The sequence below is a fragment of the Denitratisoma sp. genome, from assembly GCA_032027165.1.
Lineage (GTDB): Bacteria > Pseudomonadota > Gammaproteobacteria > Burkholderiales > Rhodocyclaceae > Desulfobacillus.
Genome location: JAVSMO010000001.1, coordinates 2,697,711 through 2,808,453, shown reverse-complemented (window position 1 = coordinate 2,808,453; position 110,743 = coordinate 2,697,711). Strand labels below are relative to the sequence as shown.

Annotated in this window: 113 protein-coding genes (1 of these 113 running past the window's edge); 61 read left to right on the top strand and 52 right to left on the bottom strand. The window is 67.1% G+C overall.

Features of this window, described 5'->3' with window-relative positions:
• The 3 genes in view from ROZ00_13690 to ROZ00_13680 are tightly spaced (each overlapping or abutting the next) and all read right to left on the bottom strand, a layout consistent with a single transcriptional unit that may run on beyond the window.
• Positions 1-1,267: the 5' portion of a hypothetical protein gene (locus tag ROZ00_13690; GenBank protein MDT3737275.1), read on the bottom strand. 332 nt of this gene lie to the left of the window's left edge; the window shows 1,267 of its 1,599 coding nt (coding positions 1-1,267); it begins with the start codon at positions 1,265-1,267; the stop codon falls past the left edge of the window.
• Positions 1,264-2,877, bottom strand: a complete 1,614-nt coding sequence (locus tag ROZ00_13685) for a hypothetical protein (protein MDT3737274.1) — start codon at positions 2,875-2,877, stop codon at positions 1,264-1,266. The genes ROZ00_13690 and ROZ00_13685 overlap by 4 nt, the downstream gene beginning before the upstream one ends.
• The gene (locus ROZ00_13680) at positions 2,874-3,308 is read right to left on the bottom strand and encodes an HIT family protein (protein MDT3737273.1); all 435 of its coding nucleotides are present in this window, start codon (positions 3,306-3,308) and stop codon (positions 2,874-2,876) included. Before ROZ00_13680 ends, ROZ00_13685 begins: the two co-directional genes overlap by 4 nt.
• 97 nt (positions 3,309-3,405) lie before the next feature.
• On the opposite strand from ROZ00_13680, the gene ROZ00_13675 reads away from it, so the two are divergent.
• Positions 3,406-4,269 (top strand): amino acid ABC transporter substrate-binding protein, encoded by an 864-nt coding sequence (locus tag ROZ00_13675; GenBank protein MDT3737272.1) that lies wholly within the window; start codon positions 3,406-3,408, stop codon positions 4,267-4,269.
• 76 nt (positions 4,270-4,345) lie between these two features.
• On the opposite strand, the gene ROZ00_13670 is transcribed toward ROZ00_13675, so the two are convergent.
• From ROZ00_13670 to ROZ00_13660, 3 genes are read right to left on the bottom strand one after another with little or no spacing between them, the layout of a single operon-like run.
• Positions 4,346-4,798, bottom strand: coding sequence for a glutaredoxin family protein (locus ROZ00_13670; protein MDT3737271.1), 453 nt, complete (start codon positions 4,796-4,798; stop codon positions 4,346-4,348).
• A 53-nt stretch (positions 4,799-4,851) separates the two neighbouring features.
• On the bottom strand, positions 4,852-5,496 hold the full coding sequence (locus tag ROZ00_13665) for a LysE family translocator (protein MDT3737270.1): 645 nt from the start codon (positions 5,494-5,496) through the stop codon (positions 4,852-4,854).
• On the bottom strand, positions 5,493-9,359 hold the full coding sequence (locus ROZ00_13660; protein MDT3737269.1) for a DUF3683 domain-containing protein: 3,867 nt from the start codon (positions 9,357-9,359) through the stop codon (positions 5,493-5,495). The genes ROZ00_13665 and ROZ00_13660 overlap by 4 nt, the downstream gene beginning before the upstream one ends.
• 125 nt (positions 9,360-9,484) lie before the next feature.
• On the opposite strand from ROZ00_13660, the gene ilvA reads away from it, so the two are divergent.
• Entirely contained in the window at positions 9,485-10,993 is a 1,509-nt protein-coding gene (gene ilvA, locus ROZ00_13655) for a threonine ammonia-lyase, biosynthetic (GenBank protein MDT3737268.1), read from the top strand.
• On the opposite strand, the gene ROZ00_13650 is transcribed toward ilvA, so the two are convergent.
• Positions 10,972-11,589, bottom strand: coding sequence for a 5-formyltetrahydrofolate cyclo-ligase (locus tag ROZ00_13650; GenBank protein MDT3737267.1), 618 nt, complete (start codon positions 11,587-11,589; stop codon positions 10,972-10,974). The two genes, ilvA and ROZ00_13650, sit on opposite strands and share 22 nt — an antisense overlap.
• A 61-nt stretch (positions 11,590-11,650) precedes the next feature.
• On the opposite strand from ROZ00_13650, the gene ROZ00_13645 reads away from it, so the two are divergent.
• Positions 11,651-13,588 carry a transglycosylase SLT domain-containing protein gene (locus ROZ00_13645; GenBank protein MDT3737266.1) on the top strand — a complete coding sequence of 646 codons (1,938 nt, stop codon included), beginning with the start codon at positions 11,651-11,653 and terminating at the stop codon, positions 13,586-13,588.
• Here the strand turns inward: ROZ00_13645 and ROZ00_13640 are convergent.
• Positions 13,580-16,012: an HDOD domain-containing protein gene (locus ROZ00_13640; GenBank protein ID MDT3737265.1), complete on the bottom strand. Its 2,433-nt coding sequence runs from the start codon at positions 16,010-16,012 to the stop codon at positions 13,580-13,582. The two genes, ROZ00_13645 and ROZ00_13640, sit on opposite strands and share 9 nt — an antisense overlap.
• Positions 16,013-16,153: 141 nt before the next feature.
• Between ROZ00_13640 and ROZ00_13635 the strand changes: the two genes are divergently transcribed.
• The 7 genes from ROZ00_13635 (at position 16,154) to ROZ00_13605 (ending at position 21,537) form a co-directional block, all read left to right on the top strand.
• Positions 16,154-17,113 carry a complex I NDUFA9 subunit family protein gene (locus ROZ00_13635; protein MDT3737264.1) on the top strand — a complete coding sequence of 320 codons (960 nt, stop codon included), beginning with the start codon at positions 16,154-16,156 and terminating at the stop codon, positions 17,111-17,113.
• A 4-nt stretch (positions 17,114-17,117) separates the two neighbouring features.
• On the top strand, positions 17,118-18,338 hold the full coding sequence (locus ROZ00_13630) for a multifunctional CCA addition/repair protein (GenBank protein MDT3737263.1): 1,221 nt from the start codon (positions 17,118-17,120) through the stop codon (positions 18,336-18,338).
• 6 nt (positions 18,339-18,344) lie between these two features.
• The gene (locus tag ROZ00_13625) at positions 18,345-19,286 is read left to right on the top strand and encodes a DUF1444 family protein (GenBank protein ID MDT3737262.1); all 942 of its coding nucleotides are present in this window, start codon (positions 18,345-18,347) and stop codon (positions 19,284-19,286) included.
• A 13-nt stretch (positions 19,287-19,299) separates the two neighbouring features.
• Positions 19,300-19,917, top strand: coding sequence for a glutathione S-transferase N-terminal domain-containing protein (locus tag ROZ00_13620; protein MDT3737261.1), 618 nt, complete (start codon positions 19,300-19,302; stop codon positions 19,915-19,917).
• Positions 19,914-20,723 carry an alpha/beta fold hydrolase gene (locus ROZ00_13615; GenBank protein ID MDT3737260.1) on the top strand — a complete coding sequence of 270 codons (810 nt, stop codon included), beginning with the start codon at positions 19,914-19,916 and terminating at the stop codon, positions 20,721-20,723. The genes ROZ00_13620 and ROZ00_13615 overlap by 4 nt, the downstream gene beginning before the upstream one ends.
• 123 nt (positions 20,724-20,846) lie before the next feature.
• On the top strand, positions 20,847-21,053 hold the full coding sequence (locus ROZ00_13610; protein ID MDT3737259.1) for a hypothetical protein: 207 nt from the start codon (positions 20,847-20,849) through the stop codon (positions 21,051-21,053).
• A 49-nt stretch (positions 21,054-21,102) separates the two neighbouring features.
• The gene (locus tag ROZ00_13605; protein ID MDT3737258.1) at positions 21,103-21,537 is read left to right on the top strand and encodes a thioesterase family protein; all 435 of its coding nucleotides are present in this window, start codon (positions 21,103-21,105) and stop codon (positions 21,535-21,537) included.
• A gap of 186 nt (positions 21,538-21,723) precedes the next feature.
• Here the strand turns inward: ROZ00_13605 and ROZ00_13600 are convergent, their stop codons facing one another.
• The 5 genes from ROZ00_13600 to ROZ00_13580 form a co-directional block, all read right to left on the bottom strand.
• Positions 21,724-23,151 carry an HlyD family type I secretion periplasmic adaptor subunit gene (locus tag ROZ00_13600; GenBank protein MDT3737257.1) on the bottom strand — a complete coding sequence of 476 codons (1,428 nt, stop codon included), beginning with the start codon at positions 23,149-23,151 and terminating at the stop codon, positions 21,724-21,726.
• A gap of 3 nt (positions 23,152-23,154) precedes the next feature.
• Entirely contained in the window at positions 23,155-25,335 is a 2,181-nt protein-coding gene (locus ROZ00_13595) for a type I secretion system permease/ATPase (protein ID MDT3737256.1), read from the bottom strand.
• Between the two features lie 41 nt (positions 25,336-25,376).
• Positions 25,377-30,314: a calcium-binding protein gene (locus ROZ00_13590; GenBank protein ID MDT3737255.1), complete on the bottom strand. Its 4,938-nt coding sequence runs from the start codon at positions 30,312-30,314 to the stop codon at positions 25,377-25,379.
• A gap of 612 nt (positions 30,315-30,926) precedes the next feature.
• Positions 30,927-31,874: a hypothetical protein gene (locus ROZ00_13585; GenBank protein MDT3737254.1), complete on the bottom strand. Its 948-nt coding sequence runs from the start codon at positions 31,872-31,874 to the stop codon at positions 30,927-30,929.
• A 402-nt stretch (positions 31,875-32,276) separates the two neighbouring features.
• Positions 32,277-32,609, bottom strand: coding sequence for a hypothetical protein (locus ROZ00_13580; GenBank protein ID MDT3737253.1), 333 nt, complete (start codon positions 32,607-32,609; stop codon positions 32,277-32,279).
• Positions 32,610-32,785: 176 nt separating this feature from the next.
• On the opposite strand from ROZ00_13580, the gene ROZ00_13575 reads away from it, so the two are divergent.
• Positions 32,786-33,906 (top strand): IS3 family transposase gene (locus tag ROZ00_13575; GenBank protein MDT3737252.1). Its coding sequence is split into 2 segments (ribosomal slippage): positions 32,786-33,044 and positions 33,044-33,906, totalling 1,122 coding nucleotides; the frame shifts between segments, so codons are not numbered across the junction.
• Positions 33,907-33,925: 19 nt separating this feature from the next.
• On the opposite strand, the gene ROZ00_13570 is transcribed toward ROZ00_13575, so the two are convergent.
• Positions 33,926-34,489 carry a hypothetical protein gene (locus ROZ00_13570; GenBank protein MDT3737251.1) on the bottom strand — a complete coding sequence of 188 codons (564 nt, stop codon included), beginning with the start codon at positions 34,487-34,489 and terminating at the stop codon, positions 33,926-33,928.
• 796 nt (positions 34,490-35,285) lie between these two features.
• Positions 35,286-36,434 carry an SAM-dependent methyltransferase gene (locus tag ROZ00_13565; protein ID MDT3737250.1) on the bottom strand — a complete coding sequence of 383 codons (1,149 nt, stop codon included), beginning with the start codon at positions 36,432-36,434 and terminating at the stop codon, positions 35,286-35,288.
• Between the two features lie 57 nt (positions 36,435-36,491).
• On the opposite strand from ROZ00_13565, the gene ROZ00_13560 reads away from it, so the two are divergent.
• The 3 genes from ROZ00_13560 to ROZ00_13550 are packed head-to-tail and all read left to right on the top strand — an operon-like array spanning position 36,492 to position 39,091.
• Positions 36,492-37,241 carry a pteridine reductase gene (locus ROZ00_13560; GenBank protein MDT3737249.1) on the top strand — a complete coding sequence of 250 codons (750 nt, stop codon included), beginning with the start codon at positions 36,492-36,494 and terminating at the stop codon, positions 37,239-37,241.
• Positions 37,242-37,273: 32 nt separating this feature from the next.
• Positions 37,274-38,149, top strand: coding sequence for a tRNA 2-thiocytidine(32) synthetase TtcA (ttcA, locus tag ROZ00_13555; protein MDT3737248.1), 876 nt, complete (start codon positions 37,274-37,276; stop codon positions 38,147-38,149).
• A gap of 42 nt (positions 38,150-38,191) precedes the next feature.
• Positions 38,192-39,091, top strand: a complete 900-nt coding sequence (locus ROZ00_13550; GenBank protein ID MDT3737247.1) for an adenylate/guanylate cyclase domain-containing protein — start codon at positions 38,192-38,194, stop codon at positions 39,089-39,091.
• Positions 39,092-39,142: 51 nt separating this feature from the next.
• On the opposite strand, the gene ROZ00_13545 is transcribed toward ROZ00_13550, so the two are convergent.
• From ROZ00_13545 to ubiB, 29 genes are all read right to left on the bottom strand, one after another.
• Positions 39,143-41,449, bottom strand: a complete 2,307-nt coding sequence (locus ROZ00_13545; protein MDT3737246.1) for a serine/threonine-protein kinase — start codon at positions 41,447-41,449, stop codon at positions 39,143-39,145.
• 144 nt (positions 41,450-41,593) lie between these two features.
• Positions 41,594-42,391: a hypothetical protein gene (locus ROZ00_13540; protein ID MDT3737245.1), complete on the bottom strand. Its 798-nt coding sequence runs from the start codon at positions 42,389-42,391 to the stop codon at positions 41,594-41,596.
• A gap of 14 nt (positions 42,392-42,405) precedes the next feature.
• Complete coding sequence (locus ROZ00_13535; GenBank protein MDT3737244.1) at positions 42,406-43,068, bottom strand: hypothetical protein; 663 nt, start codon at positions 43,066-43,068, stop codon at positions 42,406-42,408.
• Between the two features lie 91 nt (positions 43,069-43,159).
• Positions 43,160-44,104 carry an HPr(Ser) kinase/phosphatase gene (gene hprK / locus ROZ00_13530; GenBank protein ID MDT3737243.1) on the bottom strand — a complete coding sequence of 315 codons (945 nt, stop codon included), beginning with the start codon at positions 44,102-44,104 and terminating at the stop codon, positions 43,160-43,162.
• Positions 44,073-44,558 (bottom strand): PTS IIA-like nitrogen regulatory protein PtsN, encoded by a 486-nt coding sequence (gene ptsN, locus ROZ00_13525; protein ID MDT3737242.1) that lies wholly within the window; start codon positions 44,556-44,558, stop codon positions 44,073-44,075. The genes hprK and ptsN overlap by 32 nt, the downstream gene beginning before the upstream one ends.
• A 122-nt stretch (positions 44,559-44,680) precedes the next feature.
• Entirely contained in the window at positions 44,681-45,001 is a 321-nt protein-coding gene (gene raiA / locus ROZ00_13520) for a ribosome-associated translation inhibitor RaiA (GenBank protein MDT3737241.1), read from the bottom strand.
• Positions 45,002-45,066: 65 nt separating this feature from the next.
• Entirely contained in the window at positions 45,067-46,491 is a 1,425-nt protein-coding gene (locus ROZ00_13515) for an RNA polymerase factor sigma-54 (protein ID MDT3737240.1), read from the bottom strand.
• A gap of 39 nt (positions 46,492-46,530) precedes the next feature.
• A complete protein-coding gene (gene lptB, locus ROZ00_13510; protein MDT3737239.1) occupies positions 46,531-47,253 on the bottom strand; it encodes an LPS export ABC transporter ATP-binding protein in 723 nt (240 codons plus the stop codon).
• Positions 47,250-47,651, bottom strand: coding sequence for a recombination regulator RecX (gene recX / locus ROZ00_13505; GenBank protein MDT3737238.1), 402 nt, complete (start codon positions 47,649-47,651; stop codon positions 47,250-47,252). Before recX ends, lptB begins: the two co-directional genes overlap by 4 nt.
• 29 nt (positions 47,652-47,680) lie before the next feature.
• Positions 47,681-48,703: a recombinase RecA gene (gene recA, locus ROZ00_13500; GenBank protein ID MDT3737237.1), complete on the bottom strand. Its 1,023-nt coding sequence runs from the start codon at positions 48,701-48,703 to the stop codon at positions 47,681-47,683.
• A gap of 89 nt (positions 48,704-48,792) precedes the next feature.
• A complete protein-coding gene (pncC, locus tag ROZ00_13495; GenBank protein MDT3737236.1) occupies positions 48,793-49,308 on the bottom strand; it encodes a nicotinamide-nucleotide amidase in 516 nt (171 codons plus the stop codon).
• Positions 49,301-49,783, bottom strand: a complete 483-nt coding sequence (locus ROZ00_13490; GenBank protein MDT3737235.1) for a phosphatidylglycerophosphatase A — start codon at positions 49,781-49,783, stop codon at positions 49,301-49,303. Before ROZ00_13490 ends, pncC begins: the two co-directional genes overlap by 8 nt.
• Positions 49,780-50,739 carry a thiamine-phosphate kinase gene (gene thiL, locus ROZ00_13485; protein ID MDT3737234.1) on the bottom strand — a complete coding sequence of 320 codons (960 nt, stop codon included), beginning with the start codon at positions 50,737-50,739 and terminating at the stop codon, positions 49,780-49,782. The genes ROZ00_13490 and thiL overlap by 4 nt, the downstream gene beginning before the upstream one ends.
• Before the next feature lie 20 nt (positions 50,740-50,759).
• Complete coding sequence (locus ROZ00_13480; GenBank protein ID MDT3737233.1) at positions 50,760-51,023, bottom strand: hypothetical protein; 264 nt, start codon at positions 51,021-51,023, stop codon at positions 50,760-50,762.
• Positions 51,020-51,481: a transcription antitermination factor NusB gene (gene nusB, locus ROZ00_13475; protein ID MDT3737232.1), complete on the bottom strand. Its 462-nt coding sequence runs from the start codon at positions 51,479-51,481 to the stop codon at positions 51,020-51,022. Before nusB ends, ROZ00_13480 begins: the two co-directional genes overlap by 4 nt.
• On the bottom strand, positions 51,478-51,951 hold the full coding sequence (gene ribH / locus ROZ00_13470; GenBank protein MDT3737231.1) for a 6,7-dimethyl-8-ribityllumazine synthase: 474 nt from the start codon (positions 51,949-51,951) through the stop codon (positions 51,478-51,480). The genes nusB and ribH overlap by 4 nt, the downstream gene beginning before the upstream one ends.
• A gap of 4 nt (positions 51,952-51,955) precedes the next feature.
• Positions 51,956-53,065: a bifunctional 3,4-dihydroxy-2-butanone-4-phosphate synthase/GTP cyclohydrolase II gene (gene ribBA, locus ROZ00_13465; GenBank protein MDT3737230.1), complete on the bottom strand. Its 1,110-nt coding sequence runs from the start codon at positions 53,063-53,065 to the stop codon at positions 51,956-51,958.
• Entirely contained in the window at positions 53,062-53,655 is a 594-nt protein-coding gene (locus tag ROZ00_13460; protein ID MDT3737229.1) for a riboflavin synthase, read from the bottom strand. The genes ribBA and ROZ00_13460 overlap by 4 nt, the downstream gene beginning before the upstream one ends.
• A gap of 69 nt (positions 53,656-53,724) precedes the next feature.
• Entirely contained in the window at positions 53,725-55,485 is a 1,761-nt protein-coding gene (gene dsbD / locus ROZ00_13455) for a protein-disulfide reductase DsbD (GenBank protein ID MDT3737228.1), read from the bottom strand.
• Between the two features lie 11 nt (positions 55,486-55,496).
• Positions 55,497-55,817 carry a divalent-cation tolerance protein CutA gene (gene cutA / locus ROZ00_13450; protein ID MDT3737227.1) on the bottom strand — a complete coding sequence of 107 codons (321 nt, stop codon included), beginning with the start codon at positions 55,815-55,817 and terminating at the stop codon, positions 55,497-55,499.
• Between the two features lie 16 nt (positions 55,818-55,833).
• Positions 55,834-56,613, bottom strand: coding sequence for an ABC transporter permease (locus ROZ00_13445; GenBank protein ID MDT3737226.1), 780 nt, complete (start codon positions 56,611-56,613; stop codon positions 55,834-55,836).
• A gap of 1 nt (position 56,614) precedes the next feature.
• On the bottom strand, positions 56,615-57,538 hold the full coding sequence (locus tag ROZ00_13440) for an ATP-binding cassette domain-containing protein (protein MDT3737225.1): 924 nt from the start codon (positions 57,536-57,538) through the stop codon (positions 56,615-56,617).
• Positions 57,526-58,164, bottom strand: a complete 639-nt coding sequence (locus ROZ00_13435; protein ID MDT3737224.1) for a thioesterase domain-containing protein — start codon at positions 58,162-58,164, stop codon at positions 57,526-57,528. The genes ROZ00_13440 and ROZ00_13435 overlap by 13 nt, the downstream gene beginning before the upstream one ends.
• A complete protein-coding gene (locus ROZ00_13430) occupies positions 58,164-58,475 on the bottom strand; it encodes an NAD(P)H-dependent oxidoreductase subunit E (protein MDT3737223.1) in 312 nt (103 codons plus the stop codon). Before ROZ00_13430 ends, ROZ00_13435 begins: the two co-directional genes overlap by 1 nt.
• 46 nt (positions 58,476-58,521) lie before the next feature.
• Positions 58,522-58,875, bottom strand: a complete 354-nt coding sequence (locus ROZ00_13425) for a nucleotide pyrophosphohydrolase (GenBank protein MDT3737222.1) — start codon at positions 58,873-58,875, stop codon at positions 58,522-58,524.
• Positions 58,872-59,930: a VanZ family protein gene (locus tag ROZ00_13420; protein ID MDT3737221.1), complete on the bottom strand. Its 1,059-nt coding sequence runs from the start codon at positions 59,928-59,930 to the stop codon at positions 58,872-58,874. The genes ROZ00_13425 and ROZ00_13420 overlap by 4 nt, the downstream gene beginning before the upstream one ends.
• Complete coding sequence (locus tag ROZ00_13415; GenBank protein MDT3737220.1) at positions 59,927-60,448, bottom strand: hypothetical protein; 522 nt, start codon at positions 60,446-60,448, stop codon at positions 59,927-59,929. Before ROZ00_13415 ends, ROZ00_13420 begins: the two co-directional genes overlap by 4 nt.
• A gap of 10 nt (positions 60,449-60,458) precedes the next feature.
• Positions 60,459-61,958, bottom strand: a complete 1,500-nt coding sequence (locus ROZ00_13410) for a sodium:solute symporter family protein (GenBank protein ID MDT3737219.1) — start codon at positions 61,956-61,958, stop codon at positions 60,459-60,461.
• 37 nt (positions 61,959-61,995) lie between these two features.
• Complete coding sequence (gene ubiB, locus ROZ00_13405) at positions 61,996-63,513, bottom strand: ubiquinone biosynthesis regulatory protein kinase UbiB (protein ID MDT3737218.1); 1,518 nt, start codon at positions 63,511-63,513, stop codon at positions 61,996-61,998.
• 107 nt (positions 63,514-63,620) lie between these two features.
• Between ubiB and argS the strand changes: the two genes are divergently transcribed.
• From argS to ROZ00_13385, 4 genes are read left to right on the top strand one after another with little or no spacing between them, the layout of a single operon-like run.
• The gene (gene argS, locus ROZ00_13400; protein MDT3737217.1) at positions 63,621-65,354 is read left to right on the top strand and encodes an arginine--tRNA ligase; all 1,734 of its coding nucleotides are present in this window, start codon (positions 63,621-63,623) and stop codon (positions 65,352-65,354) included.
• A 7-nt stretch (positions 65,355-65,361) separates the two neighbouring features.
• Positions 65,362-65,949, top strand: coding sequence for an SPOR domain-containing protein (locus tag ROZ00_13395; protein ID MDT3737216.1), 588 nt, complete (start codon positions 65,362-65,364; stop codon positions 65,947-65,949).
• Positions 65,950-65,964: 15 nt separating this feature from the next.
• Positions 65,965-66,606, top strand: a complete 642-nt coding sequence (locus ROZ00_13390) for a thiol:disulfide interchange protein DsbA/DsbL (protein ID MDT3737215.1) — start codon at positions 65,965-65,967, stop codon at positions 66,604-66,606.
• Between the two features lie 7 nt (positions 66,607-66,613).
• Positions 66,614-67,375 carry an SDR family oxidoreductase gene (locus ROZ00_13385; GenBank protein ID MDT3737214.1) on the top strand — a complete coding sequence of 254 codons (762 nt, stop codon included), beginning with the start codon at positions 66,614-66,616 and terminating at the stop codon, positions 67,373-67,375.
• 100 nt (positions 67,376-67,475) lie between these two features.
• Here ROZ00_13385 and ROZ00_13380 read toward each other — a convergent pair whose 3' ends face one another.
• Positions 67,476-67,601 (bottom strand): hypothetical protein, encoded by a 126-nt coding sequence (locus ROZ00_13380; GenBank protein ID MDT3737213.1) that lies wholly within the window; start codon positions 67,599-67,601, stop codon positions 67,476-67,478.
• Positions 67,591-67,797, bottom strand: a complete 207-nt coding sequence (locus ROZ00_13375) for a DUF6290 family protein (GenBank protein ID MDT3737212.1) — start codon at positions 67,795-67,797, stop codon at positions 67,591-67,593. Before ROZ00_13375 ends, ROZ00_13380 begins: the two co-directional genes overlap by 11 nt.
• Before the next feature lie 292 nt (positions 67,798-68,089).
• On the opposite strand from ROZ00_13375, the gene ROZ00_13370 reads away from it, so the two are divergent.
• Complete coding sequence (locus ROZ00_13370; protein ID MDT3737211.1) at positions 68,090-68,440, top strand: hypothetical protein; 351 nt, start codon at positions 68,090-68,092, stop codon at positions 68,438-68,440.
• 127 nt (positions 68,441-68,567) lie between these two features.
• Here ROZ00_13370 and ROZ00_13365 read toward each other — a convergent pair whose 3' ends face one another.
• The 3 genes from ROZ00_13365 to ROZ00_13355 are packed head-to-tail and all read right to left on the bottom strand — an operon-like array spanning position 68,568 to position 71,985.
• Positions 68,568-69,764, bottom strand: coding sequence for a methionine gamma-lyase (locus ROZ00_13365; GenBank protein ID MDT3737210.1), 1,197 nt, complete (start codon positions 69,762-69,764; stop codon positions 68,568-68,570).
• Between the two features lie 12 nt (positions 69,765-69,776).
• The gene (locus tag ROZ00_13360) at positions 69,777-70,238 is read right to left on the bottom strand and encodes a pyridoxamine 5'-phosphate oxidase family protein (protein MDT3737209.1); all 462 of its coding nucleotides are present in this window, start codon (positions 70,236-70,238) and stop codon (positions 69,777-69,779) included.
• 1 nt (position 70,239) lies between these two features.
• A complete protein-coding gene (locus tag ROZ00_13355) occupies positions 70,240-71,985 on the bottom strand; it encodes a sigma 54-interacting transcriptional regulator (GenBank protein MDT3737208.1) in 1,746 nt (581 codons plus the stop codon).
• Between the two features lie 108 nt (positions 71,986-72,093).
• Here ROZ00_13355 and ROZ00_13350 point away from each other — a divergent pair, with 108 nt between their 5' ends.
• From ROZ00_13350 to ROZ00_13230, 25 genes are all read left to right on the top strand, one after another.
• Entirely contained in the window at positions 72,094-72,381 is a 288-nt protein-coding gene (locus ROZ00_13350; protein ID MDT3737207.1) for a hypothetical protein, read from the top strand.
• Between the two features lie 28 nt (positions 72,382-72,409).
• Entirely contained in the window at positions 72,410-74,245 is a 1,836-nt protein-coding gene (locus ROZ00_13345; GenBank protein ID MDT3737206.1) for a PEP-utilizing enzyme, read from the top strand.
• Between the two features lie 16 nt (positions 74,246-74,261).
• Positions 74,262-75,386 (top strand): PEP/pyruvate-binding domain-containing protein, encoded by a 1,125-nt coding sequence (locus ROZ00_13340; protein ID MDT3737205.1) that lies wholly within the window; start codon positions 74,262-74,264, stop codon positions 75,384-75,386.
• On the top strand, positions 75,386-76,066 hold the full coding sequence (locus ROZ00_13335; protein MDT3737204.1) for a CBS domain-containing protein: 681 nt from the start codon (positions 75,386-75,388) through the stop codon (positions 76,064-76,066). The genes ROZ00_13340 and ROZ00_13335 overlap by 1 nt, the downstream gene beginning before the upstream one ends.
• A gap of 19 nt (positions 76,067-76,085) precedes the next feature.
• Positions 76,086-77,504, top strand: a complete 1,419-nt coding sequence (gene ppcB / locus ROZ00_13330; GenBank protein MDT3737203.1) for a phenylphosphate carboxylase subunit beta — start codon at positions 76,086-76,088, stop codon at positions 77,502-77,504.
• A gap of 9 nt (positions 77,505-77,513) precedes the next feature.
• The gene (gene ppcD, locus ROZ00_13325) at positions 77,514-78,020 is read left to right on the top strand and encodes a phenylphosphate carboxylase subunit delta (protein ID MDT3737202.1); all 507 of its coding nucleotides are present in this window, start codon (positions 77,514-77,516) and stop codon (positions 78,018-78,020) included.
• 15 nt (positions 78,021-78,035) lie between these two features.
• Entirely contained in the window at positions 78,036-79,484 is a 1,449-nt protein-coding gene (gene ppcA / locus ROZ00_13320; protein ID MDT3737201.1) for a phenylphosphate carboxylase subunit alpha, read from the top strand.
• Between the two features lie 12 nt (positions 79,485-79,496).
• A complete protein-coding gene (ppcG, locus tag ROZ00_13315) occupies positions 79,497-79,751 on the top strand; it encodes a phenylphosphate carboxylase subunit gamma (protein MDT3737200.1) in 255 nt (84 codons plus the stop codon).
• A gap of 6 nt (positions 79,752-79,757) precedes the next feature.
• Complete coding sequence (locus tag ROZ00_13310) at positions 79,758-81,110, top strand: UbiD family decarboxylase (protein MDT3737199.1); 1,353 nt, start codon at positions 79,758-79,760, stop codon at positions 81,108-81,110.
• Positions 81,107-81,691, top strand: coding sequence for a UbiX family flavin prenyltransferase (locus ROZ00_13305; protein ID MDT3737198.1), 585 nt, complete (start codon positions 81,107-81,109; stop codon positions 81,689-81,691). The genes ROZ00_13310 and ROZ00_13305 overlap by 4 nt, the downstream gene beginning before the upstream one ends.
• A 19-nt stretch (positions 81,692-81,710) precedes the next feature.
• Positions 81,711-82,136 (top strand): DUF120 domain-containing protein, encoded by a 426-nt coding sequence (locus ROZ00_13300; protein ID MDT3737197.1) that lies wholly within the window; start codon positions 81,711-81,713, stop codon positions 82,134-82,136.
• 11 nt (positions 82,137-82,147) lie between these two features.
• Complete coding sequence (locus ROZ00_13295) at positions 82,148-82,669, top strand: NUDIX domain-containing protein (GenBank protein MDT3737196.1); 522 nt, start codon at positions 82,148-82,150, stop codon at positions 82,667-82,669.
• Between the two features lie 10 nt (positions 82,670-82,679).
• Complete coding sequence (locus ROZ00_13290) at positions 82,680-83,141, top strand: pyridoxamine 5'-phosphate oxidase family protein (GenBank protein MDT3737195.1); 462 nt, start codon at positions 82,680-82,682, stop codon at positions 83,139-83,141.
• A 42-nt stretch (positions 83,142-83,183) separates the two neighbouring features.
• Complete coding sequence (locus ROZ00_13285; GenBank protein MDT3737194.1) at positions 83,184-84,482, top strand: AMP-binding protein; 1,299 nt, start codon at positions 83,184-83,186, stop codon at positions 84,480-84,482.
• On the top strand, positions 84,479-85,255 hold the full coding sequence (locus ROZ00_13280) for a metallophosphoesterase (protein MDT3737193.1): 777 nt from the start codon (positions 84,479-84,481) through the stop codon (positions 85,253-85,255). The genes ROZ00_13285 and ROZ00_13280 overlap by 4 nt, the downstream gene beginning before the upstream one ends.
• 26 nt (positions 85,256-85,281) lie before the next feature.
• On the top strand, positions 85,282-86,082 hold the full coding sequence (locus ROZ00_13275; protein ID MDT3737192.1) for a helical backbone metal receptor: 801 nt from the start codon (positions 85,282-85,284) through the stop codon (positions 86,080-86,082).
• 303 nt (positions 86,083-86,385) lie between these two features.
• Positions 86,386-87,045: a hypothetical protein gene (locus ROZ00_13270; protein ID MDT3737191.1), complete on the top strand. Its 660-nt coding sequence runs from the start codon at positions 86,386-86,388 to the stop codon at positions 87,043-87,045.
• 125 nt (positions 87,046-87,170) lie between these two features.
• On the top strand, positions 87,171-87,986 hold the full coding sequence (locus tag ROZ00_13265; GenBank protein MDT3737190.1) for a hypothetical protein: 816 nt from the start codon (positions 87,171-87,173) through the stop codon (positions 87,984-87,986).
• Between the two features lie 214 nt (positions 87,987-88,200).
• Complete coding sequence (locus ROZ00_13260) at positions 88,201-88,848, top strand: SagB/ThcOx family dehydrogenase (protein MDT3737189.1); 648 nt, start codon at positions 88,201-88,203, stop codon at positions 88,846-88,848.
• Complete coding sequence (locus tag ROZ00_13255) at positions 88,845-89,300, top strand: DUF3237 domain-containing protein (GenBank protein ID MDT3737188.1); 456 nt, start codon at positions 88,845-88,847, stop codon at positions 89,298-89,300. Before ROZ00_13260 ends, ROZ00_13255 begins: the two co-directional genes overlap by 4 nt.
• Before the next feature lie 124 nt (positions 89,301-89,424).
• On the top strand, positions 89,425-90,732 hold the full coding sequence (locus tag ROZ00_13250; GenBank protein ID MDT3737187.1) for a hemolysin family protein: 1,308 nt from the start codon (positions 89,425-89,427) through the stop codon (positions 90,730-90,732).
• 16 nt (positions 90,733-90,748) lie between these two features.
• The gene (locus ROZ00_13245) at positions 90,749-91,279 is read left to right on the top strand and encodes a hypothetical protein (GenBank protein ID MDT3737186.1); all 531 of its coding nucleotides are present in this window, start codon (positions 90,749-90,751) and stop codon (positions 91,277-91,279) included.
• A 206-nt stretch (positions 91,280-91,485) separates the two neighbouring features.
• On the top strand, positions 91,486-91,692 hold the full coding sequence (locus ROZ00_13240; GenBank protein MDT3737185.1) for a cold-shock protein: 207 nt from the start codon (positions 91,486-91,488) through the stop codon (positions 91,690-91,692).
• Between the two features lie 107 nt (positions 91,693-91,799).
• Positions 91,800-92,057, top strand: coding sequence for a translation initiation factor IF-1 (infA, locus tag ROZ00_13235; GenBank protein MDT3737184.1), 258 nt, complete (start codon positions 91,800-91,802; stop codon positions 92,055-92,057).
• Positions 92,058-92,076: 19 nt separating this feature from the next.
• Positions 92,077-92,745 (top strand): methyltransferase domain-containing protein, encoded by a 669-nt coding sequence (locus ROZ00_13230; GenBank protein ID MDT3737183.1) that lies wholly within the window; start codon positions 92,077-92,079, stop codon positions 92,743-92,745.
• Here the strand turns inward: ROZ00_13230 and ROZ00_13225 are convergent.
• From ROZ00_13225 to ROZ00_13215, 3 genes are read right to left on the bottom strand one after another with little or no spacing between them, the layout of a single operon-like run.
• Positions 92,742-93,752, bottom strand: a complete 1,011-nt coding sequence (locus ROZ00_13225) for an RNA methyltransferase (protein MDT3737182.1) — start codon at positions 93,750-93,752, stop codon at positions 92,742-92,744. The two genes, ROZ00_13230 and ROZ00_13225, sit on opposite strands and share 4 nt — an antisense overlap.
• Positions 93,753-93,789: 37 nt before the next feature.
• Positions 93,790-95,622 carry a class I poly(R)-hydroxyalkanoic acid synthase gene (gene phaC, locus ROZ00_13220; protein ID MDT3737181.1) on the bottom strand — a complete coding sequence of 611 codons (1,833 nt, stop codon included), beginning with the start codon at positions 95,620-95,622 and terminating at the stop codon, positions 93,790-93,792.
• A gap of 18 nt (positions 95,623-95,640) precedes the next feature.
• A complete protein-coding gene (locus ROZ00_13215; GenBank protein ID MDT3737180.1) occupies positions 95,641-96,672 on the bottom strand; it encodes an MBL fold metallo-hydrolase in 1,032 nt (343 codons plus the stop codon).
• A gap of 86 nt (positions 96,673-96,758) precedes the next feature.
• On the opposite strand from ROZ00_13215, the gene ROZ00_13210 reads away from it, so the two are divergent.
• The 17 genes from ROZ00_13210 to ROZ00_13130 all read left to right on the top strand — a co-directional run.
• The gene (locus tag ROZ00_13210) at positions 96,759-97,169 is read left to right on the top strand and encodes a MerR family DNA-binding transcriptional regulator (GenBank protein MDT3737179.1); all 411 of its coding nucleotides are present in this window, start codon (positions 96,759-96,761) and stop codon (positions 97,167-97,169) included.
• An 88-nt stretch (positions 97,170-97,257) separates the two neighbouring features.
• Positions 97,258-97,725 carry a PaaI family thioesterase gene (locus ROZ00_13205; protein ID MDT3737178.1) on the top strand — a complete coding sequence of 156 codons (468 nt, stop codon included), beginning with the start codon at positions 97,258-97,260 and terminating at the stop codon, positions 97,723-97,725.
• A gap of 31 nt (positions 97,726-97,756) precedes the next feature.
• The gene (locus ROZ00_13200) at positions 97,757-98,926 is read left to right on the top strand and encodes an isovaleryl-CoA dehydrogenase (GenBank protein ID MDT3737177.1); all 1,170 of its coding nucleotides are present in this window, start codon (positions 97,757-97,759) and stop codon (positions 98,924-98,926) included.
• Positions 98,923-99,468: a PaaI family thioesterase gene (locus ROZ00_13195; GenBank protein ID MDT3737176.1), complete on the top strand. Its 546-nt coding sequence runs from the start codon at positions 98,923-98,925 to the stop codon at positions 99,466-99,468. The genes ROZ00_13200 and ROZ00_13195 overlap by 4 nt, the downstream gene beginning before the upstream one ends.
• Positions 99,465-99,884 carry a thioesterase family protein gene (locus tag ROZ00_13190; protein MDT3737175.1) on the top strand — a complete coding sequence of 140 codons (420 nt, stop codon included), beginning with the start codon at positions 99,465-99,467 and terminating at the stop codon, positions 99,882-99,884. Before ROZ00_13195 ends, ROZ00_13190 begins: the two co-directional genes overlap by 4 nt.
• A gap of 8 nt (positions 99,885-99,892) precedes the next feature.
• Positions 99,893-100,327: a thioesterase family protein gene (locus ROZ00_13185; protein ID MDT3737174.1), complete on the top strand. Its 435-nt coding sequence runs from the start codon at positions 99,893-99,895 to the stop codon at positions 100,325-100,327.
• Between the two features lie 18 nt (positions 100,328-100,345).
• Complete coding sequence (locus ROZ00_13180; protein MDT3737173.1) at positions 100,346-101,530, top strand: acetyl-CoA C-acetyltransferase; 1,185 nt, start codon at positions 100,346-100,348, stop codon at positions 101,528-101,530.
• 4 nt (positions 101,531-101,534) lie between these two features.
• Entirely contained in the window at positions 101,535-102,665 is a 1,131-nt protein-coding gene (locus tag ROZ00_13175) for an acyl-CoA dehydrogenase family protein (protein ID MDT3737172.1), read from the top strand.
• 71 nt (positions 102,666-102,736) lie between these two features.
• Positions 102,737-103,132 (top strand): endonuclease domain-containing protein, encoded by a 396-nt coding sequence (locus ROZ00_13170; GenBank protein ID MDT3737171.1) that lies wholly within the window; start codon positions 102,737-102,739, stop codon positions 103,130-103,132.
• Between the two features lie 5 nt (positions 103,133-103,137).
• Positions 103,138-103,740: a 2-hydroxychromene-2-carboxylate isomerase gene (locus ROZ00_13165; GenBank protein ID MDT3737170.1), complete on the top strand. Its 603-nt coding sequence runs from the start codon at positions 103,138-103,140 to the stop codon at positions 103,738-103,740.
• A gap of 9 nt (positions 103,741-103,749) precedes the next feature.
• Positions 103,750-105,357, top strand: a complete 1,608-nt coding sequence (locus tag ROZ00_13160) for a carboxyl transferase domain-containing protein (protein ID MDT3737169.1) — start codon at positions 103,750-103,752, stop codon at positions 105,355-105,357.
• Between the two features lie 11 nt (positions 105,358-105,368).
• Positions 105,369-106,160, top strand: coding sequence for an enoyl-CoA hydratase/isomerase family protein (locus ROZ00_13155; protein ID MDT3737168.1), 792 nt, complete (start codon positions 105,369-105,371; stop codon positions 106,158-106,160).
• A 2-nt stretch (positions 106,161-106,162) separates the two neighbouring features.
• Entirely contained in the window at positions 106,163-108,163 is a 2,001-nt protein-coding gene (locus ROZ00_13150) for an acetyl/propionyl/methylcrotonyl-CoA carboxylase subunit alpha (GenBank protein MDT3737167.1), read from the top strand.
• Positions 108,164-108,176: 13 nt separating this feature from the next.
• Positions 108,177-109,088 (top strand): hydroxymethylglutaryl-CoA lyase, encoded by a 912-nt coding sequence (locus tag ROZ00_13145; GenBank protein ID MDT3737166.1) that lies wholly within the window; start codon positions 108,177-108,179, stop codon positions 109,086-109,088.
• Positions 109,085-109,297, top strand: a complete 213-nt coding sequence (locus ROZ00_13140; protein ID MDT3737165.1) for a DUF1289 domain-containing protein — start codon at positions 109,085-109,087, stop codon at positions 109,295-109,297. Before ROZ00_13145 ends, ROZ00_13140 begins: the two co-directional genes overlap by 4 nt.
• Positions 109,298-109,302: 5 nt before the next feature.
• Positions 109,303-109,941 carry a 2-hydroxychromene-2-carboxylate isomerase gene (locus tag ROZ00_13135; GenBank protein ID MDT3737164.1) on the top strand — a complete coding sequence of 213 codons (639 nt, stop codon included), beginning with the start codon at positions 109,303-109,305 and terminating at the stop codon, positions 109,939-109,941.
• A partial coding sequence (locus ROZ00_13130) for an MBL fold metallo-hydrolase (GenBank protein ID MDT3737163.1) occupies positions 109,938-110,743 on the top strand: 806 nt, incomplete at its 3' end. The genes ROZ00_13135 and ROZ00_13130, both read left to right, overlap by 4 nt.

Here is a 110,743-nt window from a genome sequence, read left to right as displayed (position 1 = left end):
CGGGCGGCTTGAGGCCGAGCAGCTGGCCGTGGCCGATGCGGGCGCCGGCCTCGCCGCGTTGCAGGCGGAAGCCGGAGACGGACTGGTTGGCGACTTCCCAGCGCTCCAGCGGATAGCCGATGTTCACCTGCGCGGCGCGCACGTTCAGTTGCGTCGGGTCGACCTGGTCGCGGAAGGTCCAGATGCGCTCCATGTCGCCGCGCGAATACATGCGCACGTGCTCGGGCTGGTGGAACTCCGCGCCGCTGACGTGGAAATGGATCGCCTCGAAGCCGAGGCAGCAGTGGGCGACGCCGCTGGCGGCGCGACGCTGGAAGCGGCGCGGCGTGGCGTTCAGGCACCAGGGCTTGTAGAGCTTGAGGAGCAGGCGGCTGGCGGTGGACGGCGGGCAGTCCTCGCCGAGGCCGAGCACGGCGGGATTCGTGCCCTTCTTCAGGCTGGCCAGCAATTTCTGGATCTTCGGCGCGAGCTTGCGGGTGTCGAAGTGGCGCACCGCGTCGGTGTGCGGCAGTTGTTCGAGCGGACGGGCGCTGGCATCGGCCATCAGGTCGATGCCGAAGGCGCGCGTCTCGATCGCCTCGCCGAGGGGATTGATCGAAGTCAGCGAAGCGAAGCGCCGCGCCCAGCGGCAGATCCAGGCGAATTCGTGGGCACTGCGGCTGTAGGGACCGGACAGGTCGACCAGCAGGATGGCGGCGTAGGCTTCGGCGGCGCTCTGGCTCTTGCGCACTTCGTTGAGGGGCTCCGGCACCGCCGTCTTGTCGATGCCCCATTCCTCCGCCGTCGCATAGTAGCCATGCAGGTCGATCCAGGCGCCCGGCGCCGGCTCGCGGCGGGCGCGGAAGCATTCGAGGATGACTTTGCCGGCGTAATGCACGCAGCGCTGGCAGATGAGGGCCAGCCGGTCCTGCACCCGCGGCTCGTTCGCGCCCAGCTGCGCCACCTGGGCATAGGCGCGCGCCATGGCCTGCCAGAGGGCGATCACCTGGCGGAAGGCTTCCGCCTCCGCCGGGGCCGGCGGCAGCGGCCGGGCGGCGTAGCGCTGCGCGATCTCTCCCTGCAGGAAGGCGAGCGGCGCGCGCATCGTTTCGAGCACGTCGAGATAGGCGGCGGCGCCGGGCGGGCGGCGCTTGAGCCCGTCGAGCAGCATGGCAAGCGTCTGCTGCGCCGCGCGCGCATTGGTGAGCGGCAGCCCGGCGATCAGTGCCGCGCAGGCGTGCGGGTCGGCGGTATCGACGGCCAGCGGTTGGCGGACGGCCACATTCATAGATTGTCGAAGGCGCAGCGCTCGAAATCGCTGCCGCGGTCAAACTGCCGGATGAGGCGGATCTGGCGCGAGGACTGCTCGTAGAGTTCGATGATCCGGCCGGCGCGGAACCAGCCGGCCGGCACGATGACGGACTCGGGGTAGTTCAGCGCGGGCACGGCCGGCAGCCTGAAGCCCGGCCGGTACTTTTCGTTGACGGCAGCCAGGCCGGTGCCGCGCAAGGCAACGGACTGCGGGTGGCCCGGCATGATCTGGATGCCGGCCTGCAGCTCGCTGCCGCCGGTCAGGCGCGACCAGCGTGCCACGGCGAGCAGAAAGTTGCGGCTGCCCTCCGGCATGATCGCCACCATCTGGCCGCCGCCGACGCGTCCGCCGGGCTGGCTGAGCGGGCGCATCAGGCGAAAGCCGGTGGCGGATTCGTCGAGCACCTGCCATTCCTCGACCATGAAACCCTGCATCTGGCTGTAGTCCTCCTCGTGCCGGGTGGCGACGCGGCCGAAGGTGGCGATTTCGTCGGCCTGGGTCTTGGACATGGCATCGGCCTGGCCGGGCTGGCGGAAGATTTTTCCGGACAGGTAGTAATGGATGGCATCGAGGCCGGTGACCATGCGGCAGATGCCTTTGCCGGGACGGCGCGGATGCAGACGGGCGGCACCGCCCTTGCACCATTGCTGGTAGAGATGGCGCAGCAGGTTCTCGCAGGCGGGCTGCACGGCGTCCTCGCCGAGGCCGAGCGAGGCCGGCGATTCGCCCTTCTGCAGGTGGGCGATGCGGCGCTTGATGCTGCGCGACAGGTCGGACAGGTCGAGCCAGCGCAACTGGCCGCTGCCTTCGGCAGCCCATGCCTCGGGCACATCCGAGGACAGGTCGACGAGGAGCGGCGGCACCCTCGGCTCGGCGGGCGGGGCGTTCAGCACGACCACCTTGCCGCCCCAGCGATGCAGCCAGCGCTCGACCTGCATGAGCTGGCGTGCGGACAGCTCATAGGGGCTGGCCCGATGCAGCAGCAGGGTCTGCGCATAGGCGGCCGTGACGCTGGAGGCCGGGTGCTCGGCCTGCAGGGAATCGTTCACCGGGTGGGACAGCGCGCCGAGATCCTCCGCTGCCGAGAAGACGCGGTGCAGCACCTGCCAGAGCGAGGCGGGCGGGTCGGTGGGAGCGCGATAGATGTCGAGCAGTTCCGCGCGCAGGGCGCCGATGACGCGCTGGGCGATCAGCGCGGCATGCGGCCGCAGGTCGGCCTGGCCTTCCAGGCAGGCGGCCAGGCAATGCAGGTAGCCGGTCTGCACCGCCTGCCAGAGCGTGCGGTTGGCGTCCATGCCGGCCTGTTCGGGCGGTGCCAGCGGCAGCGGCCGGCCGGCGAACTTGCGCGCCGATTCGGTCTGGGCAAAGGAGATGGGGTCGCGCAGCAGCTCGAGGATCTTCAGCCGCTCGGCCGGCGCGATGGCGTAACGGTTGAGCAGGTTGAGCTGGCGCAGCAGCAGGGCCTGGGCCTGGGCCGGATTGGCCAGCGGCTGCGCGGAAAGCCAGTCGCGGCAACTGCGCGCGTTGGCGAAGGCCGGCGGCTGCTCCGGGCCCAGGGCCGGCAGGTCGAATCCGATGGCGCTCATTCTCCTCCTTGTTCCTCTGCCAGGGCGCGGATAAAGGCAATCCGCAGGGCGGCGCCGTCGACGGCGCTTCGTGGTTTTGCTTCGCGCTCCGCCCTGCCCCAGACCGGATTGGGGAAGTGGCGGTCGTCGCGCCAGCGCGGGATGACGTGCCAGTGCAGGTGCGGCACCACGTTGCCAAGGCTGGCGAGGTTGACCTTGTCCGGCCGTGCGGCCGTGCGCAGCGCCGACTCGGCGGCGAACACCACCGACATCAGGTGGCGGCGCTCGACGGCGTCGAGATCGGTCATTTCGGCCACGTGGCGTTTCCAGACGACCCGGCAGAAGCCGGGGTAGTCGGCATCCGCCACGAGCAGCAGCCGGCAAAGCTCATCCTGCCAGAGGATCTCCCCGCCTGCTTCGCGGCACAGCTGGCATGCATCCACCACCGACATCGCCCGATCCCTGCCTATGCGAAAAGGACGGATGCATTCTACCCCGCCCGCCGCTACAATCGAATGGCATCCCCTCAACTCTTCCAAGGAGTTTCCCATGCGCCCCCAGGCTTTCGCGCGCCGCTGCCTCGCCGCCCTTTTTCTTCTGCTGGCCGCCGGTGCCTGGGCCCAGGCCGGCACGCTGGACAAGATCAAGCGCACCGGCGTCATCTCCCTGGGCCATCGCGAAGCCTCGATCCCCTTCTCCTACCTCGGCGACAACCGGCAGCCGGCCGGCTATTCGGTCGAGTTGTGCCAGCGCGTGGCGGAGAGCGTCAGGCGGCAGCTCGGCCTGGCTGCGCTGCAGGTCAAGTGGGTGCTGGTGACGCCGGGCAATCGGGTGGAGAAGCTCAACAGCGGCGAAATCGACCTGGAGTGCGGCTCGACGACCAACACCCTGTCGCGCCAGGGGCAGGTCTCGTTCAGCCTGCTGACTTTCGCCGACGGCGGCAGCCTGCTCATGAAGGCCGACTCGGGTCTGCTGGGCATCGCCGACCTGGGCGGCAAGCGCATCGGCGTCGTGCCCGGCACTACCACCGAGGGCAGCCTGCAGGATGCGCTGGCGCGCCACAAAGTGAAGGCGGAGGCGGTGAAGTTGAAGGACCACGCCGAGGGGCTGGTGGCGCTGATGGCCGGGAAGATCGACGCCTATGCCTCCGATCGCGTCATCCTGGTCGGGCTGGTGCTCGGCTCCGGCAACCAGGCAAGCCTGCGCCTGTCGCACGACCTGTTCTCCTACGAGCCGTATGCGCTGATGCTGCGGCGGAACGACTCGGCCTTCCGCCTTGCGGTCAACCGCGAGCTGGCGCGCCTCTACCGCAGCGAGGAGATCTACGCCATCTACGATCGCTGGCTCGGCGTGCTCGGCCCGCCCGGACCGCTGCTGAAGGCGCTGTATTTCCTCAACGGCCTGCCGGAGTAGGCGCTCGACGGATTGCGCACCCCGTGCGCGGCGCGGGTTTGGAAAGTCAGTCGCCGCAGGACGGCGGACGGCGCCCTCAGTAGCCGGACACCTTGAGCAGTTCTTCCAGGCTCGCCTCGGAATAGCCTTTGAGCGTGCGGCTGCCTGCGACGATCAGCGGCACGCCGCGCCCGCCTTGCTGGCGGAATTCCCGCTCGTAGGATTCCGAGACCGTGATGTCGCGCTCGGTGTAGGGGATGCCGCGCCGTCCCATGTGCGCCTTCGCCTGCTTGCAGTAGCCGCAGGTCGGCGTGGTGTAGATCACCAGGCTTTCGCGGGTGCCGGTCAAGCTGGCTTGCCTGCCGCCCGTCAGCACCGGGGTGCCGGAGTAGGTATTGATGGGCGTGGTGACCGGCCGGGCCTTCGCTTCGGCCGGCGGCCGGTCGCCATAGTGGGTGCGCCCCTGGGCGTCGACCCACTTGTAGGGTTGCGCGCAGACGGGAGCGCTGGCGAGGGCGCAGGCGAGCAAGAGCAGGGGGCGGGCGAGCATCGTTGGCCAAGTCGGTTGCAATGGCAAAAGCATGCACCATTGCGCCGGTGTTGTCAGCCCCGTTCCGACAGCGCGAGGCGGATGCCGAGGCCGATGAACAGCACGCCGGTGGCGCGGTCGAGCCAGCGGCCGACGGCCGGGCGGGCGCGCAGCCAGCCGCCGAGCGTGCCGGCATACCAGCCGAGGGCGCCGAAGATCAGCACCGTCTGGACGGCGAAGAGCGTGCCGAGCAGCGCCGTCTGCGCCGCCGCATGGCCCCGCGCGGGGTCGATGAACTGCGGCAGGAAGGCGAGGAAGAACAGCGCCACCTTGGGGTTGATGGCGTTGGCGACGAAGCCGCGCATGAGGTAGGGGCGCATCGCATCGTCGGCCTGCCGGCCGTCGGCGTCCGCGGCGAGCGCGGCGCCGGGGCTCCTCAGCGCCTGCACGCCGAGCCAGACGAGGTAGGCGGCGCCGGCCAGCTTGAGCGCGGTGAAGGCGGTTTCCGAGGCGGCGATCAGCGCCGTGACGCCGAGCGTCGCCCACAGCGTGTGGGTGAAGCAGCCCAGCGCGCAGCCGAGGCCGAAGCCGATGCCGGCGCGGCGGCCGCGCGACAGGCCGAGGCTCAGCACGGACAGGTTGTCCGGGCCGGGCGCGAGCGTGATCAGCGCGGCGGCGGCGAGGAAACCCGCGATCTGCGCGAACGAAACATCGATCACAGCAGCACCCGCTCGATGCCGCCGGCGTTGGCGCGGGCGACGTAGTTTTCCAGCCAGTCCGGCCCGAGCAGGTGCTTCGCCAGCTCGACGACGATGTAGTCGGCGTCGGTGCCGGTGTCGTCGGCGTAGCGGTGCAGGCCCTGCAGGCAGGACGGGCAGGAGGTGAGGATCTTCACCGGCTCGCCGCCCGGCAAGCGCGCGATGCCGCGCACGATCTCTTCCTGCTTGCGGAAGCGCACCTGGGTGGACACGTCGGGCCGCGCCACCGCCAGGGTGCCGGATTCGCCGCAGCAGCGGTCGTTGAGGTCCACGCGGCTGCCGAGCAGCTGCGCCGCCACCTTGGTGCCGTTGTGCACCTTCATCGGGTCGTGGCAGGGCTGGTGGTAGAGATAGCGCACGCCCTGCACGCCCTCGATCTTCACCCCTTTCTCCATCAGGTACTCGTGGATGTCGAGCAGGCGGCAGCCGGGGAAGATCTTGCCGAATTCGTATTTCTGCAGCTGGTCCATGCAGGTGCCGCAGGAGACGATCACCGTCTTGATGTCGAGGTAGTTGAGCGTGTTGGCGACGCGGTGGAACAGCACGCGGTTGTCGGTGGTGATCTTCTGCCCCTGGTCGGCCTCGCCCGCCGCCGTCTGCGGGTAGCCGCAGCACAGGTAGCCGGGCGGCAGCACGGTCTGCGCGCCCAGCTCGAAGAGCATGGCCTGGGTGGCGAGGCCCACCTGCGAGAACAGCCGCTCGGAGCCGCAGCCGGGGAAGTAGAACACGGCATCCGAATCCTCCGTGACCTTCTGCGGGTCGCGGATCACCGGCACGATGGTGGCGTCCTCGATGTCGAGCAGCGCGCGCGAGGTGCGCTTCGGCAGCCCGCCCGGCATCGGCCGGTTGATGAAGTGGATGACCTGCGTGCGCACGCTGGGCGCGCCGAGCGTGGCGGCCGGCTGCCGCGTGCTGCGCCCGGCCAGCCCCGACCATTTCGCCAGCCGGTAGCCGAGGCGCTGCGCCTTGTAGCCCCACTCGATCATGCCCTTGCGCATCAGCTTGATCGTCGCCGGATCCTTGATCGTGAGGAAGGCCATCGCTGCCGCCTTGGCCGGCACGAACTTCTTGCGGCCCTGCTCGCGCAGGAAGTTGCGCATGGCCACCGAGACGTCGCCGTAGTCGATGTCCACCGGGCAGGGCTTTACGCAGCGGTGGCAGATGGTGCAGTGGTCGGCGATGTCGTTGAATTCGTCGAAATGGGCGAGCGAGACGCCGCGCCGCGTCTGCTCCTCGTAGAGGAAGGCCTCGACCAGCAGTCCGGTGCCGAGGATCTTGTTGCGCGGCGAGTAGAGCAGGTTGGCGCGTGGCACGTGGGTCGAGCAGACCGGCTTGCACTTGCCGCAGCGCAGGCAGTCCTTCACGCTGGCCGCGATGTTGCCGATTTCCGACTGCTCGAGGATCAGCGACTCGACGCCGAGCAGGCTGAAGCTGGGCGTGTAGGCGTTGCCCAGGTTGGCGCCGGGCAGCAGTTTTCCTCTGTTGAAGCGGCCCTCCGGGTCGATGCGGTGCTTGTAGTCGACGAAGGGCGCGATTTCCTCGGGCGCGAGGTAGTCGAGCTTGGTGATGCCGATGCCGTGCTCGCCGGAGATGACGCCGCCGAGGTTTCTCGCCAGCGCCATGATGCGGTCGACGGCGGCGTTGGCCTCCTGCAGCATCTCGTAGTGGTCGGAGTTGACCGGCAGGTTGGTGTGCACGTTGCCGTCGCCGGCATGCATGTGCAGCGCGACGAAGACGCGGCCGCGCAGGATCTCGCGGTGGATGCCCTCGATGCGTTCCAGCACCGGGCGGAACAGCGTGCCGTCGAAGATGTCCTCGAGCTGCGGCTTCAGCTCGCGCTTCCACGACACGCGCACCGAGTAATCCTGCAGGGTGTGGAAGACGGTTTGTGCAGCCCCCTTTGCAAAGGGGGCCGGCGGCGAAGCCGACGGGGGGATTTGCGGCGGCCGAGAAATCCCCCCTGACCCCCCTTTTTCAAAGGGGGAAATGTCGGCTGCCGGCGCGTCGAGGTTGTCCAGCAGCCATTGCCAGCGTTGCCGCACCGTTTCGATCAGCTCCAGCGCCTGCTCGCGGCGGTCGCCGATGAGTTCATCGGCGTCGAGGTTGGCGTCGCCGGCGTGCAGCGGCAGCTCGCCCTGCAGGAACTCGGCGAGGGCCTCGCACAGGCGCAATTTGTTGCGGATCGACAGCTCGATGTTGATGCGCTCGATGCCGTCGCAGTAGTCGCCCATGCGCGGCAGGGGAATCACCACGTCCTCGTTGATCTTGAAGGCGTTGGTGTGGCGGGCGATGGCGGCGGTGCGGGCGCGGTCGAGCCAGAAGGTCTTGCGCGCTTCCGCGGTGGTGGCGATGAAGCCCTCGCCGCCGCGGGCGTTGGCGATCCTCACCACCTGCGAAGCCGCCTGCATGACCGCCGTCTCGTCCTCGCCGACGATGTCGCCGAGCAGCACCATCTTCGGACGGCCGTGGCGCTTGGCCTTCGAGGCGTAGCCGACGGCCCGGACGTAGCGCTCGTCGAGGTGCTCCAGTCCCGCAAGCGTGGCGCCGCCGGGGCGCGCCTCGAGGAAATCCTTGACCTCGACGATGGCGGGCACCGCCTCGCGCACCTGGCCGTAGAACTCGAGGCAGACGGTGCGCGTCACCGGCGGCAGGCGGTGCAGGATGAAGCGCGCCGAGGTGATGATGCCGTCGCAGCCTTCCTTCTGCACGCCGGGGAGTCCCGCCAGGAACTTGTCGGTGACGTCCTTGCCCAGGCCGGTCTTGCGGAAGCGGCTGCCGGGAACTTCCAGCGTTTCTTCCGAGAGTAGCGCGCCCGTGGCCGAATCGCTGCGGCGCAGGCGGAACTTCGCCAGCGCCTGGTCGTGGATCTTGCCGAGGTTGTGCTCGAGGCGCTCGACCTCCAGCCAGTTCCCGTCCGGGCCGACCATCTTCCAGGAAGCCAGGTTGTCGAGCGCCGTGCCCCACAGCACGGCCTTCTTGCCGCCGGCGTTCATGGCGATGTTGCCGCCGATGCAGGAGGCGTCGGCCGAGGTCGGGTCGACGGCGAAGACGCGGCCGGCTTCCTCGGCGGCCTCCATCACGCGCCTTGTGACCACGCCGGCGCCGCAGTGGACGGTCGCGTAGGGCCGGTCCGTGCCGGGCAAAGTCAGTTCCTCCACCACGCCGAGGCGGTCGAGCTTCTCGGTGTTGATGACGACCGAGCTGGGCGTCAGCGGCACGGCGCCGCCGGTGTAGCCGGTGCCGCCGCCGCGCGGGATGATGGTCAGGCCGAGCGCGATGCAGTCCTTCACCAGGCCGGGGATCTCGTCCTCGCTGTCCGGGCAGAGCACGACGAAGGGGTATTCGACGCGCCAGTCGGTGGCGTCGGTGACGTGCGAGACGCGCGACAGGCCGTCGAAGCAGATGTTGTCGCGCCGCGTGTGCTTCGAGAGGGCGCGCAGCACTTTCGCGCGCAGGGCGGCGGTGGCGGCGAAGGCGGCGGCGAAGCGCTCGACGGCCACGTGCGCCGCCGCCAGCAGCTGCGCGACGCTCTCGTTGCCCTGGCGGCGCTTCTCGATCTCGGCGAGGCGGTGGCGCAGGGCGTCGATCAGCGCCTCCCGCCGCTCGCGGTTGTCGAGCAAATCGTCCTCCAGGTAGGGGTTGCGCTGCACCACCCAGATGTCGCCCAGCACTTCGTAGAGCATGCGCGCCGAGCGGCCGGTGACGCGCTCGGCGCGCAGCTTGTCCAGCACCTGCCACGCCTCGGCCCCGAGCAGGCGGATGACGATCTCGCGGTCGGAGAACGAGGTGTAGTTGTAGGGGATTTCGCGCAGGCGGGCGGTCATGCGGGCGGGAACGGCTGCAAAGAAGCGAATTTTAACTTACCGCAACGCAACACGCAGCGGAATCAAACCCTTGTGGCCCGCATGGCCTTGAGAGCCGGCGCCGGCGCTGTTACGCTTGCCGGCCTATGGCTATCGACTATCTCACCCGGATCCTCAATGCGCGGGTCTACGACGTGGCGATCGAATCGCCGCTCGAACCGGCGCCGAACCTCTCCGCGCGGCTGCACAACACCCTGCTGCTCAAGCGCGAGGACATGCAGGAAGTGTTCTCCTTCAAGCTGCGCGGCGCCTACAACAAGATGGCGCACCTGCCGCCGGCGGCCTTGAAGCGCGGCGTCATCACCGCCTCGGCCGGCAATCACGCCCAGGGCGTGGCGCTGGCGGCGCAGCGGCTGGGCTGCAAGGCGGCGATCGTCATGCCGGTGACGACGCCGCAGATCAAGATCGACGCCGTGGCGGCGCGCGGCGCCGAGGTGGTGCTGGCGGGCGATTCCTACGACGAGGCCTACAGGGCGGCGCTGGAACTGGAGAAGAAGCGCCGGCTGACCCTCGTGCACCCCTACGACGATCCCGAGGTGATCGCCGGCCAGGGCACCATCGGCATGGAGATCCTGCGCCAGTACACAAAGCCGATCCACGCCATCTTCGTTCCCATCGGCGGCGGCGGGCTGATCTCCGGCATCGGCGCCTATGTGAAGCGCCTGCGGCCGGACATCAAGGTGATCGGCGTCGAGCCGGTGGAAGCCGACGCCATGGCGCGCTCGCTTGCCGCCGGCCACCGCGTGCGTCTTTCCCAGGTCGGCCTGTTCGCCGACGGCGTGGCGGTGAAGCAGGTCGGCGAGGAGACCTTCCGCCTGTGCAAGGAAGTGGTCGACGACGTGATCCTGGTCGACACCGACGCCATCTGCGCCGCCATCAAGGACGTCTTCGAGGACACGCGTTCGATCCTCGAGCCGGCCGGCGCGCTGGCCATCGCCGGTGCCAAGGCCTGGGCGGCGCGGCACAGGCTGCGCAATGAAACGCTGGTGGCGGTGGCTTCAGGCGCCAACACCAACTTCGACCGCCTGCGCTTCGTCGCCGAGCGCGCCGAGGTCGGCGAGCACCGCGAGGCGGTGCTGGCGGTGACGATTCCCGAGACGCCGGGCAGCTTCAGGAAGTTCTGCAGCCTGCTCGGCGCGCGCAACATCACCGAGTTCAACTACCGCTTCGCCGACCCGCGCGAGGCCCACGTTTTCGTCGGCGTCCAGGTGGGCAGCCGGGCGGAGTCGCTCAAGCTGGTGGAGGCCCTGCGCCGCCACGGCCTCGACACGCTCGACCTGACCGAGGACGAGATGGCCAAGCTGCATGTGCGCCACATGGTCGGCGGCCACGCTCCCGTGGAGAACGAGCTGATCTACCGCTTCGAGTTCCCCGAGCGGCCGGGTGCGCTGATGAAGTTCCTCAACAGCATGAGCGCCAGCTGGAACATCTCGCTGTTCCACTACCGCAACCACGGCGCCGACTACGGCCGTGTGCTGGTGGGCATGCAGGTGCCGCCGCGCGAAAAGGCGACCTTCCGCGCCTTCCTGAAGGACCTCGGCTACGCCAACTGGGACGAAACGAAAAACCCGGCCTACAAGATGTTTTTGGGCTGAAGCCGCCCGGCTTCGACTGAAAATACGCCCGCTTCCGTGACGATGAAGTCCATCGGCAGGTCATGGGCCTGCGGCCGGATGCTGTCGATGCGCGCCAGTTCGAAGCCGATGCCGACGGCGCGCGGGCGGGGGGAGCGCGCGGCCAGGCTGCGGTCGAAATAGCCGCCGCCGTAGCCGAGCCGATAGCCGCCTGCGTCGAAGGCGTTGAGCGGCATGAGGATGGCGTCGGGCTGCAAGATTTCGCCCCGCGCCGGGATGTGGATGCCGTAGCGGTCCTCGATCATTTCGCTGTGCGGCGCCCATTCGCGGAATTCCAGCGGCAATCCGTTGTCCACCACCACCGGCAGGCAGGCGCGCAGGCCGCGCGGCAGGCGCGCCGCAACCAGGGCGCGGGCGTCGAATTCGCCGCGGAACGGCCAGCAGAAGGCGAGCACGGCGGGATTCAGGGCGTCAACCAGCGCACCCAGGTGGCGTTCTATCTGGCGCGACAGCTGCGCATGCAGTTCGGCAGGCAGCGCCTCGCGCGCTGCGATGAGGCGGTTGCGCAGGGCGTTGCGGAAGCTGCGGAGCGCATCTGCGGCGGCAGGGTCGGTCATGGACGGTGTGCTATCCTGAAATACGAAAGCGATGGTGGGCAGTTTGAAGCAACTATATCGAATGAAGCGGCTGCTGTGCGCCCTGGCGCTGGCAGCCATGGTGCCGGCACTCCATGCCGCCGCGTCGCCGGACGACCGCGTGCTGGCCGCGAAGGACGCCGTCCAGCGCGGCGACCGCGCCAAGCTGGCCAAACAGCTCGAGGCGGTGCGCGGCCATGAACTCGAGCCCTATGTCGAATACTGGCTGCTGCGCCTGCGCCTGGAAGAGGCCGGCGCCGACGAGTTGCGCGGCTTCCTTTCCCGCCAGGCCGGCAGCTACCTGGCCGACAAGCTGCGCGGCGAATGGCTGAAGGTGCTCGGCAAGCGCCGCGAGTGGGATGCCTTCGACGCGGAGTATCCGCCGCTCGTCCAGCCCGACCAGGAAATCACCTGCTACGCCCTGCAGAACCGCCTGCGCCTGGCCGACCTCGGCGCGCTGGAGGAAGCGCGGCCGATGTGGTTCGCCGCCGCCGAGCTGCCCGAGGCCTGCGTGCCCGTCATGGAGCAGCTGATCGCCGACAAGCGCCTCGGCACCGACGACATCTGGGAGCGGATGCGCCGCCTGCTCGAAGCGAAGAAGCTCGGCGCGGCGAAAACCACCGCGGCCTATCTGCCGGCCAGCCAGGCGCCCTCCGCCAAGACCCTCGATGCGATCGCCGACAAGCCGATGCGCCACCTGGCCCTGCTGCCGTCCGGCTTCGCCGCGAGCCGCCAGGGCCGAGAAATGGCGCTGTTCGCCGTGCAGCGCACCGCCCGCATCGATCCCGTCCAGGCGGCCCTGCAGTGGGAGGGCATCAAGGACAGGTTCTCCGCGGCGGATCGCGGCTACATCTACGGCCAGCTCGGCTGGCAGGCCGCCCTGAGGCACCTGCCGGAGGCGGCCGGCTGGTATGCCCTGGCCGGCAACGCCCCCCTCACCGAGGAACAGCTGGCCTGGAAGGCGCGCGTCGGACTGCGGGCGCTCAACTGGCCGCTGGTGCACGAGGCGATCGAGCAGATGCCGAAGGCCCTGCAGGCGCAGCCGGACTGGATCTACTGGCTCGGCCGCGCCCATGAGGCGCTCGGCCGGCAGGAGGAGGCGCGGGCGCTCTATCGGCGGATTGCCGGCCAGCCGAACTTCTACGGCAACCTCGCCGACGACGAACTCGGCCGTCCCATCATGCCGCCGCCCCTGCCGCAAAAGCCGGCCGGCGAGGAAGTGAAGGCCGTCGCCGCCCTGCCGGGCATCCGTCGCGCCCTCGCCCTGTTCCGCATCGACATGCGCCTCGAGGGCATCCGCGAGTGGAACTGGACCCTGCGCGGCATGGACGACGGGAAACTGCTGGCGGCGGCGGAGCTCGCCCACCGGCACGAGATCTTCGACCGCGCCATCAACACCGCCGACCGCACCCTGGCCCAGCACGATTATTCGATGCGCTACCTGGCGCCGTTCCGCGAGCACGTCGAGCCGAAGGCCAAGGCGCTGCAGCTCGACGAGGGCTGGGTCTACGGCCTGATGCGGCAGGAGAGCCGCTTCATCACCAACGCCAAGTCGGTGGTGGGCGCCAAGGGCCTGATGCAGCTGATGCCGAAGACCGCCAGCTGGGTGGCGAAGAAGATCGGCCTCAAGGACTACCACCACGGGCGCACGAACGACACCGACGTCAACGTCACGCTCGGCACCAACTACCTGAAGATGGTGCTCGACGAGCTGGACAGCCATCCGGTGCTGGCCTCCGCCGCCTACAACGCCGGGCCGGGCCGGGCGCGCAAGTGGCGCGATGCCGTCCGGCCGATCGAGGGCGCCATCTACGCCGAGACGATCCCTTTCAACGAGACGCGCGACTACGTCAAGAAGGTGATGAGCAACGCGGTGTACTACTCGGCCCTGTTCGACGGCCAGCCGCAGTCCCTCAAGCGCCGGCTCGGCACCATCGCGCCGAAGAACGGCGACGCGCCGAAGATCGAAGACCTACCGTGACTGCTTGATCGCCAGCACCGCCTGGTTGCGCAGCGCGCGCAGCATGGAGAGGACGTTCTCCGGGATCACCAGCTCGCCGGCGCGTGCCTTGTCGGCGTAGATCAGCCCGACCGGTGCGTTCTTGATCACCAGCGGGAAGAGGATGAAGGTCTCCGCCGCCACGGTCTTGCCGAACCATTCCGGGATGTGGCCGCTGATCTTCGGGTCGCGAATGTCGGAGATGAGGATGTCGGCGCCGCGCGAGAGGGCCACGTCGAAGATGTCCTTCCTGCCGCCGAGGGGGAAGCGGAAGCGGCGAATGATCTCCTCGATCTCCGGGCCGAAGCCGAACTTGGCCGCCATGCTGTTGCTGCGCGCATCCTTGATGCACAGCAGGACGTGCTGGAAGCCGATGCCGCGGTACATGGTCTCGATGATGATGCGCAGGATGTCGGCGAGGGCATAGTCCCCCACCAGCGAGCCGGTGATGTCCTGGATGCCGGCGTTGAGGATGGCCTGGGCTTCTTCCAGGCTGGGGCCGGCTGCCTCCTCGCCGGCCGGCGCCGGGAGCGCCTCGGCAGGCAGCGCCGCCGCGACTGCTGTCCGCGTCAGGTTGCCCGGGATGCTGGAGATGACCGCCGCGTCCGTCCCGGCTGCCGCCCCCCTCTCCGGCTGCTGGCCGCTCCAGGCGCCGATCTGCCGGCCGAGCGTGCTCTGCTGCAGGTTGAGGCGGATGGCCGCCGTGTAGTTGACGACCTCTTCGAGCGAGTGCTTGACGGTCTGCTGGAGCTGCTCGTTATCGAAGGGGATGCTGTCGCCGAAGCGCCGGCTGATCTTCAGCAGTTCCTCTTTCTGCCTTTCCGCCGGCACCTGCTCGAATACCGCGCACAACTGGTCGGAGAGGCCGGCCAGCACGCGCAGCTTCTCGTTGGGATGGGCCGACTTCTTCACGCTCCCTTCGGGCAGCCGGCGCATGCTGCCGACCATGCTGTCCGGAAAACCCCAGCTGCGCGCCACGCCGATGCCCAGCTCCTCGTAGGAGATGCCGAGCACCCGGGCCGAGGCGGCGGCCTCGCTGCCGCCCGACTGGGCGAGGTGCTTGCGGATCTCGACGGTCTCGTCGGGGAAATAGTAGTAGGCGAGCATGCGGCCGAGGTTGTGGAACATCGAGCAGATGAAGGCTTCCTCGAAGTCCTTCACCATGCCCTTCTTCGCCATGTCGCGCGCCAGGATGCCGCTCATGATGGCGCGCACGAACTCTTCGCGCAGCTGTGCCGCCTGCCCCTTGTTCTGCAGGTGCTCCATCAGGATCAGCGAGGTGGCGATGCTGCGCACCGTGCCGAAGCCGAGGATCATGACGGCGCGCGAGATGGTGCTGATGGTGCCGCCGCCGGCCTGCTTGTAGAACGCCGAGTTGACCAGGCGCATCAGCTTGTTGGTGAGGGCGACGTCCTTGAGGATGGTGTTGGAGAGCGAGGAGACGCTTTCCTGGTCCGAGGCGGCGAGCCGGTTGATGGTCGAAATCGCCTCGGAGAGGGCCGGGAAATCGCTCTTGTGGCGCATGCGGCGCAGGAGGAAATCCAGCGTGGACTGCTTGCCGCCTTCGCTCGGCCTGGCGGAGGACTCCTCTTCCTGCGGCGTCAGCCAGGCCTTGAGGGCGGCGCGCAGGGCCGCGACGTCGGGATAGCGCGCGGCGGTGTCCATCGCGGTGGCCTTCAGGATGATGTCGCCGAGGCGGTCGTCCGCCACGCCGGCGGCTTCAGGCGGCAGGCGGATCGGCTCGGTGGACATGCGATGCAGCACGGTCAGCACGCTCTTGCCGCTGACCACCGGCCTGCCGGTGAGCAGCTCGCACAGGATCAGGCCGGCGGAGAAGACGTCCGACTGCACGCTGGCCTGGCCCTCGTTGATGCATTCCGGCGCCAGGTAGGCCGGCGTGCCGAGGATGCCTTCGCTGATGCCGGGCGTGCCGTCCTGGTTGACGCGCACGGCGATGCCGAAGTCCATCACCCGCGGCACGCCGTCGGCGTTGAGCAGGATGTTGGACGGCTTCAGGTCGCGGTGGATGATGCCGTGGCGATGGGCATGTTCGACGGCGTCGAGGATCGGCAGCATCAGCTCGACGGCGCGCGGCGCCGGCATGCCTCCCGTCTCGCGCAGCTGCTCGGCCAGGTTGCGGCCCTCGACGTACTCGAACACCAGGTAGGGGTCGCCGTCCTGCTCGCCGGCATCGAAGATCGGCACGATGTTGGGATGGCGCAGCCGGCTGACCGTGCGCGCCTCTTCCATCAGACCCCGCTTGCGCGCCTCGTCGCGGCTGTCCAGGTGCAGCGACTTGATGGCCACTTCGCGCTGCAGCTGCGGATCGTGGGCGAGATAGACCACGCTCTGCGCGCCCGTGCCGAGGACGCGGAGGATGTCGAATTTGCCGATTTTCTTCGGCATGGGCGCGGGATTTCTCATTTTCTCTGCAACGGCGGGCCTGCAATAAGCACTGCAGCATGTAATAACGCCGCGTCCGGGCCGGACTTGAGATTAAAATGCGGGGACCCGTACAGGCTCCTTTGCGCTGCACCGTTAAACAGCATGAATACAAAGAAAATTCTCCTGATCGGCGGCTCCGGCTTTTTGGGCGGCCATGTGGTGCGGCAGCTTGCCGCGCAAGGCCATCGTCTGACCGTGCCGACGCGGCACCGCGAGCGCGCCCGGCACTTGCTCGTCCTGCCTACCGTCGAGGTGGTCGAAACCAATGTGCACGACGACGCCTGCCTGGCCGGACTGGTTGCCGGACAGGACGCGGTGATCAATCTGGTCGGTATCCTGCACAGCCGCTACGGCCTGCCTTACGGACCGGATTTCGCCCGGGCGCATGTCGAGTTGCCCAGGCGGATTGCGGCCGCCTGCCGTGCCGCCGGCGTGCGCCGGGTCGTCCATGTCTCCGCCCTCAACGCCGATCCGAAGGGTCCCAGCCAGTACCTGCGCTCGAAGGGCGACGGCGAGGCCGCGCTGCGCGAAGCCGGCGCGGCGCTCGACCTGACGATCTTCCGGCCCTCGGTGATCTTCGGTGCGGACGATTCCTTCCTCAACCTGTTCGCCGCCCTGCAGCGCAGCTTTCCGCTGATGCCGCTGGGCAACACGCAGGCGCGCTTCCAGCCGGTGTACGTCGAGGACGTGGCGCGGGCCGTCGTCGCCAGCCTCGATCGCCGCGACGCCTTCGGCCAGGCGTATTGCTGTTGCGGGCCGCGCGTCTATACCCTGGCCGAGCTGGTGCGCTACGTCGGCGAGCAGATCGGCTGCCGCCGGCCGATCGTCGCCCTGCCCGAGGCGCTGGCGCGCATCCAGGCCGGCCTGCTCGAGTTGCTGCCGAACCCGCCGATGTCGGTGGACAACCTCGATTCGATGGACGTCGACAGCGTCTGTAGCGGAGGCGAGTCGCTGCCCTTCGGCGCCACGCCGGTGGCGCTCGAGGCGGTGGCGCCGGAATACCTCGGCGCCAGCACGCCGCGCTACCGCTTCTACGGCTATCGCGTCAAAGCCCGCCGCTGAGCACATGAAGACCTACGTCGTCGGCGGCGCGGTGCGGGATCGGCTGCTCGGCCTGCCCGTGCAGGACCGCGACCATGTCGTCGTCGGCGCCACGCCGGAGGCGATGCTGGCGCGCGGCTTCAAGCCGGTCGGCAAGGACTTCCCCGTCTTCCTGCATCCCGAGACGCACGAGGAATACGCCCTGGCGCGCACCGAGCGCAAGACGGCGCCCGGCTACAAGGGCTTCGTCTTCCACGCCGCGGCCGACGTGACGCTGGAGGAAGACCTTGCCCGGCGCGACCTCACCATCAACGCCATCGCCGAGGCCGAAGACGGCACGCTGGTCGATCCCTTCGGCGGCCGGGCCGACCTGGCTGCCCGCGTGCTGCGCCACGTCGGCCCGGCCTTCGCCGAGGATCCCGTGCGCGTGCTGCGCGTGGCGCGCTTCGCCGCGCGCTTCGCCGATTTCCACGTGGCCGAGGAGACCCTCGCCCTGATGCGCCTGATGGCGGACAACGGCGAGGTCGACCACCTGGTGCCCGAGCGCGTCTGGCAGGAGCTCGCGCGCGGCCTCATGGAGGCGCGGCCCTCGCGCATGCTCGCCGTGCTGCGCGAATGCGGCGCGCTGGCGAAGATCCTGCCCGAGCTCGACCGCCTGTTCGGCGTGCCGCAGCCGGCCGAGCACCATCCCGAGATCGACACCGGCGCCCACGTCCTGCGCGTCGTCGACCAGGCGGCGGCGCGGCATTTCCCGCTGCCGGTGCGCTGGGCCGCCCTGCTGCACGACCTCGGCAAGGGCGCCACGCCGCGTGCCGAGTGGCCGCACCACCATGGCCACGAGGCCACCGGCGCGGCGCTCGCCGAAGCCGTCTCGGAGCGCCTGCGCGTGCCGGCCGACTGCCGCGACCTTGCCGTGCTGGCGGCGCGCGAGCACGGCGTCATCCACGACGCCGCCCAGTTGCGTCCCACCACCGTGGTCAAGCTGCTCGAGCGCGCCGACGCCCTGCGCCGCCCCGAGCGCTTCGGCCAGCTGCTGGAAGCCTGCGAGTGCGATTTCCGCGGCCGCCCCGGCTGGGAGGACCGGCCCTGGCCGGCCGGCGACACCCTGCGGCGCGCCCTGGTCGCCGTGCAGGGCGTGGACGCCGGCGCCATCGCCGCCGCCACCGCCGACAAGGCGCGCATTCCCGAGCGCATCCACGAGGCGCGGGTGGCCGCGGTGCGCCACGCGCCGTCCTGCGCGGACTGACTTTTCATGCGAAAGCCCCTGCTCCCCCTGCTGCTCTGCCTGCTGGCCGGCGCCTCCTCTGCACTGGCGCAGGCGCCCGCCGCGGAGGCGCCTCCCGCCGCGCAGGAGCAGGCGGCCCCCGCCGCCCCGGTGCGCAGCGTCGAGGAGGAACTGGCGGCGCTGCGGCCGGTGCTGATCGGCAAGCGCTACCTGGAGCAGGCGCGCAAGCGCCTCGCCGTGCAGCTGGCGAAGATCGGCCGCGAGATGGGCAACCCTGAAACCTGGTTCGAGGACAACGCCCTGGTGACGAGCGACTTCATCGCCGACGTGCGCATCATGTACGCCCTCGAATTCAAGGAAGGCGCCCAGCTGGTCTCCTACGGCATGATGAAGTCCTGGGGCATGGACATCGACCGGCTGCACCAGCGCGCCCTGGCCAACCTCGATCGCGCCCACGGCGAGATCGCCGTCAAGCAGGTCGGCAAGCTGCCCTGGCTGTATGTCATCGAGACGGAGGACGGCTATGCCGCCAGCCGCGTGCTCCTGCACTGGCGCTGGGCGGAACTGACGCTGAAGCTGGGCGACAGCCTCATCCTCGGCATGCCGACGCGGGACGTCGTGGTGTTCACCGCCGTCCTGGAGCCGGAGAAGATCGGGCAGCTGCGCGAGACCGTCGAGACGGTGGAGCGCCACCAGGGCCGGCCCGTCTCGCGCAAGCTGTTCCAGTGGACGCCGCAGGGCTGGCAGGAATTCGGCGGGACGCTAGACCAGCCGGTACAGCAGGGTGGCGAGCAGGGACAGCAGCAGGGTGGTGCCGAAGGGAAAGTGGTAGAGGCGCCCGCGAAAGCGGAAGCTGACGTCCCCCGGCAGGCGGCCGATGCGCAGGAAGGCGGCCAGCCGCGGCAGGAAAACGCCGGCGATGAAAACCGTCACCAGCAGGGCGATCAGCCACTTCAGCATCGGGAATGAGGAAAGGACAGCAATGATCGAACTATACACATGGGGCACCCCCAACGGCCGCAAGGTCTCCATCATGCTCGAGGAGTGCAGGCTGCCCTACCGCGTGCACAAGATCGACATCACCCAGGGCGAGCAATTCGCGCCGGCCTTCGTCGCCATCAACCCGAACGGCAAGATCCCGGCCATCGTCGATCCCGACGGCCCCGATGGCAAGCCGATGAAGATGATGGAATCCGGCGCCATCCTTGTCTACCTCGCCGGCAAGACCGGGCGCTTCCTGCCCGCCACCGACCGCGGCAAGTACGAGGCCCTGCAGTGGCTGATGTTCCAGATGGGCGGCGTCGGCCCGATGTTCGGCCAGACCCACCACTTCCTGCGCTACGCGCCGGAGAAGGTCGACTACGCCATCGGCCGCTACACGCGCGAGACGGCGCGGCTCTACGGCGTGCTCAACGCGCGGCTCGGCAAGCACGAATACCTCGCCGACGAATACTCCATCGCCGACATCGCCACCTTCCCCTGGGTGGCGCGCCACGAGTGGCATGAGGTGGCGCTGGCCAGCTACCCCCACGTCCTGCGCTGGTTCAAGGCCATATCCAACCGCCCGGCCGTGCAGCGGGGCATGGCCGTGCCGAAGTGAGCGGAGCCCGTTTCAGCGGGCTGGAGGTCATCAGCCGCCAGCCCCCGGCCAAAGTCAGTCCCCGCAACACGCCGCTGCTCTTCCTCCATGGCGCCTATGCCGCCGCCTGGTGCTGGGACGAGCATTTCCTGTCCTTCTTCGCCGAACGCGGCTATGCCTGCCATGCGCTGAGCGTGTCCGGCCACGGCGCCTCGCCCGGCCGCGAGCGGCTCGACAGCTTCGGCATCGACCACTATGTGCGCGATGTCGCGGCGGTGGCCGAACAGCTGCCCGCCGCGCCGGTGCTGATCGGCCATTCCATGGGCGGCATGGTGGCGCAGAAATACCTGGAACAACATGAAGCGGCCGGTGTTGTGCTGATGGCCTCGGTGCCGCCGCAGGGGCTGTGGGCGGCTGCCCTCGGCCTGGCCTTCCAGAAACCCGGCCTGATGAACGACCTCAACCGCCTGCTCGGCGGCGGCCAGGTGGCGCTCGACACCCTGCGCACCGCCATGTTCGCCCAGCCGGTGACGAAGGAAGACCTGGCGCGCTGGTACAAGCGCATGCAGCCCGAGTCGCACCGCGCCATCTGGGACATGACCCTGTTCAACCTGCCGCTGAAGAGCCGCATGAACCTGCCGTCCCTGCTGGTGCTGGGCGCCGAGCACGACAGCCTGATCCCGCCCTCCCAAGTCGAGATGACTGCCCGCCACTACGGCGTCGAGGCGGAGATCTTCGAGGGCATGGGCCACGGCCTCATGCTCGAACTGGGCTGGCGGCAGGTGGCCGAGCGCATCCTCGGCTGGCTGGGCGAGCAGGGCCTTTAGAAACCCTTTCGCTTGCAAGGCGATTCCCGCCAAAAAATTTCCGCCGGCGTTCAACCTTTTCCGTTTCCCGCCGTTATCCAAGTTGACGTCCCGATGCACGAGACGCACTGCGCGGAGGTCATCATGGTCATCTATACGGATATGAGCACGGGGAAGAAAATCATCGAGCTGCGCGAAGAGTATGGCGAGGAGGTGCTCCTCTCCAACTGGCTGCCGCGGCCCGAAGTCGGCCTGGCGCTGCAGGAAGCGGTTCCGGCGCGGCATGAAAGCCGCGACGCCGAGCGGGACGCCGAAGCCTTCCTGCGCAACGTCTACCTCTGCCAGGAGTAGACGGGTTTTCCCGACCCATTGTGGCGGCGCCCGCCGCTACAATGGCGGCATGACTTCATCCCTCGAACGCCGCTCCGCCTACCCGCATTTCCTCGCCATCCCCACCCGCTGGATGGACAACGACGTCTACGGCCACGTCAACAACGTCGTCTATTACTCGTACTTCGACACCGTCATCAACGAATACCTGATCCGCGAAGGCGGGCTGGACATCCGCGACGGCGCGGTGGTCGGCTACTGCGTCGAGTCCAGCTGCCGCTACCACCGCCCGGTGGCCTTTCCCGAGACGATCGACGCCGGCCTGCGCGTCGCCCACCTGGGCAATTCCTCGGTGCGCTACGAGATCGGCCTCTTCCGCCAGGGCGAGGACAAGCCGGCGGCGCAGGGCCATTTCGTGCATGTCTTCGTCGACCGCGCGAAGGACAAGCCGACCGCCATCCCGGAGAAGATCCGCGCCTGCCTGGAAAAACTGGTCCTCGAGTAGGACGGATTCCTACGGCAGAATCAGATCAACCCAAGGCCGTGCCGGGTCGTTAACCCATTCAAGCAGTCGGAGGACGCAAGGCGTTGCGGCGGGTGCGGGCGGGTGTCCCGGCAGCCTGATCGCTGAAGGTTGAATCGGCCGCGGCAAATCCTTGCGTCTTTCCTCGCTGCATCGCAGGGTGGCGATTTACCGTTCTCTCAAACTCTCGTCCTTATACTGCAACAAGGGGCTGAGGAAATACTCGATTACCCGCCGCTGTGCGGTTTTCACCTCGACCGTCACCGCCATGCCCGGCGAGAGATTGACCGTCTTGTTTTCCACCCGGATGGTTGAACGCGCGAGATTCACCCGCGCAGGGAAGATCAGTCCCCGCTTTTCGTCATTCACCGCATCGCTCGAGACATGGGTCACCTTGGCCTCGATGGTGCCGTACTTGGTGAACGGGAAAGTCTCGATCTTCACCACCGCCGTTTGGCCCGCGTTGACGAAGCCGACGTCCTTGTTTTCCACATAGGCCTCCACCTCGATAGGGTTGTCCTTCGGCACGATCACCATCAGCGGCTGAGCCGGCGTCACGACGCCACCCACTGTATGCACCGCCAACTGCTGCACCGTGCCGTCGACCGGGGCGGTCAGCGTCATCAGCCGGCCCCGGGTCTCAGCCTTGACCAGCTCATTGCCATAACCGGTGGCTTTCTGTTCCGACTCATTCAGGCTGTCGAGGGCCATGCGACGAGCCTCGGCCACCAAAGCTGCGCGCTGGCCGCGCGCTTCCTGCAACGAGGCAGCCAGTTCTTTCAGGCGGCTCTTCTGGGTGGCCAGATCGGCCTCCTGCTCGATGCGAGCCTGTTCTTTCTCCAAGTAGCCGTGTTTTGAGATGAAATTCTTTTCCACCAGATCCTTGAAGTCCTGGGCGCGCTGGCGGGCGATGGGAGCGGTCTGTTCGAGCTTGCGGACGATCTCGCGGGTAGAGGCGAGTTCCGCCTCGCGCCTGGCGATGTCGGCATCGATGCGAGCAAGCTTCGCCTGGTATTCGTCGAACTGGCCGTCGAGGATGCGCTGCTCCTTGGTCAGCCTGCCGTCTGCCACTTCGGGCAGCCGCTCCAGCGCCGGCGACTTGCCGGAGGCGATGGCGGCCAGCATCGCCCGGGCGCGGGCAGCCTGAAGACGGGCTGTCGTCAGATCGTTGTCCAGGCGTGCACTGTCCGCCGTGGCGGCGGTGGCGTCCAACTCGATCAGCACGTCCCCAGCCTTGACGACCTGTCCGTCGCTGACCTTGATCGCCTTGACCGTCGCCGTCTCGATGGGCTGGATGACCTTGGTGCGGTCGTTGGGCACGATCTTGCCCGGGGCGGTGGCCACCACATCGATATGTCCGAACACCGCCCAGAGCAGCGCGATCAGGGCGAAGCACAGGATCAGCCACATGGCGATGCGCGGCGCGGGCGACACCGGCGTTTCCTGCAACTCCAGGGCCGCCGGCAGAAACTGCGCCTCGTGCGGCAGACGTGGCCGCGGGTCGAGGGCTTTCCGTTCGCGCCAGGCGTGACGGAAGGCCGCTCCGTAGCGCTTAAGGAGATCGAGAGCGGCGTGAAGCCTCAAGACCGGGCTCATGGTTCAAGCTTGTTGCAAACGGTGCAGTCGTGAATAGTGTCCAGCCTCATGAGCGAGCAGTTCGGCATGGGTGCCCTGCTCGACGATCTGCCCGCGGTCGAGCACGACGATGCGGTTGGCGTCGCGCACGGCGGAAAGCCGGTGGGCGATGATGATCACCGTGCGGCCCTTGCAGATGGCCTTCATGTTGTTCTGGATCACCCGCTCCGACTCGTAGTCCAGGGCGCTCGTCGCCTCGTCGAAAATGAGGATGCGCGGGTTGGTGATGAGCGCCCGGGCGATGGCGATCCGCTGTCGCTGGCCACCGGATAGGGTCGCGCCGTGCTCGCCCACCACCGTGTCGTAGCCCTCCGGCAGTTCCAGGATGAACTCGTGGGCGCCGGCCAGTTTCGCCGCGCCGATCACCGCCTCAATCGGAATGCCGGGATCCGACAATGCGATGTTTTCGCGGATGCTGCGGTTGAAGAGCATGTTCTCCTGCAGCACGACGCCGGTCTGCCGGCGCAGGCTGGAGCTGTCGGCCATGGCCAGGTCCACGCCGTCGATCAGCACCCGGCCGCGCTCCGGCACGTACAGACGCTGCACCAGCTTGGCCAGCGTGCTCTTGCCGGAGCCTGAGCGGCCGACGATGCCGATGACCTCGCCCGGCTCCACGGCGAGACTGATGCCGCGCAGCACTTCGGGGGCATCCGGCCGGTAACGGAACACCACCTGGTCAAGTTCGATCCGGCCGATCAGGGGCGGCAGGGTGCTGCGGTTGGCATTGGCTACCTCGGTGCGGGCGTTGAGAATGTCCCCCAACCGCTGTACCGAGATGCCAGTCTGCTGGAAGTCGGTCCACAGCTGGGCCAGGCGCATGACGGGCTGGGCAACCCTTCCGGCCAGCATGTTGAAGGCGATCAACTGTCCGACCGTGAGTTCGCCGCCGATGACAAGACGTGCGCCCAACCACATGGTCGCCACCGTCACCAGCTTGCCGATCAGCGACACGCCCTCGTGCGCGAGGATTCCTAGGGCCGATGTACGGAAGCCGGCGGCGACGTAGGCCGCCTGCTGGTTGTCCCAGCGCCGCGTCATTTGCGGCTCGACCGCCATGGACTTCAGGGTGTCGATGCCGTTGATGGTCTCCACCAGAAAGGCCTGGTTCTCCGCGCCGCGGTTGAACTTCTCGTGAAGTCGCGCGCGCAGCAGCGGCGTGACGAGCAGGGAAAGGATCAGGTAGCACGGCAGGGACAGCACGACGACCAGCGTCAGCCAGCCGCTGTAGAGCAGCATGACGCCGATGAACACCACCGAGAAGAACAGGTCCAGCACCAGGGTGATGGCGTTGCCGGTAAGGAACTGGCGGATGTGCTCCAGCTCGCGCACCCGCGCCACGGTGTCGCCGACCCGCCGCGCCTGGAAGTAGGCGAGCGGCAGGTTCAAAAGGTGCCGGAAGAGCCGCGCGCTCAGCTCGACGTCGATGCGGCTGGTGGTGTGGGCGAAGACGTAACTCCTTAGCCCCGAGAGCGCCACCTCGAAAACGATCACCACCAGCAGGCCGAAGGCGATCACGTCCAGGGTGGTGAGTCCCCGATGGACCAGCACCTTGTCCATCACCACCTGAAAGAAGAGCGGCGTAACCAGGGCGAAGAGTTGCAGGGCGAAGGAGACCAGAAAGACCTCGCCCAGCAGCCTCCTGTATTTGACTATCGCCGGGACGAACCAGGTGAAATCGAATCTGGCGAGTTCTCCCGCCAGCGAAGCGCGCGAGGCGAAGAGGATCAGCTCGCCGTTCCAGCGGGCGACAAAATCGGCCTGGGAGAGGACTTGCGGCCGTTTGACGCGAGGGTCCTGGACCAGCACCTGGTCGCCATCGATCCTGGCCAGGATGAAAAACCGCCCATCTCTGTCTGAAGCCAGTGCCGGCAAAGGAGTGCGTTCGAGCCGTATCCAGTCGCTGCGCATCGCCTTGGCCTTGAGGCCGATGGATTTGGCGGCGAGCAGGATCTGAGCCGTGCCGAAGGGCCTACCCGGTTCCTTGAATTCGTGCGCGAGTTGATCGGGGTCGGCCGCCACGCCGTGGAATCGGGCGAGCATGGCCAATCCGATCAGGCCGGTGTCGGTCTCCTGGGCGGCGCCAGAGGCCTGTTCTGTGGCAGCCTCATCAGTTATGAGGGCAAAGGGCGGTGTCTGATCGGTCATGGGGAACCCCCGCCCCCGGGCGGGGGCAAGGTAGATCGCTGTTACTGCCAGTTGGCCGCGATGACCGGGTTCAGGGCATCCTGATAATTTTGCGGCAGCGTGGTCTGGCCTGCGGCCGGCGGCGAGAAGGCGGCCATCGCCTGGACGAGGTTTTCGACCTGGGTATCCAGCAGCAGGCGATTATCGGCCGTCCTGAACTGTTCGACATGATAGGCCGAACCGGAGTACCAGTTCTGGATTGTCATCCTGTCTGAAGTGCCGATGATGCTGACTTCAAGATTCGATCCGACGTGGCGGAACCAGAGCTGGTCGACAGCGACATCCGCGCCAATCAGCACCGAGTCGGTATTCCCTGCGGTGGAATCGTTTTCATAGGCCGTATCGGCTCCGGCGCCCCTGCCCATCAGGTAAGTGTCGGAGCCGGCCCCGCCGGCAACATAATCGCTGCCCGCCCCGCCGTCCAGGACATCGTTGCCGTTGTTGCCATAGACGTAGTCATTGTCGGCGCCGCCACTGACTGTATCGTTGCCGTCACCACCGGACAGATTATCCGCGCCCGCTCCGCCGTCGATCGTATCGTTGCCCGCACCGCCGGAAACGGAGTCATTGCCCCCCGCAGCGGCGATCACGTCGGCCGTTGCGTACCCGGTCAGGGTTTGGGCCGTATCGTTGCCTGCGAGCGCCAGCAGCTTGAGGGCGACCTTGTCCCAGATGGTGCCGTCGGCAAAGCGGACTTGCTCCAGAGCATAGGCGCTATTGCCGTCGTTGTCGAAGAACGAGCGGACGGTAACCCGATCCATTGTGCCGGCGATCGACAGCAGGAGGTCGGTTCCGCTGCGCGTGATTCCGATATCGCTCGGAAGGATGTCAGAACCGAACTCCAGCACATCGGTCTTGCCTGTGCTGGTGTCGTAATTGTAGACCACGTCTTGTCCCGAGCCACGCGTGAACACGTAAGTGTCGGACCCCGCATCCCCCTGCAGATAATCGTTTCCGATGCCGCCATCGAGACGATCGCTTCCGCTCCCGGCATAAACCGTATCGTTGCCCGTGCCGCCGCTGATCACGTCATTGCCATTGTCTCCGCGCAAAGAGTCGGCGCCGTCCCCGCCATCGATCGTATCGTTGCCGTCGTAACCGTTTATTACGTCGTTGCCCCCCAGGCCGTTGATAACGTCGGCCGTCGCGTAGCCGGTCAAGGTCTGTGCAGTGTCGTTTCCGGCGATGGCCAGTAATTTGATCGTGGCCTTGTTCCAGGTGGTGCCGTCGGCGAACCGGATTTGTTCCAGCGCATAGGCGCTGTTGCCGTCGTTGTCGAAGAACGAGCGTACTGTCACTCGATCGGAGGTTCCGGCGATCGACAACACCAGATCGGTGCTGCTGCGCGTGATGGCAATGTCGCCGGGCAGGATGTCGGCGCCGAATTCCAGCGCATCGGTCTTGCCCGTGCCGGTGTCGTAGTTCTGGACCACGTCCTGACCGTATCCGCGCCCGAACGCATAGGTATCGGAGCCGGCATCCCCCTGCAGGTAGTCGTTTCCGGTTCCACCGTCGAGCCGATCGTTGCCGTTGCCGGCATAGATGGTATCGTTGCCCATCCCGCCGTAGATCAAGTCGTTGCCATTTTCGCCGCGCAGATTGTCTGCACCATCCCCGCCATCGAGCGTATCGTTGCCGTCTCCGGCGCTGATCTGATCGTTGCCGCCCTCCGCATAGATAATGTCGGCGCCTGCAGTGCCGATGATTGTGTCCGCACCCGCAGTGCCTTGCAGGAACATGCTGAGCATGGCGGTTCTACTCCAGACAGTGCCGTTGGCGAACCGGACCTGATCCAGCGCATATCCGCCATTGCCGTCATTTTCGAAGAAGGAGCGAACCGTAACCCGGTCAGAAGTACCGGAGATGGTCATTACCAAATCCGCCCCGTTGCGAGCGAGCATGATGTCGGCCGGTAGAATGTCCGCACCGAACTCCAGTGCATCAGTCTTGGCCGTCTCGGTGTCGTAGTTGTAGACTACGTCCTGGCCGTAGCCTCGCCCGAACACGTAGGTGTCGGAGCCTGCATCCCCCTGCAGGTAGTCGTTTCCGGTTCCGCCGTCCAGGCGGTCGTCGCCATCGCCCGCGTAGATGATGTCGTTGCCAGCCCCGCCGTAGATCGAGTCGCTGCCGTTTTCTCCGCGCAGCGAGTCGTCTCCGTCGTCACCGTCGATCATGTCGTTGCCGTCATTGCCGCTGATCACGTCGTTGCCGTCCAGGCCGTTGATCACGTCGGCCGTCGCATAGCCCGTCAGGGTCTGCGCCGTGTCGTTGCCGGCGATTGCCAGTGCCAAAAGCGTGGCGTTGTTCCAGGTCGTACCATCGGCGAACCTGACCTGCTCAAGGGCATAGGCGGTGTTGCCGTCGTTATCGAAGAACGAACGGACCGTCACCCTGTCCGTGGTTCCGGCAATCGACAGCACAAGGTCGGTGCTGCTGCGCGTGAGGACGATGTCGGCCGGCAATATGTCCGCGCCGAACTCCAGCGCATCGGTCTTGCCCGTCCCGGTATCGTAGTTGTAGATCACGTCCTGGCCCGAGCCGCGCACGAACACGTAGGTGTCGGAGCCGGCGTCCCCCTGCAGGTAGTCGTTTCCGGTTCCGCCGTCCAGGCGGTCGTCGCCATCGCCCGCATAGACAACGTCGTCGCCAGAATCCCCATTTATAATGTCGTTGCCGGTGCCGCCAGTGACATTATCATCGCCAGCGCCGGCATCGACTGTGTCGCCACTTCCGTAGCCGATGATGTGATCGGCGGCATCCGTACCCTGCAACAGCATCGCCTTGATGGTCTCGATGTCCCACACGGTGCCGTCAGCAAACACAATCCGCTCCAGCCTGTAGTGCGGATCGGTTCCGTCTAGGGAGAAATAATCCAGAATCCGCAGCGTGTCCGTCGTGCCGTCGATGCTCAGCACCAGATTCGAGTCGGAGCGGCTCACCGTTACCTGCGAAGGCAGGACGTCCGCCGCGAAAACCACTGCATCCACCTTGTCCGGCGTCGTGTCGTTGACGGTGTGGTTGCTGATGACATCGGAGCCGAACCCCCTGCCGAACAGATAGGTATCCGAGCCGTTTTCGCCGGTCAGAAAATCGTTGCCGGCGCCCCCGCTCAGGGTGTCGTCGCCGTTGCCCGCACAAATGGCGTCTGCACCGTCGCCGCCGAACAGGACGTCATCGCCCCTGTCGCCATACAGCGTGTTGTCTCCGGCACCGGCCACGATGATGTCGTCCGTGGCGCCGCCCCGTCCGGTAAATCCGGCCTGGCCCTCGATGGAAACATGGAATTCGTCATAGACGGCCTGCAGTTCGGCGCCGATCGGCAGGATGCGCATGTACCCTTCCATCATCGCCTGCCCTTCCCAGCCCATTCCCCGCAGCATATTGCCGGCATGGCGGTTGAACTCGATCAGGTCGCTGATGCCCTGCGCCGCATTGGCGGCAATCCTGTCGTGGAAGGCCTGGGTGACTGTGGTGAAATCGAAGCGGATGCCGTTCTCGTCGATGACCAGCTGGATCTGGTCGAGCAGGCTCGCGAATCGCGTCTGAACGATCAGGGCCGAATACACCGATTCCCTCAAAGCCTCATAGCTCTGGTTGAGCAGATCGAGTTGTCCTTGGCTATAGCTGATGAGGAGCGTGCCGACGCCGCCGCTTATTTCGGAATAGTTCTCGCCGGTGCGTACGGTCAGGCCTTCGAGTGCGGACTGACCCGTCTGCGTCTGTTCCGGCAGGCTGAAAAAATAGCGGCCGTTGAAGGCCTCCAGGATGTGGATGCGCTGGTTCCAATGCGCGATGAGGTCGCGGTAGCTCTCATCGAGCCGGTTGGTCAGCGACAAGTCCTCGCCGAGCGTCACATAGGTGGCGTCGTTGTCGCCATAGGGGTTGCCCGAGCCGTCGACCAATGCAACATGAACGCTGCGCCGCACGGCGCCGAAGGCCATGTAGCGGAAGCGGTACTGGGTGGTGCGCTCCTCCAGCCGCTCGGCCATCTGGGAAGTATCGGCCCAGGCATCGAGCACCTGGTCGAGCAGCGCCAACTGCGCGGCCCGGGTGGGCGCGGCGGCGTACTGCGCCAGCAGCGAGGCGAGTGCAGCAGACTGGCTGGCCGCCTCGCGCAGATCGCGCACCAGGCCCGAGCCCTGCATGTCGGGCAGGTTCTGCGCCTCCGGCGTGAGCGGAACGCTGTCCGGGAACTGCCTATGAAAAGTGTCATCGGCCAGATTCACGTCGGCCATCTGCCCGGTCTGGGCCAGCGTGCCGGTGCTGCCGTCGCTCCTGACGTAGGTGCCGAGGTCCGCCACCTGGTTGCCGTTGGGCAGTATCCGGGTGTGCTCGGTGGCGGCGACATTGAGGGTGGCGATGCCCAGGCTGTCGAGCGTGAAAAGCTCGCCGCTCTGCGAGACCCCGTCCTGGTTGAGGTCGCGCCAGACGCGCAGGGCGCTCCAGTTCGCATCCAGGCTGTCCACCCGACCATCGATATTGGTATCTTCCTGGGCGAGGGCGGCGAAGCCGTCAAGGGCGTTGCCGCCCGAAGCCAGCGGAGTGGAGTCGCCGAAAAGTTCGCGGCCGGAGTCGATCTGGCCGTTGCCGTTCCTGTCGAGGACGAGGAAGCCGTCGTCGCCGCTCACCCAGCCGGTGCCGCTGGCTACACCGTCGCCGTCGTGGTCGAAGAGGACGCCGGCGGCAACCCCGACTGTCTCCAGGCCGTCGCCGTCGAGGTCGAGGGTCAGGGGGTCGCGGCGGGGGAGGACGAGTTGGGCGGAGTCGAAGCGGGTGTTTTCATCTGGGTGCAATAAATCGTAGAGCTGAAGCCCAAGATGTTGATCATTTATCCAATCAATAGCATCTCCGATGCCAACACCAGCAGCAACCCCATAAGCTTTTGAAAAGGCTTCCCACTCAGCGATTCGCCCTGAGACAGCCAGACCGAGACGCAGCATCGAAAACCCTACGCGTAAACTTCCAGCAACTGCAATACCAAGTGAAACTTCAGCAGCAAGCTTTGCGATTGCAGCAGCTTTCTCGACAGGATCATCAGTCGAAAAATACTTATCTATTGCTTGGCCCCAACTGCTAACCTCCTCAATCTTGGAGATAAATTCGACTGCTTTAAGATATAGCGACATATAGCCCTCTAAATGAAAAAGCGATATACCAAGTACGCATTTACTGAAAGCAAGATAAATGCATTGATAATTTCAGATGTTCGACCACACGCAGAGAAATAGGCCAAGCCTAAGTACAAAATTGGTGTTGTTAGAACTGAGAAAATACTTAACTCGATAATCTTATTGCCGTATAGGTCACTTACCGCCCCGGGAAACAGAGTTCTGCTAGTGGCAACGTAAGCGAAAGCAAGACATGCCAATCCAACAATGAGGTATGCGGAAATGCCATCCAAAGTTTTTGTCGCATTCCGAGCAACCTGTGTAACCGTCATCCTTTCATCTAGCCCCATAGCTCATCCCTCCTAAATAATTCTCGTGGCCATACAGTGATAGCAATCACCTGTACAGTGACCGTTCTCACCTGACACCCGCCTCTGGCGGATGTCACTTTAGCCAGCACGATTCGCTCGCCGTCCTGCGCAGACTGACTTTCGTCGAAGGCGTCTGCACAGCCCTCGCTGCGAGCTGATTCAGTGCGATGTCCTCGCCGAGCGTCACATAGGTGGCGTCGTTGTCGCCATAGGGGTTGCCCGAGCCGTCGACCAATGCAACATGAACGCTGCGCCGCACGGCGCCGAAGGCCATGTAGCGGAAGCGGTACTGGGTGGTGCGCTCCTCCAGCCGCTCGGCCATCTGGGAAGTATCGGCCCAGGCATCGAGCACCTGGTCGAGCAGCGCCAACTGCGCGGCCCGGGTGGGCGCGGCGGCGTACTGCGCCAGCAGCGAGGCGAGTGCRGCAGACTGGCTGGCCGCCTCGCGCAGATCGCGCACCAGGCCCGAGCCCTGCATGTCGGGCAGGTTCTGCGCCTCCGGCGTGAGCGGAACGCTGTCCGGGAACTGCCTATGAAAAGTGTCGTCGGCCAGATTCACGTCGGCCATCTGGCTGGTCTCGCCCAGCGTGCCGCTGCTGCCGTCGCTCTTCACATAAGTGCCCAGGTCGGCCACCTGGTTGCCGTTGGGCAGCGTCTGGGTGTGCTCGGTGGCCGCCACGTTGAGGGCGGCGATGCCCAGGCTGTCGAGCGAGAAGAGTTCGCCGCTCTGCGAGACGCCGTCCTGGTTGAGGTCGCGCCAGACGCGCAGGGTGCTCCAGTTGGCATCCTGGCTGTCCACCCGTCCATCGGCATTGGTGTCTTCCTGGGCCAGCGCACTGAAGCCGTCAAGGGCGTTGCCGCCCGAAGCCAGCGGCGTGGAATCGCCGAAGAGTTCGCGGCCGGAGTCGATGGTGCCGTTGGCGTTGCGGTCCAGCACAAGAAAGCCGTCGTCGCCGCTCACCCAGCCGGTGCCGCTCATTACGCCGTCGCCGTCGTGGTCGAAGAGGACGCCAGCGGCCACCCCCACCGTCTCCAGGCCGTCGTTGTCGAGGTCTAGGGTCAGGGGGTCGCGGCGGGGGAAGATGAGCTGGGCGGAGTCGAAAGTATTCCCTACCCACGCTTTAACTCCCAGAATATGCCCAAACGCAGCAAATGCTCCTCCAACAATGCCAACCCCAATTACCCCTACTGCCGTAGCCGGTGCCAATAATGCAGTAGCTAATACCATGCCAAAATATCCAAATGCCGCCGCTCCGAGCATGCCAGTGCTGATTCTTCCGAACTCATCCCAATCGCCTCTGATGCCCGCATCCAGCATTTGTGCTGCTTCGTAAGCGAACCCGGCTGCTGCCGCACCGTTTGCGAGAACACTTCCCAAGCCACGCAACGAACTTACAACATCAAGTGCGGCATTGCCTCTCAATCAGGCCGCGTCACCCAAGGGAATTCGGCTTGCCATCGTGTTGGAAAGACTTTGCGCGCGTTGCTGCCAGAACTCTGCCGCGGCTGCATCGCCAGCTGTGGTTGCTCTTTGCGCCGCAGAAAGCGCAGCATTCTTCGCGGTTTCATACTGCAGGCTGAACCAATCTGCAGTGTTACGGAACGCCTGAGCTTCGGTTATAGCGCCGGTGCGCACGGCTTCGCCCACATGCTGCATTGAATGCACAAAATCCGAGAATGCCGTGCTCAGCGTGGTGTTGATGCTCTGAATCGTGGTGGAAAATTCGTTGATGCTGACTGAGGGATTGGTGCTCATTGAATCCTCCTGGACGAGATGTTTAATTTGGTTTATTCGCGTAATACGTTTTGATCATCTTTGGCCAATGAATCATCACGGCAATGGATATCGCTACTGTTGCCATGATGACCTGCTCCCCATTTTCAGTACCAGCCTGAAGTTAGTAAAGTCCGCTTTTGAAGGGAGAAGCGGGCATGAAGAAGCGGTTCACGGAAGAGCAGATCATCGGGTACCTCAAGCAGGCGGAAGCCGGGGTGGCGATCAAGGATCTGTGCAGGAAGCATGGCTTTAGCGATGCGGCCTTCTACACCTGGCGGCGCAAGTTCGGCGGCATGGACGTGGCGGATGCCAAGCGGCTGCGCGAGCTGGAGGCGGAGAACGCCAAGCTGAAGAAGCTGCTGGCCGAATCGATGCTCGACATCGAGGCGCTCAAGGTTGTTGTCAAGGGAAAGCGCTGACCCCGCAGGCCAAGCGCCAGGCGGTTGCCGTGATGCAGGAGAAGACGTCCATCTCCCAGCGTCGCGCCTGCCGGCTTGTGGGGGTATCGCGCACGGTGTTGAACTACGAAGCCAAGACCGACCCGGCCAACCAGGCGCTGGCCGGGCGGATGGTCGAACTGGCCGCCGAGCGGCGCCGCTTCGGCTACAGGCGTCTGCATGTGCTGTTGCGGCGGGAAGGCCATCAGGCGAACCACAAGCGGGTGTTTCGCCTGTACCAGGGCGCGGGGCTGGCGGTGCCCAAGCGCAAGCGGCGCAAGGGGGTGGCGATGGAGCGCCAGCCGCTGACCTTGCCCGAGGCGCCGAACCAGGTCTGGTCGATGGATTTCGTGATGGATGCGCTGTCCTCGGGGCGGCGCCTGAAGTGCCTGAACATCGTGGATGACTGCACCAAGGAATCCGTGGATATCGTGCTCGACCACAGCATCAGCGGGCAGTATGTGACGCGCGTGCTGGATCAGGCGGCGCGCTTCCGCGGCTTGCCGGCGGCGATCCGCACCGACCAGGGGCCGGAGTTCACCAGCAAGGCGCTCGACCAGTGGGCTTATCGGAACGGTGTCGAGTTGAAGCTCATCCAGCCGGGCAAGCCGACGCAGAACGCCTACATCGAGTCGTTCAACGGCAAGTTCCGCGATGAGTGCCTGAACGAGCATTGGTTCACGAGCTTGGCCGAAGCGCGGGTGCGGGTGGCGGCCTGGCGGCGCGACTACAACGAGTGCCGGCCGCATAGCGCACTGGGGTATCTCACGCCGGCGGAGTTCGCGGCGCGCTGTCGGGCAAGCTTGCCCGACAGCGCAACAGAACTGGAAATCGGATAGATTTATGTTTCGGATTTTACTAACCACGACCTGGCACTAAAGACGGGGGCAGGTCAATGACAGTAGTGCCGAAAATACCTAGCCAAAAACGCGACGTGCTAGCAAGACAAACACCCTCATCGAACGGTGTGTCACCACAATCGAATTCACGCAGATTGACGGCGTCGACAAACGGCATAAACAGGGCTACCCAACAAAAGGCCACCCCCATCAGTGGCCCCGTCCAGATTACCCATTCAGGTGCTGCCATCTTGCGCAGGTGGTTCTGTTGGGGTTTGGTCAGGAGAGCCAAGATCAAGAGCACCGGAAAGGCAATGCCCCATAGCATCGCAAGGAACAAGCGGGTCACATGTGGAAATTGTGAAAGCGCCGTGAGCTTGTCGATCGCCGGAACGTAACGGGCGACTAAATCGGTAAACGCAGCCGCCGACGGCCAGTTCGCCAGCACCGTCTCAGGCAGTGAATATGTAAAAATCGGGCTTGCGACAATGAACAGGAAAAAAATATTTGTGAATGCTTCGCGTGAAATCCGGAATCCAGAACAATCATCATTGTTCCGCACTGGTTTTACGTTTTGGATCAAATCGTTCTCCCAATTACGATTGGTATCGCCTCATCCGCCGTTCCCCGGCGACTGACTTTCCACGGCCTGTACAGTGACAGTAATCACCCGATGCTCACTTCTGACCTTCTCATCAGCACGCCATTTGCCGCTCCCGATCTCCGCCCAGCAGACCGTCCCCATTGGCTATAAGCCTCGACACCTCAAGCAACGACAGCCTCTGCGGCAGCGGCATCTATCAGTGCCGCTATGCCATATCAATTGACCGAAAGATATACGCCTGACTTGGCCTGCCGTCCTGTGGAGACTGACTTTTCCCGAGGGCGTCCGCACAACCCTCGATGCGAGCCGGTTCGGTGCGATGTCCTTGCCGAGTGCCACATAAGTGGCGTAGTTGTCGCCGTAGGGATCGCCCGAGGCGTCGACCAGCGAGACGTGGTCTTCGCGCAGCACGGCGCCGAAGGCCATGTAGCGGAAGCGGTACTGGGGGGTGCGCTCCTCCAGCCGCTCGGCCATCTGGGTGGTTTCGGCCCAGGCGTAGAGGAGTTGATCGAGGAGGGTGAACTGCGCAGCCCGGGTGGAAGCCGCACTGGGGCATGTAGGAAACGAAATCCTGCCAAGGCTCGGCGATGGCCGCCGGCGATTAGAATTGACACTCCTCCCCCTTCAGTACTGCAGATCGTTTTATGTTTTTATTGAAACGATCCAGATGCGAGCCAGCGAACGCATTCTATGCTGTTATGGATGACATGTAAATATAACGAAAGACATACGCCGGCTTTTCCTTGAAGCCTTTCATAACCCTGCGATTGGCGGATCAGAGCGCGTGGAGGCGGTCGCCGCTCGCGAAGCCGAGCAGGGGCCCATCGATCCCCTTCCCCAGTGCCAGCACCTTGAACAGCTCGCCCATCTCGGCGGGACTGATGAGCTTTTGCGCGCCGGAGGCGAGGCTGGCGTAGGCTACCGTGCCGTCTTCCTGGTGCGCTTCCAGCAGCTGCGCCAGGCCGCAATTGAGAAGGAACTGCGCCTGGCTGGTGTAGCCGAGCACGTCGAGTCCTGTCTCGTGGCCGGCCTCGGCGACGGCGGTGAAATCGACATGGGCGGTGAGGTCGTTCAGCCCGGGTAGCCAGAACGGGTCGCCGTGGGCGTGGTGGCGATAGTGGCACATCAGCGTGCCCTCGGCGCGCTGCGGGTGGTAGTACTCGCGTTGCGGGAAGCCGTAGTCGATCAGCAGCAGCGCGCCGCGCTGCAGGCTGCGCCCCCACTCGGCGACCCAGGCGCGCGCGGCGAGGGCGATTTCCGAAACGTAGGGCGGCGAAACAAAAGTCAGTCCCTGCGCCACGGCGAGCAGGGCGCCGGCGGCGGGCCGTTCCTGCCAGGCGAAGGCGCCGTTCTCAAATGCGACGCCGCGCTCGTAGATGCCGTCCTCGCGCCAGGCGACGATATTCACCGGCAGGGCGTCGAGCAGCTCGTTGGCGACGACCGCGCCGCTGAAGGTTTCCGGCAGGGCGTCGAGCCAGGCGAGGCGGTCGACGAGATGCGGCACGCCGCGGGCGAGGGTCTCCTGCTGGCGCGCGCGCAGCTCGCCGGAGAGTTCGAGGATCTCGTAGCGCTCGGGCAGGGCGCCGCGCCGTTCGAGCGCGCGCAGCAGGCCGAGCGCCAGGGCGCCGCTGCCGGCGCCGGCCTCGAGGAGGCGCGGCGCGCTCGCCGCCAGGATCGGTTCGAGCTGGACGGCCAGCGCCTCGGCGAAGAGGGGCGAGAGCTCGGGCGCCGTGACGAAATCGCCGGCGGCGCCGAACTTGCGCGCGCCGCCGCTGTAGTAGCCGAGGCCGGGCGCGTAGAGCGCCAGCTCCATGTAGCGGGCGAAGGGGATCCAGCCGCCGGCCTGTTCGATCTCGTCGGCGATCAGGGCGGCGAGCCGGCGGCCGCTTTCCGCGGCATCGGCATCGGGCTGGGGCATCGTCATGGCGGGGCCGAATGTGCCCGATTCCGTTAAAATTCGCAAATTCGAGAGGACCTTGCGATGCCTTCCAAATTGCAGGACAAGACCGTATTGATCACCGGCGCCGCCCGCCGCGTCGGCGCCGAGATCGCGCGTGCGCTGCATGCCGAGGGCGCCAGCCTGGCGCTGCATTACCGCAAATCGGCGGAGGCGGCGCAGGCCCTCGTCGCCGAGCTGAACACCGCCCGCCCCGGCTCGGCCCTGGCTTTCCAGGCCGACCTGCTGGAGACCGACCACCTGCCCCGGCTGGTGGCGGACGTCGTCGAGCATTTCGGCCGGCTCGATGCGCTGGTGAACAACGCCTCCAGTTTCTACGCCACGCTGATGGGCAGCATCGGCGAGCGCGAATGGAACGACCTCGTCGGCACCAACCTCAAGGCGCCGCTGTTCCTGGCGCAGGCGGCGGCGCCGCATCTGGCCGCGGCGCGCGGCGCCATCGTGAACATCACCGACATCCACGACGCGCGGCCGCTGAAGAACTTTCCGCTCTACTGCGCCGCCAAGGCCGGCCTGTCCGGGCTGACCCGGGCGCTGGCCCTGGAACTGGGCCCGCACGTGCGCGTGAACGCCGTCGCGCCCGGCCCGATCCTGTGGCCGGAGGACGGCTCCTTCGACGCCGCCGCCCAGGCCGGCGTCGTCTCGCGCACCCTGCTCAAGCGCTGCGGCGATCCGGCCGACATCGCCCGCACGGTGCTGTTCCTGCTGGCCGACGCCCCCTTCGTCACCGGCCAGACCATCGCCGTGGACGGCGGCAGGAGTATCGTACTGTGAGCGGTTATCTGGAGGCGCTTCTGCCGGAGGCATTGCCGGAAAAAGAGCGCCACGAGGCCAACAAGCTGGCCAAGCGCCTGCGCCGCAACGTCGGCCAGGCCATCGGCGACTTCAACATGATCGAGGACGGCGACCGCGTCATGGTCTGCCTCTCCGGCGGCAAGGACAGCCACGCCCTGCTCGACATCCTGCTGCAGCTGCGCGAGATCGCGCCGGTGCGCTTCGAACTGGTCGCCGTGAACCTCGACCAGAAGCAGCCGGGCTTCCCGGCCGAGGTGCTGCCGGAGTACCTGAAGGAGCTGGGCGTGCCCTTCCACATCGAGGAGCAGGACACCTACTCGGTGGTGAAGCGGGTCATCCCGGAAGGCAAGACCACCTGTTCGCTCTGCTCGCGGCTGCGCCGCGGCGTGCTCTACCGCGTCGCCGGCGAGCTCGGCGCCACCAAGATCGCCCTCGGCCACCACCGCGACGACATCCTCGAGACGCTGTTCCTCAACATGTTCTACGGCGGCAAGCTGAAGGCCATGCCGCCGAAACTGGTCTCCGACGACGGCCGCCACATCGTCATCCGCCCGCTCGCCTACTGCCGCGAGCGCGACCTCGAGGCCTGGGCCGCGCTGCGCCGCTTCCCGATCATCCCCTGCGACCTGTGCGGCTCGCAGGAACAGTTGAAGCGTAAAGAAACCAAGGCGCTGCTGCGCGAGTGGGACAGGCGCTTCCCCGGCCGCGTCGAGAAGATCTTCGCCGCGCTCGGCAACGTCGCGCCCTCGCACCTGGCCGACCCGAAGCTCTACGATTTCCGCAACCTGAAGGCCACCGGCCGGCCCGATCCGGAGGGCGACCGCGCCTTCGATCCCGAGGAGTTCGACGACCCCGCCGTCATCCCGCTTCGCGGCGGAGATGTTTGATATGATTCACCGATCAGCGAAGTCCGGGATCACAGCGCACATATGAACGCCAAAGAAAGCGCCAAAATCGAACGCAACCTCTGCGTGCTGTTCGCCGACGTCTCCGGCAGCACCCGGCTGTACGAGAAGCTGGGCGACAAGGAGGCGCTGCACGCCGTCGAGCGCTGCCTCAACCGCATGACGCGCGCCACCGAGCAGTTCAAGGGCCGCGTCATCAAGACCATCGGCGACGAGGTGATGGCGGTGTTCGACAGCGCCGAGGCGGGCATGGATGCCGCCTGCTCCATGCAGCAGCGCGTCGACGACCTGCCGCCCGTGAGCGGCATCAAGCTGGCCATCCGCATCGGCTTCCACTTCGGCCCGGCCATCGAGGACGCCAAGGATGTCTTCGGCGACACCGTGAACACGGCGGCGCGCATGGCCGGACTGGCCAAGGCCGGCCAGATCATCACCACCGGCGAAACGGTCGGCGCCCTGCCGACGCTGCTGCAGCAGTCCACGCGGGAGATCGACGCCCTCTCGGTCAAGGGCAAGGCGGAGGACGTGCGGGTCTGCGAGGTGATCTGGCAGGAATCGGACGATCTCACCATGAAATCCGGCAGCGTCGCGCCGGCCCCCGTCGCCGCGCGCCTGACCGTGCGGCATGGCGGGGAGGAGAAGGTGCTCGATCCCGGCCACGGCGCCTTCTCCCTCGGCCGCGATGCCGCCAGCGACATCATGATCGCCGACCGGCGCGCCTCGCGCACCCATGCGCGCATCGAGCGCCGCCGCGACAAGTTCGTGCTGATCGACCAGAGCACCAACGGCACCTACGTCACCTTCGACGGGGAAGCGGAGTTCGCCCTCAAGCGCGAGGAGGTCATCCTGCGCGGCAAGGGGCGCATCAGCTTCGGCCATGCCTGCGACGCGACCTCCGAGGTGGTGGAATTCAGGGTCGGCTGAACGCCGCCCGCGGGCGGAAAAACGAAGGCCCCGGTTCGGGGCCTTTTTCATTCAGATGCTGATCTTCTTCAGCGTCTCGGGGTTCTTCACCACCGCTTCGCGCCGCGACTGCGGCGCTTCGATCAGCGATGCCGGCGGCAGGGTGTCGAGACGGGAGAGGACGGCGGCGTCCTTGCAGCCGGCTTCCAGCATGACGACGATTTCGCCGCCGCTGCCCGCGCCGGCATTGAAGCATTGCTTGCCGAGCTTGTGGTTGAGCGGCTTGAGGATGCCTGCCTGGACGAGCTGTTCCAGGTTGGCCAGTCCGCCTGACAGGACCACGTCGAACACGGCGTCGCTTGCGCTGCCCGAGGCGAGACTGGCCGCCAGCACGCTGTGCAGACCGTTCAGTTCGCGCATCACCAGCTCTGCGGTGTCCTTGTTGGGCAGGCCCTGCAGCCTGAGGCGCACCTTCTGGCCGCTGAAGTGGAAATGGGAGAGGAAGAAGCCCTTGGAGAACTCCTCGCCGATCAGCCTGCCGATGTCGCGCAGCGCCTCGTCCTCCGTCGCCCAGCTGGTCTTCTCGGGGATCTGGGTGTTGTAGTAGATCTCCTCGCCGCTGCGCTTGTCGGTGGCCTTCACCGTCCACGAGGTCAGCACGAATTTCTCGACGGTGATGCCGGAGGCGGCCAGCTTGGCGGAGAGCTTCCTGAACTTCGCCTCGCCGGTGACGGCGAAATCGGCGCCGCCCTTGCCGTCCTTCGCCATGTCGTCGTTCCACAGGCGGAAGCCGAAGGAGTGGATGCGCTCCTTGAGCAGGTTTTCGGCCACCGGCGAGCGTTGTGCCGGCGCGGCAGGGTCGCCCTCGGCGCTCTTGGCGGTGATCGCCACCGAGATCTTCGGGTCGCCGTTGTTGCGGATGAACTCGACGCGCTCCTCGCGCGACATCTGGTTGAGCGATTTCTGCACGTCGCGCACGCGCACCGTGGCGCGCGTGGCCAGCGACATCAGGCCGTCCTTGCCCAGCTGCGGCGGCTGCTCCTCCAGCACGGCCTGGATGAATTCCCCGCTGCGGGCGAGCAGCTTGTCGCGCACCAGCGCGTAGTTCTTGGCGAGGGAACCCTGCTCGACATAGAGGCCGAGGGCCTTCTCGACGAGCTGGCGCCTGGCGTCCTCGCGCAGGTCGGCGTTGAGCAGGCCTTTGTCGTTCTGGTAGCGCGGGTCGGACGGGTCGGCCAGGCCGAGGGCGCTGATGACCATGATGCCACCGTTGGCCGGCGCGGCCGGGGCCCCGGCCTGGGCGGGGGCTGCGGCGGGCGTCGCCGCGGGCTGCGGCGCGTCGCCCTTGCCCATGAAGACATAGGCCGCGGCGCCCAGTCCGACGACGGCGATGCCGGCGACGAGGGCCAGCGCCAAGCCGGGCGAGGATTTCTTCGCCGGTGCCGGTGTCGCGGCGGCAGCGGGCGCAGCGGCCTTCGGCGACGCGGCCGGCCGCTCCATGGCAAGCGTCGCCTCGGCATCGTTGACCAAGGTGGCGTCGCCGTCGCCCGGCACGGCCTGGCCGGCCGCCGCCATCTTCAGGGCGATGGCGAATTCGCGGCCGTTCTGGAAACGCTCGTCGGGGCGCTTCGCCAGGGCCTTGCGGATGAGGGCGTCGAAAGGCCGCGGCACCTGGACGTTGAGCGCCGAGGGGGCGGCCGGCTCCTCCTTCAGCACCTTGTGCATGATGGTGGTCAGCGCGCCGGTGAACGGCTTTTCGCCGGTGAGGAACTGGTAGAGGATGACGCCGGCCGAGAACAGGTCGGAGCGGCCGTCGACGGTCTGGCCCATGAACTGCTCGGGCGACATGTAGCTGGGCGTGCCCAGCACCGAGCCGGCCTGCGTGAGGTTGGAGGACTCGACGCGGGCGATGCCGAAGTCGGCCACCTTCACCGTGCCGTCCTTGAGCAGGATGATGTTGGCGGGCTTGATGTCGCGATGCACGACGCCGTTCTTGTGCGAGTAGTCGAGCGCCTCGAGCAGCTGGCCCATGATGCGCACGATCTCGGCCATCGGGAAGCGCTCGTCGGCGTCGAAATAATCCTTCAGCTCGCGTCCCTCGACGAACTCCATGGCGATGAAGGCGGTGCCCTCGTCTTCGCCATACTCGTAGATCTGCACGATGTTCGGGTGGTTGAGCCGGCCGGCGGCCTGCGCCTCGCGCTTGAAGCGGGCGAGAATCTCCTCGACCTCGGTGCGATCGAGCTGGTCGCGACGCACGGTCTTCAGCGCCACGCGGCGTCCGATCATCGGATCGAAGCCGTCGTAGACGATGCCCATGGCGCCCTGGCCGAGCTCGCCCCGGATCTCGTACTTGCCGAGCTTCTTCAAATCGGTCATTTCGGCTGCTCCCTCAACTTGCGTCGGTCGGAGTGCGGGCCCCGCCGCCGGGCCGCCCCAAGGCGGGGCAGTCAACACATGGAGCGGGCATAGCCCGCGAACAACCGTCACACCCTTCCCGGGGAAGGGGGGCGGGGGGAAGGCTCATTTGTGCTTCGAATCGATTTCCCAGACATTCTTCTGCACCAGGCGCTGCACCATGCCGTCGAGGGTCAGGCCGCCGGCCTCGCCGCCGGAGAAGCCCAGGACCGAAGTCGACTTCGCGCCCAGCTCCATCTTCTCTTCCGTATAGCCGGTGGCGACCTGCTCGGTGGTATTGGCGTCGATGATCTTCCAGCGCATGCCGATGATCCAGACGCCGGTGGATTCGCGGGTGTCGACCGAGCTGACGACGACGTCGCCGGCGGCGCCGCCGCGGCCGCTGCCGAAGATGCCCAGCAGCGCGCCGATCGGGCGGCCGCTGAAGCCTTCCTGCGCCTGCGCCACCTGCTCGGCCTTGAGGATGTCGAACTTCATCACCCACTTGGTGGTCTTCAGCTTGCCTTTCTGCAGGAATTTCCGCGCCGTGTCGGGATCGCCCAGGTTGTAGGCGAGTTGGAATTCCTGCAGCAGGTGGCCGAGGCTGGAGCGTTCCAGCACCTTGAAGTTGGCCTTGCCGAGCTCCAGTTCGGCGAAGTCGGCGATGTTGTTGGGGCCGAACTTCTGCGCGAAGTTGGCGTTGTTGCTCTTCACCTCGCCCGGGATGACGATGATCATCGGTCCCGGCCTGGCGGCGTTGACGTACTCGACCGGCTTGTACATGCCCTTGTCGGCCATCTCGTTGGCCTTCTGCGAGGTGCTGCTGCCCTGGGTCGGCGAGGGGCTGTCGAAGGTGGGCTGGGCGGCGGCCGTGCCGGCCAGTGCAAACAGGGCGAGGCTGATGGTGCGAAGCGGAGCGTTCATGCTGGAGTCCCCGGTTATTTATTCTTGCCGGCGAGGCGGCAGTAGTCGTTGTAGAGCTGGGCCACCGCCTCGTCGGCCTGTTCGTTCACCAGAGTGAGCGCCATGCCGAGCGTGTCGGTGCCGGAATAGGAATCCGCCTTGGCGGTGACGTTGGAAATCGTCTTGCCGCCGGCCGAGACGAGGGTGAAGCCCATGTGCACGGCGACCTCGTTGATCTTCAGCACCGGATTGATGCCGGTCTGCGTCGTGATCAGGCCGCGCAGGATGAAGCTGGCGCCGAGCTTCTTCGAGGCGGCGATGGCGGCGTCGGGATCGTTGCGGAAGTGCGCGTCGATCTCCGCCTGGGCGATCTGGGCACGGATCTCCTCCTGCGTGTAGGTCTTCAGGCCGAGGGCGCGCAGGCGGTGGTTGATGGCCTGGAAGTGCGGGCCGTAGCGGCTCTGCACGGTGTTGTAGCCGTTCGAGGTGCGCTCGGCGATGACCAGCATGATCTTCCGGTTCTTCAGCTGCTGCTTGCAGGGCGTCGACACCAGCTGGCCGATGCGCTGGCCGCGGGCCTGGTCGCCGGCCTTGGCCTTTTCCTCTTCCTCGGAAAACTTGAAGGCCTGGGCGCTGCCGCAGGCCAGGGCCAAAGTCAGTGCGTAGGGGACGGCGAACGGAAAACGGCTGCGGCGCATGGGCGTTCTCGGCGGGCGGCGTAATGCAAGGGGAATGATTGTGGCAAAAAAGCCGCCGGCGTACAACCGCGCCGGCCGGCTGCCGGCGCGCTCAGCCGGCCGCGCCGTCGCCGTCGTCCATCGCCTGCTTGTGCCGCTCGACGAATTCCTGGGTGCTGTCGATGCCGCGCAGCAGCAGGATGGTCGAGCGCACGGCGGCTTCCAGCAGCACCGCCAGGTTGCGGCCGGCGGCCACCGGGATGCTGACCTTGCGCACCGGCACGCCGAGGATCTCGTGGGCCTCGGCGCCCAGCGGCAGGCGGTCGATCTCCACCGCGCCCTTCTGGGGCCGCAGCAGGTTTACGATCAGCTTCAGCTTCATTTTGCGGCGGCAGGCAGTCTCGCCGAAAACGGTGCGGATGTTGAGTACGCCGAGGCCGCGCACCTCGAGGAAATCCTTCAGCATCGGCGGACAGCGCGCTTCGAGGGAATTCGGCGCGACGCGCGCGATTTCGACGATGTCGTCGGCGACCAGGCCATGGCCGCGCGAGATGAGCTCCAGTGCCAGCTCGCTTTTGCCGACGCCCGAGTCGCCGGTGATGAGCACGCCCATGCCGAGCACGTCCATCATGACGGCATGCAGCTCGACGGTCTCGGCCAGCTGGCGCGACAGCCACAGGCGCAGCAGGTCGATGACGACGGCGGCCGATTGCGGCGTCGAGAACAGCGCCGTGTCCGATTTTTCGCAGGCCTCCCGCACGGAGGCGGGGATCGCGCAGCCGTCGGCGACGATCACGGCCGGCGGATGGGCGGCGATGATCTCCTCCATGTGGCGGGAGACGCGCACCGCGTGCTGCTTGGTGGCCCAGTTGATTTCCGGCGCGCCGATGACCTGGATGCGGTCGGGGTGGATCAGGTTGAGGTGGCCGACGAGATCGGCCGGGGAAGAATGCGCGTGATTGATTGAAATGGGTGCGTCGAGGTTGCCGCTGACCCGCAGCAGCTGGAGTCGCTCCCGGTGGTACTCAAATAGCTGCGCGACGCTCGCCTGCCGCATGGGCTTCCCAGCCGGTAAACAGGGCATGGATGGCGGCCGCGTCCGCGGCGGCGGCCAGCTGCTCGCGGAAGGCGCGGTCGGAGAACATCTGCGCCAGTTCCGAGAGGATCTGCAGGTGCTGCTCGGTGGCCTGCTCCGGTACCAGCAGCACGAACAGGAGGTTCACCGGCTTGCCGTCGGGCGCGTCGAACTGCACAGGCGCGGCCAGCCGCAGGAAGGCGCCGACGGCTTCCTTCAGGCCCTTGATGCGGCCGTGCGGGATGGCCACGCCCTGGCCAAGCCCGGTCGAGCCGAGCTTCTCCCGAGCGAACAGGCTGTCGAACACCGTGCTGCGGCCGATGCCCTGGTTGTTCTCGAACAACAGGCCGGCCTGCTCGAAGACGCGCTTCTTGCTGCTGGCCTCGAGGCCGACCTGGACGTTGGAGAGGGGAAGGAGCTTGGCGATCAGGTTCATGGTGTTACGGGCAGCGGCAGGTGGCTGTGGGAAGTGCTGGCGAAAGCGGCTGGGAGCGGTCCTGTGGGGCTTTCCTTGGCTGGCGGCGGATTATACCGGGAAAGCCCCACCGGGGGCGAGGCCTATTCGACCGCCTGGCGCTTGAGGGCCTCGTGGGCGTGCTCGGCCTTTTTTTCCTTGTGCTTGAGCACCTGGCGGTCGAGCTTGTCGGCGAGGGCGTCGATGCTGGCATACAGGTTTTCGTCCTGGGCCTCGACGAAGATATCCTTGCCGCGCACATGCACCGTCACCTCGGCCTTCTGCCGCAGCTTCTCCACCGACAGGATGACGTGCACCGCAGTGACATGGTCGAAGTGCCGGATGACGCGGTCGAGCTTGGCCTGGACGTAGTCGCGGATGGCCGGCGTGACTTCGAGGTGGTGTCCGGTGATGTTGATGTTCATGATGCCTCCTTGGTGTGGTGCCGGAACGGCTGCCGTCCCGGCGGGATAGGACTGGTTTACGGCGGTTAAATCGACTTCCTCAGGTTGACCGGCGGTATGTTCAGCGCCTCGCGGTACTTGGCGACGGTGCGCCGCGCCACCACGATGCCCTGCTGGCCGAGGATTTCGGCGAGCTGGGCGTCGGACAGGGGTTTCTTGCCGTCCTCGGCGCCGACCAGTTGCTTGATGAGCGCGCGGATGGCCGTCGAGGACGCCGCGCCGCCGGCCTCGGTGGCGACGTGGCTGCCGAAGAAGTATTTCAGCTCGTACACGCCGCGCGGGGTGGCCATGTATTTCTGCGTCGTCACCCGCGAGATGGTCGATTCGTGCAGGCCGAGCTGGTCGGCGATCTCGCGCAGCGTGAGCGGGCGCATCGCCACCTCGCCGTGCTCGAAGAACTGGCGCTGCCGGTCCACGATCGCCTGGGAGACGCGCTGGATCGTCTCGAAGCGCTGCTGCACGTTCTTGATCAGCCACTTGGCCTCCTGCAGCTGGCTGGCGAGGCCGGAGCCGCGCTGGCCCTGCAGGATGTCGGCGTAGAGGCGGTTGATGCGCAGCTTCGGCATCGCCTCGCCGTTGAGCGAGGCGGTCCACTGGCCGCGCACCTTGCGCACGATGACGTCGGCGATGACGTAGCGCGTGTCGGCCGGGGAGAACTGGGCGCCGGGCCGCGGATTCAGGGAGCGGATCAGCGCCTGGGCCTCGCGCAGTTCGTCCTCGCTGCAGGCGACCGCCTTGCGCAGGCGTACGTAGTCGCGTGCGGCGAGCTGGTCGAGGTGGTTGCGCACGATTTTCAGCGCCAGGTCGCGCGTCTTCGACGCCGCCTGGTTGGCCAGTTGCAGCGCCAGGCATTCCGAGGCGTTGCGCGCGCCGATGCCGGGCGGGTCGAAGTTCTGCAGGTGCTTCAGGGCGATCTGCAGGTCGTCGAGGCCGACCTCCAGTTCGGCCGGCAGCAGATCGACCAGTTCCTCCAGGCTTTGCGCCAGGTAACCGTCGTCGTCGAGCGCCTCGATCAGCAGCCGCACCAGGCTGCGGTCGCGCTCGGAGAGCGGCATCATGGCCAGTTGCGTACCGAGATGGTCGCGCAGGGAGGTGGCGGCGGCCTGGATCTCGGCGTAGGAGGGCTCGTCGTCGTTGCGATCGTCGCGCGGCGCGGCGGCGCCGCCGCCTTCGCCGATCCAGTCGGCCGGGCTGGCATCCCCGAAGTTCGGCTCCGGCAGGCCGCCGTCGAGGGATTCCGTGGGCGCCTGCAGGGCGTCGCCCGAGGCCGAGTAGACGGGCGCCTCCGGCGCCGGCTCGTCCTCGCGCTCGAGCAGCGGGTTTTCCTGCAGGAAGTTCTCGATTTCCTGGTTCAGCTCGAGCGTGGACAGCTGCAGCAGGCGAATCGACTGCTGCAGCTGCGGCGTCAGGGCAAGATGCTGCGAGAGCTTGAGCTGAAGTGTTTGTTTCATCGACCGACAAGGATGGTCGGCAAGAGCCGGGGCCTTTTTCTAAAGGCGGAAGTGCTCGCCCAGATAGACCTTGCGTACGCTTTCATTGTAGACAATTTCCTCCGGCTTGCCCGCCGCCAGCACTTCCCCCTCGTTGATGATGTAGGCATGGTCGCAGATGCCGAGCGTTTCGCGCACGTTGTGGTCGGTGATGAGCACGCCGATGCCGCGTTCCTTGAGGAAGCGGATGATCTTCTGGATGTCGAGCACGGCGATCGGGTCGACGCCGGCGAAGGGCTCGTCGAGCAGGATGAAGCGCGGGCTGGTGGCCAGCGCCCGGCAGATCTCGACGCGCCGCCGTTCGCCGCCGGACAGGGAGATGGACGCATTGTCCCGCAGGTGGCTGATGTGCAGCTCGGCCAGGAGATCCTCCAGGCGCTGTTCGATCTGCTCCTCGGTGAGCGGCTGCAATTCCAGCACGGCGCGGATGTTCTCCGCCACGTTGAGCTTGCGGAACACCGAGATTTCCTGCGGCAGGTAGGACAGGCCGAGCCTGGCGCGGCGGTGGATCGGCATGTGCGTCAGCACCTCGCCGTCGATGTCGATCTCCCCGCCGTCGGCGCCGACCAGGCCGACGATCATGTAGAAGCAGGTGGTCTTGCCGGCGCCGTTGGGGCCGAGCAGGCCGACCACCTCGCCGCTTCTCACCTCGAAGGAAACGTCCTTGACGACGGTGCGCGCCTTGTACTTCTTTCTCAGTCCGGTGACCTTGAGCAGACTCATTCTTCTCGTTCCTTGAGCACCTTGCGGATGATGTCGACGGCGAAGCCGCGTTGTTGCAGGAAGCGCGCCTGTCGCGCGTAGTCGGCGCGGTCGACCGGCGGCGCATCGAACTTGCGCCGCCAGACCTCGCGCGCCCGCTCGGTCTCGCTGTCCGCTTCCGCCGGCAGCGCCGCGGCGATGACCTCGTCGGCGATGCCCCTGGCGCGCAGGTCGTGGCGGAGCCGGGCGTTGCCGACGCGCGCCGCGCGCGACGAGACGAAGGTCTCGGCGAAGCGCGCGTCGGAGAGCAGGCCGGAGCGTTCGAGCTGGTCGAGCACGGCGTGGATGTCTTCCCGGGTTCCTTCGGCGGCGAGTTTCCTGGCCAGTTCGGCGCGGGAATGCTCGCGCCGGGCGAGCATTCGCAGCGCCTTGCCTTTCAGATCTCCGCTCAAGCCTCGGCCGCGACGGCGGCCTGATGCTCGGCCACGCCGACCGCGGCGCGCACCTTGTTCTCGATTTCGCGCGCCATCTCGGGATGCTCCTTGAGATACTCGCGGGCGTTGTCCTTGCCCTGGCCGATGCGCTCGCCGTTGTAGGCATACCAGGCGCCGGACTTCTCCACCAGCTTGTGCAGCACGCCGAGCTCGATGATCTCGCCCTCGCGCGAGATGCCCTCGCCGTAGAGGATGTCGAATTCTGCCTGGCGGAAGGGCGGCGCCACCTTGTTTTTCACCACCTTCACCCGCGTCTCGGAGCCGACGACTTCCTCGCCCCGCTTGATGCTGCCGGTGCGGCGGATGTCCAGGCGCACCGAGGAATAGAACTTCAGCGCGTTGCCGCCGGTGGTGGTCTCCGGGTTGCCGAACATCACGCCGATCTTCATGCGGATCTGGTTGATGAAGACGACGAGGGTGTTGGTGCGCTTGATGTTGGCGGTGAGCTTGCGCAGGGCCTGGCTCATCAGGCGCGCCTGCAGGCCGGGCAGCTGGTCGCCCATCTCGCCCTCGATCTCGGCCTTCGGCGTCAGCGCCGCGACCGAGTCGATCACCACCACGTCGATGCCGCCGGAGCGCACCAGCATGTCGGCGATTTCCAGCGCCTGTTCGCCGGTGTCGGGCTGGGAGATCAGCAGGTCGCCGACGTTCACGCCGAGCTTCTGGGCGTACTGCGGGTCGAGGGCGTGCTCGGCGTCGATGAAGGCGGCGGTGCCGCCGAGCTTCTGCATCTCGGCGATGACCTGCAGGGTCAGGGTCGTCTTGCCGGAGGATTCCGGGCCGTAGATCTCGACGACGCGGCCGCGCGGCAGGCCGCCGATGCCCAGGGCGATGTCCAGTCCCAGCGAACCGGTCGAGACGGACTGGATGTCCTTTTCCACCTCGCCGTCGCCCAGGCGCATGATCGAGCCCTTGCCGAACTGCTTCTCGATCTGGGCCAGTGCGGCCGAGAGCGCCTTGCTTTTGTTGTCATCCATAGTGGTTCCCCAGTGAGTTTCGGTTGAATTATGGCACAGTCTTTGCCGGGTCGGCTCTCGGGCGAAACGCCAATTAAAACATCAACAAATCAATTGCTTGCATCGATGTTAGCGCTCGCTTCGGCAAGCCTCCGGAGCAGGCCTCGCAGGGCATGGACCACCGACTGTTTGCGAACCGCTTCGCGGTCGCCGGAGAAGTGCATCGTCTCCGCCGTCGGCTCCCCGCCCCGCAGGACCCAGGCAAAGCATACGGTGCCCACTGGCTTACCCGGTGAGCCACCCGAAGGGCCCGCCACACCCGAAATCGCCAGGGCGGCGTGGGCGTGGCTGCGCCTGAGCGCTCCGGCCGCCATCTCTTGCACGACGGCCTCGCTGACGGCGCCGTCCCGTCGCAGGGTGTCGGCCTTCACGCCGAGCAGTTCCTGCTTGGCGGCGTTGGAATAGGTGACGAAGCCGCGCTCGAACCACTGCGAACTGCCGCCGGTCGCCGTGACCACTTCGGCAACCCAGCCGCCCGTGCAGGATTCCGCGCAAGCGAGCATTGACTTGCGGTCGAGCAGGGCTTGCCCGACGCGCACCGACAGGTCTTCCAGTTCCTTATCCATTGAACAGCACTTTGAAGAGCGCGAGCACCAATAAGGTATAGCCGGCCGCCACCAGGTCGTCGAGCATGACGCCGAAGCCGTGCTTCATGTGGCCGTCGATCCAGCGCGCCGGTTGCGGCTTGGTGATGTCGAAGAAGCGGAACCAGATGAAGGCGGCCAGTTGCCAGAGCCAGCCATCCGGAGTCATCAGCAGCACCAGCCAGAACGGCACGATCTCGTCCCAGACGATGGAACCGTGGTCGACCACCCCCAGGTCGCGGCCGCAGCGGGCGCAGGCGAGGACGCCCACGGCGAAGGCGGCGACCAGAAAGACGAAAAACCCAAGCTCGGAGAAATGCGGCCTGAAGATGGGAAACAGCAGCCAGGCCGCCAGCGTCCCGGCCGTTCCCGGCGCCAACGGCGAGAGGCCGCTGCCGAAGCCGAGGGCGATGAAGTGCGCCGGGTGGGCGAAAAGGAAGCGGAAGGTCGGCTTCATGCGAAGTGGTCGAAGCCGCGCCGGCCGACGGGCATCGGCTGGCCGTCGGCATCGCGCAGGATCAGTTCGCCGGCCGGACTCGCGCGCAGGCGGCCGATGCGCGTCAGCGGCAGGCCGAGCTGCGCCGAAAGCGCCTCGATGTCGCCGCACCGGGCGGGCGGCGCGCTGAAGGCCAGTTCGTAATCGTCGCCGCCGGCAATCAGGCAGCGCTGCGCGATGGCAGCGTCGGCGCCCGTTTCCAGTGCGGCGTGCGGCAGTCGGGCGAATTCGATGTCCGCCGCCAGTCCGGAGCGTTCGAGGATGTGGCCGATGTCGGCGAGCAGGCCGTCGGAGACGTCGATGGCGGCACTGGCCACCCCGCGCAGGGCGAGGCCCAGCGCGACACGCGGCTGTGGCCGATCCAGCGCGGCCAGGCAGGGCGCCATCGCCGCTTCGCCCAGACTGACTTTTCCCAGCCGGTGATTCAGGCCCAGCGCCGCCAGGCCGGGGGTGCCCGACACCCAGAGCTCGTCGCCGGATTGCGCGCCGGCTCGGGTCAGCGCCTGCCCCTGCGGCACCTCGCCGAAGACGGTCGGCGCGAGGTTGAGCGGCCCGCGCGTGGTGTCGCCGCCGATGACGTCGACTTCAAAAGCTTCGGCGCAGGCGAAGAAGCCGCGCGCGAAGGCGGCGATCCAGGTTTCGTCGGCGGCCGGCAGCGATGCCGCCACCACCGCCCAGCGCGGCTGCGCGCCCATGGCGGCGAGGTCGGAGAGATTCACGGCGAGGGCCTTCCAGCCCAGCGCCTCGGCATCGGCATCGGGCAGGAAATGCGTGCCGGCCACCAGCATGTCGGTGGTCACCACCAGGTCCATGCCCGGCGCCGGCCGCAGCACCGCGCCGTCGTCGCCGACGCCCAGCACGGTGTGGCGCACCGGGCGCGTGAAGTGGCGGGCAATCAGCTCGAATTCCGAGGGCACGGTGATTTCCGTGCGCCGAGTTACTTCTTCTCGGCGGCCGGGGGCGCAGCGGCAGGCGCAGAAGCGGGCACCGGTGCGCCGCCCGGCGGCGCGGCGGTTTTGCTGCCCGGTTTGCCGAATTCCGTCATGACGTCGCCGCGCAGCGTCAGCGCGTAGGTCATGAAAATCAGGCCGCCGACGAAAAAGGCCAGGACGGCATAGATCCACCAGTCGGCGAGGTAGTGCTTCGGATGCTTGTCCTCCGCCGTCTGCGGGTTGGCGCGAACGATGGGTTCCTTGCTCATTGCTCCTCCAGGGATTTCGGTTTTTTGGCTCTGTTGGGCCGCGCGGCCTCTTCGGGCCGCATCACTGCGGCGAGCTTGTCCAGCACGCCGTTCACATATTTGTGTCCATCGGTGCCGCCGTAGCTCTTGGCCAGCTCGATGGCTTCGTTGATCACCACCTTGTAGGGCGCTTCCAAATGCCGCTTCAGCTCGAAGGTGGCGAGCAGCAGGATGGCGCGCTCCACCGGCGAGAGCTCGGCGTAGGGGCGGTCGAGCTGCGGCTCGATCATCGCCTGCAGTTCCGCCGCCTCGTCGATGGCGCCCTTCAGCAGCAGTTCGAACAGGGCGCGGTCGATCTTGTCGAAGCCGCCCGCGGCGGCCAGGTGCGCCTCGATCGCCGGCACGTCATGGCCGGCAAGCTGCCACTGATAAAGGCCCTGCAGCGCGAATTCCCTGGCGCGGCGTCTGGGCGATTTCATTTCTTGAGGAACATCTGCAAGTTCGCCATTTCAATCGCGGCCTGGCCGGCCTCCATGCCCTTCTGCACCATGCGCGCCAGCGCCTGGTCGTCGTCCTCGGTGGTGAGCACGCCGTTGGCGATGGGCATGCCGGTGGCGAGCTGCACGTCGGTGATGCCGCGGGCGGATTCGTTGGAGACGATCTCGAAATGGTAGGTCTCGCCGCGGATGACGCAGCCGAGCGCCACCAGGGCGTCGAAGCGGCCGCTCTGCGCCATCGTCTGCAGGATCAGCGGCAGCTCGAGGGCGCCCGGGGCGGTGACGATCTGCATGTCGGCGCTGCGCACGCCGAGGCGCTTCAGCTCGGCCGTGCAGCCGCCGAGCAGGCCCTCGCTGACGTCGATGTTGAAGCGGCTCATGGCGATGCCGATGCGCAGGCCGGCGCCCTTCAGGTCGGGCTCGAACTCGTCGATGTCGTCGTAGCGTGCCATGGGTTTATGCCTTCGCGTCTTCGGGAGTCAGGTAGCCGGTGATCTCGAGCTGGAAGCCCGCCATGCTCGGCATCTTGCGCGGGCTGGCGAGCAGTTTCATGCGGCGCACGCCGAGGTCGCGCAGGATCTGCGCGCCGATGCCGTAGAGGCGCGGGTCCCACTTGGCGGCCGGCTTGGCGGCCTCGCCCTCGCCCTGCAGGGCGGCGAGGAGGTCCGGCGTCGAGCTGGCGCGGCGCAGCAGCACGATGACGCCGCTGCCGTGTTTGGCGATCGTGCGCATGGCGCGATCCACGCTGAAGCTGTGGCGGTCGCTCTGGCAGTCGAGGAAGTCGAGCACGGTGATCGGCTCGTGCACCCGCACCAGGGTTTCCGCCTTCGGGTCGATCTTGCCCTTCACCAGCGCGATGTGCACGTCGCCGCTGGTCTTGTCGCGGTAGCCGGTCAGGTGGAAGTCGCCGTGGGCGCAGGCCACGTCCTTTTCGGCGATGCGCTCGACCAGCGTCTCGTTCTCGTTGCGGTAGTGGATCAGGTCGGCGATGGCGCCGATCTTCAGGCCGTGCGTCTTGGCGAACTCGATCAGGTCGGGCAGCCGCGCCATGGTGCCGTCGTCCTTGAGGATCTCGCAGATCACCGCCGCCGGCTCGCAGCCGGCCAGGTGGGCGAGGTCGCAGCCGGCCTCGGTGTGGCCGGCGCGCACCAGCACGCCGCCGTTCTGCGCCATCAGCGGGAAGATGTGGCCGGGCTGGACGATGTCTGAAGGCTGCGCGCGCTTGGCCACCGCCGCCTGCACGGTGCGGGCGCGGTCGTGCGCCGAGATGCCGGTGGTGACGCCCTCGGCCGCCTCGATGGAGAGCGTGAACGCCGTGCCGTGCGGCGAGCGGTTGTCGCGCACCATCAGCGGCAGGTTGAGCTGGCGGCAGCGCGCCTCGGTCAGCGTCAGGCAGATCAGGCCGCGGCCGTGCTTGGCCATGAAGTTGATCGCCTCGGGCGTGACGTACTCCGCGGCGAGGACGAGGTCGCCCTCGTTCTCGCGGTCCTCCTCGTCGACCAGCACGACCATGCGGCCGTCGCGGATGTCGGCGATGATGTCCTTGATGGGGGAAAGTGCAGTCATTCGTTCTCCGCGCTCAGCATGCGCTCGATGTAGCGGGCGACGAGGTCGATCTCGAGATTGACCTTGGCGCCGGCCTTCAGGTGCTTGAGCGTCGTCACCGCCACGGTGTGCGGGATCAGGTTGATGGAAAAGTCGGTCTTGTCGACCCGGTTCACCGTCAGGCTGACGCCGCTGACCGTGATCGAGCCCTTGCGCGCGATGTACTTCGCCAGCGGCTTCGGCGCGCGGATCACCAGCTCGTGGCTCTCGCCGATCTTCTCGAACTTCAGGACCTCGCCGACGCCATCCACGTGGCCCGTCACCAGGTGGCCGCCGAGGCGGTCGGCCAGGCGCAGCGCCTTTTCGAGATTGACTTCGCCGGGTGCGTCGAGGCCGACGGTGCAGTCGAGGGTCTCGCGCGAGACGTCGACCTTGTAGCTGCCGCCGGTCTTCTCGATGACGGTGAGGCAGACGCCGCCGTGGGCGATCGAGTCGCCCAGCGCGACGTCGCCGAGGTCGAGGCCGGGCGCTTCGACGGTCAGGCGCAGGCCTTTCTCCAGGGCTTGCAGATGGGTGATCCTGCCGACGGCGGCGATGATTCCGGAAAACACGTTGGAAGAAGGGGAATATAAGGAAACGCGGATTTTACCCGCGAACCGCCCCCCGGTGTTTGAGGGGCATCAACCGCCCAGCGCCGTATTCAGAACCTTTATGAACTGGTCCGCCGGTTGGTAGCCGACCACGCGCAGGCCCTGGCGCTCCCGGCCCTGGCGGTCGAAGAAGATGATGCCGGGCGGGCCGAACAGGTTGAAGCGCTTCAGCAGCGCCTTGTCCGCGTCGGTATTGGCGGTGACATCCACCTGCAGCAGGGTCATGCGGCGCATCTGCGCCGCCACGCGCGCATCCGAGAAGGTGTACTTCTCCATCTCCTTGCAGGAGACGCACCAGTCGGCATAAAAGTCCAGCAGCACCGGCTTGTCCGCCGCCGCGAGGCGGGCATCCAGTTCGGCGACGGTCTTCACGCGCTCGAAGGCGACGTGCTCGCCCGGCGACGCGGCGCTGCGCAGGAAGCCGAGCGGCTGCAGCGGATCGCGGCTGCCGCCGACGGCGCCGACCACCAGCGAGGCGCCGACCAGCAGCAGCACCATGCCGATGCCCTTCCAGAAGCGCGCCCAGCCGTGCGCATGCGGCGGCAGCGGGTCGATGGCGCGCAGGAACATCGCCGTACCGATGGACAGCGCCCCCCAGGCGCCGAGATGCGCCCAGGCCGGCAGCACCGGCGAGACCAGCCAGATCGCCAGCGCCAGCAACATCACGCCGAAGGCTTTCTTCACCGACTCCATCCACGGCCCGGTGTGCGGCAGCAGCGAGCGCGTCGACACGCCGACGATCACCAGCGGCACGCCCTTGCCGAGCGCCATGGCGAACAGCGCCGCGCCGCCCAGCACCGCGTCGCGCGTCTGCGCGATGTAGAGCAGCGCGCCGGCCAGCGGCGCCGCCACGCAGGGACCGACGATCAGCGCCGAGAGCGCGCCCATGGCGGCGACGCCGTGCAGCGAGCCGCCCTTGATGTGCCCCGACTCCTCCGACAGCTTGCTCTGCAGGAAGGCCGGCAGCTGCAGCTCGTAGAAGCCGAACATCGACAGGGACAGGATGACGAACACCAGGGCGAAGCCGCCCAGCACCCAGGCGTTCTGCAGGGCGGCCGAGAGCATCGAGCCGGACAGGCCGGCGGCGACGCCGGCGGCGGCGTAGGCGACCGCCATGCCCAGCACGTAGGTTATCGAGAGGACGAAGGCGCGGCCCTTCGTGATGCGATGGCCGTGGCCGACGATGATGCCCGACAGGATCGGGTACATCGGGAAGACGCAGGGGGTGAAGGCCAGCAGCACGCCGGCGCCGAAGAAGGTGGTGAGGATCAGCCAGAAGCCGGCGTTCTTCAGCAGGCCGGCCAGCTGCGAGGATTCGTCCCCGGCGCCATCGATTGCGCTGCCGGTCGGCGCGGCCGGCGCGCTGCTCATCGCGGCGAGGCTGACCTGCAGCGTCTGCGGATTGGGCGGGTAGCACACGCCCAGGTCGGCGCAGCCCTGCGAGGTGGCCTTCAGCGTGACGGCTTCGAGTCCTTCGGGCGCCGTGAAGGGCAGGCGGATGACCACCTCCTTGCGGTAGGTCTCGACGTCGCCGAAGAACTCGTCCTGCTTGACCTTGCCCGGCGGCAGCTGCGGCGTGCCGGCCTTGACCGTCGCCGGTTCCAGCGCGAACGCGAACTTGTCGCGGTACATGTAATAGCCCTTGGCGATGTCGTAGCGCACCTCGAGGGTGCCGGCATCGACGGCGCGGGCGGACAGGCGGAAGGCCTTGTCCACTTCGAGCAGTTCTTCGGCGGCGGAAACCGCCAGCGGCAGGCAAAGGGACAGCAGCAGGAACAGTCGACGGATCATGGATATGTCTTTTATTGGGGGGCCGTGGAGGCCGCCACCCAGGCGAGGTAGTCGGGCAGGCCCCTGTCGATTCGGACAGCCACGATCTCCGGAAGTTCGTAGGGGTGGTAGGCGCGGATCGCCTCCTCCAGGGCGGCGTAGCGCGCGGCGCTGGTCTTGATCAGCAGCGGCACCTCATCGGACTCCTCGACCTTGCCGTCCCAGCGGTAGATCGAATGGCAGGGCGTCAGGAGGTTCGCGCAGGCGGCCAGGCGCTGCTCGACGAGCTGCACGGCGAGCGCCCGCGCGCTTTCCGCGTCGGGCAAGTTGGTGATGACGAGGAGGGCATCCATTGGCGCGCCATTCTACCTATTTCAGCAGGCGCCGCCGCGCCAGGCCGAGCGCCAGCCAGAAGGCGGCGAAGGCATAGCCGGCCAGCACGGCGACGTGCAGCCCGGCCTGCGCCGGCACTTCGCCGAAGAACAGCGGCCGCGTCAGCTGTACCGCGTGCGACAGCGGCAGCAGCGCCGACAGCGCCCGGAAGGCGGCGGGCAGCTGCTCGACCGGGAAGAACACGCCCGAGAGCAGCGTCATCGGCGTGATGAACAGGGTGAAGTAGTACATGAAGAAATCGTAGCTCGGCGCCAGCGCCGTCATGATCAGGCCGATCGCGGCAAAGGTCAGGCCGGTGAGGAACACCAGCGGCAGCGCCCACAGCGCCAGCGGCGAGTGGATCAGGCCGAGCGCGGCGGCCACCGCCAGGATCGCCGCGCCCGACAGGCAGGCCTTGCTCGCCGCCCACACCAGCTCGGCCAGCACCAGGTCGTCGAGCGACACCGGCGCGTTGAGGATGGCCTCCCAGGTCTTCTGCACCTGCATGCGCGAGAAGGCCGAGTAGAGCGTCTCGAAGGTGGCGCTGTTCATGGTCGAGAAGCACACCGCGCCGGCGGCGAGGAAGGCCATGTAGGGCACCCCGCCGACCGTCGGCAGCAGCGTGCCGATGCCATAGCCCAGGCCCAGCATGTAGATCATCGGGTCGGCCAGGTTGCCGAGGATCGACGGGATCGCCAGCTTGCGCCAGACGAGGAAATTGCGCTGCCACACCGGGATGAAGCGCAGGCTGGGCGAGGGCGGGCGGAAATGATTCATGTCAGTCGCGCAGGTCGCGGCCGGTGAGTTTGAGGAAGACGTCCTCCAGGTTGGCCGGGCGGTGCAGGTAGCGCAGGCCCTGCCGGCCGGCGAGGTGGCGCAGCAGCGGGCGCGATTCGGTCAGGTAGCAGAAGGCCGTCTCGCCGGTGACCTCGACGCGCGTGGCGAACTGTGCCGCCTCGGCCTTCGCCCAGTCGGCGGCGCTCATTTCGCCCGGCTCGCCATACACCTCCACCACCTCCGGCTCGATGTGCGCGGCGATCACCTCGCGCGGGCTGCCCTCGGCGATGAAGCGGCCGCGGTCCATGATGCCGAGGCGATGGCAGAGGCGCTCGGCCTCGTCCATGAAGTGCGTCGTCAGCAGCACCGTCTTGCCCTGCGCCAGCAACTGCTTGAGGCGCTCCCAGATCAGGTGGCGCGCCTGCGGGTCGAGGCCGGTGGTCGGCTCGTCGAGGAACAGGATGTCCGGGTCGTTCACCAGCGCGCGCGCCAAGGTCAGGCGCCGCTTCATGCCGCCGGAGAGGGTGTTGATCTTGGCGTCGGCGCGGCCGGCCAGCCCGGCGAACTCGAGCAGGCGCGGGATGCGCTCGCGCACCGCGCGCTCGGCCAGGCCGAAATAGCGGCCGTACACCAGCAGGTTCTCCGCTGCCGTGAAGTCCGGGTCGAGGTTGTCCATCTGCGGCACGATGCCGACGCGGCTGCGCGCCTCGCGCGCCTGCGCCGGCACCGGCAGGCCGGACAGGCGGATGGTGCCGGCGTCCGGCGCGGTGAGGCCGAGGGCGCAGCGCAGCGTGGTGGTCTTGCCGGCGCCGTTGGGGCCGAGCAGGCCGTAGCATTCGCCGCGGCGCAACTCGAAAGTCAGTCCCTGCAGCACGGCAGTGCCGCCGTAGGACTTCTGCAGGCCCGAGACGCTCAGCGTGCCCACTGCGCTTCGATGATGCGGCGGATCAGGTGCAGCTTGCGGTGGAAGAAATGGTCGGCGCCGGGCACCACGCTCACCGCCAGCTCGAGCGGCTCGGCCCAGGCCAGCACGTTGGCGAGCGGCACCGTCTCGTCGCGGTCGCCGTGGATGACGATCGTGTCGGGCGCCACCGCCTCGGTGACATAGCTGCGCGCGCCCTCGACGTAGCCGGCCGCGGTGCCGACCAGCACCAGGCGCCGCGCCGGGTCGCCCGCTTCGGCCAGCCGCTTCGCCAGGCGCGTGACGACGTAGGCGCCGAAGGAGAAGCCGCCGAGGTAGAAGGGCAGGTCGGCGCCGAAGCGCGTGCGGGCGTAGGCGTGCACGGCGGCGAGGTCGTCCGTCTCGGCGATGCCGTGGTCGTGTTCGCCGGCCGAGGCGCCGACGCCGCGGAAGTTTGGCCGCAGCGTGGCGCAGCCGAGCTCGCGAAAGGCCTTCGCCAGCGTCGTCACCACCTTGTTGTCGGCCGTGCCGCCGTAGAGCGGGTGCGGGTGGGCGACCAGCGCGATGCCCGTCGCCGCCACCCGTGGCTCGACGAAGACCTCGACGGCGCCGGCCGGCCCGTCGAGCAGGACGCGCTCGTGCTTCGACATCAGTCGATCTTCAGGCGCTCGACGACCTTGCCCTGGGCGAGGTGCGATTCGACGATCTCGTCGATGTCCTCCTGGTCGACGTAGGTGTACCAGACCGCCTCGGGATAGACGACGACCACCGGCCCCTTCTCGCATCGATCTAGGCAGCCGGCGCTGTTGATGCGCACCTTGCCGGCGATCTTGCCGCCCATCGCCTTGACCTTGTCCTTGCAGTAGTCGCGCATGGCCTGGGCGCCGTGGCTGTTGCAGCACGTCTCGCCGGGTGCGCGCTGGTTGGTGCAGAAGAAAACGTGGTGTTTAAAGTAGCTCATTGCTCTCTCCAGGGAATGCCCGATTATCCCTCGGGATTTCCTTTGGTCATAGTTCGTCGTATTTCTTCGCGTTGCCGCGCGCCTTCTCCACCGGATACTTCAGGGCGTTCTTGGCGATCTTGGCGCGCGCCGCGGCGGCGAGGTCGACGCCCAGCGTGTCGGCCAGCTCGACCAGGTAGATCAGCACGTCGGCCAGCTCGTCGTGGATGGCCTCGCGCTTTTCGCCGTCCCGCAGCGACTGACTTTCCTCGGGGGTGATCCACTGGAAGTGCTCGGCCAGTTCCGCCGCCTCGACGATCAGCGCCATCGCCAGGTTCTTCGGCGTGTGGTAGCGGTCCCACTCGCGCTCGCGCGCGAAGGCGCGCAGCGTGTCGCGCAGATCGATCAATGGGTCGTTCATTCGTGATTGTCCTGTCTCGGCCGCGGCAGCATCAGGTAGGGCAGCGCGGCGAAGGGCCACAGGCTGGAGACCAGCTTGGTGAGGCCGTTGAAGTTGAGGAAATGCCCCTGCTGCCAGACGGCCAGCGAGGCGGTGAGATAGGGGTTCTCCGGCGCCAGGTTCACCAGCGCAGTGGCGAACAGCAGGGCCAGCGCCGCCAGCATGCGCTGCGCCAGCGGCGGCAGCCAGGTGGCCGCCAACAGCGCACCGGCGCCCATGGCGAGCCCGGCCATGTTGCCCGGCGTGATCCAGTGCGCGAACTGTGCCGCGCTGACCAGCAGCATGCTGGCGAAGGCTTTCACCGCCAGCGCCGCAGCGAGCAGCGCCGTCGGCAGCCAGCGGTTGTGCTCGCGCAGCAGCGACCAGGCGATGAGGCCGGCGGCCAGCGTGCCGCCCGCGGCGACGCCGGCTTCGATGACGGCGAAGCGCCGCGCCGAATAGGGCAGCGGCGGCAGTTCGAGCAGGGCGCGCAGGTCGCCGGTGCCGAACAGCAGCAGCTCCGGGTTGAGCTGGGCGAGCAGCCACAGGCCGAGCAGCACCAGGCCGAAGTCGGCCGCATGGCCGCGCTGGACGAGGCGGCTGCGCAGGCGGTGCAGGCGCCCGCCGTCGACCAGCTCGCGGCCCCAGTTCATGCCGGCCGCCGCGCCGATCATGGCGCCGATGGCGTTGCAGGCGAGGTCGATGTTGGAGGGCACGCGGCTGGGCAGGAAGTTCTGCAGGATTTCCACCCCGAGGCTGAGGCCGCCGCCGATCAGCACGGCGAGCAGTGCCGCCGCGACGATGCCCAGGCGTCCCTGCAGCGCCGGCACGATCAGGAAGCCGAGCGGCACGTAGGCGAGGATGTTGGCCGCCAGGTCGAAGCCGGTGTGGTAGCGCGGCCAGGCCGCCGAGAGGAAACCGAGGACCGGCGCGCCTGTGTCGCGCCAGCCGGACAACGGATGCAGGCTGGCATAGGCCACCAGCAACGCGTAGGCGACGGCGAGGTAGAGCGCGAGGGGCGAATGCGGGCTTTTCATGATTTCACAGCATAGCCCAGCACGTTCAGTTCGATGGCGAAGAAGGCCGCCAGCCAGAGCGCCGCGTCCCAGGCGTCCAGCCATGCGCCCTGCCAGGCCCACACCGGCACCGGCAGGAGCAGGGCCGAGTAGAGCACCACGGCGGCGATGAGGAAGGATTCGCGCCGCCGTCCCACCGCCCGCGGTGCGCGCACCTCGATCTCGAGCAGGACCACCACGGCGACCCACAGCCAGGCGTTGGCCGCGTCGAGCCACTCCGCCTCGGCGACATAGCCGACGGCCGCCGCCAGCACGCCGGCGCCGGCGAGGAGGCGCAGCACATGCACCAGCCGGACCTCGCGCGTCGACAGGCGCGCGCCGTGCGCCGTCTCGATTTCGAACAGCGCCAGCAGGGCAACCCAGGCGATGCTGTCGACGAGCTCGTTGGCCGAGCCGAACAGCGCATACAGCGCCAGGTTTGCCGCCAGCAGCGCGTAGACGGCCGTCTTGAAGCGGCGGAAACCGGGCGGTGCCGGCATGGCCAGTGGGTCAGTGCGGATGGCGGCGCTCGCCGTCGTGCGGCACGTGATGCGTTTCCGCCGCGGCGTGGTGGCCGTGGAGGGCCGGCGCGGGGGTCGGATGGCCGACCCACTGCGGCAGCAGCGAGCCGGCGGCCATGCCGAGGAACGACACGCCCAGGCCGATCAGCTGCGGCGGCACCGGGCTGTCCTCGCCGATCATCAGCTCGATCATCAGCCACGACAGGATGCCGCCGAAGATCGCCGCCAGCGCGCCCTGCGAGGTGGCGCGCTTCCAGAAGATGCCGACGACCAGCGGCACGAAGGCGCCGGCCAGCGTGACCTTGTAGGCGTTCTCGACCATCTCGAAGATCGACGATTCGGAATTCAGCGCGAAGGCCAGCACCAGCGAGGCGAAGCCGACCAGCGTCGCGCGCATTACCCAGAGGAAGCGGTGGTCGCCCATCTTCGGGTAGAAGCCCTTGATCACGTTCTCGGCGAAGGTGACGGACGGGGCCAGCAGCGTGGCGGAGGAGCAGCTCATGATCGCCGAGAGCACGGCGCCGAAGAACAGCACCTGCGCGGCCAGCGGCATGTGCTGCAGGACCAGCGTCGGCAGCACGAGCTGGGAGTCCTCCTCGATCAGCTTGCCGAACATGTCCGGGTCGATCAGCGTCGCCGAGTAGGCGATGAACATCGGCACGAAGGTGAAGCAAAAGTAGATCGAGGCGCCGAGAATGGAGCCCCACAGCGCGATTTTGGCGCTCTTCGCCGAGGTGACGCGTTGGAAGACGTCCTGCTGCGGGATCGAGCCGAGCATCATGGTGACCCAGGCGCCGAGGAAGGCGATCCACTTCAGCGGATCCATCTCGGGGAAGAAGTCGAGCTTGCCGGCCAGGCTGGCGTGGGAGATGACCGCCGCGCCGCCGCCGTCCACCTTGCCGCTGACGACCCAGGCGATGAACAGCAGGCCGCCCATCGAAACGGCCATCTGCACGAAGTCGAGGATGGCCACCGAGAACATGCCGCCGAAGGTGGTGTAGGTGACGACGATGGCCGCGCCGAGGATCATGCCGGCCTGCTGGCTCACCGCTCCGTCGGTGACGACGAAGAAGATCAGGCCGAGCGCCTTGATCTGCGCCGCCACCCAGCCCAGGTAGGAGGCGACGATGCAGATCGTCGTCAGCACCTCGACCGTGCGGTTGTAGCGCATGCGGTAGAAGTCGCCGAGCGTGAGGATGTTGAGCTTGTAGAGGTAGCGCGAGAAGAGGATGCCGGCGATGACCAGGCACATCGACGAACCGAAGGGGTCGGCGACCACGCCGGTCAGCCCCTCCTTGACGAAGGTGGCCGAGACGCCGAACACGGCTTCCGCGCCGAACCAGGTGGCGAACACCGTGGCGGTCACCACCGGCAGCGGCAGCGAACGGCCGGCGACGGCGAAGTCCTTGGCGTTGTGCACGCGCGTCGCGGCGAGCAGGCCGATGCCCACGGAAACCATCAGGTAGAGGATCACGAACCAGAGCAGCATGGCGGCGGCGAAAAGTCAGTCTGCAAGGGACGGCGGATTATAGCGAAACGAGCTGCACCACGAGAATGCCGGCGAGCAACGCCGCGGCGACCTTCAGCCAGGCCGTCTGCCGCTGCTGCTCCGCCTGCAGGCGCGCCACCTCGTCGCGCAGGACGCGCAGCGGTTCCTGGTCGAGCGCGCGGTGCAGCAGGCGCGGCAGCTGCGGCAGCAGCGCCGCCCACTGCGGCGCCTCGCGCTTCAGGTTGTTGGCCAGCGCCTTGAGGCCGACGCGCTCGGCCATCCAGCGCTCGAGGAAGGGCTTCGCCGTGGTCCACAGGTCGAGCTCCGGGTCGAGCTGGCGGCCGAGACCCTCGATGTTGAGCAGCGTCTTCTGCAGCATGACGAGTTGCGGCTGGATCTCGACGTTGAAGCGGCGCCCGGTCTGGAAGAGGCGCAGCAGCGTCTTGCCGAAGGAGATGTCCTTCAGCGGCCGGTCGAACACCGGCTCGCAGACGGCGCGGATGCCGGCCTCGAACTCGTCGAGGCGCGTGTCGGCCGGCACCCAGCCGGCGTCGATGTGCGCCTGCGCCACCGCCTTGTAGTCGCGGCGGAAGAAGCCGAGGAAATTCTGCGCGAGGTAGTTCTGGTCGACCTCGGTGAGCGTGCCCATGATGCCGAAGTCGAGGGCGACGTACTGCCCGGCCGGCGTGACGAGGATGTTGCCCGGGTGCATGTCGGCGTGGAAGAAGCCGTCGCGGAAGACCTGGGTGAAGAAGATCTCGACGCCGGCGCGCGAGAGTGCCTTCAAATCGACGCCGCCGGCGCGCAGCGCCTCGACCTGGCCGATCGGCGTGCCATGCATGCGCTCCATCACCATCACCTGCGCCGAGCACCAGTCCCAGTGCACCTCCGGCACCGCCAGCAGCGGCGAATGCAGGAAGTTGCGCCGCAGCTGCGCGCAGTTGGAAGCTTCGCGCATCAGGTCCAGCTCGTCCTCGAGGTGCTTGGCGAATTCCGCCACCACTTCGCGCGGCTTCAGCCGCCGGCCATCCGGCCAGAGCATCTCGATCAGTCCGGCGCCGGCATCGAGCAGGCCGACGTCGTGGGCGATCACCCGCTCGATGCCCGGCCGCAGGATCTTCACCGCCACTTCGCGCCCGTCGGGCAGGACGGCGAAGTGCACCTGCGCCACCGAGGCGCTGGCCACCGGCTCGGCGCCGAAGCCGGCGAACACTTCCGACACGGGTTTGCCGAAGGCCCGTTCCAGCACCGCCACGGCCTGCGCCGAGGGGAAGGGCGGCACCTGGTCCTGCAGCTTGGCCAGCTCGTCGGCGAGGTCGACCGGCAGCAGATCGCGCCGCGTCGACAGCACCTGGCCGAACTTGACGAAGATCGGCCCCAGCGCCTCCAGCGCCAGGCGCAGCCGCTCGGCGCGCGGCGCCGACAGGTCGCGCCAGAACAGCACGGCGCGCAGCAGGCGCGCCAGCCGCTCGGTCGGCGCGTGGTCGAGCACCAGCTGGTCGAGGCCGAAGCGCAGGCCGACGCTGACGATTTTCAGGAGGCGGAAGAAGCGCAAGGTGTCGGCGTATTCGGGAAAACGCCGATTTTACCCATATTTAGCAGGACGCCACGGCCAGCGCGGGAGGGCGGGAAGGTATAATCCGCGCTTTCCTGGATATTGATATGGCAGCAGACATCCGATCCGAACTGACGGCCCTGTTGCGCGCGGCGCTGGAGAGCGTGGCGCCGGACAGCCGCGACGCCGCCATCACGCTGGAGCGGCCCAAGCAGGCCTCGCATGGCGACTTCGCCAGCAACCTCGCCCTGCAGCTGGCCAAGCCGCTCAAGCTCAATCCGCGCGACATCGCCGGCCGCCTGCTGGCCGAACTGCCGGCCTCGCCGCTCGTCGCCAAGGCCGAAGTGGCCGGCGCCGGCTTCATCAACTTCACCCTCGCCCCGGCGGCCAAGCTGCAAGTGGTGCGTACCGTGCTCGGGCGCGGCGACGACTTCGGCCGCAGCGCACTCGGCGGCGGGCAGAAGGTCCAGGTCGAGTTCGTCTCGGCCAATCCGACCGGGCCCTTGCATGTCGGCCACGGCCGCGGCGCCGCCTATGGCGCCAGCCTCGCCAGCCTGCTCGACTTTGCCGGCTACCGGGTGACGCGCGAGTTCTACGTGAACGATGCCGGCCGCCAGATGGACATCCTGGCGCTGTCGACCTGGCTGCGCTACCTCGAGCTGCACGGCGCGACCATCCCCTTCCCGAAGAACGCCTACCAGGGCGACTATGTGCGCGGCATGGCCGACGCCATCCACCAGGCGCACGGCGCGCGCTACCGGCGCGACGCCGCCCACGTGCTCGACGGCGCGCCGGATGCGGCGACGGACGCCGAGGGCCACCTCGACGCCCTGATCGCCAACGCCAAGCGCCTGCTCGGCGACGACTACGCCTACGTGCACAACTTCGCCCTGACCGAGCAGCTCGGCGACTCGCGCGAGGACCTCGCCGAGTTCGGCGTGCATTTCGACAACTGGTTTTCCGAGCGCTCGCTGTTCGATACAGGCCTGGTGGACAAGGCGGTGGCGCAGCTCGAGCAGCGCGGCCACGTTTATTTGCAGGACGGCGCCAGGTGGTTCCGCTCCACCGAATTCGGCGACGAAAAGGACCGCGTCGTGCAGCGCGAGAACGGGTTGTACACCTACTTCGCCTCGGACATCGCCTACCACCTCAACAAGTACGAGCGCGGCTTCGGGAAGATCATCGACATCTGGGGCGCCGACCATCACGGCTACATCCCGCGCGTCAAGGGCGCCATCCGGGCGCTCGGCCTCGACGACAGCCGCCTCGAGGTGGCGCTGGTGCAGTTCGCCGTGCTCTACCGCGACGGCCAGAAGACCTCGATGAGCACGCGCTCCGGCGAGTTCGTCACCCTGCGCGAGCTGCGCGGCGAAGTCGGCAACGACGCCTGCCGCTTCTTCTACGTGCTGCGCAAATCCGACCAGCACCTCGACTTCGACCTCGACCTCGCCAAGTCGCAGACGAACGAGAACCCGGTGTACTACATCCAGTACGCCCACGCCCGCGTCTGCTCCGTGCTGGCGCAGTGGGGCGGCGACGAAGCCTCGCTGGCCGGCGCCGACCTGTCGCCGCTCGGCAACGAGCGGGAACTGGCGCTGTGCGCGCGTCTCGGCGAATTCCCGGAAGCGGTGGAAAATGCCGCGCGCGACTACGCGCCGCACCTGATCGCCTTCTACCTGAAGGATTTGGCCGGCGAATTCCACAGTTACTATAATGCCGAGCGCTTCCTCGTCGACGACGCGAAGCTGCGCGAGGCGCGCCTGGCATTGTGCCTGGCGGTGCGCCAGGCGCTGCGCAACGGCCTGCGCATCATCGGCGTGAGCGCGCCCGAATCCATGTGAGGCAACGATGAACACACGCAAGCAAGGCGGCGGCACTCTCCTAGGCATGTTCATCGGCCTGGTCGTCGGCGTCGTCATCGCCGCCGGCGTCGTCTGGTACCTGAACAAGACGCCGCTGCCCTTCCAGGAGAAGGGCACCAGGCCGCCGGCCGAGAAGCACGACGAGCCCAGGGCCGCCGTGCCGGTCGTGCCGGAGCCCCTGCCGGGCAAGCCCGGCGACAAAGTGGCGGAAAAGCCGCGTTTCGAGTTCTACAAGATCCTGCCCGGCAGCCAGGAGCCGGTGCCCCAGGCCGAGCCGAAGCCGGCCGCCGCGGCGCCGAAGCCGGCCGGGGATGCCCTCTTCCTCCAGGCCGGCTCCTTCCAGAATCCCGCCGATGCGGACAACCTCAAGGCCCGCCTGGCGTTGATGGGGGTGGAGGCCAGCGTGCAGCAGGTGACCCTGCCCGAGAAGGGCATCATGCACCGCGTGCGCATCGGTCCCTATGCCAATCCGGACGAGATGGCCAGGGTCCGCACGCTGCTGGCGCAGAACGGAATCCAGGCCAGCGTTGTCAGAGTCAAGGACGGCAAGGACACCAGGGACGCCGCCAACTAAATTTCAGGAGAAATCATGCACTTGAACAAATGGCTGGGCCTCCTCGGCCTCACCTTCGCGTTGATTGCCGGTTCCGCCTCTGCCCAGATGCGGGCGGGCAAGGATTACAAGCCGCTGGCCAACCCGCAGGCAGTCGAGACCGGCGAGAAGATCGAGGTCGTCGAATTCTTCTGGTACGGCTGTCCGCACTGCTTCGACCTCGAGCCCTTCCTCAGGAAGTGGACGGCGAAGCTGCCGAAGGACGTTGAGTTCCGCCGCATCCCGGCGATCCCCACCGAACGCTGGGCGCCGAACGCGCGCACCTTCTACACGCTGGAATCGCTGGGCCTGCTCGAGCGCATGCACGGCGAGGTGTTCGACGCCATCCACATCGACCGCGTGAACCTCAATGACGAGAGAATCCAGCTCGACTGGATGGCGAAGAAGGGCGTCGACCGCGCCAAGTTCGCCGAGGCCTGGAAGTCCTTCTCGGTGCAGAGCAAGACCAAGCGCGCCGCCCAGCTCACCCAGGCCTACGACGTCACCGGCGTGCCCGCCCTGGTGGTCGACGGCAAGTACTTCACCTCCGTCTCCATGACTGGCAGCCCGGAAGGCTTGATGCAGACCCTCGACAGCCTGATCGCCAAGGCGCGCGCCGAGCGGCCGAAGAAGAAGTAAGCCGCGCTTGCGCGTCTTTATCACCGGCGCATCCTCCGGCATCGGCGCGGCGCTCGCCGCGCACTATGCCGCGCGGGGCGCCCAGCTCGGCCTGGTGGCGCGCCGCGCCGAAGTCCTCGCCGGCATCGCGCGCGGGCTGCCCGGTTCCCCCGCCCTCTACACCGCCGACGTCGCCGACGCGCAGGCCATGCAGGAGGCGGCGCAAGACTTCATGGCGCGCTTCGGCGTGCCCGACGTCGTCATCGCCAACGCCGGCGTCTCCGTCGGCACCCTCACCGAGCACGCCGAGGACATCGCCGTCTTCGGCCGCGTCATACAGACCAACGTGGTGGGGCTCGCCGCCACCTTCCACCCCTTCGTCGCGCCGATGCGCGCGGCCGGGCGCGGACGGCTGGCCGGCATCGCCTCGGTGGCCGGCATGCGCGGCATCCCCGGCGCCGGCGCCTACAGCGCCTCGAAGGCCGCCGCCATCACCTACCTGGAAGCGCTGCGCGTCGAGCTGCGCGCGAGCGGGGTGAAAGTCGTCACCGTCTGCCCCGGCTACGTCGCCACGCCGATGACGGCGGTGAACAAGTACCGCATGCCCTTCATCCTCCCCGCCGACGTCGCCGCCCGGCGCATCGCCCGCGTCATCGACGCCGGCCGCGGCTACGCCGTCGTGCCGTGGCAGATGGCCCTCGTCGCGCGCGCCATGAAGCTCCTGCCCAACGCGGCGTACGACCGCCTCTTCAAGCGCGCCGGCCGCAAGCCGCGCGGCCTCAAGCTGTAGGTCGGCCTTCAGGCCGACATCGGGAACAATCGGCGAGCTGAAGCCTGACCTACGCTGCAGCCGACAAAAGTCAGTCGCCGGAGGGCGGCGAACGAAGAGGTTAGCGGTAAATCTCGCGCCGGTTGCCGACGCGCAGAACACGGACGACGATGCGCTGTTGGATAGGGCGGTCGAGTTTCTTGAGGTCTTTCACGGCCTCCGGATCTAACTCGATCTCAAAGGCCAAGCTTTCGCTCCACCTCGTTCAGAGGGATGGCCTTGCGGTTGCGCCGTGCGCGCGCTTCGGCGAGGTAATAGTCCTCGAGGTCGTCGATGTATTCGAGGATGGCTTCACGCGCCAGTGCGGTCTTGCTGCGTCCAGTTTCGCTGGCCAGCGCGTTCAGCCTTTCCTCGACGGTGCCGGGCAATCTGATGGAGAGCATGTCGAGATTTTCCTTAACGACTATACAAGCATAGCAGTCAAATCAGTCTCCAGAAGACGGCACCACAGACTTCTTCGCGGAGGCTGAAGCAAGCGTACGCGCTCGTTACTGAAGGAATTCGGCCTGAGCGGCCAATACATTCGAGTCAAATGAATGTTTCTCATCTTTCAATTACTGTCCTTCGACAGAGCTGATAGAAACCAGGCGACTCACACAGCACTACGCGCTATAACCGGACATGCAGACATTTCGACTACAATGCTGAGAGGATAAAACAAAAGGAGGGTGTCATATGGATATGCTCCTGCAGCTCATCGCTCCCTACTGGCGCCAGGTGTCGTCTTGGTGGCAATTGCTTGGCCCGGACGGCCCTTATTACGTCTGGCTTTCTTCTGGTCTTCTTGGATTCTTGGTCTGGGCATGGCTTTCGTACCTTCTGGTGCGCCGGCTTTTAGGACACAAGAAGATTTACGGTGTCTGGTTTCGCCCAGGCGAGATCGAGCCCCTGCTTGATCGGCTCGAGTTGAGTGAGAAGAACGGAACAATTCTGCATGCGCGAGACGTCAATCTACTGGACAAGTACAGGCCTGACAGAAGGCTTCACCTGAAAAAAATTGGAGATAGTGATTTTGTGAGTTGGTAATTCCGGTGATAGGCCAGGTTTGTTGGATGAAGGTCTGCTTCGGCCGAAACTGTTCCATTCGACCCCTGACAACAACCCAGCAAAAGTCAGTCCCTGCGGCACGGCGCATTCCGGCGCCGTGCCGCCCTCACGCGGCGGCCAGTGCCTGCCGCACGTCGTCGAGCAGGTCCTCGGGGTCTTCAAGACCGGCGGAGATGCGCACCAGGCCTTCGCCGATCAGGTGTTCGCGCCGCTCCTCGGGCGTGTAGAAGGAATGCGTCATGCTGGCCGGGTGCTGCGCCAGGCTTTCGGCGTCGCCGAGGCTGACGGCGCGGGTGATCAGCCGCAGCGCGTTCATGAAGCGGCGGCCCGCCTCGATGCCGCCCTTCAGCTCGAAGGCGACCATGCCGCCGGGCAGCTTCATCTGCCGGCGCGCGAGTTCGATCTGCGGGAAGGCGGCCAGTCCCGGGTAGTGGCAGACCTCGACTTTTTCGTGGCCGGCCAGGCATTCGGCGATGGCCTGGGCGTTGCTGCTGTGGCGTTCCATGCGCAGCGCCAGCGTCTTCAGGCCGCGCAGGATGAGGAAGGCGTCCTGCGAGGAGAGCACGGCGCCGGTCATGTCCTTGATGCCGTAGAAGCGCACCTGGTTCAGCGATTCCTGCGGGCCGACGACGGCGCCGGCGATGAGGTCGCCGTGACCGCCGAGGTATTTCGTCGCCGAGTGCACGACGTAGTCGGCGCCGAGCGCGAGTGGACGCTGCAGGTAGGGCGTGCAGTAGGTGTTGTCCACCACCACCTTGGCGTCGTGGCGATGGGCGATGGCGGCGATGGCCGCGATGTCCACCAGCCGCATGTTGGGATTGGCCGGCGACTCGAAGAACACCACTTTCGTCTGCGCGCCGATGGCGGCTTCGAGGTTGGCCGGCTGCGTCAGGTCGACGTGCGTGATCTTCACGCCGAACTTGGCCAGGCCGTGGTTGAAGAAGCCGAAGGTGCAGCCGTAGAGGGTCTTGTCGGCGATGACTTCGTCGCCCGGCGACAGCAGCGTCCACATCAGCGAGGTGGTGGCGCCCATGCCCGAGGCGGTGACCAGCGCCGCCTCGCCGCCTTCGAGGTCGGCGATGCGGCCCTCCAGCAGGCAGGTGGTCGGGTTGCCGACGCGCGAGTAGACGAAGCCGGCCTGCTCGCCGGCGAAGCGCGCGCTGCCGTCTTCCACCGTGGGAAAGGCGTAGGTCGAGCTCAGGTAGATCGGCGGGTTGACCGAGCCGTGGCCCGCGTAGGGATCGTAGCCGTGGTGGATGGCGCGGGTGGTGAAGCCCTTGCCGGGTGTCCTGGATTGCGACATCGATGGTTCCCCTTATTTGACCGGCAGGTGCTCGCGGTGCGCGAAGCCCAGCGTGTTGTCGATGAGATGGATGTCCTTCGGCACGAACTCGTACCAGCGGATTTTGTCGAGCGCTTCGAGAAGCTTGCGCGGCACGCCGGCGCCGCCGCCGATGAGCGGGTAGCGTTCCTGGTACAGGGCGCGCACGCGCGCCTCGTCCTCGCGGGCGACTTCGCGCACCGTGCCTTCGAGCTGCAGGCCGCGGATGCCGGGCCAGTCGTCGTAGTCGCGCTGGATGGTGGCGGCGGCGCGCGGGTCGGCGGCGAGGTGTTCGGCGTGGCGCGAGGTCGGCGACGAGAGGTAGTACAGCTTCAGGTCGTCGTGGGCGTAGAACACCGCCGCCGCCCACGGCCCGTCGGTGCCGACGGTGGACAGCGTCATGACGTGGTGTTCGCCGAGGAAGGCGAGCACGCGGCTGCGCAGCGGGGCGCTCATGTCAGGCGGGAGTGCGGGTCCTGGCCCGCCCGTTGCCCTTCGGATTTTCTGCGGTTGGCGCCTTGTCCGCTTCCTGCATGCGTTTCAGGCGGTAGGCGAGCTGCGGGCGGGTGATGCCGAGCAGGCGCGCCGCCGAGGAGAGGTTGCCGTTGGCCTTGGCCACCGCCCCCTCCAGCAGCATCGACTCCACTTCGTCCAGGGTGAACACCCCGTTGAGCACCGAGTCGCACAGCTTTTCGCCCGGCTGCCAGCTCTGGGCGTGCAATGTGCCATGCGCGTCCAGTCCGAGTTCGTTCGGCTGGCCGTCGCGCTCGGCGAGGAACAGGTGCTCGGCCTCGACGCGGCTGCCGTGCGGCGCGAGGATCACGCTGCGCTCGATGACGTTCTGCAGCTCGCGGATGTTGCCCGGCCAGTCGTAGGAGAGCAGCGCGCGCTTGGCCTTGTCGGTGAAGCCGCGCAGGCGCTTGCCGTGGAGGGTCGCGTACTTTTCCAGGAAGGCCTTCGACAGCGGCGAGATGTCCTCCTTGCGCTCGCGCAGCGGCGGGATGTGGATCTGGTAGGCGTTGAGGCGGTAGTAGAGGTCGAGGCGGAACTTGCCTTCCTTCACCAGCCGGGCCAGATCGGCGTTGGTCGCCGCCACCACGCGCACGTCGACCTTGCGCGGCTTGGCGTCGCCGAGGCGCTCGATCTCGCGCTCCTGCAGCACGCGCAAGAGCTTGGCCTGCGCCGAGAGCGGCAGGTCGCCGACCTCGTCGAGGAACAGCGTGCCGCCGCTGGCGCGCTCGAAGCGGCCGGGGCGCGAGGACTGCGCGCCGGTGTAGGCGCCCTTCTCGACGCCGAAGAGTTCGGATTCGACCAGCTCCTGCGGGATCGCCGCGCAGTTCACGGCGACGAAGGCCTCGCCGGCGCGCGGGCCCATCTCGTGCAGGCAGCGCGCGAAGACTTCCTTGCCGACGCCGGTCTCGCCGAGCAGCAGCACCGGAATCTGGCTGTCCGCCGCCTGCTTGAGCAGGCCATAGGCGGCGCGGAAGCCGGGCGAGACGCCGATCATGTGCTCGGGCAGCGATTCCTTCTCGCCGATCGACGAGCGCAGGTGCGTCACCTGGGTCTGCAGGTCGATCAGCTGGTCGGCGATGGATTCCGGGTTGTAGTAGCGCATGTGCTCGTCGGCGTTGTCCCACTCCTCGACCGGCTTGCCGATGATGCGGCAGTTGGTGTCGCCGGCGCCGACACATTCCACCTCCTGGTAGAGGATGCGCCGGCCCATGAAGGCCGAGGTGTAGCCCGAGGCGTAGCCGATCTGCGTCCAGCACACCGGCTCGTGGTGGATGCCGAAATACTGGCGGTGCCACTGCCCCTCCCAGGAGTTTTCCCAGAGGAATTCGCCGTAGAACCGGCCGCGCGGCCGGTCCATTTCCAGGCGGATCGGCGTCACGCGCACGATGCCCTCCAGCGTGTGCAGCTTCGGCCCGGTCATGAAGGCTTCCATGTCGTCGACGCCCTGCGCCTGCTTGCGCGCCAGTTCCGCGTCGCGCATGCCCGAGGCGTAGCCCATGCGCGTCAGCAGCCCGCGCGCGCGCTCCATGCCCAGCGTGTCGATGAGTTCCTTGCGCAGCAGGGCCTGCGCCTCTGCATGCACCAGCAGCATGCGGTGCTCGTGCAGCCAGATCTGGCCGGTCTCGGCGCAGAAATGGATGTGCGAGCGCATGTCGTCGGCCGCCTTGGCGACCGAGGTCAGTTTGCGCATTTCTGTCTCCTCCTTCGTGCCGGATGCGACTTTTTTATCAAATGGTGAAGCGTCGCCGGCCGGCTTTTGTCGCGGCTATTGCAGAAACTGCTGGGGAAAGCAGGACAAATGTACCAAATCGTCAAATCCTACGCCAACAATCGCGCGTATTTCATCAAATCGTCAAGTGCTGCAGGTCTATGGAGACCCGCGCCGCCTGCTGCGCCGCAGCGCTTCGCGCATCACGGCGCCGATGCCGCGCGCGGCGTTTCGCCACTGGGGACCGGTCGTTCCGTCTTCACGCCGGCGGCATGTTGCGACGCACATGGCACATCGCTTGCGATAGGCCTCCCACGCACAGCCGCGCACCAAGCATGCCCGGCACAAATAGAAAAGTTCGAAAAAATTCGTATCTAAACGATCACCGCATGGAGGAGTAGCCGAAATGAAGTTTCCTGTTCCGCATGACGTGAAGGCCAAGACGATTCCCGGCACCGAAGGCTGGGAGCGCATGTATCCGTACCAGTACCAGTTCGTCACCGACGACCCGACGCGCAACCAGTACGAGAAGGAGATGTTCTGGTTCTACGACGGCCTGCACTATCCCGAGCCGCTGTATCCCTTCGACACCATCTGGGACGAGGCCTGGTACCTAGCGCTGTCGCAGTACAACAACCGCATCTTCATGGTGCCGCCGGTGCGCGGCGTCGACCACCGCATGATCAACGGCTATGTCTACATCTCGCCGGTGCCGGTGAAGAACCCCGAGGAGATCGGCAGCCGCGTGCCGCACTTCATGGAGCGCGCCGGCCACTACTACAAGAACTGGGACGAGCTGGAGAAGAAGTGGAAGGTGAAGATGGAGGCCACCATCCGCGAACTCGAGCAGCTGGAGATCCCGAAGCTGGCCGACATGGAGGACATCAAGGTGGTGACCGACGCCATCGGCGAGTCGAAGGGCTTCCACCTGCTGAAGAACTACGACGACCTGATCAACCTCGGCATCAAGTGCTGGCAGTACCACTTCGAGTTCCTCAACCTCGGCTATGCCGCCTACGTCTTCTTCCTCGACTTCGTGCAGAAGCTCTTCCCGAGCATTCCGGCGCAGCGCGTGACGCAGATGATCTCCGGCATCGACGTCATCATGTACCAGCCCGACGAGGAGCTGAAGAAGCTCGCCAAGAAGGCCATCGAGCTGGGCGTCGACAACGCCGTCTGCTTCAGCCAGGAGTGGACCGAGGTCGAGGCGGCGCTGAAGAAGCTGCCGAAGGGCGTCGAGTGGCTGACCTCGCTCAACCTCTCGCGCGAGCCCTGGTTCAACGTGTCGACGGGCACCGGCTGGTTCCACCACGACCGTTCCTGGAACGACGCCATGAACATTCCGCTCAACGGCATCCAGACCTACATCCAGAAGGTCAAGGCCGGCGTCAACATCGAGCGGCCGATGGAGCAGGTGCGCGCCGAGCGCGACCGCATCACCGCCGAGTACCGCGGCCTGATCGAGAAGGAGGAGGACCGCAAGCAGTTCGACGAGCTGCTCGGCTGCGCCAAGACGGTGTTCCCCTATGTCGAGAACCACCTGTTCTACGTCGAGCACTGGTTCCACTCGGTGTTCTGGAACAAGATGCGCGAAGTCGCCGCCATCCTCGTCGAGCACGGCATCATCAAGGACGTCGAGGACGTCTGGCTGCTGCGCCGCGACGAGATCAAGCAGGCGCTGTGGGACGTCGTCACCGCCTGGGCCACCGGCGTCACGCCGCGCGGCACGCAGACCTGGCCGAAGGAGGTCGAGTGGCGCAAGGGCGTCATGCAGAAGTTCAAGGAGTGGAGCCCGCCGCCGGCCATCGGCACCGCCCCGGAAGTCATCCAGGAACCGTTCACCATCGTGCTGTGGGGCGTCACCAACAGCTCGCTGGCCGACTGGGCCGCGGTGGCGGAGGTGAAGGACCCCTCCACCGTCAAGGAGTTCAAGGGCTTCGCCGGCAGTCCCGGCATCGTCGAGGGCAAGGCGCGCGTCTGCCGCACGGTGGAGGACATCCGCCAGCTGCAGGAAGGCGAAATCCTCGTCGCGCCGACCACCTCGCCGTCCTGGGCGCCGGCCTTCGCCAAGATCAAGGCCTGCGTCACGGACGTCGGCGGCGTCATGAGCCACGCGGCGATCGTCTGCCGCGAGTACGGCATGCCGGCGGTCGTCGGCACCGGCCACGCGACCAAGATCATCCAGACCGGCATGATGATCCGCGTCGACGGTTCGACCGGCGCCATCACGGTCGCGCGCTGATCGGGCGATGGGCAACATGGCAATGGCATCAGGGAGCGGAACGGCAGCTGCGGCGCAGGGAGGCGCGCCGCAGCTGTGCTGGTTCGAGGAGGTGCGCAAGGAGGACGTCGCGCTGGTCGGCGGCAAGTGCTCCTCGCTGGGCGAGCTGATCAGTGCCGGCGTGCGCGTGCCGCCGGGCTTCGCGCTGACCACCCACGGCTACGCGCGCTTCATGCGCGACGCCGGGGTGAGCGGCGAGATCCCGGGCATGCTCGAAGGCTGCGGCCACGACGACCTCGAGCAGCTGGAATCGGCCAGCAAGGCGATCCGCGAGATGATCGAGGAGCACTCCTTCGCCTGGGAACTGGAGGATGCCGTCGCCGAGTACTACCGCAAGCTCTCCGTGCGCTGCATGGTTCCGGCGGTCCCGGTGGCGGTGCGCTCCAGCGCCACCGCCGAGGACCTGCCCGGCGCCAGCTTCGCCGGGCAGCAGGACACCTACCTGTGGATCCGCGGCGTGGACGATCTGCTGCTCCACGCCCGCCGCTGCATCTCCAGCCTGTTTACGGCGCGGGCCATCGCCTACCGCATCCGCATGGGCTTCCCGCACGAGGAGGTGGCCCTCTCGGTCGGCTTCCAGAAGATGGCCAACTCCTACACCGCCGGGGTGATGTTCACCCTCAACCCGGGCAACGGCGACCGCTCGGTCATCGCCATCGATTCCAATTTCGGCTTCGGCGAATCGGTGGTGTCGGGCGAGGTGACGCCGGACCACTTCGTCGTGAACAAGGTCGCCCTCGACATCCTCGAGCGCACCATCTGCAGCAAGGAAATCACCTACACGGTGGACCCGAAGACGCAGAAGTCGGTGAAGATCGAGACGCCCTTCGAGCGCCAGAGCGTGCAGTCCCTCATCGACGAGGAGATCGTCGAGCTGGCGCGCATGGGCAAGGCCATCGAGAAGCACTACGGCCGGCCGATGGACATCGAGTGGGCGGTCGACAAGGACCTGCCCGCCGGCGGCAACATCTTCATCCTGCAGGCGCGGCCCGAAACCGTCTGGAGCGAGAAGCGCGAGAAGGAGGCCGCCGTCGCCGGCAAGGCTTCCTCGGCCATGGACTTCATCCTCTCCAGCCTGCTCACCGGGAAAAAGGTTTCGTAATGATCGTTCGCAACTGGATGCAGCACAACCCGACGCTGGTGGACGGCGACACCCTGCTGTCCGAGGCCAAGCGCATTCTCACCGAGCACAACCTGCAGGCCCTGCCCGTCGTCGACGACGGCCGCCTGCGCGGCATGGTCACCCGGCAGCATTGCCTGCGCGCGGCGCACTTCGTCGCCCGCACGCAGAGTGCCGACGAATACAACTTCTTCGCCAATCGCCTCAAGGTGAAGGACATCATGGTGCGCAATCCGGCCACGGTGCGTGCCACCGACACCATGGAGGAATGCCTGCGCCGCGGCCAGGACCTCGGCATCGGCCAGTTTCCGGTGATGGACGACGGCAAGGTCGTCGGCGTCATCTCCTCGAAGGAGATCTTCTCGCTCGCCGCCCACTTCCTCGGCGCCTGGGAGAAGCGCTGCGGCATCACCCTCGGCCCGATGGAGATGAAGCCGGGCACCATCGGCCGCATCGCCGACCTGGTGGAGGGCGCCGGCGCCGAGGTGCAGGCCATCTATCCGATCGCGCGCAGCGAGAACGGCGGCAACGGCCAGCCGCACGAGCGCAAGGTCATCGTCCGCTTCCATGCCGCCGAGCTGAAGAAGGTGGTGGCCGTGCTGGAGGCCGCCGGCTTCCGCGTCATCGAGTCCGTCGATGCGCACTGCGAAGACACGCATTAACCCAAGGAGAAGACCCTAAATGGACCTGCGGTATTTCATCAACCAGTGCGCCGAGGCCAACGAGCTGAAGCGCGTCAAGGCGGAAGTCGACTGGAACCTGGAAATCTCCCACGTCTCCAAGCTGACCGAGGAGAAGAAGGGCCCGGCCCTGCTGTTCGAGAACGTCAAGGGCTACGACAGCCCGGTGTTCACCGGCGCCTTCGCCACCACCAAGCGCCTGGCCATCATGCTCGGCCTGCCGCACAACCTGTCGATGTGCGAGTCGGCGCAGGCGTGGATGAAGAAGACCATCACCTCCGAGGGCCTGATCAAGGCGAAGGAGGTCAAGGACGGCCCGGTGCTGGAGAACATCCTCACCGGCGACAAGGTCGACCTCAACATGTTCCCGGTGCCGAAGTTCTTCCCGCTCGACGGCGGCCGCTACATCGGCACCATGGTGTTCGTCGTGCTGCGCGATCCGGAAACGGGCGAGACCAACCTCGGCACCTACCGCATGCAGATGCTCGACAACAAGACCTGCGGCGTGCAGATCCTGCCGGGCAAGCGCGGCGAGCGCATCATGAAGAAGTACGCCAAGATGGGCAAGAAGATGCCGGCCGCCGCGGTGATCGGCTGCGACCCGCTGATCTTCATGGCCGGCACGCTGATGCACAAGGGCGCCAACGACTTCGACATCACCGGCACCGTGCGCGGCCAGCCGGCCGAGTTCCTGATGGCGCCGATGACCGGCCTGCCGATCCCGGCCGGCGCCGAGATCGTGCTGGAAGGCGAGATCGACCCGAACAACTTCCGCCAGGAAGGCCCCTTCGCCGAGTACACCGGCTACTACACCGACGAGCTGCACAAGCCGATCCTCAAGCCGGCGCTGGAGGTGAAGCAGATCCTCCACCGCAACAACCCGGTGCTGTGGGCCACCGGCCAGGGCCGCCCGGTCACCGACGTGCACATGCTGCTCGCCTTCACGCGCACCGCCACGCTGTGGACGGAACTGGAAAAGATGAAGATCCCCGGCGTGCAGTCGGTCTGCGTGCTGCCCGAGTCGGCCGGCCGCTTCTGGGCCGTCGTCTCGATCAAGCAGGCCTACCCCGGACACTCGCGCCAGGTCGCCGACGCGGTGATCGGCAGCAACACCGGCTCCTACGGCATCAAGGGCGTCATCACGGTCGACGAGGACATCATGGCCGACGACCTGCAGCGCGTGTTCTGGGCGCTGTCCTGCCGCTACGACCCGCTGCGCGGCACGGAACTCATCAAGCGCGGCCGTTCGACGCCGCTCGACCCGGCGCTCGACCCGGATTCGAACAAGCTCATCACCTCGCGCATCCTGATGGACGCCTGCATTCCCTACGAGTGGAAGCAGAAGCCGGTCGAGGCGCGCATGGACGAGGAGATGCTGGCGAAGATCCGCGGCCGCTGGGCCGAATATGGAATCGACTAAAGGAAAGACATGGAAAAAGCCAAGGACATCAAGCTGGTCATCCTCGACGTCGACGGCGTCATGACCGACGGCCGCATCGTCATCGACGACAACGGGCTGGAGCAGCGCAACTTCGACATCAAGGACGGCTTCGGCGTGGTCGCGCTGCAGATGACCGGCGTCGACGTCGCCATCATCACCTCGAAGAAGTCGGGCGCGGTGCGCCACCGCGCCGAGGAGCTGAAGATCAAGCACTTCCACGAGGGCATCAAGAAGAAGACCGAGCCCTACGAGGTGATGCTGAAGGAGATGAACATCACCGATGCGCAGGTGGCCTACGTCGGCGACGACCTGGTCGACCTGTCGATGATGAAGCGGGTCGGCTTCCCGGTGGCGGTGGCCGATGCGGTGGATGAAGTGCGCGAGGCGGCGGTGTACGTCACCAAGGCGCGCGGCGGCTACGGCGCCGTGCGCGAGGTGGCCGAACTGATCCTCAAGGCGCAGGGCAAGTGGGACAAGATCCTTTCCAAAATATAAACAGGAGAACGCAAAGTGGCGGCACCCAGAAGCAACCGCGAGTTCGTCGAGGCCTGCATCAAGAGCGGCGACGCCGTTCGCATCAAGCAGGAGGTGGATTGGGAAAACGAGGCCGGCGCCATCGTGCGCCGCGCCTGCGAGCTGGCGGCGCCGGCGCCCTTCATGGAGAAGATCAAGGATTACCCCGGCTTCTCCTATTTCGGCGCGCCGCTGTCGACCTACCGGCGCATGGCCATCTCGATGGGCATGGATCCGGCATCCTCCCTGCCCGAGATCGGCCGGGAATACGTCAAGCGCACCAACGGCGAGGTGGTCCCGCCCGTCCTCGTCGACCGCAAGGACGCGCCCTGCAAGGAGAACATCCTCAAGGGCGCCGACGTGGACCTGTGCAAGCTGCCGGTGCCGCTGGTGCACGACGGCGACGGCGGCCGCTACGTCGGCACCTGGCACGCGGTCGTCACCAAGCACCCGGTGCGCGGCGACGTGAACTGGGGCATGTACCGGCAGATGATGTTCGACTCGCGCACCATGTCGGGCGCGGTGTTCCCCTTCTCCGACCTCGGCAAGGCGCTCAACGACTACTACCTGCCGCGCGGCGAGAGCTGCCCCTTCGCCACCGCCATCGGCCTGTCGCCGCTGGCGGCGATGGCCGCCTGCGCGCCCTCGCCGATCCCCGAGCCGGAGCTGACCGGCATGCTGGCCGGCGAGCCGGTGCGGCTGGTGAAGTGCGAGACCAACGACCTGGAGGTGCCGGCCGACGCCGAGATCATCCTCGAGGGCGAGATCTGCCCGGACTACAAGGTGGAGGAGGGCCCCTTCGGCGAGTACACCGGCTACCGCACCAGCCCGCGCGACTTCCGCGTCACCTTCCGCGTGAACTGCATCACCTACCGCAACAACGCGACGATGACCATCTCCAACATGGGCGTGCCGCAGGACGAGGGCCAGCTGCTGCGCTCGTTCTCGCTCGGCCTCGAGCTGGAGAAGCTGCTGAAGAGCCAGGGCATCCCGGTCACCGGCGTCTACATGCACCCGCGCTCGACGCACCACATGATGATCGTCGGCGTGAAGCCGACCTACTCCGGCGTCGCCCAGCAGATCGGCCAGCTCGCCTTCGGTTCCAAGCTCGGCCCCTGGTTCCACATGGTGATGGTGGTCGACGACCAGACCGACATCTACAACTGGGACGAGGTGTACCACGCCTTCTGCACGCGCTGCCACCCGGCCAACGGCATCCACATCTACAAGAACTCCCCGGGCACGCCGCTGTATCCGTTCGCCACCCCGCACGAGCGCAAGCATTCGATCGGCTCGAAGGTGGTGTTCGACTGCCTCTGGCCGACCGATTGGGACAAGATCAACGACGTGCCGACCCTGGTGTCGTTCAAGCACGTCTATCCGCAGGACATCCAGGACAGGGTGCTCGCCAACTGGACGGCCTACGGCTACCCGCCCGTGAAGTGAGGAGACAAGAGAATGAACCAGTGGGAAGTTTTCGTGAACGACGTGAAGGAGCTGGCCGAGGATACGGAACTGGAATTGACCATCCGTACGCTCAACCCCGGCATCCACAAGTACACCTACAAGCGCGTCCGCGCCCAGGTCTCGACCGACCTGAAGAAGCACGCCGACCAGCTGCAGGTGCGCCTCGGCCGCGGCCAGCTGAGCCAGGGCCGCTTCTCCATCAAGGTGCTCGGCGAAGTGCAGCGCATGCCGGCGAAGTACCTCTAGCGTGAAATGGCCAGCCTCGACCTGCGCGGCTTTCTCGACGATCTCGGCGACGAGCTGATCCGCGTCGCCGAGCCGCTCGATCCGCAGTTCGAGGTCGCCGCGCTGCTCTCGGAGCTGCAGGCGAGCGGCAAGCCCGTGCTCTGCGAGAACATCAAGGGCCGGCCCGGCGCGCGCATCGCCGGCAACCTGCTCTCCAGCCGGCGGCTGGCCGCGCGCGCGCTCGGCACCAGCGAGGACAAGCTGGTGGAAACCTACGTCGCGCGCAGCGCGCAGCGCGTGCCGCCGGTGCCGGCGAAGGAGGCGCCGGTGCAGGCCGTGGTGCACCGCCAGCCGGCGGACGTCGGCGCGCTGCTGCCGCTGCTGACCCATTACGAGCAGGACGCCGCGCCCTTCCTCACCTGCGGCGTGGTGCTGGCGCGCGATCCGGCGACGGGCCAGCGCGGCATGGGCATCCACCGCATGATGTACAAGGGCGGACGGCGCTTCGGCATCCTGCTCGCCAATCCGCCGCTGTCGCAGTTCCTCGCCAATGCCGAGGCTTCCGGCAGGCCGCTCGAAATCGCCGTGGCGCTGGGCGTCGATCCGGCCATGCTGATCGCCTCGGTGGTGAAGACCGGCCCGCTCGGGCCCGACAAGATGGACATCGCCGGCAGCCTGCGCGGCGCGCCGGTCGAGCTGGTGCGCGGCCTCACGGTGGACCTCGAGGTGCCGGCGCGCGCCGAGGTGGTGCTCGAAGGCCATGTCCTGCCCGGCGTACGCGAGCCGGAGGGCCCCTTCGGCGAGAACACCGGCTACTACTTTTCCAATACCAGCCCGGTCGTCGAGATCGGCGCCGTCACCCACCGCAAGGACTTCATCTTTCCGGCGCTGGTGCCATGGACGGCCGACGTCGACACGCTGCTCTCGCTCGCCGGCGGCGCCGAGCTGCTCGGCCAGCTGAAGGGCCTGGTGCGCGGCGTCGTCGACCTCGACATCGTGCCGGGCACCTGCAGCTTCGCCGCGGTGGTCGCGGTGAAGGGCTGCCCGGCCCACGAGGTGCGCCGCCTGATGCACCTGGCGCTCAACCTCGACCGCCGCCTGAAGTCCGTCACGGTGGTGGACGACGACGTGGATATCCGCAATCCGCGCGAGGTGGCCTGGGCGCTCGCCACGCGCTTCCAGGCCGATCGCGACATGGTGGTGCTGGGCGGCATGGAGGGCTATGTCATCGATCCGTCGTCGGCCGGCGCCGCCGGCGCGAAGATGGGCTTCGACGCCACGCGCGGCGCGGGCGCGACCTTCGACAGGATCGCCCTGCCGGCAGGAGCCGCGGCGAGGGCGCGCACGATGGCCGAAAGCATTTTCAAGGGGGCGTCATGAAACTGGTGGTGGGCATATCCGGCGCGAGCGGCGCCATCTACGGCATCCGCATCCTCGAGGTGCTCGCCAAGGCGGGGGTCGAGACGCACCTCGTCATGAGCGATTCGGCCAAGCGCACCATCGTGTACGAGACCGACTACACGATGGACGACGTCAAGCGCCTCGCCTCGCACATCCACGACATCAACGACGTCGGCGCCTGCATCTCGAGCGGCAGTTTCCGCCACGCCGGCATGGTCATCGCGCCGTGCTCGATCAAGACGCTCTCGGCGATCGCCAACTCCTTCAACACCAACCTGCTGATCCGCGGCGCCGACGTCTGCCTGAAGGAGCGGCGCAAGCTGGTGCTGATGCTGCGCGAGACGCCGCTGCACCTCGGCCACCTGCGCCTGATGACGCAGGTGACGGAAGCCGGCGCCGTGCTGGTGCCGCCGCTGCCGGCCTTCTACCACAAGCCGAAGACGCTCGAGGACGTGATCATGCAGTCGGTGAACAAGGCGCTCGACCAGTTCGACCTCGACCTCGACCTCTTCCAGCGCTGGACCGGCAACGAGGAGCGGGAGGCGATGAAGCAGCGCTAGGCGGACCAGGATGGGAGGCATGGCCATGGCGGTGACGGAGCGGATATCGGAGGCGCAGACGCTGTTGCTGGTGGGCGAGGCCTGCTCGGGCCTCGGCGAGGGCGCGGGCTTCACCCGGCTGGACTGGGTGCGGCGCGAGTTCCTCGCCAAGCTCGGCTTCGAGCCCTATCCGGGCACCTTCAACCTGCACATGAGCGGGGACGACTGGGAGGCGGCGCGGCGCGTCATGGCGCGCGAGCCCGGCATCGCCATCGCGCCCGAGCCGGGCTTCTGCGCGGCGAAGTGCTTCCATGTCGTGATCGGCGGCTGCATCACCGGGGCGGTGGTGTTCCCCGAGGTGGCCGGCTACCCGCCCGACAAGTTCGAGGTGATTTCCGCCGTGCCGGTGCGCCAGGCGCTCGGCGTGGGCGACGGCGACAGCATCGCCGTCAGCGTGCTGTGCTAGGGCGGGTCCGCATGCAGCGACATTGCCAGCATTGCGGCGCCGTCCTGGCGGCACTGACTTTCGAGGACGGCAGGACGCGCGAGCAGTGCCTGGCCTGCGGCACGGTGGCCTGGCGCAACCCGGCGCCGGTGGGCATGGCGCTGATCGAGCACGAGGGCCGGCTGGTGCTGATCCGCCGCTTGGCCGATCCGCTCGCCGGCTACTGGGCGCCGCCGGCCGGCTACGTCGAGCTGGGCGAGTCGGTGGCGCAGGCGGTGCTGCGCGAGGCAAAGGAGGAGACCGGCCTCAGCATCGCCCTCGACGGCCTGCTCGACGTGTACTCGCGCGCCGACGTGAACGTGCTGATCGTCGCCTATCGCGCGCATTCGATCGGCGGCGCGCTTGAGGCGGGCGACGATGCCATCGAGGCCGGCCTCTTCGGCCCGGACGACTGGCCGCAGGAGCCGCCGCCGGAGAGCGGCGCGGCGATCGACGAATGGTTCTACGGCGTCATCCGCGACGCGCTCGCGCGCTGGCGGCCGGCCAAGCGATGAGGACGAGAAGATGAGCGGCAACATCACGCGGGACCTGCCGCAGAAGCTGGTCGGCTACCTGCGCCCCGGCGCCCCCGGCCTGCTGCTCACCTGCGGCGCCGACGGCTATGCCAGTTCCGCCTTCACCTGGATCGTGGCCCTCGACGCCGCCCGGCTGCGCTTCGCCGTCGACGAGGGCGGCTCGGCCATGGCCAACCTGCAGCGCAGCGGCCAGGCCTCCCTGCAGGCGATCGGGCCGGGCGACCTTACTTTCCTCGTCAAGGGGCGGGCGCGGCGGCTCAGCGAGCGCATCGCCGCCGCCGGGCCGTACGCGATCATGCTCTACGAGATGGAAGTGGCGGGCGCCAAGGACCAGTCCTGGCCGGGCGTCGCCACCACGGCCCTTGCCTACGAATGGCCGGCCGGACAGCGCGAGGCGATGCTCGCGATGGAGCAGGCCGTCTACGCCGAAATGCGCAATTTCCAAACCTGAGGACATCGAACAAAGCGGAGAGGCTTTCATTCGAACACCACCATGACCTATTTCGATCCGACCACCGAAACCCTGCCGCGCGAGCAGCTCGCCGCGCTGCAATTGTCCAAGCTGCAGGCCATGGCCCAGGAGCTGTGGGGCAGGAACCGCTTCTACACGGAAAAGTGGAAACGGGCCGGCATGCAGCCGGGCGACCTCAAGTCGCTCGACGACCTGACGCGCCTGCCGGTCACCACCAAGCACGAGCTGATGGAGGACCAGGCCGCCCACGGGCCCTTCGGCCACAACCTGACCTATCCGATCGAGCAGTACGTGCGCTTCCACCAGACCTCCGGCACCACCGGCGTACCGCTCAAGGTACCCGACACCGAGGCCGGCTGGCAGTGGTGGGGCCGCTGCTGGGGCCACGTGCTGGCCGGCGCCGGCGTCACCGCCGCCGACCGCATCTTCATGGCCTTCTCCTTCGGCCCCTTCGTCGGCTTCTGGGCCGCCACCGAGGGCGCGCGCCAGCTGGGCGCGCTGATGATCCCCGGCGGCGGGCGCGATTCGCCGCAGCGCCTCGAACTCATGCGCGACGTCGGCGCCACCGTGCTGTGCTGCACGCCGACCTACGCCCTGCGCCTGGCCGAGGTGGCGCGCGAGACCGGCTTCGACCTCTCCAGCATTCCGATGAAGTCCACGGTGCACGCCGGCGAGCCCGGCGCCAACGTGCCGGCGACCAAGGCGCGCATCGAGGACCTCTGGAGCGCCAAGTGCTTCGACCACGCCGGCGCCACCGAGGTCGGCGCGCACTCCTTCGAGTGCCAGGCCCAGCCCGGCGGCACCCACCTCATCGAGAGCGAGTTCATCGCCGAGATCCTCGACCCGGCCACCGGCCAGCCGGTGGCGGAAGGCGAGCGCGGCGAGCTGGTCCTCACCAACCTCGGCCGCTGGGGCTTCCCGATCGTCCGCTACAAGACCGGCGACATCGTGCGCACCACTACGCAGCGCTGCGAGTGCGGCCGTACCTCGATGCGCTTCGAAGGCGGCATCATCGGCCGCGCCGACGACATGGTGACGGTGCGCGGGGTGAACGTCTTCCCGGCCGGCGTCGAGAACATCCTGCGCAAGTTCGCCGAGATCGACGAGTTCCGCATCACCGTGCACAAGGTGCGCCAGATGGACGAGATGGACGTCGAGGTCGAGCTGTGCGAGGGCGCCGACCCGAACGTCGTGCACGCCATCGCCGAACGGCTCGACTCGATGCTCTCCTTCCGCCCGCGCGTGCATCACCTGCCGCGCAACGCCCTGCCGCGCTTCGAGCTGAAGGCCAAGCGCTTCCACGTCAACCGCGGGGCATGACCCTCCGCCGGCGCAGCTACGGCCCGCCGCCGGGCGTGGCCGCGCCGCAGGCGACGGTGCCCGCCGGCACGGTGGTCTACGCCATCGGCGACGTGCACGGCCGCAGCGACCTGCTGGCGCGGATGCACGCCGGCATTGAGGAGGATGCCGCGCGGCGCCCGGCCGGCCGCCGCGTGCTGGTCTACCTCGGCGACTACTTCAGCCGCGGCACCGATTCGCGCGCCGTGGTCGAGCGCGTGCTCGCCTGGCACCCGCCCGGCTGGGAGATCGTCACCCTCAAGGGCAACCACGAAGACCTCATCCTGCGCTTCCTCGAAGGCGACCTGCGCACCGGCCTGCACTGGCTGGACTACGGCGGCGTCGAGGCGCTCGCCCACTACGGCATGCCCATGGCCGACCCGGCGGCGCGCGACGAGGCGACCGCCATCGAGCTGCTCCACCGCCTGCTCGAGGCGCTGCCGGCCGCGCACCTCGCCTTCCTGCGCAGCCTGCCGACGCGCCACCGCGAGGGCGGCTACTTCTTCGCCCATGGCGGCGTGCTGCCCGGCGTGCCGCTCGAAGCGCAGCGCGATCGCGACCTCGTCTGGATCCGCAAGCGCTTCCTCCTGTCGGATGCCGACCACGGCGCCGTCGTGGTGCACGGCCACTGCATCTCGGCCGAGCCCGAAGTGCGCCCCAACCGCATCGGCATCGACACCGGCGCCTACGAGAGCGGCATCCTCACCTGCCTGGTCCTCGACGGGGAAGAGCGCAGCTTCCTGCAGACCGCGTAGCGGGACGCCGGGCGGTAGAATCCGCCATGCCTCCGACGCACGAACTCCGCGACGCCCTCGGCGCCCTGCACGCGCCCGCCGCGGGCGAGCCGCGCATCGTCAGCCTGGTCCCCAGCCTCACCGAGCTGCTCTGCGACCTCGGCCTCGCCGACAACCTCGTCGGCCGCAGCGGCTTCTGCATCCATCCGCGCGAAATCGTCAAGACCATCCCCAAGATGGGCGGCACCAAGGACGCCGACATCGAAAAGATCCGCTCCGCCGCGCCGACCCACCTCGTCGTCAATGTCGATGAGAACCGCCGCGAGCAGGTCGACGCACTCGCCCGCTTCGTGCCGCACGTCGTCGTCACTCATCCGAATGCGCCGGAAGACAACCTGGAACTCTTCCGCCTGTTCGGCGGGCTGTTCCGCCGCGAGGCGGCAGCGGAGGCGCTGGCCGCCGATTTCAGGGCCGCGCGCGAGGCGCTGCGCCGCGCGACCGAACGCCTGCCGCGCGAGCGCGTGCTCTACCTCATCTGGAAGGACCCCTGGATGACCGTCGCCCGCGACACCTACATCTCCGCGATGCTTGCCGCAGCGGGATGGGACACCCTGCCCGAGCGGAGCGGGACGCGCTACCCGGAAATCGACGCCGCGTCGCCGGGACTGACTTTCACGGAGCGCGTGCTGCTGTCCACCGAACCCTACCGCTTCACCGACAAGCATCTCGCCGAGGCCGAAGCCCGCTTCGGCAGCCCCGCGCAACTCATCGACGGCGAAATGGTGTCCTGGTACGGCAGCCGGGCGGCGGCAGGGTTGCGCTACCTGGCGCAGCTGCGGCTGCAGTAAACCCCCGGAGGGTGCCTGTGTACATGTCTTTTCAGAATAATGACATATGCGATATGATTGGTCCTGTTGTCGTCAGGGCTGGCCCAGATCCTTTGTAAACCACGCTCCGGAACACGTGAGACAAAGGAGGATCGCAATCAGGTCGCATAAAAAAAGCAATTCCCGAGAGGAGGGGGTAAAAAAATGAAAATCCGCTGTTGGCTCATGATCGTTGTGGCCTCCGTCGTTGGAGCAGGATGCGCGTCTGTCCCGCAGAATCCCGTCGCATTGTCCAATGAGGCAATTGGCCCTCAGGCCGGTCGCATGGGCGTCGCCATGACGGCGCTGCCGAAACTGGACACCCAATTGCCCGGCGCGCATTGCCTGCTGTGCCTGATGTTGGCTTCAGGCGCTAACTCCTCGCTGACCACCCACGCCAGGACGCTGCCCTACGAAGATCTGCCGAGACTGAAGCATGAAGCGGCCGATCTGTTGCGCAAGAAGGGTAACGATGTCACGGTGATCGAGGAAGACCTGAAGCTGGATGATCTGCCCGATTTCGGCGCAAAGGAAACCAATTTCGCCCGCAAGGATTTCTCGTCCCTGAGGCAGAAGTTCAAGATCGACCGGCTGTTGGTGATCAATATCACCGGGCTGGGTTTCATCCGGACCTATTCGGCTTATATTCCCACCAGCGATCCGAAGGCTTTGCTGGAGGGTACCGGCTACATTGTCAATTTGAAGAACAATTCCTATGAGTGGTATGAGCCGATATCCATCACAAAGAGCACCGACCTGAATTGGGATGAGCCGCCGACATTCCCGGGGCTTACAAACGCATACTTCCAGGTGCTGGAGATCGGCAAGGACAGCTTCCTCAAGCCGTTGGCCGCCGATGTGCCCGTGGCGGCAAGAGAAGTCATTGGCAATGCGACGTCTCAGGCGTCCGCGAGCACGGCATCGAGCCAGGGCATCCGCCAATGATGGGATGGCGCCTCGCCTGGGCGCGGGCGGCACTTGCATGTGCGGTTGGGTGCATCCCGTGTTGGCCAAGTGCTGCAGCCGGTGAGATCGAGGATGCCTCCCGAAAACCGCCGAATGAGTTGAATTTGACGGCTGGCAAGGCCGACTGGATCCTCCGGTTGCCGAAGGAGGAATCCGTCATGTTCCGCGGGATAGTCAGCTACGATCAGGCTGGCGTAGGTACGGCAAGCATGTTGTATCCGGCACCAAATCTGGGTGGTCTGGTGGCCGCGATCATCACCCATGGGCTGCTCGTCGAGGCCGCCAAAAAGGATCAGAAGGACAAGATGCAGGCTGCCGCGGACATGGTGCTGATGCCATATCAGAACGTGCTCAATGGGTTCAGGCATCGTGACCTGATGACGCGGGCGATCGGAAAGGCATCGACGGGGGGGAGGGGCAGGCTTGTCGAGGCCGCCGATAAGTCGGCCACGGAGATTCTGGTCGAAAGCGCCCCTGTATTTTCGTTGACCCAGGATCAAGGCGCAATCGTTCTGGACAATGTTGTCGGAATCGCCATGCCCGGGGCCGAGTCGGGAACGAGCTACGCGATCCGAATAGTATCGACCGCGAAGAACGCACCGGATCTGCAGGCATTCTGGACTGACAACGGAGGCGAGCAGCTTAAGGAAGTAAGCGCTCAACTTTTTGCGTTATCGTTGGATATTGCATTCGGCGAGGCCGGCCGGGATTCCGGCCGGGACGCCATTCCCTACAGGACGATACGGTATCGCGAAGGGTCTGCCGAGCGGATAGAGCGGGCCCAGGTTCTTGGCGAACGCTGCGAACGACTTCTGATTCGGACATTGCGTGGCGTATTCATGTCCGTGCCTGCATCGCGAGCCGCCGCCGCCCTCCCCGTCGATACCTGCGACGCCAGTGCCGTCGCTAGCCAGAAGTAATTACCCCTCCTCTTATCCTTGACTGCTTGCCGATCCCCGTTCAACCTTTCCGGGCAAGGCATAAGCAATCACGGGAAGTCGCGACCACCATCGCGTATATGCGATCGAGCTTTCAAAGATGTTCTTTACGAAAGCTGCTTCAGGAAAGCCAACCCGGATTATGGGGTTTGGCAGGCGTGAGCAAGGCGCCACTGAAATTGAGCGGAGGACAGCAATGAACACCCTGACCAAACTCGCCCTCGGCATGATGGGCCGGCTGCGGCCGAAACCGTCCGTCGGTGACGCTGCAACCTCGATCGCGTTGCCGCCGCCCGCGAAGCACGGCGGCCTGCCGCTGATGGAGGCGCTGGCGAAGCGACAGTCGTCGCGCGAGTTCGCGCCCGAGGCGCTGCCGATGCAGGTGCTCTCCGACCTGCTCTGGGCGGCGTACGGGGTGAACCGCGACGGCGGCGGACGCACGGCGCCCTCGGCGCTGAACGGCCAGGAGGTGGACGTCTTCGTCGCGCTGCCGGCGGGTGCCTACCGCTACGATGCGACGGCGCACGCCCTGCATCTCGTGGCGGGCAGCGACCTGCGCAGCATCACGGGCTACCAGGATTTCGTCGACGAGGCGGCGCTCGACCTGGTCTTCGTCGCCGACCATGCGCGCATGGGCATGGTGCCGGTGGCGCAGCGCGAGTCGTATGCCTCGGCGGCGGCCGGCGCGATCGCGCAGAACGTCTATCTCTTCTGTGCGAGCGCCGGGCTCGTTACCGTGATCCGCGCCTGGATCGACCGCGCGGCGATCGCCGATGCGCTCGGCCTCAGCCACGACCAGCAGGTGCTGCTGGCGCAGACCGTCGGCAATCCGAAACAGCAATGAAAATGCCGGAGCTGGAATTGCTGATGCAGCTTGCCGTCGATGTCGGCGAGGTCGTGTCGATGGGGGAGGGACCGCTCGGCGAACGGCGGGTGGTCGGCATCCTGGGCGGCACGTTCGAGGGCCCCGGCCTGGGCGGCGAGATCCTTCCCGGCGCGGATTGGCAGCTTGCACGAAGCGACGGCGTGCTGGAGATCGACGCGCGCTATGCGCTGCGCGAGCGGGCGGGCGGCGTCGTCCAGGTGGTGAGCCAGGGTTATCGCCACGGGCCTGCCGAAGTGCTGGCGGCGCTGGGCCGGGGCGAGGCGGTGGACCCGGCCAGCTATTTCTTCCGTACCGTCATGCGCTTCGAGACGGGCGCCCCGCACCTGGCATGGCTGAACCGGACGATTGCCGTGGCCACCGGCGAGCGGCGGGCGCGACAGGTTCTGCTGAAGGCTTTCGCGCTGATTTGACGGAATAAAAGTCAGTCCGTGCGGCACGGCGGCCGGAGGGATGGGCCTTAGCGGGGCCGGATGTTAAAATTATATTTGTACCCATCCACGGGTCGCACGCCTTTCGGCGACGGGCGGCTGCACAATGGACATAGCGTTACTCCTGTTTCTCATCCTGTTGAACGGCTTTTTCTCCATGTCGGAAATGGCCGTGGTTTCCTCCCGCAAGGCGCGCCTGCAGCGCCTGACCGACGACGGCAGTCCCGGTGCGCAATCCGCGCTGTCCCTGCACACCGAGCCTTCCAACTTTCTTTCCGCCATCCAGGTCGGCATCACCTCGGTCGGCATCCTGAGCGGCGCCATCGGCGAGACGGTGCTGGCCGATCCGCTGGCAGCGCGGCTGGGCGAGATTCCGCTGCTTGCGCCCTACGCCCGCGGCATCGCGCTGACGGTGGTGGTGGTGGGCCTGACGTATTTTTCCGTGGTGATCGGAGAACTGGTGCCGAAGCGCCTGGCGCTGCTGGCGCCGGAGGGCATCGCCTCGCTGATCGCCCGTCCGATGATGTGGTTCGCGGAATCGGTGCGGCCGCTGGTATGGCTGTTCACGGCGTCGTCCGGCCTGCTGCTGCGCCTGACCGGCGCCCGCCGCAAGGACGAGCCGCCGGTGACGGACGAGGAGATCAACGTGCTGATGGAGCAGGGCGCCGAGGCCGGCGTGTTCCATGAAAGCGAGCAGGCCATCGTCTCCAACGTGCTGCGCCTGGATGAGCAGCGCATCGCGTCGATCATGACGCATCGCAACGACATCTACCAGATCGACCTGGCCGAGCCGGAGGCGGAGATCCGCCGCCGCATCGCCGAGAGCCCGTATACGCGCATCGTCGTCTGCCGAGAGGGGCTGGAGCACATCGTCGGCCTGCTGCGCACGTCCGACCTGCTCAAGGCGGCGCTGGCCGGCGAGGCGCTGAACGTCGAGGCGCATTTGCGCCCGCCGCTCTACGTGCCCGAAGGGGTGAGCACGACGCGGCTGCTGGAAAACTTCCGCAAGGCGCGCGCCCAGTGCGCGCTGATCGTGGACGAGTACGGCGAGCTGGAAGGCCTGGTGACGCTGACCGACGTGCTGACCTCGATCGTCGGCGATCTGCCCTCCTCGGACGTGACGGAGGAGCAGGACGTGGTGGCGCGCGAGGACGGCTCCTGGCTGATGGACGGCAGCGTGCCGGTCGAGCGCTGCAAGGCGGTGCTGGAGATCGAGGAGGATCTGCCGGGCGAAGAGGAGTTCAACACGCTGGGCGGCTTCGTCATGCACGTGCTGGGCCGCGTTCCCGCCGTTGCCGATCATTTCGAATGGAACGGCTGGCGCTTCGAGGTGGTCGACATGGACCGCAAGCGCGTCGACAAGGTGCTGGTGGCCCGTGCCGCGCCGGCGGAGGCGGCGGAACCGGATGCCTGAGAAAGGAAATTGCCGGATGAGACTCCCTTCGCTGTTGTCGCTGGCCTGCCTCCTGGCAACGTCGGGATGCCTGACGACGACGCCGGTCGGCACGGGCAGCCAGGCCACGCCCGCCGAGCCGGCAGCGGCGCGATCGCGCCCGGCCGACGCCGCGGCAACGGCCCCGCAGCCGGCGCCCGTCGCAAAAGACCGCGCGCCGGTCGCCGCCGCGCCTGCGGGTCCCCAGCCGGATGCCATCATCAAGCTGAACCCCGGCAGCGACCGCCTGACCGGCGAGATGGAAGCGCGCCTGGCGGCGATCGCGGCCAAGGCCCGCGAGGACGCGCGCGTCATGCTGCGCCTGGAGAGCTACGTTCCCGACGGCGGCAGTCCTTCGCTGAACCTGGTTCGGGCGGAGCAGTCGCTGCAGCTGATCAAGAAGCGCCTGGTGGACCTGGATGTCTCCCCGCGGCGGATTTTCCTGGCGCCGTTCGGCGAGGAGTACGCCACGGCGCGCGATGAGCGCCGCTACTGGGTGGAGATCTACCTGATCAAGCCGCGCCTGTAGCCATTTCCGGTTTATTTTCAGATTTCGTTTGCTATTGGCCGCAATACAGTGCATAGTGCGCGCCAGCGATCTTCAAGTAGCGCTGTTGTTGTCTGGTTCAGTACCCGCGGTTCCCGCGGTATTTCTCCCTTCACCACCCTGCCGTCTTGACCTTCGCCCTCCCCGGGGGCAACCCCTATTTTTGGTTATTAAAGGAAATTCAAGTTATGGCAACAGGCACCGTGAAGTGGTTCAACGATTCCAAGGGCTTCGGCTTCATTACCCCTGAAGCGGGCGGCGAGGATCTTTTCGCCCATTTCTCCGCGATCCAGGGCAGCGGGTTCAAGACCCTCAAGGAAGGCCAGAAGGTCAGCTTCGACATCACCACCGGCCCGAAGGGCCAGCAGGCGTCGAACATCCGCGAAGCGGAGTAAGCAGGCGGTCACAGCGGCATGGCGCATGCGCCATGCCGCCACCCCACCGGAAGAGCCCGGCACATGCCGGGCTTTTTTCTTTTCGGAATTACCGTGGAGAGGTGCGCATGGCCAAGGAAGAACTCATCGAAATGAACGGGGTGGTGATGGAAGTGCTGCCCGACTCCCGTTTCCGCGTCACGCTCGACAACGGCCACAATCTCGTGGCGTATACGGCGGGCAAGATGCGCAAGCACCACATCCGCATCATCGCCGGCGACAAGGTGTCGCTGGAAATCTCGCCCTACGACCTGAGCAAGGGCCGCATCTGCTTCCGCCACATCGAGGGCCGTGCCCCTGCCAGTCCGCAGCGGCGCAGGTACTAGGCGCTTGCCCGAGTATGCGGTGAAGGTTCAACGGGTCGGGGTGGCCGACGCCGCCGACCTGGAAATTCGCTCCCTGCTCGACCGGCAGCAATATGCCGACCCGCGCGGCGCCGCCCGGGCGGCGGGGATCTCCCCGGCCAGCTGGCCGCTGTTCGGCCAACTCTGGCCGTCGGCCGAAAAGCTGGCCGACCTGATGCAGGCGTGGGAGCTGGGAACGCTTCGCGTGCTGGAGGTCGGCTGCGGCCTGGGGCTGGCCAGCCTGGTCATCCATCGCCGCGGCGGCAACATCACGGCGAGCGACTGCCATCCGCTGGCGGAAGAATTCCTGCAGGCCAACCTGCTGCTCAATCATTTGCCGGACATGAAATACCTGACCGGCGACTGGGCGCGCGCCAATCCGGCGCTGGGCGAGTTCGACCTGATCATCGGCAGCGATGTCCTCTACGAGCCCGGCCATCCGCAGCAACTGGCGGCTTTCATCGAGCGGCATGCCGCATGGTGTTCCGAAGTGCTGATCATCGACCCCAACCGGGGCAACCGGATCTCCTTCAACCGCTGCATGTCGCGCATCGGATACAGGCTGACCGAAACGCCGCTGGACGCGCCCCTGCACGACGGCAGCCCCTACCGGGGCCGCCTGCTGCATTACCGGCGCGCGATTCGCCCGCCCGTCAGGGCGACGCGTTAGGACGCGGCGAGCGGCGCCAGTGCGCGCGCGCGCAGCTGGCCGCAGCCGCCGTCGACGTCCTGCCCGGCGGACCGGCGCAGCTTGGTGAGGATGCCGCGCTGGTAGAGCGCGAGCGACATCGCTTCCGCGCGCTCCCGCGCGGGGCGCTTGTAGCCGAGGCCGTCCACCGCGTTCCAGGGAATCAGGTTCATCACCGCGTATTTGCCGGCGAGCAGCCGGGCGATGCCGTCCACTTCGGCGTCGCCGTCGTTCACGCCTTCCAGCAGCGTCCACTGGTACTGGATCGGGTAGCCGGTCTCGCGCGCATAGATTTCGCCGAGTTCGACCAGCTCGGCCGGGTCGATGCGCGGCGCGCGCGGCAGGAGCCGTGCCCGCAGTTCCGGATCGGTCGTGTGCAGCGACAGCGCCAGCGCCGGCTTCACCTCGCCGCGCGGCAGCCGCTCGAAGACGCGGCGGTCGCCGACGGTGGAAAAGACCAGGTTCTTGTGGCCGATGTCGCCCAGCCTGCCGAGCAGATTAATCGAGTCGAGCACGTTGTCCAGGTTGTGGGCCGGCTCGCCCATGCCCATGAACACCACTTTCCTGACGGCGCGCCGGCTGCGCGCGAGCGCCACCTGCGCGACGATCTCGGCGCTGCCGAGCTGGCGCAGCAGGCCGTCGCGTCCCGTCATGCAGAAGGTGCAGCCCACGGCGCAGCCGACCTGCGTCGACACGCAGAGGCCGCCGCGCGGCAGCAGCACGCTCTCCACCGTCCGGCCGTCGGCCAGTTCGAGCAGCAGCCGGGTGCCGTCCTCGCCGGCGTGCTCGGCGCGCAGGCGCGTCAGCGCCCGCCATTCCTCCGCCAGCGCGGGCAGGGCCTTGCGCAGGCCGAGCGGAAAGAAATCCTCCGGCCGGCTGCGGCCGTCGTCGAGCGGCAGCGCCCGCGTCCAGTTGCGCAGCACGAGTTCCTCGTGGCCCGGCTTGGCGCCGTGCGCGCGCAGTCGCTGTCGGAGGTCGGCGATTTTCATGGAAAGGCGAATCCGGATCGGGCCGGGTTCGCGGTCGTCACGCCGACGGCTTCTTCTGCAGGTCGAGGCGGAACTTTACGAAGGAGCCCGGCGCGTCCTCGAGCGGCTTCAGCTTGCCCTTGGCCGGGTCGCGCGCCGGCACCCGGTCGTCGCCATTCAAGCCGGCGATCCATTTCTGCCAGTCGGTCCACCATGAGCCGGGGTGCTGCGTCGCGCCCTCGAACCAGTCTTCAGGCGTGGCCGGCATCGCCTTCGCCCCGTTGGTCCAGAAGTGGTACTTGTTGGCCGCCGGCGGGTTGACGATGCCGGCGATGTGGCCGGAGCCGCCGAGCACGAAGCGCACCGGGCCGCCGAGGCGGGTGGCGCCGAGGTAGGTACTCTTCCACGGCGCGATGTGATCCTCGATGGTGGAGATGAAGTAGGCCGGGATCTTTACCTTCGAGATGTCGATCGGCACGCCGTTCAGTGCGATGCCGCCCGGCTCCTTGAGCAGGTTCTTCATGTACATGTTGCGCAAGTAGAAGCTGTGCATCTTGTACGGCATGCGCGTGGCGTCGGAGTTCCAGAAGAGCAGATCGAAGGGGAAAGGCTCCTTGCCCATCAGGTAGTTGTTCACCACGAAGGACCAGATCAGGTCGTTCGAGCGCAGCATGTTGAAGGTGGTCGCCATCTCGGAGCCTTCGAGAAAGCCGCGCTCCTGCATCTTCTTCTCGAGGCTGGCGACCTGCTGCTCGTCGATGAAGACGCCCAGTTCGCCGGGTATGGAGAAGTCGAGCAGCGAGACGAAGAAGGTCGCCGAGACGATGCGCTTGTCCTTCTTCACGGCGTTGTAGCCCAGCGTCGCGCCGAGCAGCGTGCCGCCGAGGCAGTAGCCGATCAGGTTCACCTCGTTCTCGCCGGTCTGCCGGCAGACGGCGTCGAGGGCGGCGAGCGAGCCTTCCGTCATGTAGTCGTCGAATCCCTTCTCGGCGAGGCGCTTGTCCGGGTTCACCCAGGAGATGACGAAGACGGTGTGGCCCTGGTCGGTGGCGTACTTGATGAAGGAGTTCGACTGGCGCAGGTCGAGGATGTAGAACTTGTTGATCCAGGGCGGGATGATCAGCAGCGGCCGGCGGAACTGCTGCTCCGTCGTCGGGTTGAACTGCAGCAGCTGGATCAGCTCGTTCTGGAACACCACCTTGCCCGGCGTGACGGCGACGTTGCGGCCCAGTTCGAAGGCGGTCGGGTCGGTCATCTTGACGCGCAGCTGGCCGTCGCCCTCCTCGATGTCGCGCAGCAGGTTGTTGAAGCCCTTGAGCAGGTTCTGGCCGTGGCTCTTCACCGTCTCGCGGAACACCTCCGGGTTGGTCAGGGCGAAGTTGGAAGGGGAGAGCGCGTCGATGTACTGGCGCGTGAAGAAGTTCACCTTCTTTTCCGTCTCGACGGGCAGGCCCTCGACGCTGGTCACCACGTCATGGACGTGGCGAGCGGTGATGAGATAGGACTGCTTGATGAAGTCGAAGAGGAAGTGTTCCTCCCACTGCTCGTCCTTGAAGCGGCTGTCGCCCTTGCGCGGCTCGGCCACGGGCTTGGTTTCCAGGCCGGCGAAGCGCAGCATGGAGTGCTGCCACAGCGAGAAGTAGTCCCACACCAGGTTCATCTGCGCCTGCGCCAGCTTGTAGGGGTTGGCGAGCAGCTTGGCCATCATGTCCATGAAGGCCTGGGCGATGCCCAGCTCGTCGCTCGCGGCCGTCATGCCGTGCTTCATCTGCCGCTGCATGTGCTCGGTGATGAGCTTGGAGGCGCGCTGCGCGACTTCGGCATAGGTCCGGGCGACCTCCTTCGGATCGGGCAGGTCGGGCTTGTGGGATTCCTGTTGCTGCGCAGACATCAATCCTCTCCTTTTTCCCTACACGGCGGTGAATCGGACCACGCCATTCGCGTCGGCTGTGCGGCGCACGCGGCCGGCGTGTTCCAGGCAATTCAGGTGGGCGATGGATTCGCCCATGGCGAACATGATCTGGTGCGCGTCCAGCTCGCGCTGGAACAGCGTCGGGATCAGCTCGCAGGCGGTCTTCGGCGTGTCGAGCACGGCCAGCAGCGCCTCGAAGCGCTCGTCGTGGTGGGCGGCGAGCTGCGCGGCGCGGGCGTGGATGCCGCGGAAGGGGCGGCCGTGCGAAGGCAGCACCAGCGTGTCCTCGGGCAGCTCGGTGAAGCGCTCGACGGAATCGAGGAACCAGCCGAGCGGGTCGCCGTCCGGGTTGCAGGACATGGCGCTGACGTTGGTGGAGATGCGCGGCAGCAGCATGTCGCCGGAGATCAGCACGTTGAGCTCCGCGCAGTAGAGCGAGGCATGCTCGGGCGAGTGGCCGTAGCCGAGCATGACGCGCCAGTCCTTGCCGCCGATGCGCACGAGGTCGTCCTCGAGGAGGCGGCGGTATTCGGTCGGCAGGCCGTCGACGCGGCCGCGGTAGGTCGGGCCGCGGTTGTAGAGCGTATCGGCGCGCGCGGGGTCGAGGCCGTGGCGGCGGAAGAAGCCGACCATGCCGTCGACGTCGTAATTGGGCAGCTGGTGGAACCATGCGTAGGCGTTGAGCATCTCGCCCTGGGTGATCCAGGTGCCGACCTTGAGCCTGTCGCCGAGCCAGCGCGCCAGGCCGAGGTGGTCGGGATGGCAGTGCGTGACGATGATGCGCTTGACCGGCTTTTCGCGGCAGTGCGCGGCGAGCACGGCCTCCCAGTTCGCCTTGATGTCGTCGAGGTTGAGGCCGGTGTCGACGATGGTCCAGCCATCCGCCTCCTCCAGCAGCCACAGGTTGATGTGGTTCAGTTCGAAGGGCAGCGGCATGCGCACCCAGCGTACGCCGGGAACGAGTTCCAGCGCCTCGCCGGGGCCGGGCTGTTGCTCGAAGGGGTAGGTGATCGGCTCGAACGGCTTCAATTGATTAAACGCCGGAAAAATGATTAACTCGGAACGTCCACGCGCCGTTATGTTGCGGCGCACAAAACAACATTTTATACCTGAACATGCCCCGGGAACAGACTTTCACGATCACCGAGCTGGCGCGGGAATTCGACATCACGCCGCGCGCCATCCGCTATTACGAGGACCAGGGCCTGATCTGTCCGGAGCGCGCCGGACAGAGCCGCGTCTACTCCAAGCGCGACCGCACCCGCCTGAAACTGACCCTGCGCGGCCGCCGGCTCGGCCTGTCCCTTGCCGAGATCCGCGAACTCATTGATATGTATGACGTTGGCAGGGACCAGCGAACCCAGCTGTCGAAGTTCCTCGCCGTCCTGGCCCGCCAGCGCGCCGCCCTGGAACGGCAGCGGGAGGACATCGAGGCGGTGCTTGAGGAAATCGGCACCCTCGAGCAGCGCGCCCATGAACTGCTGGGCGAGCCGGTCGCGCGGAAAAAAAATTTGGCGAAGCGCTGACGTTGACGTCAACGTCAAAGCCCCCTAAGATAGGTTGACGTTAACGTCAACGTCAACGCTGATTGACCTGCTCCTGGCCGGAGGAAGCATGCCCCATACCGTACGTCCCGACAGAAAGGTCCATGCGCCGCGCAACCCCGACTGGGAAGCCACGGTGCGCGCCAGCTTCGCGCGGCAGAAGGTGATGAACCTGATCGGCGCCGAAATGGGTGCGCTGGCGCCCGGCCACTGCGAGATCCGCCTGCCCTTCCGCGACGACCTGACCCAGCAGAACGGCTTCTTCCACGCCGGCATCACCAGCACCATCGTCGACAGCGCCGGCGGCTATGCCGGCCTGACGCTGATGCCGGCCGGCGCCGACGTGCTGACCGTCGAATTCAAGCTCAACCTGCTGGCGCCGGCCGACGGCGAGCTGCTCGTCGCCGAGGGCCAGGTGCTGAAGTCCGGCCGCAACCTCGTCATCACGCGCGGCGAGGTGTTCGCGATCAGGAACGGCGAGGCCACCCACTGCGCCACCATGCAGCAGACCCTCATGACCATGCACGGCAAGGCCTGAACGGCCTCGCCCCACACCACGGAGACCTTTCATGCTCGGCATCAATTTCGACCTCGGCGAAGACATCGACCTGCTGCGCGACGCCGTCTGGGATTTCGCGAAGAACGAGATCCTGCCGCGCGCGGCCGAGATCGACCGCGACAACCTGTTCCCCGCCGATCTGTGGAAGAAGTTCGGCGAGATGGGCCTGCTCGGCATGACCGCCGAGGAGGAGTACGGCGGCACGAAGATGGGCTATCTCGCCCACATCGTCGCCATGGAGGAGATCTCCCGCGCCTCGGCCTCGGTCGGCCTCTCCTACGGTGCCCACTCCAATCTGTGCGTGAACCAGATCCGCAGGAACGGCAGCGAAGCGCAGAAGAAGAAATACCTGCCGAAGCTGATCTCCGGCGAGCACGTCGGCGCGCTGGCGATGTCGGAGCCGGGCGCCGGTTCCGACGTGGTGTCGATGAAGCTGCGCGCGGACCTGAAGGGCGACCGCTACGTCCTGAACGGCTCGAAGATGTGGATCACCAACGGCGGCGACGCCGACACGCTCGTCGTTTACGCCAAGACCAACGCCGACGGCGGCGCCAAGGGCATGACTGCCTTCATCGTCGAAAAGGGCTTCAAGGGCTTCTCGAAAGGCCAGCACCTCGACAAGCTCGGCATGCGCGGTTCCAACACCTACCCGCTGTTCTTCGACGATTGCGAAGTGCCGGTGGAGAACGTCCTCGGCGGCGAGGGCAACGGCGCCCGCGTGCTGATGAGCGGCCTCGATTACGAGCGCGCCGTGCTCTCCGGCGGACCGCTCGGCATCATGGCGGCCTGCATGGACACGGTGATCCCCTTCGTGCACGAGCGCAAGCAGTTCGGCCAGGCCATCGGCGAGTTCCAGCTCATGCAGGGCAAACTGGCCGACATGTACAGCACCTGGCAGGCCTGCCGCGCCTATGTGTACGCCGTCGGCAAGGCCTGCGACCGCGGCGACCACGCGCGCACCCTGCGCAAGGATGCTGCCGGCGCCATCCTGTATTCCGCCGAGAAGGCGACCTGGATGGCGGGCGAGGCGATCCAGGCGCTCGGCGGCGTCGGCTACACCAATGAATTCCCCGCCGGCCGCCTGTGGCGCGACGCGAAACTCTATGAGATCGGCGCCGGCACCAGCGAGATCCGCCGCATGCTGATCGGCCGCGAACTTTACAGCGAGACCATGCCGTGAGCCGGGAAACCGAGGCGCTGCAGGAGGAGTGGCTGCAGGCGGCGAAGGCGGTATGGGAGCGGGCGCCGGCGCCCGACGTGCTGCCCCTGTCGGCGCTGCGCGACTGCAGCGGCCTGGAACTGTTTCAGCGCATGATGCGCGGCGAGCTGCCGCCGGCGCCGATCGCCCATGTGCTCGACTTCGCCCTGGTCGAGGCGGAAAAGGGGCGCGTCGTCTTCCAGGGACATCCCGCGAAGAATTTCTACAATCCGATCGGCACCATCCACGGCGGCTGGCAGGCGACGCTGCTGGATTCCTGCATGGCCTGCGCGGTGCAGACCCAGCTCGAGGCCGGCCAGGCCTACACCTCGCTGGAGATCAAGGTGAACTTCGTGCGCGCCATGACCGACAAGGCCGGCCCGGTGCGCGCCGAGGGCACGGTCATCCAGGTCGGCCGCCAGATCGGCATCGCCGAGGGAAAAATCTACGACGCCGCCGGCAGGCTCTACGCCCACGGCACCACCACCTGCCTCATATTCGACATGCAGGAGATGAAGCGATGATGGTCGAGACCGCCCGCGGCACCGTGCACGAATGGCAGCGCGACCACATGGGCCACATCAACGTGCGCGCCTACATGGAATTCTTCGAGGAGGCCTGCTGGCAGTTCTACGCCATGCTCGGCCTCACCGCCTCGAAACTGCGCAGCGGCGAGGTGCACCTGGCCGCCGTGCAGCAGAACATCAGCTACCAGAAGGAGCTCTACCCCGGCGACACCATCGCGGTGCGCACGGGCGTGCTGGAGCTGCGCGAGAAGGTGCTGCGCTTCCGCCACGAGCTCTACAACACCGAAAACGGCGAGGTGGCCTCGACCTGCGAATTCACGGTGGTCTGCCTCGACCCCCAGGCGCGCAAGTCGCGCCCCTTCCCGGCCGAGTGCGCCGAGCGCGCGCGCGGCCTGGCGATCGAGGAGAAATGATGGCGGAGATGATCGAAACCTACCGCGGCACCGTCTATCCTTGGCACTGCGACCACATGGACCACATGAACGTCATGTGGTACGTCGGCAAGTTCGACGAGGGCACCTGGAACTTCTTCTCCATGCTCGGCGTCACGCCGAGCTACCTGCGCGACAACGGTCGCGGCATGGCGGCGGTCGAGCAGCGCATCGCCTACAAGCGCGAGCTGCATGCCGGCGACACCGTGGCGATCCGCACCGGCGCCATCGAGGTGAAGGAGAAATCGGTGCGCTTCGTGCACGAGATGCGCAATGCCGAGACCGGCGAGGTGTCCGCCGTCACCCTGCTCACCGGCGTCTTCCTCGACACCGCGGCGCGCAAGGCCTGCGCCTTCCCGGCGCACTTCCGCGAGCGCATGGAGCAGTTCAAAATCGCCTACGACCTGCCCTGGCAGGACAAGTAACCGCTACAGGAGTCCACCATGAGCAATGATCCCGTCGTCATCGTTTCCGCCGCCCGCACGCCGATGGGCGGCTTCCAGGGCGATTTCAATTCCCTCGCCGGCCCGCAGCTCGGCGCCGTCGCCATCAAGGCCGCCGTCGAGCGCGCCGGCATCAAGCCCGACCAGGTGCAGGAAGCCATCATGGGCAACGTGCTGCAGGCCGGCGTCGGCCAGGCGCCGGCGCGCCAGGCGGCGCTCGGTGCCGGGCTGCCCCTGTCGGTCAACTGCACCACGGTGCACAAGGTCTGCGGATCGGGCATGAAGGCGACCATGTTCGCCAACGACATGCTGCTCGCCGGCACGAACGACATCATGGTTTCCGGCGGCATGGAGTCGATGAGCAACGCGCCCTACCTGCTGCCCAAGGCGCGCGGCGGCATGCGCCTCGGCCATGGCCAGGTGCTCGACCACATGTTCTTCGACGGGCTGGAAGACGCCTACCAGAAGGGCCGCCTGATGGGCACCTTCGCCGAGGAGTGCGCCGACAAGTACGGCTTCACGCGTGAGAAGCAGGACGACTTCGCCATCGCCTCGACGACGCGCGCGCAGAAGGCCATCAACGACGGCTCCTTCGCCTGGGAGATCGCGCCGGTGACCGTCGCCGGCCGCAAGGGCGACGTCGTCATCGACCGCGACGAGCAGCCGCTGAAGGCCCAGCTCGACAAGATCCCGACCTTGAAGCCGGCCTTCAGGAAGGACGGCACGGTGACCGCCGCCAACTCCAGCTCGATCTCCGACGGCGCCGCCGCGCTGGTGCTGATGCGCCGCTCGATGGCCGACAAGCTCGGCCTGAAGCCGCTCGCCACGATAATTGGCCACGCCACCCACGCCCACGAGCCGGGCTGGTTCACCACCGCCCCGGTCGGCGCCATGCAAAAGCTCTTCTCCAAGACCGGCTGGAGCGCCGGCCAGGTCGACTTCTACGAGATCAACGAGGCCTTCGCCGTGGTCACCATGGCGGCGATGCACGACCTGAAACTGCCGCACGAGAAGGTGAACGTGCACGGCGGCGCTTGCGCCCTCGGCCATCCGATCGGCTGTTCCGGCGCGCGCATCATTGTCACGCTCCTCGGCGCGCTGAAGAAGTACGGCGGCAAGCGCGGCGTGGCGAGCCTGTGCATCGGTGGCGGCGAAGCCACCGCCATGGCCATCGAGCTGCTGTGACGCGATGATTCTTTCGCAAGAACAGGAAATGATCCGCGACGCCATGCGCGATTTCGCGCGCGAGCGCCTGGCGCCCTTCGCCGCGGCGTGGGACCGCAACTGCACCTTCCCGAAGGAGGCATTGCAGGAACTGGCCGGCCTCGGCGCCTTCGGCATGGCGGTGCCCGAGCGCTGGGGCGGCGCCGGCATGGACTACGTCTCGCTGGCGCTGGCGCTGGAGGAGATCGCCGCCGGCGACGGCGCCACCTCGACCATCATCAGCGTGAACAACTCGGTGGTGTGCGGACCGATCCTCGCCTTCGGCTCCGAGGCGCAGAAGGAGCAATACCTCAAGCCGCTGGCGAGCGGCGCCAAGCTCGGCTGCTTCTGCCTGACCGAGCCGCACGTCGGTTCGGACGCCGCGGCCATCCGCACCTCGGCGGTGCGCGACGGCAACGAGTGGGTGCTGAACGGCGTCAAGCAGTTCATCACCTCGGGCAAGAACGCCCAGGTCGCCATCGTCTTCGCCGTCACCGACAGGGCGGCCGGCAAGAAGGGCATCTCCGCCTTCATCGTGCCGACCGACGCGCCCGGCTACATCGTCGCCCGCATCGAGGAGAAGATGGGCCAGCATGCCTCCGACACGGCGCAGATCCTCCTGGAAAACTGCCGCATCCCGGCGCAGAATCTGCTGGGCGCGGAAGGCGAGGGCTACCGCATCGCCCTGGCCAATCTGGAAGCCGGCCGCATCGGCATCGCCGCCCAGTCGGTCGGCATGGCGCGCGCGGCCTTCGAGGCGGCCTTGAAGTACGCGCAGGAGCGCGAGGCCTTCGGCAAGCCGATCATCGAGCACCAGGCGGTGAACTTCCGCCTCGCCGACATGGCCACGCGCATCGAGGCGGCGCGCCAGCTGGTGCTGCACGCCGCCGCCCTGCGCGACGCCGGCAAGCCGTGCCTGAAGGAGGCCTCGATGGCCAAGTTGTTCGCCTCCGAGATGGCCGAGGCGGTCTGCTCCGACGCCATCCAGATCCACGGCGGCTACGGCTACGTGGCGGACTTCCCGGTCGAGCGCATCTACCGCGACGTGCGCGTGACGCAGATCTACGAGGGCGCCAGCGACATCCAGCGCCTGGTCATCGGGAGAAATCTGGCATGAGGGCGGCCATCCCCCCCTTTGCAAGAGGGGGGCCAGGGGGGATTTCTTAGGCGGTCAAGAGTCGACAACGCATGCTGAAGTACGACGAAGAACTGAAGCAACCCGCCAGAAAACTCCGCTCCGGCATGACCGATGCGGAACGCTTGCTGTGGTCACGTCTGCGCGGCAAACAGATTCTCGGCGTACAGTTCTACCGGCAGAAACCAATTGGTCGCTACATCGTGGATTTTCACGCGCCGGCTGTGAAACTTGTCGTCGAAGTGGATGGATCGCAGCATTTCGAGGAGGCAGGGCAGGTGAGTGATCGGAGGCGGGATGCGTATCTCGAAACGCTGGGACTGCACGTGCTGCGTTTTGACAACTTGCAGGTATTGAAGGAAACGGAAGCCGTGCTTGAAATGATTCTTGGGGTGGTTGGGGCGCGGCTTAAATCCCCCCCGGCCCCCCTTTTGCAAAGGGGGGAGTAACCACCATGGCTGAACCGATCGAGTTTTATTTCGACTTCTCCTCGCCGTATTCCTACATCGCCAGCGAGGTGATCGACGGACTGGCGGAGAAGTATGGGCGCAAGGTGAAGTGGCGGCCGATGCTGCTCGGCGTGGTGTTCCAGAAGACCGGCCAGCCGCTGCTGGTGAACGTGCCGCTGAAGGGCGAGTATTCGCTGCGCGACTTCGCCCGTTCGGCGCGCTACCACGGCGTGCCCTTCAAGTTCCCGGCGAAGTTCCCGCTGTCGACCGTCTCGGCGGCGCGCGCCTACTACTGGCTGCACGGGCAGGATTGCCAGAAGGCGCGCGACTTCGCCCGCGCCGTTTTCCGCGCCTACTGGGTGGACGGCCGCGACGTTTCCGACCTCGCCGTGCTGCAGGACATCGCCGCCTCGCTCGGCGTCGACGGCGCGGCGCTCGCCGCCGGCATCGCCACGCCGGAGATCAAGGAGCGCCTCAAGGGCGAGACCGACACGGCGCTGGCCAAGGGCATGTGCGGCGCGCCGTATTTCGTCGTCGGCAACGAACCCTTCTGGGGCGCCGACCGGCTGCCGCAGATCGAGAAGTGGCTGCAAACCGGAGGCTTCTGAGGTAACTCAATGACCGTCATCAAATCCCAACTCAACCCCCGCTCGGACGAGTTCCGCGCCAACGCCGCCGCCATGCAGGCGCTGGTCGACGACCTGCGCGCGAAGACCGCGGAAGTCAGTCTCGGCGGACCGGCGGAACACCGCAAGAAGCACGTCGCCCGCGGCAAGCTGCTGCCGCGCGACCGCATCAATGCGCTGCTCGACGCCGGCACGCCCTTCCTCGAGCTCTCGCCGATGGCCGGCTGGGGCATGTTCAACAACGAGGTCGCTTCCGGCGGCGTCGTCACCGGCATCGGCCGCGTGCAGGGCGTCGAGTGCATGATCGTCGCCAACGACGCCACGGTGAAGGGCGGCAGCTACTTCCCCATCACGGTGAAGAAGCACCTGCGCGCGCAGGAGATCGCCGCGCAGAACCGCCTGCCCTGCATCTATCTGGTCGACTCCGGTGGCGCCAACCTGCCGACGCAGGACGAGGTCTTCCCCGACCGCGACCACTTCGGCCGCATCTTCTTCAACCAGGCCAACATGTCCGCCGCGCGCATCCCGCAGGTGGCGGTGGTGATGGGCTCGTGCACCGCCGGCGGCGCCTACGTGCCGGCGATGTCGGACGAGGCGGTCATCGTCAGGAACCAAGGCACCATCTTCCTCGGCGGCCCGCCGCTGGTGAAGGCCGCCACCGGCGAGGTGGTCAGCGCCGAGGACCTCGGCGGCGCCGACGTGCACACCCGCATCTCCGGCGTGGCCGACCACTTCGCCGAGAACGACCACCACGCCCTGCACATCTGCCGCAGCATCGTCGGCCACCTCAACTGGAAGAAGCCGGTGACGCTGGAGCTGGCGACGCCGGAAGAGCCGCTCTACGACCCGGCGGAGATCTACGGCGCCGTGCCGGTCGACACGCGCAAGCCGCTCGAGGTGCGCGAGGTCATCGCCCGCATCGTCGACGGCTCGCGCCTCGACGAATTCAAGGCGCGCTACGGCACCACGCTGGTGACCGGCTTCGCCCGCATCCACGGCTACCCGGTCGGCATCGTCGCCAACAACGGCATCCTCTTCGGCGAGTCGGCGCAGAAGGGCGCGCACTTCGTCGAGCTGTGCGCGCAGCGCGGCATCCCGCTGCTGTTCATCCAGAACATCACCGGCTTCATGGTCGGTCGCAAGTACGAGAACCAGGGCATCGCCAAGGACGGCGCCAAGATGGTCACCGCCGTGGCCTGCGCCAAGGTGCCGAAGTTCACCCTCATCATCGGCGGCAGCCACGGCGCCGGCAACTACGGCATGTGCGGCCGCGCCTACAGCCCGCGCCTGCTGTGGATCTGGCCCAACAGCCGCGTCTCGGTGATGGGCGGCGACCAGGCCGCCAACGTGCTGTCGCAGATCCGCCGCGACGCGCTGGAGGCGCAGGGGAAGCAGTGGCCGGCCGAGGAGGAAGAGAAGTTCAAGGCGCCGATCCGCGCCCAGTACGAGACGCAGGGCCACCCGTATTACGCCACGGCGCGGCTGTGGGACGACGGCATCGTCGACCCGGCGCAGTCGCGCCGCGTGCTGGCGCTGGGCATCTCCGCCTCGCTCAACGCACCGATCGAGCCGACGCCGTTCGGCGTCTTCAGGATGTAAGGGAGAAAAGAATGAGCGACACCATCCTCACCGAAATCGACAACGGCGTCGGCATCATCACGCTGAACCGACCGGAGCGGCACAACGCCTTCGACGACGTGCTGATCCGCGAACTGTCCGAGGCGCTGGTCAAGATGGACACCGACGCCGACGTGCGCATCGTCGTCCTGTCCAGCACGGGAAAAAGCTTCTGCGCCGGCGCCGACCTCAACTGGATGAAGAAGGCCGCCGGCTACAGCGCCGAGGAGACCCAGCGCGACGCCATCGGGCTGGCCGGCATGCTGCGCCTGCTCAACGACATGAAGAAGCCGACCGTGGCGCGCGTGCAGGGCCCGGCCTACGGCGGCGGCGTCGGCCTGGTCGCCGCCTGCGACATCGCCATCGCCGCCTTCGACGCGCAGTTCGCGCTGACCGAGGTGAGGCTCGGCATCATCCCGGCGGTGATCAGCCCCTACGTCATCGGCGCGATCGGCGAGCGCAAGGCGCGCCGCTACATGCTCACCGCCGAGCGTTTTTCCGCCGCCGAGGCCTACCGCGTCGGCCTGGTGCACGAGATCGTGCCGGGCGAGGCTGAGCTCGACGAGGCGGTCGGCGAGATCGTCGACACCCTGCTCGCCAACGGCCCGATGGCGCTGGGCGAATGCAAGGCGCTGATCAAGGCCGTCGCCAACCGGCCGATCAGCCCCGAGGTGATCCTCGACACCGCCCAGCGCATCGCCCGCGTGCGCGCCTCGGCCGAGGGCAAGGAAGGCATGGCCGCCTTCCTCGAGAAGCGCAAACCCAGCTGGGTCGCGAAATCCTGACCATGTTCACGAAAATCCTCATAGCGAATCGCGGCGAGATCGCCTGCCGCGTCATCAAGACGGCGCGCCGCCTCGGCATCCGTACCGTCGCCGTGTACTCCGCCGCCGATGCGACGGCGCGCCACGTGCGCCTTGCCGACGAGGCGGTGCTGATCGGCCCGGCGGCGGCGCGCGAAAGCTACCTCGTCGCCGAACGCATCCTCGACGCGGCGAAGAAAACCGGCGCCCAGGCCGTGCATCCCGGCTACGGCTTCCTTTCCGAGAACGAGGCCTTCGCCGAGGCCTGTGCGCAGGCCGGCATCGCCTTCATCGGCCCGCCGGTGGCGGCGATCCGCGCAATGGGCTCGAAGAGCGCGGCCAAGTCGCTCATGGAAAAGGCCGGCGTGCCGCTGGTGCCCGGTTATCACGGCGACGAGCAGGCCCCCGCCTTCCTCGAGCAGGAGGCCGGCCGCATCGGCTACCCGGTGCTGATCAAGGCCAGCGCCGGCGGCGGCGGCAAGGGCATGCGCATCGTCGAGAAGGCCGCCGACTTTGCCGCCGCGCTCGCCTCCTGCAAGCGCGAGGCCGCCTCAAGCTTCGGCGACGACCGCGTGCTGGTCGAGAAGTACCTGGTCCGTCCGCGCCACATCGAGATCCAGGTCTTCGGCGACACGCAGGGCAACTGTGTGTACCTCTTCGAGCGCGACTGCTCGGTGCAGCGCCGCCACCAGAAGGTGCTGGAAGAGGCGCCCGCGCCCGGCATGCCGCCCGAGCGCCGCGCCGCCATGGGCCTGGCGGCGGTGGAGGCGGCGAAGGCCGTCGGCTACGTCGGCGCCGGCACGGTGGAGTTCATCGCCGAGCAGGACGGTAAGTTCTACTTCATGGAGATGAACACGCGCCTGCAGGTCGAGCACCCGGTCACCGAGATGATCACCGGCCTCGACCTCGTCGAGTGGCAGCTGCGCGTCGCCGCCGGCGAGCCGCTGCCGCTGGCGCAGGAACAAGTCAGCCTGCGCGGCCACGCGCTGGAAGCGCGCATCTACGCCGAGGACCCGGACAAGGGCTTCCTGCCGTCGACCGGACGCCTCATCCATCTGGCGCCGCCGGCCGAATCGCTCAACGTGCGCATCGACACCGGCGTCGAGGAGGGCGACGAGATCACGCCGCACTACGACCCGATGATCGCCAAGCTCATCGTCTGGGACATCGACCGCGAGCGGGCCTTGTCGCGCATGCTGCAGTCGCTGGCGCAGTACCGCGTCGTCGGCGTCGCCAGCAACGTCGACTTCCTCTCGCGCCTGGTGGCCTGCCCGGCCTTCGCCAACGCCGACCTCGACACCGGCCTCATCGAGCGCGAGCGCGCCTTCCTGTTTCCCGAGGGGGTGGAAGCGCCGCGCGAGGTGTTCCTCGTCGCCGCCCTGGCCGAGTTGCTGCGCGAGGAGGAAGCTGCCCGCACCGCCGCTGCCAGCGACCGCGATCCGCATTCGCCCTGGCACCTGCGCGACGGCTGGCGGCTCAACGCTTCCTTCCGCCGGCCGCTGCTGTTCCGCTTCGGCGAGGCCGAGAAGACGGTTTCCGTCGGCTACGCGCGCGGCGGCTACGAGCTGGAACTCGACGGCATCGGCACGGCGGCGCGCGGCGAGCGCACCGGCAACAGCACGCTGCGCATCGAGCTGGGCGGCATGCGCCTGCCGGCGACGGTGATCGCCGCCGGCGAGAAGCGCCACGTCTTCCTGCACGGCCGCGCCTGGCAGCTGGCCTGCGTCGATCCGCTCTACCACGCCGGCGAAGGCGTCGGCGAGAGCGGCGGCCTCGCCGCGCCGATGCCGGGCAAGGTGATCTCCCTCATCGCCCAGCCGGGCAGCGAGGTGGAACAGGGCGCGCCGCTCCTGATCCTCGAAGCGATGAAGATGGAACACACCATCGCCGCGCCGGCGAAGGGAAAACTCAAGGCCTTCCGCTTCGGCGTCGGCGACTCGGTCGCCGAGGGCGCCGAGCTGGTGGACTTCGAGCCGGCCAAGTGAGCGAGGGACGGACATGAGCCTGCCGCAGCGCGTGAAGATCGTCGAGGTCGGTCCGCGCGACGGCCTGCAGAACGAAAGCCGGCTCGTGCCGAGCGCCGTCAAGGTCGAGCTGATCGACCGTCTCGGCATGGCCGGCCTGAAGGCCATCGAGGCCACCGCTTTCGTCTCGCCGAAGTGGGTGCCGCAGATGGGCGACGCCGCCGAGGTGATGGCGAACCTGCCGCGCCGCCATGGCGTCAGCTACCCCGTGCTGGTGCCGAACCTGAAGGGCTTCGAGCAGGCGCTCGCCGCCGGCGTCGAGGAGATCGCCGTCTTCGCCGCCGCCTCCGAGGCCTTCTCGCAGAAGAACATCAACTGCTCCATCGCCGAATCGCTGGCGCGCTTCCGCCCCGTCGCCGAGGCTGCGCGGCGGAACGATATCCGCGTGCGCGGCTACGTCTCCTGCGTCGTCGGCTGCCCCTACCAGGGCGCGGTGCAACCGGCGGCCGTGGCCGAGGTGGCGGCGCGCCTCGCCGAGATGGGCTGCTACGAGATCTCTCTCGGCGACACCATCGGCGTCGGCACGCCGGCCGCAGTGCAGCGCATGCTCGACGAAGTGACGCTGCTGGTGCCGGTCGAGCGCCTCGCCGGCCATTACCACGACACCTACGGCATGGCGCTCGCCAACATCTACGCCTCGCTCGAACGCGGCGTCGCGGTTTTCGACGCCTCGGTGGCCGGCCTCGGCGGCTGTCCCTACGCCGCCGGCGCCTCGGGCAACGTCGCCACCGAGGACGTGGTGTACCTCATGAACGGCCTCGGCATCGAGACGGGCGTGGACCTCGACCGTCTGGTCGACGCCGGTGCGTACATCTGCACCGAACTCGGCCGCGCGCCGTCGTCGAAGGTGGCGCGCGCCGTGCTGGCGAAGCGGGCCAAGGCGTGAGCATTCCCTCGCCCTGCATCAACGTCTGCCGCATGGACGCGAAGAGCGGCCTCTGCGAAGGCTGCCTGCGCACGGTGGACGAGATCGCCGGCTGGGCAGCCGCGCCGGACGAGCAGAAACTTCTGACCCTCGCCGCCATCGCCCAGCGCCGTGCTGCCCTTCCTCCCCCCTTTGCAAAAGGGGGGCCGGGGGGGATTTCGCAGCAGTAAAACTCATGAAAACCGCCGACTGGTACTTCGACTTCATCTCCCCCTTCGCCTACCTGCAGTCGGAGGCCTTGCAGCGCTTCGACGGCAAGCTCGACATTCGTCCCGTGCCCGTGCTCTTCGCCGGCCTCCTGAAGCACTGGGGCCAGAAAGGCCCGGCCGAGATGGCGACCAAGCGCCGCTTCACCTACCGCCACGTGCAGTGGGTGGCCGAGCGCAACGGCATTCCCTTCCGTTTTCCGCCGCAGCATCCCTTCAACCCGGTGCGCGCCCTGCGCGCCGCCGTGGCGCTGGGCAGCTCGCTCGACGCCATCCACACGATCTTCCGCTTCGTCTGGGGCGAGGGCCGCGACCCCAACGATCCGGCCGAATGGGCCGAGCTGGCGCGACGCCTGAACGCGCCCGGCCTCGACGCGCGCTGCAACGACGCCTCGGTGAAAAGTCAGTTGCTGGAGAACGGCGAGCGGGCGCTGGCGGCCGGCGTCTTCGGCGTGCCGGCGCTGGCCGTCGACAATGAACTTTTCTGGGGCTTCGACGCCACCGACATGGCGCTCGACTGGCTGGCCGATCCCGCAATGTTCGCGCGCGGCGAGTATCCGCGCATCGACGCCCTGCCGGTGGGCGCCGCGCGCAAGGAAGTGTCGTGAGCCTCCTGCCGCCGCAAATCCGCGTCCTCGAACGCGGCTGGCTCTCCGCCAACAACATCGTCTTCCACGAAGGCGCCGAGGCGACGCTGGTCGACTCCGGCTACGTCACCCATTCCGGCCAGACGCTGGCGCTCGTCGCGCAGGCGCTGGAAGGGCGCAGGCTCGTGCGCCTCATCAACACCCATTCGCATTCCGACCACATCGGCGGCAACGCCGCGGTGCGCCGCGCCCACGGCTGCCGCATCCTCGTGCCCGAGGGCATGGCGCCGGCGGTGGCCGACTGGGACGAGGACGCGCTGCTGCTCTCCTCCGCTCACCAGCAGGCCGAGCCCTTCGCATTCGACGCGACGATCGCCCCCGGCGACGAGTTCGAGATGGGCGGCCTGCGCTGGCAGGCCCTGCACGTGCCCGGCCACGACATGCACGCGTTGGCCTACTACGCGCCGAGCGAGCGCATCCTGATCTCCGGCGACGCGCTGTGGCAGGACGGCTTCGGCGTCATGTTCGCCGAGCTGCACGGCGACACGAGCGGCCTGCCGGCGCAGCGGCGCACGCTGGAGATGCTGCGCGAGCTGGATGTGCGCGTCGTCATCCCCGGCCACGGCGCGCCCTTCGACGATTACCAGGCGGCCGTGGCGCGGGCGCTCGCCCGCCTCGCCGCCTTCGAGCAGAGCCCCGAGCGCATGGCGAAGAGCGCCATGAAGGCGCTGTTCACCTTCACCCTGCTGGAGAAGCGGCGCATGCCGCGCGCCGGCATCGGCGACTACTTCGGCCGGGTCGCCATCTTCCGCGACGTCTCGCG

What these genes read in the sequence shown, in the direction of transcription:
- ROZ00_13685 (MDT3737274.1), bottom strand. Translation starts at nt 2,877, where the DNA reads ATGAGCGCCATCGGATTCGACCTGCCGGCCCTGGGCCCGGAGCAGCCG.
- ROZ00_13680 (MDT3737273.1), bottom strand. Translation starts at nt 3,308, where the DNA reads ATGTCGGTGGTGGATGCATGCCAGCTGTGCCGCGAAGCAGGCGGGGAG.
- ROZ00_13675 (MDT3737272.1), top strand. Translation starts at nt 3,406, where the DNA reads ATGCGCCCCCAGGCTTTCGCGCGCCGCTGCCTCGCCGCCCTTTTTCTT.
- ROZ00_13670 (MDT3737271.1), bottom strand. Translation starts at nt 4,798, where the DNA reads ATGCTCGCCCGCCCCCTGCTCTTGCTCGCCTGCGCCCTCGCCAGCGCT.
- ROZ00_13660 (MDT3737269.1), bottom strand. Translation starts at nt 9,359, where the DNA reads ATGACCGCCCGCCTGCGCGAAATCCCCTACAACTACACCTCGTTCTCC.
- ilvA (MDT3737268.1), top strand. Translation starts at nt 9,485, where the DNA reads ATGGCTATCGACTATCTCACCCGGATCCTCAATGCGCGGGTCTACGAC.
- ROZ00_13650 (MDT3737267.1), bottom strand. Translation starts at nt 11,589, where the DNA reads ATGACCGACCCTGCCGCCGCAGATGCGCTCCGCAGCTTCCGCAACGCC.
- ROZ00_13645 (MDT3737266.1), top strand. Translation starts at nt 11,651, where the DNA reads ATGAAGCGGCTGCTGTGCGCCCTGGCGCTGGCAGCCATGGTGCCGGCA.
- ROZ00_13640 (MDT3737265.1), bottom strand. Translation starts at nt 16,012, where the DNA reads ATGCCGAAGAAAATCGGCAAATTCGACATCCTCCGCGTCCTCGGCACG.
- ROZ00_13635 (MDT3737264.1), top strand. Translation starts at nt 16,154, where the DNA reads ATGAATACAAAGAAAATTCTCCTGATCGGCGGCTCCGGCTTTTTGGGC.
- ROZ00_13630 (MDT3737263.1), top strand. Translation starts at nt 17,118, where the DNA reads ATGAAGACCTACGTCGTCGGCGGCGCGGTGCGGGATCGGCTGCTCGGC.
- ROZ00_13625 (MDT3737262.1), top strand. Translation starts at nt 18,345, where the DNA reads ATGCGAAAGCCCCTGCTCCCCCTGCTGCTCTGCCTGCTGGCCGGCGCC.
- ROZ00_13620 (MDT3737261.1), top strand. Translation starts at nt 19,300, where the DNA reads ATGATCGAACTATACACATGGGGCACCCCCAACGGCCGCAAGGTCTCC.
- ROZ00_13610 (MDT3737259.1), top strand. Translation starts at nt 20,847, where the DNA reads ATGGTCATCTATACGGATATGAGCACGGGGAAGAAAATCATCGAGCTG.
- ROZ00_13605 (MDT3737258.1), top strand. Translation starts at nt 21,103, where the DNA reads ATGACTTCATCCCTCGAACGCCGCTCCGCCTACCCGCATTTCCTCGCC.
- ROZ00_13600 (MDT3737257.1), bottom strand. Translation starts at nt 23,151, where the DNA reads ATGAGCCCGGTCTTGAGGCTTCACGCCGCTCTCGATCTCCTTAAGCGC.
- ROZ00_13595 (MDT3737256.1), bottom strand. Translation starts at nt 25,335, where the DNA reads ATGACCGATCAGACACCGCCCTTTGCCCTCATAACTGATGAGGCTGCC.
- ROZ00_13590 (MDT3737255.1), bottom strand. Translation starts at nt 30,314, where the DNA reads ATGCTGCGTCTCGGTCTGGCTGTCTCAGGGCGAATCGCTGAGTGGGAA.
- ROZ00_13580 (MDT3737253.1), bottom strand. Translation starts at nt 32,609, where the DNA reads ATGAGCACCAATCCCTCAGTCAGCATCAACGAATTTTCCACCACGATT.
- ROZ00_13565 (MDT3737250.1), bottom strand. Translation starts at nt 36,434, where the DNA reads ATGACGATGCCCCAGCCCGATGCCGATGCCGCGGAAAGCGGCCGCCGG.
- ROZ00_13560 (MDT3737249.1), top strand. Translation starts at nt 36,492, where the DNA reads ATGCCTTCCAAATTGCAGGACAAGACCGTATTGATCACCGGCGCCGCC.
- ROZ00_13550 (MDT3737247.1), top strand. Translation starts at nt 38,192, where the DNA reads ATGAACGCCAAAGAAAGCGCCAAAATCGAACGCAACCTCTGCGTGCTG.
- ROZ00_13545 (MDT3737246.1), bottom strand. Translation starts at nt 41,449, where the DNA reads ATGACCGATTTGAAGAAGCTCGGCAAGTACGAGATCCGGGGCGAGCTC.
- ROZ00_13540 (MDT3737245.1), bottom strand. Translation starts at nt 42,391, where the DNA reads ATGAACGCTCCGCTTCGCACCATCAGCCTCGCCCTGTTTGCACTGGCC.
- ROZ00_13535 (MDT3737244.1), bottom strand. Translation starts at nt 43,068, where the DNA reads ATGCGCCGCAGCCGTTTTCCGTTCGCCGTCCCCTACGCACTGACTTTG.
- hprK (MDT3737243.1), bottom strand. Translation starts at nt 44,104, where the DNA reads ATGCGGCAGGCGAGCGTCGCGCAGCTATTTGAGTACCACCGGGAGCGA.
- ptsN (MDT3737242.1), bottom strand. Translation starts at nt 44,558, where the DNA reads ATGAACCTGATCGCCAAGCTCCTTCCCCTCTCCAACGTCCAGGTCGGC.
- raiA (MDT3737241.1), bottom strand. Translation starts at nt 45,001, where the DNA reads ATGAACATCAACATCACCGGACACCACCTCGAAGTCACGCCGGCCATC.
- ROZ00_13515 (MDT3737240.1), bottom strand. Translation starts at nt 46,491, where the DNA reads ATGAAACAAACACTTCAGCTCAAGCTCTCGCAGCATCTTGCCCTGACG.
- lptB (MDT3737239.1), bottom strand. Translation starts at nt 47,253, where the DNA reads ATGAGTCTGCTCAAGGTCACCGGACTGAGAAAGAAGTACAAGGCGCGC.
- recX (MDT3737238.1), bottom strand. Translation starts at nt 47,651, where the DNA reads ATGCTCGCCCGGCGCGAGCATTCCCGCGCCGAACTGGCCAGGAAACTC.
- recA (MDT3737237.1), bottom strand. Translation starts at nt 48,703, where the DNA reads ATGGATGACAACAAAAGCAAGGCGCTCTCGGCCGCACTGGCCCAGATC.
- pncC (MDT3737236.1), bottom strand. Translation starts at nt 49,308, where the DNA reads ATGGATAAGGAACTGGAAGACCTGTCGGTGCGCGTCGGGCAAGCCCTG.
- ROZ00_13490 (MDT3737235.1), bottom strand. Translation starts at nt 49,783, where the DNA reads ATGAAGCCGACCTTCCGCTTCCTTTTCGCCCACCCGGCGCACTTCATC.
- ROZ00_13480 (MDT3737233.1), bottom strand. Translation starts at nt 51,023, where the DNA reads ATGAGCAAGGAACCCATCGTTCGCGCCAACCCGCAGACGGCGGAGGAC.
- nusB (MDT3737232.1), bottom strand. Translation starts at nt 51,481, where the DNA reads ATGAAATCGCCCAGACGCCGCGCCAGGGAATTCGCGCTGCAGGGCCTT.
- ribH (MDT3737231.1), bottom strand. Translation starts at nt 51,951, where the DNA reads ATGGCACGCTACGACGACATCGACGAGTTCGAGCCCGACCTGAAGGGC.
- ribBA (MDT3737230.1), bottom strand. Translation starts at nt 53,065, where the DNA reads ATGACTGCACTTTCCCCCATCAAGGACATCATCGCCGACATCCGCGAC.
- dsbD (MDT3737228.1), bottom strand. Translation starts at nt 55,485, where the DNA reads ATGATCCGTCGACTGTTCCTGCTGCTGTCCCTTTGCCTGCCGCTGGCG.
- cutA (MDT3737227.1), bottom strand. Translation starts at nt 55,817, where the DNA reads ATGGATGCCCTCCTCGTCATCACCAACTTGCCCGACGCGGAAAGCGCG.
- ROZ00_13445 (MDT3737226.1), bottom strand. Translation starts at nt 56,613, where the DNA reads ATGAATCATTTCCGCCCGCCCTCGCCCAGCCTGCGCTTCATCCCGGTG.
- ROZ00_13435 (MDT3737224.1), bottom strand. Translation starts at nt 58,164, where the DNA reads ATGTCGAAGCACGAGCGCGTCCTGCTCGACGGGCCGGCCGGCGCCGTC.
- ROZ00_13430 (MDT3737223.1), bottom strand. Translation starts at nt 58,475, where the DNA reads ATGAGCTACTTTAAACACCACGTTTTCTTCTGCACCAACCAGCGCGCA.
- ROZ00_13425 (MDT3737222.1), bottom strand. Translation starts at nt 58,875, where the DNA reads ATGAACGACCCATTGATCGATCTGCGCGACACGCTGCGCGCCTTCGCG.
- ROZ00_13420 (MDT3737221.1), bottom strand. Translation starts at nt 59,930, where the DNA reads ATGAAAAGCCCGCATTCGCCCCTCGCGCTCTACCTCGCCGTCGCCTAC.
- ROZ00_13415 (MDT3737220.1), bottom strand. Translation starts at nt 60,448, where the DNA reads ATGCCGGCACCGCCCGGTTTCCGCCGCTTCAAGACGGCCGTCTACGCG.
- ROZ00_13410 (MDT3737219.1), bottom strand. Translation starts at nt 61,958, where the DNA reads ATGCTGCTCTGGTTCGTGATCCTCTACCTGATGGTTTCCGTGGGCATC.
- argS (MDT3737217.1), top strand. Translation starts at nt 63,621, where the DNA reads ATGGCAGCAGACATCCGATCCGAACTGACGGCCCTGTTGCGCGCGGCG.
- ROZ00_13395 (MDT3737216.1), top strand. Translation starts at nt 65,362, where the DNA reads ATGAACACACGCAAGCAAGGCGGCGGCACTCTCCTAGGCATGTTCATC.
- ROZ00_13390 (MDT3737215.1), top strand. Translation starts at nt 65,965, where the DNA reads ATGCACTTGAACAAATGGCTGGGCCTCCTCGGCCTCACCTTCGCGTTG.
- ROZ00_13375 (MDT3737212.1), bottom strand. Translation starts at nt 67,797, where the DNA reads ATGCTCTCCATCAGATTGCCCGGCACCGTCGAGGAAAGGCTGAACGCG.
- ROZ00_13370 (MDT3737211.1), top strand. Translation starts at nt 68,090, where the DNA reads ATGGATATGCTCCTGCAGCTCATCGCTCCCTACTGGCGCCAGGTGTCG.
- ROZ00_13365 (MDT3737210.1), bottom strand. Translation starts at nt 69,764, where the DNA reads ATGTCGCAATCCAGGACACCCGGCAAGGGCTTCACCACCCGCGCCATC.
- ROZ00_13360 (MDT3737209.1), bottom strand. Translation starts at nt 70,238, where the DNA reads ATGAGCGCCCCGCTGCGCAGCCGCGTGCTCGCCTTCCTCGGCGAACAC.
- ROZ00_13355 (MDT3737208.1), bottom strand. Translation starts at nt 71,985, where the DNA reads ATGCGCAAACTGACCTCGGTCGCCAAGGCGGCCGACGACATGCGCTCG.
- ROZ00_13350 (MDT3737207.1), top strand. Translation starts at nt 72,094, where the DNA reads ATGTACCAAATCGTCAAATCCTACGCCAACAATCGCGCGTATTTCATC.
- ROZ00_13345 (MDT3737206.1), top strand. Translation starts at nt 72,410, where the DNA reads ATGAAGTTTCCTGTTCCGCATGACGTGAAGGCCAAGACGATTCCCGGC.
- ROZ00_13340 (MDT3737205.1), top strand. Translation starts at nt 74,262, where the DNA reads ATGGCAATGGCATCAGGGAGCGGAACGGCAGCTGCGGCGCAGGGAGGC.
- ROZ00_13335 (MDT3737204.1), top strand. Translation starts at nt 75,386, where the DNA reads ATGATCGTTCGCAACTGGATGCAGCACAACCCGACGCTGGTGGACGGC.
- ppcB (MDT3737203.1), top strand. Translation starts at nt 76,086, where the DNA reads ATGGACCTGCGGTATTTCATCAACCAGTGCGCCGAGGCCAACGAGCTG.
- ppcD (MDT3737202.1), top strand. Translation starts at nt 77,514, where the DNA reads ATGGAAAAAGCCAAGGACATCAAGCTGGTCATCCTCGACGTCGACGGC.
- ppcG (MDT3737200.1), top strand. Translation starts at nt 79,497, where the DNA reads ATGAACCAGTGGGAAGTTTTCGTGAACGACGTGAAGGAGCTGGCCGAG.
- ROZ00_13310 (MDT3737199.1), top strand. Translation starts at nt 79,758, where the DNA reads ATGGCCAGCCTCGACCTGCGCGGCTTTCTCGACGATCTCGGCGACGAG.
- ROZ00_13305 (MDT3737198.1), top strand. Translation starts at nt 81,107, where the DNA reads ATGAAACTGGTGGTGGGCATATCCGGCGCGAGCGGCGCCATCTACGGC.
- ROZ00_13300 (MDT3737197.1), top strand. Translation starts at nt 81,711, where the DNA reads ATGGCCATGGCGGTGACGGAGCGGATATCGGAGGCGCAGACGCTGTTG.
- ROZ00_13295 (MDT3737196.1), top strand. Translation starts at nt 82,148, where the DNA reads ATGCAGCGACATTGCCAGCATTGCGGCGCCGTCCTGGCGGCACTGACT.
- ROZ00_13290 (MDT3737195.1), top strand. Translation starts at nt 82,680, where the DNA reads ATGAGCGGCAACATCACGCGGGACCTGCCGCAGAAGCTGGTCGGCTAC.
- ROZ00_13285 (MDT3737194.1), top strand. Translation starts at nt 83,184, where the DNA reads ATGACCTATTTCGATCCGACCACCGAAACCCTGCCGCGCGAGCAGCTC.
- ROZ00_13280 (MDT3737193.1), top strand. Translation starts at nt 84,479, where the DNA reads ATGACCCTCCGCCGGCGCAGCTACGGCCCGCCGCCGGGCGTGGCCGCG.
- ROZ00_13275 (MDT3737192.1), top strand. Translation starts at nt 85,282, where the DNA reads ATGCCTCCGACGCACGAACTCCGCGACGCCCTCGGCGCCCTGCACGCG.
- ROZ00_13270 (MDT3737191.1), top strand. Translation starts at nt 86,386, where the DNA reads ATGGGCGTCGCCATGACGGCGCTGCCGAAACTGGACACCCAATTGCCC.
- ROZ00_13260 (MDT3737189.1), top strand. Translation starts at nt 88,201, where the DNA reads ATGAACACCCTGACCAAACTCGCCCTCGGCATGATGGGCCGGCTGCGG.
- ROZ00_13255 (MDT3737188.1), top strand. Translation starts at nt 88,845, where the DNA reads ATGAAAATGCCGGAGCTGGAATTGCTGATGCAGCTTGCCGTCGATGTC.
- ROZ00_13250 (MDT3737187.1), top strand. Translation starts at nt 89,425, where the DNA reads ATGGACATAGCGTTACTCCTGTTTCTCATCCTGTTGAACGGCTTTTTC.
- ROZ00_13245 (MDT3737186.1), top strand. Translation starts at nt 90,749, where the DNA reads ATGAGACTCCCTTCGCTGTTGTCGCTGGCCTGCCTCCTGGCAACGTCG.
- ROZ00_13240 (MDT3737185.1), top strand. Translation starts at nt 91,486, where the DNA reads ATGGCAACAGGCACCGTGAAGTGGTTCAACGATTCCAAGGGCTTCGGC.
- infA (MDT3737184.1), top strand. Translation starts at nt 91,800, where the DNA reads ATGGCCAAGGAAGAACTCATCGAAATGAACGGGGTGGTGATGGAAGTG.
- ROZ00_13225 (MDT3737182.1), bottom strand. Translation starts at nt 93,752, where the DNA reads ATGAAAATCGCCGACCTCCGACAGCGACTGCGCGCGCACGGCGCCAAG.
- phaC (MDT3737181.1), bottom strand. Translation starts at nt 95,622, where the DNA reads ATGTCTGCGCAGCAACAGGAATCCCACAAGCCCGACCTGCCCGATCCG.
- ROZ00_13210 (MDT3737179.1), top strand. Translation starts at nt 96,759, where the DNA reads ATGCCCCGGGAACAGACTTTCACGATCACCGAGCTGGCGCGGGAATTC.
- ROZ00_13205 (MDT3737178.1), top strand. Translation starts at nt 97,258, where the DNA reads ATGCCCCATACCGTACGTCCCGACAGAAAGGTCCATGCGCCGCGCAAC.
- ROZ00_13200 (MDT3737177.1), top strand. Translation starts at nt 97,757, where the DNA reads ATGCTCGGCATCAATTTCGACCTCGGCGAAGACATCGACCTGCTGCGC.
- ROZ00_13190 (MDT3737175.1), top strand. Translation starts at nt 99,465, where the DNA reads ATGATGGTCGAGACCGCCCGCGGCACCGTGCACGAATGGCAGCGCGAC.
- ROZ00_13185 (MDT3737174.1), top strand. Translation starts at nt 99,893, where the DNA reads ATGATCGAAACCTACCGCGGCACCGTCTATCCTTGGCACTGCGACCAC.
- ROZ00_13180 (MDT3737173.1), top strand. Translation starts at nt 100,346, where the DNA reads ATGAGCAATGATCCCGTCGTCATCGTTTCCGCCGCCCGCACGCCGATG.
- ROZ00_13175 (MDT3737172.1), top strand. Translation starts at nt 101,535, where the DNA reads ATGATTCTTTCGCAAGAACAGGAAATGATCCGCGACGCCATGCGCGAT.
- ROZ00_13170 (MDT3737171.1), top strand. Translation starts at nt 102,737, where the DNA reads ATGCTGAAGTACGACGAAGAACTGAAGCAACCCGCCAGAAAACTCCGC.
- ROZ00_13165 (MDT3737170.1), top strand. Translation starts at nt 103,138, where the DNA reads ATGGCTGAACCGATCGAGTTTTATTTCGACTTCTCCTCGCCGTATTCC.
- ROZ00_13160 (MDT3737169.1), top strand. Translation starts at nt 103,750, where the DNA reads ATGACCGTCATCAAATCCCAACTCAACCCCCGCTCGGACGAGTTCCGC.
- ROZ00_13155 (MDT3737168.1), top strand. Translation starts at nt 105,369, where the DNA reads ATGAGCGACACCATCCTCACCGAAATCGACAACGGCGTCGGCATCATC.
- ROZ00_13150 (MDT3737167.1), top strand. Translation starts at nt 106,163, where the DNA reads ATGTTCACGAAAATCCTCATAGCGAATCGCGGCGAGATCGCCTGCCGC.
- ROZ00_13145 (MDT3737166.1), top strand. Translation starts at nt 108,177, where the DNA reads ATGAGCCTGCCGCAGCGCGTGAAGATCGTCGAGGTCGGTCCGCGCGAC.
- ROZ00_13135 (MDT3737164.1), top strand. Translation starts at nt 109,303, where the DNA reads ATGAAAACCGCCGACTGGTACTTCGACTTCATCTCCCCCTTCGCCTAC.